Consider the following 109,072-nt stretch of genomic DNA (forward strand, 5'->3'; position numbering starts at 1 on the left):
GCAGGGGCGGCGAGCAGCAGGCGTCGGCTGAGGGGCATGGACGGTCTCCGGTCGGAATGCACCATCCCGACCGGCGGCGCGCCTTCAAGTCACGGCTGCGTGACGGCTCAGGCCGCCTTCACGGTCTCGATGAAGCGCTCGACCTCGCGCTGCAGCACCACGCTCTCCTGCGACAGCGCCCGCGCCGAGGACAGGACCTGCGCTGATGACGAGCCGGTTTCGGCCGCCCCCTCGTTGACGCTGGAGATGTTGTGCGCGACCTGGGAGGTGCCCTGCGCAGCTTCGGTGACGTTGCGCGAGATCTCCTGCGTCGCCGCGCCCTGCTCCTCCACCGCCGCGGCGATGGCGGCAGCGATGCCGGCCAGCCTGTCGATGGTCTCGCCGACATCCCTGATGGCCGCCACCGATTCCTGCGTGGCCGTCTGCATCATGGCGATCTGCGAGCTGATCTCGCCGGTGGCCTTGGCCGTCTGGTTGGCGAGCTGCTTGACCTCGGAGGCGACCACCGCGAAGCCCCTGCCGGCCTCGCCGGCGCGCGCCGCCTCGATGGTGGCGTTCAGCGCGAGGAGGTTGGTCTGCTCGGCGATCGCCGTGATCAGCCGCACGACGTCGCCGATGCGGCCGGCCGCTTCGGAGAGCTCGCCGATCCGGGTATTCGCGGTCTGGGCCTGGCTCACGGCCTCATGCGACATGCGGGTGGATTCCTCCACCTGCCGGCCGATCTCGGACACCGAGCTCGCCATCTCCTCCGCCGCGCCGGCCACCGACTGGACATTGGTCGAGGCCTCTTCGGAGGCTGCGGCCACCACCACCGCGAGGGACTGGGTGGTCTCCGCCGTGCGCGACAGGCTGGTCGCCGCCGTCTCGAGCTCGGAGGAGGCGCGCGAAACGGTCTCCACGACGCCGCCCACCGCACGCTGGAACGTGTCGGCAAAGGCGATCATCGCCTCACGCCGCTCGGCCGCCGACCGGGCTTCGGCGTCCTGGCGTTCGCTGCGCAGGCGTTCGGCCTCGATCATGTTGGTCTTGAAGGTCTCCATGGCGCCCGCCAGCCCGCCGATCTCGTCGCGGCGCGCCATGAACGGCGTCACCACGGTGGTGTCGCCCTCAGCGAGGCGCAGCATGGCATCCCTCATGGCGGTCAGCGGACCGACCACGCGCCGCATCATCAGCACGATGGCGGCCACCGCGAACACCAGCGCAAGGCCGAGCGCGCCGAGCTGCCAGGCAAGGCCACGGAAGCTGCGGTCCATCAGAGCGCCGGCATGGTCGCGCGCGGCCGAGAGGGCGGCCTCCGCAACGTCGAGGATGGTGGCGAGCTTCTGCACCGCCATCGGGCTCCATTCCATCGCCGTGAAGCGCGGCTGCTCCTTGTTGATCAGCTGCATCAGAGTCGCCATGCGCACCTTGCCGAACTCGGGATCGAGGAACCCGCCCCGGGCGTTCTGGAGCGCCGTGGCGAAGGCCGGCGGCAGCGGCAGGCCGGCGGCGAGCTGTTCGACCGCCGCCCAGGACGTTTCCATCCGCGACACGAGGGTCGCATAGCCGACCAGCGGATTGGCCGGCAGGGCCATGCCGGCCAGCGGATTGGAGATGAACACCGAGGTGTCGCCGGCCGCCTGGCGGGTCGTCCAGGCGTTCTGCTTGAGCTCCATGAGCTGATCCACAAGGGCGTCGTCGAGCTTGATCAGGCGGGTGGTGCGCGTGCTGACGCGGTCGAGCAGGCTGATCATGCCGTCCGTCGCCGCATAATAATCGTCCGCGATGCGCGGGCGGCGCTGGGCAAGGGGCTGGGCCATCGCCCGTGCCGATTCGTCCTGCAGGGCCGCCAGCGCATTGATCGAGCGGTCGAGTTCGGCCGCCAGTGCGGCAGAATCCTCGAAGCTGAGCGTGCGCAGCACCGCCAACGCGGACCGGAGTGCCGGCATCTCGGCCGCCCGGTGCGGCGCGATGGTCGCCGGCACGCTGGCGTGCACGGCCTCCAGGATCAGGGCCCGGCGCGAATTGGAACGGTCGACGCGCAGATTGTGCAGCGCGGTAAACATGTGCGTGTTGAGGTCGACCACGGCCGCGATGCGGACCGAGCGCTGGTAGGTCCGCCAGGACTGCCAGGCGGCGATCGACAGCAGCCCGACCAGGGCCAGGGCCAGAATGGCGACGATGCCCTGTGACAGGCTCCGGACGGTGAGGCGGTTCAGCACGGTGATCCCCGGTTATTTCGCAGTTGCGAGATGACCGTGAGGTCGATGCGGTAAACAAACCGCTAAGCCGCGTGCCGCCCTGTCCGGAAAAGACTGTAATGCCAGAGGTCTAGCTGCCGAATACCAATGACCCAGCGTCAGGCGGCCTCAATAGCCGTGCTGCGGATCGACGATGTTCTCAAGCGACCCTACGGCCGCGTGCGCCGCAATCTGCCGCGCGATATAGGCGGCAATGGCCGGCGGCGAGGAGATGGCCGAGTTGTGCGGCGTCACCGTCACGTTCGGATGGCTCCACAGCGGGCTGTCCTCCGGCAGCGGTTCGGTCTCGAACACGTCGAGGACAGCGGCGCCGAGCGTGCCCGCCTCGAGCGCGGCCAGGATGTCGGCCTCCACCTGCAGCCCGCCGCGGCCGACATTGACGAGAACCGGGCCGCCGATCGCCTCCGCCTTTGGCATCCTTGCGAACAGCCCGGCATTGAGGATGCCCGCCGTGTCGGGGGTCAGCGGCATCATGGCAACGAGGATGTCCGAGGCGCTGACGATGGCATCGAGCCCCTCGGCCCCGTGATGCACGGTCACGCCGTCCACCTGCTTCGGCCTCCGGCTCCATCCGGCGACCGGAAAGCCCATGGCCTTCAGCTTGCCGGCGGCATCCTGACCGAGCACGCCCATGCCGAGCAGGCCGACGCGGATGTCGCTCGCCTGCGGCTGGTCGCGCAGGTCGATCCATTTCCGCTCGCGCTGGAAGCCGTCGTAGACGCGCACCCTTCTCAGCGCCATCAGGCAGTGCATCACCACATATTCCGACATGCGGGTGGTCAGGTCCGGATCGACGACACGGACAACCGGCACGCCCTCGGGCAGCCGCTTGTCCTTGAACAGGTGGTCGACGCCGGCACCCAGCGAGAAGATCGCCTCGAGATGCGGCAGGCCGGAAAAGGTGCCCTCCGGCTGCTTCCAGGCGGCCGCATAGGTCACCGCGCGCCGGTCATAGGGCTCGGTATGCAGCACGATGTCCCAGCCGGGCAGGACGTTGCGGAAACGTTCGCGCCAGGGCTCCGGGTCCCAGGCGCCGATGCCGAGCAGCAGCGTGTTCACGGTATGGCACTTCCGTAGGCGGTGGATTCAAGGTCGAAGGCGGCGGCGAACAGGGCCTTCGTGTAGTCGTTGCGCGGCGTCTTGAAAACCTCCGCGGCTGCACCCGTCTCCACCACCTTGCCGTCCTTCATGACGATGATGTCGTCGGACAGGGCCGCGACCACCTTCAGGTCGTGCGAGATGAACAGGTAGGTCAGGTTGCGGCGGGCCTGCAGGTCGCGCAGCAGGTCGACGATCTGGGCCTGCACGATGCGGTCCAGCGCCGAGGTCGGCTCGTCCAGCAGCACGAAGGCCGGCTCCAGCACCATGGCGCGCGCGATCGCGACGCGCTGGCGCTGTCCGCCGGAAAACTCGTGCGGATAGCGGTGCCGCGTCTCCGGGTCGATGCCGACATCGCCGAGGGCCGCCACCACTTTGCGGTCGCGCTCCTCCGCGCTCAGCTTCGGATGGTGGACGAGCAGGCCCTCGGCGACGATCTCGGCCACCGACATGCGCGGCGACAGGGAGCCGTAGGGGTCCTGGAAGACCACCTGCATGTGCCGCCGGTTCGGCCGCATGGCCTTGAAGCCGAGGCCCTGGATGGCGCTGCCCATGAAGACGATCGGCCCGTCGGACGAGATCAGCCGGAGCAGGGCGAGGCCGAGCGTCGTCTTGCCCGAGCCCGACTCGCCGACAATGCCGAGCGTGCTGCCCCGCCTCACCTTCAGCGAGATGCCGTCCACCGCCTTCACATGGCCGACCGTGCGGCGCAGCAGGCCCCGCTTGATCGGGAACCAGACCTTCAGATTGTCCGTCTCCATCACCACCGACGCGCCGGAACTGTCCGGCCGCTCGGCCGGCGTCGGTTCGGCGGCCATCAGGTCGCGGGTATAGGGATGCTGGGGTCGCTCGAAAATGTCGCGGACCGGCCCCTGCTCGACGATCTTGCCATAGCGCATCACGCAGACCCGGTCGGCCAGCTTGCGCACGATGCCGAGGTCGTGGGTGATGAACAGGATCGCCATGCCGGTCTCGCGCTGCAGGTCCTTCAGCAGCGCCAGGATCTGCGCCTGCACGGTCACGTCGAGCGCGGTGGTCGGCTCGTCGGCGATCAGCAGGTCGGGCTCGTTGGCAAGCGACATGGCGATCATCACGCGCTGGCGCTGGCCGCCGGAGAGCTGGTGCGGATAGCTCTCCAGCCGGCTCGCCGGGTCGGGAATGCCCACCTTGGAGAGCAGCTCGATCGCCCGCTCGCGCGCTGCCGCCTCGCTCATGCCGCGGTGCAGCTTCAGCACCTCCGCCACCTGCTGGCCGACCGTGTGCAGCGGGTTGAGCGAGGTCATCGGCTCCTGGAACACGATGGTGATGTCGTTGCCGCGCACGGCCCGCATCGCCTTCTCGTCGGCGGCCATCAGGTCCTGCCCCTTGAACAGGATGCGGCCCGAGGGGTGGTATGCGGCCGGATAGGGCAGGAGCCTGAGCACCGACAGGGCCGAGACCGACTTGCCCGAGCCCGACTCGCCGACCAGCGCGACGGTCTCGCCGCGCCCGAGCTCGAACGAGATCCGGTCGACGGCCAGCGTTTCCCGTCCGGCCTGCCGGAAGGCGACGGACAGGTCCTGAACCGAGAGGAGGGGCGTGTCGGGTGCGGTCATGGTCTGGCCTGTCATCCCACCGGCGGCAGCCTGGCAAGGGCCGCCTCGAGCGGCGGGTCGAAGGGCGTTGCAGTCCTGAGGCCGCTGTCGCGCGTCATCCGGACATCGTTGGTGACGAACCAGTCGATGCGATTCAGCTGGGCCGTTGCCAGATGAATGGCGTCGGGCAGCTTGAGCCTTGGGTGGCGCGCGCGAAGCGCAGCCGCCTCGCCCAGCGTCGCGGCATCGACCGGCCGGACCAGGATCCCCGGATAGCTGCCACCCAGAAGATCGCGGTAGGAGGCAAGGGTCTCCCCCTCGTTGAACCGCAGCGGGACCACCATCACCTCACCCAGAGTAAGAAGGCTGGTGACCAGGGTGCAGCGCTCGTCCATGGCGGCGGTCATCAGCTCTGCGGACAGGCCGATATGTCCTGCCCGACCCTCGACGGCCATGATGAACACATTGGCGTCGCAGTAGAACCGCGTGGCCATCAGCGGCGCGACCACCGGGGCGGCGGGGCGCCTTCCGCATCGCGGACCCAGCGCACCACGTCGACGGCCTCCTCGGCCGTGTTGTAGGGCCTGAAGCCCGGCTGGGCTGCCACGCGGCCGCGCATCTCCTCGAGGGTCGGCCGCCGGCCGGGGGCCTCGGTCTCGATCCGCAGCGTGACATGGGTCGCCGGGCCGATGTCGCGCCGCAAATCCTCGGGAAGCCGGCTGACCGGATAGTGCGGCTTGACGATCTCGTTCATGACCGGAACCTACCATCCTTTCACGAGAAGGTCTTTCGCGGGTCGAAGGCATCGCGCACCCCCTCTCCAATGAAGATCAGCAGCGAGAGCATGATGGCGATGGTGCAGAAGGCGGTGAGCCCCAGCCACGGCGCCTGCAGGTTCGACTTGCCCTGCTGGAGCATTTCCCCGAGCGAGGGCGAGCCGACCGGCAGGCCGAATCCGAGGAAGTCGAGGGCGGTCAGCGTCATCACGCTGCCCGACAGGATGAAGGGCAGGAAGGTGATGGTGGCCACCATGGCATTGGGCAGCAGGTGGCGGATCATGATGGTGCGCGAACTGACGCCGAGCGCCCGTGCCGCGTTGACATACTCGAAGTTGCGCGCGCGCAGGAATTCCGCGCGCACCACGCCGACCAGCGACACCCAGGAGAACAGCAGCAGGATGCCGAGCAGCACGAAGAAGCTGGGGGCCAGCACCGACGAGATGATGAGCAGCAGATAGAGCGAGGGGATGGCCGTCCAGATCTCGATGAAGCGCTGGAACAGGAGATCGGTCCAGCCGCCGAAATAGCCCTGCACGGCGCCGGCCGTCACCCCGATCACCGAGGAGATCAGCGTCAGGGTCAGCCCGAACAGCACGGAGATGCGGAAGCCGTAGATGACGCGCGCCACGACATCGCGGCCCTGGTCGTCGGTGCCGAGCCAGTTCCAGTTGCCGAGCGAGCAATAGCTCGATCCCGGCGGCCGCTGGCTGCGCGGCTGGGCCTCGGCCGCCGCGCAATCGGGAAGCTGGGCGCGCAGCCGCCAGGTCGGCGGGCTCGGAAACGGCGTCAGCGGATCCTTCACCGTGGAGGAGAAGTTGTGCCGGATCAGCGGCCAGATCATGAACGCCTTCTTCGCCTCGAAATGGTCGAGCAGGAAGGCATCCTTGTAGTCGGCCGGCGTCTCGAACTCGCCGCCAAGCGCCTGTTCCGAATAGTCGAACAGGATCGGATAGAAGGTCTGGCCCTCGATCCGCAGCATGATCGGCCGGTCATTGGCGATGACCTCGGCGAACAGCGTCACCACGAACAGCACCATGAACAGCCGCAGGCTCCAGAAGCCACGGCGGTTGGCGCGGAAATTGGCCAGCCGACGCTGGTTGATCGGCGTCAGCCAGGGGCGTTTCGCCGGTGCAGGCGCCTGCAGGGCTGTGGTTCCGGGTTCGGTGCGCGCATCCATGGCTCAGACCTCCCGCGCCTCGAAGTCGATGCGCGGATCGACCCAGGTGTAGAGGAGGTCGGAGATCAGGTTCACCACCAGTCCCACCAGCGAGAAGATGAACAAGGTGGCGAAGACCACCGGATAGTCGCGGTTCAGCACGCTCTCGAAGCCGAGCAGCCCGAGCCCGTCGAGCGAGAAGATGGTCTCGATCAGCAGCGAGCCCGTGAAGAAGGCGCTGACGAAGGCGCCGGGAAAGCCCGCGATGATGATCAGCATGGCATTGCGGAAGACATGGCCATAGAGCACCTGGCCGTCGTCCAGGCCCTTGGCGCGCGCGGTCATCACATATTGCTTGCGGATCTCGTCGAGGAACGAGTTCTTGGTCAGCAGCGTCATGGTGGCGAATGCGCCCAGAGCCATGGCGGTGAGCGGCAGGGTCAGGTGCCAGACATAGTCGACCGCCTTCTGCCACAGGGACATCTGCGCCCAGTTGTCCGACCACAGGCCGCGCAGCGGGAACCAGTCGAGGAAGGAGCCGCCGGCGAACAGCACGATGAGCAGGATGGCGAACAGGAAGCCGGGAATGGCATAGCCGACGATGATCACCGCCGAGGTCCACACGTCGAAGCGCGAGCCGTCCGAGATCGCCTTGCGGATGCCGAGCGGGATCGAGATGAGATAGGTGATGACGGTCAGCCACAGACCGAGCGAGATCGACACCGGCAGCTTCTCGATGATCAGCTGGATGACCGAGACGTCGCGGAAATAGCTCTTGCCGAAGTCGAACCGCGCATAGTTCCACAGCATGAGCAGGAAGCGCTCGTGGGCCGGCTTGTCGAAGCCGAACTGCTTTTCGAGCTGGGCGATGAACTGCGGGTCGAGCCCCTGCGCCCCGCGATAGCGCGAGGAGGCCGCCTCCGCCGCCCCCGCCGCCGCGGCGCTCGCCGAATCCGCGCCGCCCCCGGAGATGCGCTGGGTGGCCGAGACGTCGTTGCCGGTGAGCTGGGCGATCACCCGCTCGACCGGTCCGCCGGGGGCGAACTGGATCACCAGGAAGGAGACCAGCATGATGCCGATGAGGGTCGGCACCATCAGGAGGACACGGCGAACGATGTAGGTCAGCATGGTGCCAGACTCGGGCCGCAGGACGAGGGCGTCAATAGGCGCATGCCGCGGCGGAATGACGGCGGGCCGGAATCCGCCGCCTGTCTCAGGTATGCTGCTGTTCGCAGAAGCGGATGCGGTTGCCGAAGGGGTCGTGAACGGTCACTTCCAGCCCCCAGTCCTGCCGTTCCAGCCCCGGCCGGTTGTTCTTGTAATTCTTCGCGATCAGTTCGGCATGGAAGGCCTCGATGCCGACGACCCGGCAGAAGCAGTTGGCGCCGGGACTGGCATCCCCATGGTGTTCGGACAGGTGGATCAGGAGGTCGCCGCGCGAGATCTGCATGTAAAGCGGCGCGCCGGGATGGAACCGGTGCTCCCAGTCGACGGCAAATCCGAGGAAATCGAGATAGAACTCGCGCGCCTTGGCCTCGTCGAAGGAGCGGATGATCGGGATCGCCGGCTTGAAGTGAAGACCGGCCGACCTGTCCACCTCCGCCTCCCCTGCGGCGATCCGTGCCGCATGGGTGTTCCAGTCGGCAAAGCCGAACATGTGGGCGACCAGTTCGAGGGCCTGGGAATGGCTGATGTCGAGGGACTGGGCGGCCAGCTCCTCGCGCAGGGTCCTGGCCATGGTCTTGGCATTGTGAAACGAACGCATGGGCGCCGATCCTTCATCGGTTCAGGCGACATTCCGATCAGGGCCCGCATTGCTGACGCTTCGCCTGTCCACGGAGGGGATCGGTGATGAGCGTTCCGCTATCGATACGTTCACCGGACCCCTTGTGGGGGCGCGGGCGGCAGGCCGTATCAGCCTTGATCCGATGTCTAGCAAGCGGCCGCTGCCGCGGGCAACAGCCTCTGCCTGCATCACCCGCATGCGTCCTTCGAGGCTCGCTTCGCTCGCACCTCAGGATGAGGAGGTGTGTGAATGGCATCACCCGAGCAGGGTGCGTAACCGAGCGGCTGCCATCAATGCAGGTCACCCTTCCTCCTCATCCTGAGGTGCAAACCTGAAAGGCGAGCCTCGAAGGACGCAGGGCCTGCCATGCAGGACCCCCGCTCACCCCACCTGGATCGTGCCGATCGCCATGGTCACCGCCGCCTGCGTCGGGTCGATCACCGGGATGCCGAGGGCCTCCTCCAGCGGCTTCCTGTGCCGCGCCATGCCGGCGCAGCCCATGACGATGGCGCCGGCGCCGTCCAGTTCCTTCAGCTCGCGCCCGATCGCGATCATGCGGTCCAGCGTCCTGTCGCCCGAGGCGGTCTCGGCCACCGACATTTCCAGCGCCCGCTCGCCGGCAAGCCGGTCCATCAGCCCCATCTGCCGGAGATAGCGGATATGGCGCGGGATCGAGCGCGACTTGATGGCGATGACCCCGAACCGGTCGGCACGGGCGAGCGCGGACAGCACCCCGGATTCGGCGATGCCGAAGACCGGGCGGCTGGTGCCCTCGCGCGCCACATGCAGGCCGGGGTCCGAATAGCAGGCGATCACGAAGGCGTCCGCGTCATTGGCCGCCTCCACCCGGCGGCGCAGCGGCAGGGTGACGCTTTCGACATGCTCCTGCGTCTCGATGCCGAAGGGGCCGTCGGACAGCGTCTCGCAGACGATCTCCGGACCTTCCGCGAAAGCGAGCGGTCGCACCGCCTGCCGCAGGCCTTCGGTCACGGCCTCGTTGGAATTGGGGTTGATGACGAGGATACGGGGTCTGCGCGCCATGGTGTTCCGCCGGGTGCCAAGGGAGTTCTATTGTCCGCGCCGACCCTGATCCCGTCCAGCCGGAGACCGACATGCCAGCCACGCCCTTCGACCTCGTCATCCGCGGTGGAACCGTCGGGACCGCCACGGCCGCCTATGCCGCCGATGTCGCGATCACGGGCGGCAAGGTCGCCGCCGTGGGGCAGGGGCTTGGCACCGGGACCCGCGAGATCGATGCGACGGGCAAGCTGGTCCTGCCCGGCGGCATCGACAGCCACACCCATATCGAGCAGGTCTCGGCCGGCGGCCTGCTGAATGCCGACACCTTCGAGAGCGCCACCACCTCGGCGGCCTTTGGCGGCAACACCACGGTGATCTCCTTTGCCGCCCAGCATCGCGGCAAGGATCTGCGCAAGGTGGTTGACGACTACAGCGCGCTGGCCGCGCGCGGCGCGCTCATCGACTATGCCTTCCACCTGATCGTCGCCAATCCGGACGAAAAGACCGTCAGGCAGGACCTGCCCGAACTGATCGGGGAGGGCCATGCCTCGGTCAAGATTTTCATGACCTACGACCTGATCAAGGTCGATGACGAGCCGCTGCTCGATGTCATGCTGGCCGCCCGCCAGAACCGGGCGCTGATCTGCGTCCATGCCGAGAACCACGGCATGATCTCCTGGATGGGCAAGCGCCTGGTCGAGAAGGGCTATGTCGCGCCGAAATACCACGCCATCAGCCATCCGCGCGGCTCGGAGGCAGAGGCCTTCCAGCGGCTGATCGCGCTCGCCGCGCTGATCGACCAGCCGATCATGATCTTCCACGTCTCCACCGCCGAGGGCGCGCAGGTCGTTCGCGATGCGCGCGCGCAGGGGCTGAAGGTCTTTGCCGAGACCTGCCCGCAATATCTGTTCATGACCAGGCACGACCTCGACCGGCCGGGCATCGAGGGTGCCAAATGGGTGTTCTCGCCGCCGCCGCGCGAGAAGGAGGATCAGGACGCGCTCTGGCGGGCGCTGGCGCTCGGCGACCTGCAGACCGTCACCTCCGATCACGCGCCCTACCGCTTCGACGAGACCGGCAAGCTGTCGGCCGGGCCGAACCCCACCTTCAAGCAGGTTGCCAGCGGCCTGCCCGGGCTGGAGGCGCGCCTGCCGCTGCTGTTCGACGCGATGGTCTCGCAGGGCCGGCCGGAATTTTCCGGTCGCGGGCTGGAAGCCTTCGTCGACCTCACCGCCACCCGCCCGGCCTCGCTGTACAACCTGCCCGGCAAGGGCCAGATCGCGCCGGGCTTCGATGCCGACATCGCCATCTGGGACCCGGCACGCAAGGTGACGATCACCGACGCGCTGATGCACGATCTCACCGGCTACACCCCCTATGCCGGCCGCACCGTCACCGGCTGGCCGGACACCGTGCTCGTGCGCGGCGAGGAGGTGGTGGCGGGCGGCGCGCTCAAGGGGAAGCCGGGCTCCGGCCGCTGGCTGAAGCGCACCGGCGGCTGGGCGGCCGAGCCGACCGGCCGCCTCACCGCCGACATGGACCCGGAGCGCAATTTCGGCGCCACGCTGCTGTGAGAATGGCCATCAGGGGCTTCGGCCGGCCCGGCTCGCTGTCAGCGTGCCCTGTTTGAACGCACGTCATCCCCGGCCGAGCGAAGCGAGGGGAAGGGGATCCAGGGCCTGCAGCGCGCCAGGCGAAAAGCTGGTCCCCCTTCCCTCGCCCTCCAAGCATCGAGCGAAGGCGAGACGCGTTCGCATCTCGCTTTGGGTCTCGCCGGGGGTGACGGGTCTTGCATGAGCCGGGCATGACAGGCCGTCTCCTCAGTCGTCCGCCGCGATCTTGCCCGTCGGGCGTTCCAGCGTCGCGAAATGGCCGCGCGCCTGCAGCCACCAGAGCAGGATCAGGCTGGGAATGGCTGTCAGGCAGGACAGGACGAAGAACCAGAACCAGCCGGTCTGGCCGGCCACCCAGCCGGCCGGCGCCGAGATATAGGTCCGCCCGACCGCCGACAGCGCCGAGAGCAGCGCATATTGCGTGGCCGTGTGCAGCGGCGACTGGCAGAGCGAGGACAGGTAGGCGACGAAGATCACCGTGCCGATGGCGCCGGTGAAGTTCTCGGCGACGATGACGAAGGCGAGCATGCCATAGCTCGGCGCGCTCACCGCCTGCAGCGCGAAGACCAGGTTCGAGCCCATCTGCAGGAAGGCCGCGAGCCACAGGCTGGTCCTGAGGTCGAGGCCGCGTGCGACGAAGCCGCCGGCAATGCCGCCGGTCAGGGTTGCGGCCAGCCCCAGTCCCTTGACGATGGCGGCATATTCCTCGCGCGAATAGCCCATGCCGCGGATGACGAAGGGCCCGGTCATGGCGCCGACAAAGGCGTCGCACAGCTTGAACAGGATGACGAAGGCGAGGATGGCCATGGCCATGTCGCGGGTCAGGAACTCGGAAAAGGCGCCGATGGCCGCCTTCCAGACGCGCGCCAGCGGGTTTTCCTGCGCATGGGCCGCCGCGACCTCGGCCGAGCGGGCGGGTTCGCGGGCAAACAGCGCCGTCACCATGCCGACGCCGACGAACCCGGCCATCACCACATAGCTGAGCGTCCAGGATGTCGCCTTGTCGAAGCCCTGCACCTTCTCGAAGAACGAGACGATGAACAGCGCGCCGGCGGTCGAGACGAGCATGCCGATACGGTAGGCGGCGACATAGGAGCCCATGCCGGCGGCCTGTTCGGAGGTGTCGAGCTTCTCCACGCGATAGGCGTCGATGACGATGTCCTGCGTCGCCGAGGCGGTCGCGACCAGCACGGCGCCGACCGCGATCATCACCGGCGAGACGTCGGGGTTCTGGATGCCGAGGAAGACGATCGCCGCCATCAGCAGCAGCTGCGAGAAGATCAGCCAGCCGCGCCGGCGCCCCAGCAGGCGGCACAGGATCGGGATATCGAGCGCATCGACCACCGGCGCCCACAGGAACTTGATCGTGTAGGGCGTGCCGACCAGCGCGAACAGGCCGATCGTGGTCAGGTTGACCGAGCTCTCGGCCATCCAGACCAGCAGCGTCGAGCCGGACAGCGCCAGCGGCAGGCCGGCGGAAAAGCCGAGGAACAGGACGATGAGCACGTCGCGGCGCAGATAGACGGCCGCCGCCTCGCGCCAGCCCGGCCGTGCGGCCGCTGCGGCAGGGGCCGACGGCACCGCCGTCGTGGTCTGGCCGGCCATGGGTGCCCTCCGGAAATCGCGCCGCCGATCAGGTGACTCCGATACGGTTAATGAAGGCTGAAGGCCTGTCCATGGCGACACCGCGGCCGGGCCGGAGACGAGCCTGATGCATAATGAGGCAGTCGCCCGTGCCTAAACAATAGGCATGTGCTGTGCGGTGCAGCGTGCCGAATGATGGAACCGCACCTTCCCTTTGGGCAGGGGGATTGCCGATTCCGGAAGAGAGTCAAGCAATTGCCCGGCGGCAACGGCACTGGCACGGCGGTTGCGAAGTCACCCGTGCTGTCTGAGGGCAGGCACCCCCGCTCACGGCGGCGGTCTCCAGAAACGGGAACACTCCATGTTGAACCTCAAGTCGAAAGTGCTCGGCCTGGCCGCCGGTGCCGCCCTCGCGGCGGCCGGCGTCTTTGCCCAGCCCGTACAGGCGCAGGAAACCATCAAGGTCGGCATCCTGCATTCGCTGTCGGGCACGATGGCGATCTCCGAATCCACCCTGAAGGACGTCATGCTCATGCTCATCGAGGAGCAGAACAAGCGTGGCGGCCTGCTGGGTCGCAAGCTTGAGGCGGTGGTGGTGGACCCCGCCTCCAACTGGCCGCTCTTCGCCGAGAAGGCGCGCGAACTGATCACCCAGCACCGCGTGGCGGTGACCTTCGGCTGCTGGACCTCGGTGTCCCGCAAGTCGGTCCTGCCGGTCTTCGAGGAGCTGAACTCGATCCTGTTCTATCCCGTGCAGTACGAGGGCGAGGAATCCTCGCCGAACATCTTCTACACCGGCGCCGCACCGAACCAGCAGGCGATCCCCGCCGTCGACTACCTGCTCGCCGAGGGCGTGAAGCGCTTCGTTCTGGAAGGCACCGACTACGTCTATCCGCGCACCACCAACCGCATCCTCGAGGCCTACCTGCTCTCCAAGGGCATCAAGCCGGAGGACATCTCGATCAACTACACGCCCTTCGGCCATGCCGACTGGCAGACCCGCGTCGCGGCCATCAAGCGCTTCGGCTCGGCCGGCGTGAAGACGGCGGTGATCTCCACGGTCAACGGCGACGCCAACGTCCCCTTCTACAAGGAACTGGGCAACCAGGGCGTCAAGGCGACCGACATCCCGGTCATCGCCTTCTCCGTGGGTGAGGAGGAGCTTGCCGGCTTCGACACCAAGCCGCTGGTCGGCCATCTCGCCGCCTGGAACTATTTCCAGTCGGTCGACAATCCGGCCAACCGCGATTTCATCGCCCGCTGGCGCGCCTTCAAGAAGAACGAGCGCGCGGTGACCAACGACCCGATGGAGGCCCATGTCATTGGCTTCGCCATGTGGGTAAAGGCGGTCGAGGCGGCCGGCACCACCGATCCGACCAAGGTGCGCGAGGCCATGATCGGCATCGCCGTGCCGAACCTCTCCGGCGGCATCTCCACCATGATGCCGAACCACCACATCACCAAGCCCGTGCTGATCGGCGAGATCCAGGAGGACGGCCAGTTCTCCACCGTCTGGCAGACGCCCGGCACGGTGGTGGCCCAGGAATGGTCGCCGCATCTGGAAGGCTCGCGCGACCTGATCGCCGACCATCGCCCGCCGATGCGCTGCGGCAACTTCAACGTCCGCACGGGACGCTGCGGCGGCGCGCAACGCTAGCCGCCGGCGCCTGACACGACCGGGGCGCGCCCGCGCGGCGCGCCCTTATCCTCCCCCGAGTGCCTGACGAGAGGGCAGAGCTTGAAACAAGGGTCTGAACTCCCTGGCGGCGTTACCTGTCATGCCCCACCCGCACCCTCCCCTCGCTTGCGCAGGGAGGGTGCGGGCCCGGCCATTGCCCTGTTTGCCCGACTGGCGCTCGCGCTGTTCCTGCTCGCCCTGCCGTTCGCACAGAGCCCCACCGCCGCCCAGGACAATCCCGCGCTGGTCCAGCGCTTCGCCACCGAGACCTTCAACGACATCGCCCAGGCGGTGGCCACGCTCGCCGCCTCCGGCTCGCCGCGCGCCCTGCCCGTGATCGAGGCGCTGCGCACCAGCCGCCTCGTCTATCGCCAGGCCGATCGCGCCGTGTTCATCCGCGAGGCCGAAGGGGCCTTCGTCGACGCCGCGACCGGGCAGCCCGTGGCGGAGGTCGGCGCCACCCGCCCCGTGCGCCTTAACAACAACGTCCGCCGTGCCATCGCCGCGGCCATCGGCGCGCTCAGCCTGATGAACCCCGATCCCGCCCGCCGGGCCAGCGCGGCGGATGCCGTGTTCAAGTCGCGCGATACCGAGGCGCTGGCAGCCCTCACCACCGCCATCGGCCAGGAAACCGACCAGCGCGTGCGCCGCCTGATGGAGGAGGCCCGCGCGGCCATCGTCATCATCGACGCGTCGCAGCCGGAAGCCGACCGGATCGCCGCCGTCGCCATCATCCAGCGCCGCGGCGACCAGGACGCGCTCGGCCTGCTCGGTGCCCTGCCCGCCAACACCGCGCCGGCCCTGAAGGAGGCGGCCGAGACCGCCCAGGTCGCCATCCGCCGCACGCTCGCCTTCTACGAGGCCGGCCAGAACGTCTGGTTCGGCATCTCGCTCGGCTCGGTCCTCTTGCTCGCCGCCATCGGCCTTGCCATCACCTTCGGCGTCATGGGCGTCATCAACATGGCCCATGGCGAGATGGTGATGATCGGCGCCTACACCACCTTCGTGGTCCAGCAGGTCATCCGCACCCATGCGCCCGGCCTGTTCGACGCCTCGCTGTTCATCGCGCTGCCGCTGGCCTTCCTCGTCGCCGGGGCCATCGGCGTGCTGATCGAGCGCGGCGTCATCCGCCATCTCTACGGGCGGCCGCTGGAGACGCTGCTGGCCACCTGGGGCATCAGCCTCATCCTGCAGCAGGCGGTGCGCTCCTGGTTCGGCGCCACCAACCGCGAGGTTGGCACCCCCTCCTGGATGTCGGGTTCGATCGAACTCGGTCCCTTCGTGGTGACCGCCAACCGGCTCGCCATCATCGTCTTCGCCGGGCTGGTCTTCGCCACGCTGCTGGTGGTGCTCAAGCGCACCTCCTTCGGCCTGCAGACCCGCGCGGTCACTCAGAACCGGCGCATGGCGGGCGCCATGGGCATCCGCACCAACTGGGTCGACGCCTTCACCTTCGGCCTCGGCTCGGGGATCGCGGGCCTTGCCGGCGTGGCGCTCAGCCAGATCGACAATGTCTCGCCCAATCTCGGCCAGGGCTACATCATCGACTCGTTCCTGGTCGTGGTCTTCGGCGGGGTCGGCAACCTGTGGGGCACGCTGGTCGGCGCGCTCATGCTGGGCATCGCCAACAAGTTCCTCGAGCCCTATGCGGGGGCGGTGCTCGGCAAGATCCTGCTGCTCGTCTTCATCATCTTGTTTATCCAGAAGCGTCCGCGGGGCCTGTTCGCCCTCAAGGGCCGGGCGGTGGAATGATGCTGACCCGCTTCCTGTTCGAACGCATCGACCGCTCCGGCTGGGTCTTTCTCGTCCTGCTCGGGCTCGCCGCCATCCTGGTGCCGGTGCTCAACCTCGCCCTGCCGCCCGACTCGCCCTTCCACGTTTCCAACACGACGGTCGGGCTCTGGGGCAAGTACATGACCTATGCCCTGCTCGCCATCGCGGTGGATCTGGTCTGGGGCTATTGCGGCATCCTCTCGCTCGGCCACGGCGCCTTCTTCGCCCTCGGCGGCTATGCCATGGGCATGTATCTGATGCGCCAGATCGGCCCGCGCGGCGTCTATGCCCATCCCGAACTGCCCGACTTCATGGTGTTCCTCAGCTGGAAGGACCTGCCGCTGACCTGGTGGGGCTTTTCCTCCTTCCCCTATGCCATGCTGATGGTCTGCCTGGTGCCGGGCATCCTGGCCTTCGTGTTCGGCTGGTTCGCCTTCCGCTCGCGCGTCACCGGCGTCTATCTGTCGATCATCACCCAGGCGCTGACCTATGCGCTGATGCTCGCCTTCTTCCGCAATGACATGGGCTTCGGCGGCAACAATGGCCTGACCGATTTCAAGGACATCCTCGGCTTCAACATCCAGAGCCAGACCACCCGCGCCGTGCTGTTCTCGCTGTCGGTGCTGGCGCTGATGACCGGCTATCTGGTCGCCCGCGCCATCGTCACCTCCAAGGCCGGCAAGATCCTCGTCGCCGTGCGCGATGCCGAGGCACGCACGCGGTTCCTCGGCTACCGGGTGGAGAACTACAAGCTGTTCGTCTGGACCGTCTCGGCGGTCATGGCCGGCATTGCCGGGGCGCTCTACGTGCCGCAGGTCGGCATCATCAATCCGAGCGAGTTCTCCCCCGCCAATTCCATCGAGACCATCATCTGGGTGGCGGTTGGCGGGCGCGGCACGCTGGTGGGCGCAGCTCTCGGCGCCGGCATCGTCAATCTTGCCAAGAGCTGGTTCACGGTAGCCTTCCCGCAGGGATGGCTGTTCGCGCTCGGCGCCCTGTTCGTGCTCGTCACCCTGTTCCTGCCGAAGGGCGTGCTCGGCACCTTCACCGAATGGTGGGCGTCCCGCCGCCGCGCGCCGAAGCCGCCGGCGGGTGCGGCCGCCCAGCCTGCCGAATGAGCGCCCCGAATGAGGCTTCCATGCTGATCGAACCCGTCGAGGCCCAGCTTGCCGCCAGCCAGGGTCCCGCCCAGCCGGTGCAGGCTCTGGAGCGCCCGCGCGCGATCACCCAGTCGCTGCTCTACCTGAACGGCGTCTCGGTGAGCTTCGACGGCTTCCGCGCCATCAACAACCTGTCGCTGGTCATCGAGCCGGGCGAGATGCGCGCCATCATCGGCCCGAACGGTGCCGGCAAGACCACCATGATGGACATCATCACCGGCAAGACGAAGCCCGACACGGGCGATGTCATCTTCGACGGGCAGGTGGACCTCACCCTGCTCGACGAGACCGCCATCGCCAATCTCGGCATCGGCCGCAAGTTCCAGAAGCCCACCGTGTTCGAGAGCCACACGGTGGAGGACAATGTGATGATGGCGGTGAAGGCCGACCGCACCGTGTTCGGCACGCTGTTCCAGCGCCAGTCGGCGCAGGTCGCCACGCGCGTCGACGAGGTTCTCGCCATCGTCCGGCTCGGCGACGAACGCGCGCGCCTCGCCGCCGAACTCTCCCACGGGCAGAAGCAGTGGCTGGAGATCGGCATGCTGCTGGCGCAGGACCCCAAGCTGCTGCTGGTCGACGAGCCGGCCGCCGGCATGACCGACGTGGAAACCGCCGCCACCGCCGACCTCTTGAAGGACATCGCGAAGACCCATTCGGTCATCGTGGTGGAGCACGACATGGGCTTCATCCGCGACCTCGGGGTGAAGGTGACCTGCCTGCACGAGGGCTCGGTTCTGGCCGAGGGGTCGCTGGATCAGGTGAGTTCCGACGAGCGGGTGATCGAGGTCTATCTTGGGCGCTAGGAGCGAGTGGCGAATGGCGAATGGGAACCCGGCTGGCGATCGCGAAGCCCTTCGATTCTCGCAACCACTCCCCGTTCGCCTCATGCCATTCGCCCCTCGCCATTCGCCCTCTCAGGGAGCCCTCCATGCTTGAGGTGAAATCCGTCGACCTGCACTACGGCGCGGCGCAGGCCCTGCGCGAGGTCTCGCTCAACGCGGTGCCCGGCGAGGTGACCTGCGTGCTCGGCCGCAACGGCGTCGGCAAGTCCTCGCTGATGCGCGCCATCATCGGCCACCAGCCCATTTCGGGCGGCGAGATCCTGTGGGAGGGCCGCGACATCACCGGCATGCCGCCCTTCGAGCGGGCGCGCCGCGGCATCGCCTATGTGCCGCAGGGCCGCGAGATCTTCCCGCTTCTGACCGTGAAGGAGAACCTGGAGACCGGATTTGCGCCGCTGAAGCGCGCCGACCGCTCCATTCCCGACGACATCTTCTCGCTGTTCCCGGTGCTGAAGGACATGCTCGGCCGGCGCGGCGGCGACCTCTCGGGGGGCCAGCAGCAGCAGCTCGCCATCGGCCGGGCGCTGGTCACCCGGCCGCGTCTCATCGTGCTCGATGAGCCGACCGAAGGCATCCAGCCCTCGATCATCAAGGATATCGGCCGGGCCATCACCTATCTGCGCAGCAAGGGCGACATCGCCATCGTGCTGGTCGAGCAATATCTCGACTTCGCCGAGGAACTGGGCGACAGCTTCTCCGTGCTTGAGCGCGGCCGCGTGGTGGTCTCCGGCCGCAAGGGCGAGGTGACCCGCGAGCAACTCCACAGCTCCATGGCGATCTGAGGGCCTGGCAGCGCCGCCTGCGTCAGACCGGCTCATCCGGATTGCGAGGTTCAGATCGCGATCCGTCTCCACTATGGTGGCGCCGTGAATGACAGGAAGGCCGACATCCATGACTGAGGGCGCCTTTTCGCGCGGGGTCGTGGCCGCTCCGCATCGGGCCGCCGCCGAGGCCGGCCGCCAGATGCTGGCCGAGGGCGGCAATGCCATTGAGGCCATGATCGCTGCCGCCGCCACCATCGCGGCGGTCTATCCGCACATGACTCATGTCGGCGGCGACGGCTTCTGGCTGATCCACGAGCCGGGCGGGCGCGTCCACGGCATCGAGGCCTGCGGCTTTGCCGGCGAACGGGCGACGCTGAAAGCCTATCTCGACAAGGGCCATTACGAGATCCCGACGCGCGGGGCGCTGGCCGCCCTCACCGTGCCCGGCGCCATCGGCGGCTGGCGGCTGGCCAATGCCATGGCCAAGGCTGCGGGCGGCAAGCTGCCGCGCACGGCCATGCTGGAGCCGGCGATCCGCGCGGCCCGCGAGGGCTATGTCGTCACCCGCTCGCAGGCGCGCCTGACCGTCGACAAGCTGTTCGAGCTGAAGGATTGCCCGGGCTTTGCCGAGACCTTCCTCGTCGACGGCAAGCCGCCCGCCGAGGGCGCCGTGCTGCGCCAGTCGAAGCTGGCCGAATCGCTGGAGCATCTCGCCCGCTCCGGCTTCCAGGACTGCTATCGCGGCGACATTGCCCGCGAGCTTGCCGCCGATCTCGAGGAGTTCGGCTCGCCCGTCACCCGCGCCGACCTGCAGGCCTATTACGCGGTGGAGCGCACGCCGCTGGTGCTCGACCATTCGCTCGGCCGCGTCTTCAACATGCCGCCGCCGACCCAGGGTCTCGCCTCGCTGATGATCCTCGGCATCGTCGACAGGCTGGAGGCACTGCACGGATCGGTGCGGCCGGATACGCCCGCCTTCGTCCACCGCATCGTCGAGGCGACCAAGCGCGCCTTCATGGTGCGCGACCGCGTCGTCACCGATTTCGACCGGCTGAAGGCCGACCCTGCCTCCTTCCTGACCGAACAGGCGCTGACCCGCGAGGCCATGGCCATCGACGGGGGGAGGGCGCTCGACTGGCCGCAGCCGGCCGCCCGCGGCGACACGATCTGGATGGGCGCCGCCGACAGCGAAGGCCGCGTGGTCTCCTATATCCAGTCGATCTACTGGGAATTCGGCTCCGGCATGGTCTCGCCGCGCACGGGCTTCCTGATGCAGAACCGCGGCGCCAGCTTCGTGCTCGATCCCAAGGCGGTGAACCCGCTGCAGCCCGGACGGCGGCCGTTCCACACGCTCAACCCGGCGCTTGCCGTCGCAGCCGACCGGCGCGTCATGGCCTATGGCACGATGGGCGGCGATGGCCAGCCGCAGACGCAGGCGCAATTCTTCGAGCGCCACCTGCGCTATCGTCAGGGGCTGGAACAGGCGCTGGACGCGCCGCGCTGGCTGCTCGGCCGCACCTGGGGTTCCGCCCTCACGGGCCTGCGCTTCGAGAACCGCTTCGACGAGCGGCTGATCGCCGATCTCCAGCGCATGGGCCACCAGGCCGAACGGATCGAGGACGGCTGGTCGGACACGATGGGCCATGCCGGCGCCGCCGTCTGGCATCCGGACGGCTCGCTGTCGGGGGCGCATGACCCGCGCGCCGATGGCGGCGCGGCGGGTCTCTAGTCAGCGCAAAACATCCCCGCGCGCCGATGGCGGCGCGGCGGGTCTCTAGTCCGCGCAGAACGTCCCGCGCGCCGATGGCGGCGCGGCGGGTGCTCCTGTGTCAGGCGTCAGGCGACCGACAGGCGGACGTCCAGATTGCCGCGCGTGGCATTGGAATAGGGGCAGACGATATGGGCCTGCTCGACCAGCTTCTGCGCAACCTCGCGGTCGACGCCCGGCGCGGTCACCTCCAGCGCCACGTCGAGGCCGAAGCCCTGGCCGTCATCGCGCGGGCCGATGCCGACCGTGGCGGTCACCTTCGTCTCGGGCGCCAGGGCGACCTTGGCCTTGCCGGCGACGAACTTGAGCGCGCCGAGGAAGCAGGCCGAATAGCCGGCGGCGAACATCTGCTCGGGGTTGGTGCCGGCACCGCCCGCTCCACCGAGTTCCTTCGGCGTGTCGAGGGTGACCGACAGGCGGCCGTCATCGCTGGCCGCAGCGCCCGTGCGTCCACCCGTTGCCGAGCCCTTGGCGGTGTAGAGGATCTTCATCGTGCTCTCCTGCTGTCGGGCCGGCGTCGTCGGCCGCTGTGATGACGCAATTGAATTGCACGCAATCAATAGGCGGCAGGGCGCGGACTGTCAATTCCATTTTGCACAATTTAATTTTGCGCCTATCTTCAGACCAACCTTTCCCGGGAGATTCCCATGAGCGACGCCCGTCCCGGCCGCGACACCCTGCGCCTGTCCGACCTCCTCTGCTTCTCCGTCTATTCGGCCGCCCATGCCTTCGGCCGCGCCTACAAGCCGCATCTTGACCGGCTCGGCCTCACCTATCCGCAATATCTGGCCATGCTCGTGCTGTGGGAGAGCGACGATCTCAGCGTGAAGGCCATCGGCGAGCGGCTCGGCCTCGATTCCGGCACGCTGACCCCGCTGCTCAAGCGGCTGGAGGCCGCCGGCCTCGTCACGCGCCGGCGCGATCCGGCTGACGAGCGCTCGGTGCGCATCGCGCTGACAGAGCGGGGCCGCGCCCTGCATGAGGAGGCGAAGGTCGTGCCGATCGCCATGGCCTGCGCCATCGGCCGGCCGGAACGGGAGATCGAACGCCTGCGCAAGGAGATGGTGGCGCTGACCGCCATGCTCGACGCCTATGCGGAAGGGGCCGGCAAGGCGGCCTGAGCCGGCAGTCGTTCTGCCACGGCACGTCAGGCCTCGAATGACCCCACCCTCACCCTCCCCGCGGGGCCGCGGGGGGGGCGTCCCCCGGCAAACCCCCCCGTCCCCGCCCGGGCCGGGCCCCACCCCCACCACTGGGGGGGGGCGCCCACGTCCAACCCTCCCGGTCACCGCCGGGCCTGGCACGACGCAAACGAGTGGGGTGGGAGGCCAAAGTCCCCCTCTCCGCGAAGCGGGGAGGGTAAGGGTGGGGCCCTTGCAACCAGCGCCTATGCCCGGCTGCCGAACCCCGCCCGCGCCAGCGCCTCGGGAAGCGGGCCGCCAGCCCCTTGACCGCCGGTCGAGCCAGGCATCGGGGTCGATGTCATGACGCGCGGTGCAAGTCCCCCTCTCCGCGAAGCGGGGAGGGTAAGGGTGGGGACCTTGCAACCCCGCGCCTACGCCCGGCTCGCGAACCCCGCCCGCTCCAGCGCCTCCGGAAGCGGGCCGCCATGCACCCAGTCGATCAGTTCCACCGTGTGGACGATGGGCACGGGCCTGTCCTTCCCGGCATAGCCCTCGGCGATCTGCGTGATGCAGCCAATATTGCCGGCGGCGATCAGGTCGGGCTTCGCGCGGTCGAGATTGCCGATCTTGCGGTCGCGCAGACGCGTGGCGATCTCCGGCTGCATGATGTTGTAGACGCCGGCCGAGCCGCAGCACAGATGCCCCTCGGCCGGCTCCTTCACCGTGAAGCCCGCGGCCTTCAGGAGCTTCACCGGAAGGTCCTTGATTCCCTGCCCGTGCTGCATGGAACAGGCCGAGTGGTAGGCCACCGTCAGCCCGCGCGCCTCGGGGGCCGGCGGCAGGTCGAGGGTCGCGAGATATTCCGTCACGTCCTTCGCGATCGCCGAGACCCGCGCGGCCTTGTCCGCATAGGCCGGGTCGTCGCGGAACATGAAGCCGTAATCCTTGATGGTGGTGCCACAGCCGGACGCCGTGATCACCACCGCGTCGAGACCCTCGCCGTCCATCTCGGCGATCCAGGCGTCGATGGCACGCTTCGCCTGGGCGTGGCTCTGGCTCTCCTTGCCCATGTGATGGACGAGCGCGCCGCAGCAGCCCTCGCCCTTGGCGAACACCACCTCCACCCCGAGGCGGGTCAGCAGCCGCACGGCGGCCTCGTTGATCGAGGGCGCGAGCACCGACTGGGCGCAGCCCTTGAGGATCGCCACCCGGCCGCGCCTTGACCCTTGCGCCGGATGCACGCCGCCACGGTCGAGATGCGAGCGGGACGGCAACCGGAGGGGCGCCAGTTCAATCATGGCATGCGCGCGCCGGAAGAGGCCGGTTCTGGCCGAGACGGGGGCCGTGCCATGGCGGGCAACCGCCACCGCCGCGCGGCCCTTCCAGCGCAGCAGCGAGGCGAGGCGCAGCGCTTTCCTCGCCAGAAACCCGCCGGCCAGCGCCAGCCGGAACCGGTTGGGATAGGGCAGGATGGCGGCGAGCACGCCGCGCATCAGCCGGTCGGGCAGCGGCCGGCGATAAGTCTGTTCGATATGCGCGCGGGCATGGTCGACCAGATGCATGTAGTGGACGCCTGAAGGGCAGGTGGTCATGCAGGACAGGCACGACAGGCAGCGGTCGACATGCTTGACCACTTCGGGCGTCGCCGGCTTGCCGGTCTCGAACATGTCCTTGATCAGGTAGATGCGCCCGCGTGGGCTATCCAGCTCGTCGCCGAGCAGCTGGTAGGTCGGGCAGGTGGCCGTGCAGAAGCCGCAATGCACGCAGGTGCGCAGGATCTTTTCCGATGCCGCCATGGCCGGATCGGCAAGCTGCGCGGGGGTGAAATTGGTCTGCATGGCGTCCTAGATGCCCCCATACATGCGGCCGGGGTTGAGAATTCCCCCCGGATCGAAGCTGGCCTTGAGCTTGCCCTGCATCGCCATGACCGGGGCCGGCAGCGGCGCGAAGACATCGACGGCAAGGCGCACCGCGTCCGGCGCGCGCACCAGCGTCGCATGGCCGCCGGCAGCCTTCGCCGCCTCGTGGACGAGCCCCGCGCCGGCATCGCCGGCCGCCGCGACGCCCGCCGAGATGAGCCCGCCGCCCCAGTCGAGCAGCAGGCGCGGCGCGAGCGGCGCCAGCGTCGCGGCAAGGTCCGGCGCGGCGGAGGGCGGCACCGAGATGCGCCAGACGGCTTCGTCGCTGCCGGCAAACATCGCTGCATCGCGGATGTCGGCCCACAGCACCCGAGAGGCCGCGCCGTCCATCGCCTCAGCCATCCCGAAGGGGGCGAGCAGGCCGGCGAGCCGCTCCGTCCGATAGGCGAGCGAGGCGGCAAAGCCCTCGATGCGGATCAGCGTGCGCGCCGGCTCGCCGTCACCCGCCGGCACATGCGCCGTACCGGTCGGCTCGAAGGGCGAGCCGAGCGCCGCCGACAGGGCCTCGACGGCGCGCGGGATCGACAGGCCGGCCACCACCAGCGTGCGCTCGCCCTCGGCCACCGGGAGCACCTTGAAGCAGACCTCGTGGAACACGGCGAGCGTGCCATGCGAGCCGGCTAATGTCTTGACGAGATCGAGGCCGGTGACGTTCTTCATCACCCGACCGCCGGAGGTCACGTCCTCGGCCAGCCCGTTGACGAATTTCAGCCCGATCATCGAATCGCGCGCGGCGCCGAGATTGATGCGCGCCGGCCCGGACACATTGGCGGCGGCGACACCGCCGACCGTCGGCTCGCCGGTGGTGCCATAGAGCCGGCGATGGTCCATCGGCTCGAAGGGCAGGCGCTGGCCCCTGGCCGCCAGCGTGTCCGTCACTTCGACAAGCGGCGTTCCGGCCTTTGCGGCGATCACCAGTTCGGCCGGCTCGTAGAGCGTGATGCCGGAAAGCCGCGCGGTCGAGACGGTGGCGGCGGCCTGAACCGGCCGGCCGAGGCCCGCGCGCGTGCCGCCGCCGGTGATTGCGAGCGGCGTGCCGGCGCGGCGGGCTTCGGCGATGACATTGGCCAGTTCGGCGGGAGTGGAGGGAGTGTGGAGGGTCATGCCGCCGCCGATCGATGGAAGATGGCCCCACCCGCACCCTCCCCTCGCTGGCGCGAGGAGAGGGGGACTTCTACGGGCCGCCCAACCGATGGACGTGGGGCCAGGCGCCACGGGCGCAAGAGGGACGCGACGTCGAAGTCTCCCTCTCCTTCGACCAGCGGGAGAAGGGGAGGGTGCGGGTGGGGCCTTCCTTGCGCCCCCGCGTCATCCGGACGGATCGCCATCACGCGGCCTCCCGCCCCGCATCGCGCGGCGCGTCCAGCGGGAACACCTTTGCCGGGTTGAGGATCCATTTCGGATCGAGCGCGGTCTTGATGCGCGTCTGCTGGATGAGGTCGACATCCGTGAACTGCTCGCGCATCAGGTCGCGCTTCTCGATGCCCACGCCGTGCTCGCCGGTCAGGCAGCCGCCGACAGCCACGCAGAGCCTGAGGATGTCCTCGCCGGCATGCTCGGCCTTCACCTGTTCGGCCGGGTCGTTGACGTTGAACATGACGAGCGGATGCAGATTGCCGTCGCCGGCATGGAACACGTTGGCGACCCGCAGCCCATAGCCCTTGACGATCCGGTCGATGCCCTCCAGCACCTCCGGCAGGCGGCCGGTGGGGATCGTGCCGTCCATGCAGATATAGTCGGCGACGCGCCCCGTCGCGCCGAAGGCGGATTTCCGGCCCTTCCAGATGGCCGCCGTCTCCATAGCCGATTTCGATTCCTTGACCACCGCCACGCCGTGCCGCCGGGCGATCTCGACGATGCGCGCCAGCGTCGCGGCCATCTCCTCCTCGGAGCCCTCCACCTCGATGATCAGCATGGCTTCCACGTCCAGCGGATAGCCGGCTTTGGCAAAGGCCTCGCAGATGTGGATGGCCTCCCGGTCCATATATTCGATGGCGACCGGGATGATGCCGGCGCCGATGATGTCGGCGACCGTGCGGCCGGCCGCGGCGATCTCCGAGAAGCCGAACAGCACGGGCCGCGCCCCCTCCGCCGCGCGAAGGATGCGCACGGTGACTTCCGTCACAACGCCGAGTTGGCCTTCCGATCCGACCATCAGCCCGATCAGGTCATAGCCGGCGGCATCCAGCGCCCCGCCGCCGATCTCGACGATGTCGCCCTCCACGGTCACCAGCTTCAGGCCGAGGATGTTGTTGGCGGTAACGCCGTATTTCAGGCAATGCGCGCCGCCGGAATTCATCGCCACATTGCCGGCAATGGTGCAGGCGAGTTGGCTGGACGGATCGGGCGCATAGAAGAAGCCCTCATGGGCCACCGCGCCGGAAATGGCGAGGTTGGTGATGCCGGCCTCGACCCGCATGGTCCGGTCGGCAAAGTTCACGTCCAGCACGCGGTTCATCCGGGAGACGCCGAGCACCACGGCATCTTCCTGCGGGATCGAGCCGCCGCACAGCGAGGTGCCGGCGCCACGTGCCACCACCGGCACGCCCTCGGAATTGCAGAATGCGAGAATGGCGGCGACCTGTTCCGTGGTCTGGGGCAGCACCACCACCATGGGCAGGCGGCGATAGGAGGTCAGCGCATCGGTCTCGAAGGCGCGCCGCTCGTTCTCCTCGGTGATCACGCCCTCGCCGGGCACGATGGCCTTCAGGGCGGCGACGACCGCCTCGCGCTTCGCCAGCACGTCCGGCCGCGGCGTCGGAAAGGCGATGGCCATGTCGGTCTCCCCTGATGAGGCCCAAACGGTCCAGCTGCTTCAAGGGCCCCACCCGTACCCTCCCCGCTGCGCGGAGAGGGGGGCTTCGACGGCCCGTCGGTTCTCCGGGCATTGTGCCAGGCCCGACGGGATCGGTCCTCGCGCGACGCGATAGTCCCCCTCTCCGCGCAGCGGGGAGGGTACGGGTGGGGCCCTTCGCAGCCGAAGGCGCCCACACGTCAGACTATAGCGCCGAACGGCTCTGGCGGAATGGCCCGCAAGGCGTCAGGATTGTTTCCACACGGGAAAAGATGGAACCCGATCCGTGACGCCCCTTGCCGATCTCGACATCTTCGCGCGCGTCGTCACCGCCGGCTCCATGTCGGCGGCCGGTCGCGAGATGGGCCTGTCGCCGGCGGTCATCTCCAAGCGCATCAAGCGGCTGGAGGAGCGGCTCGGCACGCGCCTCCTGCAGCGCACCACCCGCCAGCTGGCGCTCACCGAGGCGGGACAGGGCTATTACGAACGCGTGGTCGCCATCCTCGCCTCCATCGACGAGGCCGAGGCCTTCGTCACCCGCCGCTCCAACCTTGCGCGCGGCACGCTGCGCGTCTCGGCGCCCACCTCGTTCGGCCGGCTGCACATCGCCCCCCATCTCAACGCCTTCCTCGACCGCAATCCCGACCTCGTGGTCCACCTGGAACTGTCCGATTCCTTCGTCGACATCGTCGGCGAGGGCTACGACCTGGCGGTGCGCATCGGCGAGCTCGACGATTCCTCCTTCGTCGCCCGCCGCCTTGCGCCGAACCACCGGCTGCTGGTGGCAACCCCCGGCTATCTCGATGCCCGCGGCCGGCCCGACACGCTGGCCGATCTCGGCGCCCATGTCCTGCTCGCGCACAATGCCGACACCTGGCGGCTGGAGGGTCCCGGCGGGCTGCAGACGGTGCGGCTGCACGGGCCGCTGCGCACCAATTCCTCGGAGGTCGTGCGCGAGGCGGTGCTGGCCGGCATCGGCATCGCGCTGCGCTCCACATGGGATGTCGGGCCGGAGCTGAAGGATGGCCGGCTCGAGGTGGTGCTGCCGCACTGGCGGGCCTCGCGCCGCGTCGCCGTCCATGCCGTCTATCCCACCCGCCGGTTCCTGCCGCAGAAGGTGCGCCTGTTCGTCGACTGGCTGGCCCTCCTCTACGGTCCGGTGCCCTATTGGGACGAGGGGCTCGACCTCGGCGCGCGGGAAGGCTAGAGGCTTGGTGTCAGGCCCTGAGCGGCGTTCTGCATGCTTGTCGTGCGTCCTTCGAGGCTCGCTTCGCTCGCACCTCAGGATGAGGAGCCGGGCGCCTTGCATGGCGGGAGCCGGGCCGATGCAGCCCATCGGGCCCGGATGCAGGGTACAACCCACCTCATCCTGAGGTGCGAGCGAAGCGAGCCTCGAAGGACGCATATCCGGAGTGCAGGACGTCACTCTCAGCCGAATGTCATCCGAACCGGAATCCGTGCATGACCGCGCGCGCGCTCACCGCCACTGACCTTGCCCTCGCCGGACTGCTCGACGGGGCCGGCTTCGCGCGCACCGAGCCGCCGCTGCTGATCGCCGCCGACCTCGTTCGCGACCTTGTCGGCGAGGCGCTGGCGCGCCGGCTCTATCTCACCACCGATGCCGACGGCACCGAGCTGTGCCTGCGCCCCGACTACACGATCCCTGTGGTCAAGGCGCATCTGGAAGGCCCGCGCGCCGGCGAGGCGGCGGCCTGCTCCTATCTCGGCCCGGTGTTCCGCCACCGGCCGGGCCTTGCCGGCGAGTTCAACCAGGCCGGCATCGAACTGCTCGGCCGCGCCGACCGCGAGGCCGCGGAGACCGAGGTGGTCGCGCTCGCCCTGAAGGCCGCACGGCTCTACACCTCCGGCCCGCTGGTGCTGGCCATGGGCGATGTCGGCCTGTTCATGGCGCTGGTCGCGGCGCTCGACCTGCCGGCCGCGTGGCGCCGCCGCCTTGCCAAGGATTTCCGCCGCTCCGGCATGCTGGAGGACGATCTGAAGCGCCTTGCCGAACCGGCCCATGGCGGGCCGACCTATCGCGGCCTGCTCACCGCGCTGGAGGGTTCCGACCCGAAGGCCGCGCGCGCGCTCGTCGCCGATCTCCTGTCGATCGCCGGCATCACCACGGTCGGCGGGCGTTCGGCCGCCGACATTGCCGAGCGCTTCCTCGAACAGTCGGCGCTCGGCACCGGCGCGCTCGACCCGGACCAGGTGGCGGTGGTCGAGAAGGTGCTGGCCATCGACACCGATCCGGTATCGGCCGAAAGCGAGCTGCGGGCCATTGCCGGCGAGGCGGGGATCGACATGGGCGCGGCGCTCGACCGGCTCGCCCGGCGCAATGCGCTGATGGCCGGGTCCGGCATCGACCTCGGCGCATCGCGCTTCTCGACCCGCTTCGGCCGCGACGTCGACTATTACACGGGCCTCGTCTTCGAGATCCATGACGCCACAGGCAGCGTCGGCAAGCCGCTGGTCGGCGGCGGCCGTTACGACCGGCTGACCGAGATGATGACCGCCAAGCTCGGCCTCGACCTGAAGGTGCCGGCTGTCGGCTGCGCCTTCTGGGTCGAGCGGCTGGCCGAGGCGGGAGGCCGCGCATGACCCTCGTCTTCGCCATTCCCTCCAAGGGCCGCATCCTGGATTCCGCGCAGGGTTTCCTCGAGCGCTCCGGCCTGAAGCCCGTGCAGGGCCGCGGCGCGCGCGACTATCGCGGCACCATTCCCGGCCTCGACCATGTCGAAGTGGCCTTCCTGTCGGCCTCCGACATTGCCAGCGAGCTCGCCGCAGGCTCCGTCCATCTCGGCCTCACCGGCCTTGACCTGATGCACGAGGCGACGCCCGAGCCGGAGGACCGGCTCGCCTCCCTCACCCCGCTCGGCTTCTCGCGCGCCGACGTGGTGGTGGCCGTGCCGCAGGCCTGGATCGACGTCTCCACCATGGCCGATCTCGACGACGTGGCGAGCCAGTTCCGCGCCCGCCAGCGCACGCGCATGCGGGTGGCGACCAAATATCTGAACCTCACCCGCACCTTCTTCGACCGCCACGGCATTGCCGACTACCGCATCGTCGAATCGGCGGGCGCCACCGAGGGCGCCCCGGCCGCCGGCGCCGCCGAACTGATCGTCGACATCACCACGACGGGGGCGACGCTCGCCGCCAATGCGCTGAAAGTGCTCGACGACGGCGTCATCATGAAATCGGAGGCCCATCTCGTCGCCTCGCGCACGGCGAACTGGACGGAGCGCGCCCGCGCCAGTGCCCGCGACATGCTCGACCGGATCGCCGCGCAGGCGCGCGCCCGCGAGGTGCGCGAGGTGCGCACCCGCTTCGCCGCGGCCGATGCCGCGTTGCTGGACGAGGCGAGGGCCCGCTTCGCCGTGGAGGCGCCCTTCGGCGGGCCGACCTCCTCGGGCATGCTCACCCTGCACTGCCCGCCGAAACAGGTCTTCGCGCTCGCCCGCTTCCTGCGCGACAGGGGCGCGGAAAATGTCGCCGTCAGCGAGCTGGATTATGTCTTCGCCCGCACCAACCCGCTGTTCGAGCGGCTGGAGGCGGCGCTGGCCTGAGCCTCACACCGCGTCGGTGGAGGTCACCACGAAGGTCTGCATGACGCCGTCCTCGTCGCGGATCGAGACATAGTCGCCGATCCGGAAGGCGTGTTCGCCGAAGCGGAAGCCGGCCTCGTCGTCGTCCGTGGCCCCGGGGTCGTAGTCGAAGGTCCAGGTGGCGCCGCGCGCGCCGCCGGCCTTGCGCACCAGCAGGCCGTGCATGTCGGCCTCGCCGGCCCAGAAGCGGCGCACCTTGCAGACGCCGCGATGGGCCTTCCACGCCTCCTGGTCGATGAGGCCCTCGCTGTCCAGCGGCGCCACGAACTCGTAGCCATGGCGGCTGGAGCCCTCCGGATGCTCCTTCGAGCGGGCAAGGTTCAGGCGGATGCGGTGGAAGCCACGGGGGAGCGTCGTCATCTCTGGCAAGTCCTCTGCGAGGGGGAGCCTCCGGCAAGGGTCCATGATGCCTAGGGACTGGACGTGGGTTCTGCGTTGATCCGCGTCAAGGCAGGCCGAGCGCCCGCACCGCCACCACCGCGCCGAGGCCCATGGCGAGCGCGGCGATGTCGCGCTTCATCAGGACCATGGCGCCCGCCGCCACCGCGATTCCGATCCAGGCGCTCAGTCCCCCGCGCGCGGCCAGCGGCACGATGGTGGCGACCACGATGGTGCCCGGCAGGGCATCGAGGCAGGCGCGCACGAAAGGCGTCAGCGGCACGCGCCCCATGATCCAGTAGCCGGCCATGCGCACCAGCCAGGTTGCCGCCGCCATGGCCAGGATGGCGACCAGCGGCAGCATCGCTTCAGGTGCGCTCACGCAGCACCCCCGCCGTGAGCGATCCGGCCAGCGCGCCGGTGACGATGAACCAGTAGCCGTCGAAGGCCTGCGCCGTGGCCAGCGCCACCGCCGCCGCCACCGGCCAGGCCAGCCTGTCGCGCCGCAGCCGGAAGATGCCGACCGCCATGGCGGTGAACACGATGGGCATGACCATGTCGATGGCGAAGCGGCGCGGATCGGTCATCATGTGGCCGACGAGGTGGCCGGGCACGGTCGCCAGCGTCCAGATCACCCACATGAACAGGCCGGCGCCGACGAACACGCCGGCATCGTTGCCGCCGCCGGCATGATGGCGCGAGCCGACCAGGAAATTGGCGTCCGTGAGCATGGCCAGCCCCAGCCAGGACGGGCCCTGCGGGGCCCGCGACAGCCAGGGCTGGAGGGCCGCCCCCATCAGCACGAATCGCAGGTTCACCGCCATGGTCACCACCACCATCGCGGCGATGGCGGCCGGCGTGAAATGCTGCGGCCAGAGCTGCAGGGCGAGCAGTTGCGAGGCGCCCGCATAGACGGTCGCGCTCATCAGCACGGCCTGGCCCAGAGTCAGCCCCTTCTCCGCCGAGGCCGCGCCGACCGCCGCCGCGAAGACCAGCACGCCGGGCAGCATGGGCACGGTCATGCGCGCGCCCTCGACCATGCCGGCGAGGGTGACGGGGGTGCGGGGTGGAGCCGTGACAGGCGGCATCAGGCAGCCAGCGACTTGCGGTAGCAGAATTCCCAGCTGGCACTGGCATCGGCCAGATAGCGGGTCACCGGTTCGCGCACGAAGCCGAGCTTCTCGTAGAAGCGGTGGCCGCGCTCGAAGCGCGTATCGCTCCACAGCACGATGGCGCGCGCGCCCTGCCCGCGCACCAGCGCCTCGCCCTCGCCGTAGAGCCGCTGGGCAAGGCCGGAGCCGCGGGCGGCGCCGTCGACATAGACCTTGAACAATTCGGCAAGGCCGGGCACCGGCGTCATGGCCGCCGCCAGCGACCCGATCAGCGCGCCGTCCCGCTCGGCGACGAACAACTGCCCGCCGCGTCCGGCATAGTGGCTGGCCGGCGCCGCAAGCTCCGGAAACTCCTCGTCGATGAACAGACAGCCCGGATAGTCGGCAAAGGACCGGGCGATCAGCGCGGCAATGGCCGGCCCGTCTGTATCGCGGGCGGGGCGGATGGTGATGTCAGGCACGGCACGGATAGCGGTCATGCGGAGGTCTCTGAGGCCTTGCGGACGAGGTCCAGGGCGTCCTGCGGCAGCAGCGGCGCGGATGGCCAGCGCGCGGGCTCGCCGATCGCCCGGTCGAGCAGGCGGCGATAGTCGGTTCGCGACACCTCCACCGCGCCGAGCGAACGCAGGTGGTCGGTGACGAACTGGGTGTCGAGCAGGCGGTAGCCGCCCTGGAGCAGGCCGGCCACCAGATGCACCAGCGCCACCTTCGAGGCGTCCCGCGCGCGGTGGAACATGCTCTCGCCGAAGAAGGCCGCGCCGAGGCTGACGCCATAGAGCCCGCCGACCAGCGCACCGTCCTCCCAGGCCTCCACCGTGTGGCAATGGCCGATGCGGAACAGCGCGCCATAGAGCCGGCGGATGCGGGCATTGATCCAGGTCGTGCCGCGGCCCTCGCCGGGCGCCGCGCAGGCATCGACCACGGCGCCGAAATCGCTGTCGAAGCGGATCTCGTAGCGGCCGGACCTGACCGTGCGGGCAAGCCGCGAGGACACGACCAGCCGGTCGAGCGGGATGATGCCGCGGCGCTGCGGCTCCACCCAGTAGAGGCCGGGATCGTCGGCGCTCTCGGACATGGGAAAGATGCCGCAGGCATAGGCGCGCAGCAGCACCTCCGGCGTGATGGCATCGGCAGGGTCGTCGAGGTGACGGCTCATCGCGCAAGACTAGCGCCGGGGCAGGCGTCCGGCCAGCCGCAGGCCGCAGACCTTCACCCCGGATTTCGCGCAGGGCTCGCGCTGCTGACACTGTGACGTGCAGAGTCCGGTGGACACGTCTTCGATGCCACATCGGGGTCCATGGCGCTTTCACTCTGGCGCAGGCATCTTGCGCCGCTCGGACCAGACCGGCACCGAAGGCCCCTTTCGGCCCTTCGCCGATCTGTCCAGCTTCGCCTGATCCTGGCGGTGCCCGGAGACCACGCGATGCACCCGGATGTGACGGACCAGAGCAGGACACGCGCCTATGGGTACACCCATGGGCGTGCTGCAGCGGACCTCCCCCAGGCCCTGGCGTTGACGGCGCTTGCATTGGCCCTGACCGTGCCGATCGGCGACTGGCCGCCGGAAGGAATGGTCTTTCCCGCACTCATCTTCGGCGGCTGGGGCATCGGCCTCTTGGCCTTCAGCCTCTATCGCCTCGCAATGCCCGACAGGCCCACGCTGGTTCTGTCGCGCGAGGGCCTGCTCCATCGGCTGGCGACCGACCGGCTCATCCCCTGGAGCGAGATCCGGGCCTTTCGGAAGCAGGACGTTGTGGTGATGGCCAGACCGAGGGTGTGGGGCGCTCACACCGGCGCGGTCGCCTTGACCATCTCTGGGGAATTCTACGACCGGCTGATGCAGGGCCGGCGCCTGAGGCAGTATCTCTTCGGGATGGGGCATTTCGGCGCGAAGGGCGAACGTGTCGATCTGTATATCTTTCCGCAGCAGGCCCGCGCCGAGGGCGCGGAACTGCTGGTGGCGGTCGAGACGCGATGGCGGGCGTTCAACACCCCCGATACCACCCTTCGCCGTGGCGCGGTCCCGCCGGTCGGTGCGGCGACCGGGCTGGAGGCGGCGAGCGCGCCCTCAGGAGACCCGAGGCCACCGCTCTTCACGCCAGCGACCCTCTTCGGAACCATCGTTGCAGGTGCCGTCGTGGTGGTTCTCGCCACGCGCCATCTCGGCCTGTGGCACATCTGATAGCCGAGCGCTGCCAGGCCAGGCGCTGCCAGGCCAGGCGGATGAGGTCCGGCAATTGGACCCGAGATGCGACCGCGGCCATGCGCCGTCCCGGGCGGCACACCAATCGTTATTGACAATAACGATTATGGAAGGTCACCATTCGGGCCTTCGAGGGTTCACCCATGGCCATGCCCAGCCTCGTTCCCGTCTTCTCGGTCGCCGCCGAGGTTGCCCCGGCCATCGAGGTCGGCCCGACGCCGGCCGGCGAGCGGCGCCTGATCCCGATTCTCGGCGGCACCGTCACCGGCCCGCGGCTGACCGGCACCATCCTGCCCGGCGGCGTCGACTACCAGTCGATCCGCGACGAGGGCCTTGCCGACATCCACGCCCGCTATGTCATCGAGACCGATGCCGGCGCACGCGTCTATGTCGAGAACACCGGCATCCGGCGCGGGGCGCCGGAGCTCATCGCCCGCCTGAAGCGCGGCGAGCCGGTCGACCCGGCCCTGATCTATTTCCGCACCGTGCCGCGCTTCGAGACCGGCGCGCCGGAGCTGGCCTGGCTGATGCGCTCGATCTTCGTCTGCGCCGGAACGCGGCTGCCGGACCGGGTGCTTCTCGACATCTACGAACTGGGGTGAGCCGACGGGAGCGGGCAAAGCGGCAGCCCGGGTGACACCCATGCCGCCGGGAGGACTGACCACAATGACAATCTCGCGACGCCTACCCCTGGCGGCACTGGCCGCCAGCTTCGCCATGGGCCTGTGCGGCGCGCCCGCGCTGGCGCAGGGCCTGCCCAGCCGGCCGATCACCCTGATGGTCGGCTTTGCCGGCGGCACGGCGCCCGACACGCTGGCCCGCATCCTGGCCGATGCCATGCAGCGCACGGCCAATGTCTCGATCGTCGTGGAGAACGTGCCGGGCGCCGGCGGGCAGGTCGCCTCCGGCCGGGCCGCCCGGGCGCCCGCTGACGGGACCACGCTGCTGCTCGGCGAGGTCGGGTCGGTGGCGATCGCGCCCTTCGCCTTCGTCTCGCTGCCCTATGATCCCGCCCGCGACTTTACCTATGTCTCCGAGGTCGCGCGCACCAATTTCGCCTTCGTCGTCCCGGCCAGCGGCCCTGCCACCATGGCCGCCTTCATCGCACAGGCGAAGCAGGCCGAGCGCACCCTGCTGGGCACGTTCGGCGTCACCAGCCCCGGCCATATCGCCGCCGAGCTGTTCGGCCAGAATGCCGGCTTCCGCATGCAGCCCGTCCACTATCGCGCCGTTGCCGACGGCATCGGCGACATTGCCGGCGCGCGCACGGCGGGCGCCTTCCTGTCGATCCCGCTGGCCGCCGCGCAGGCGCGGGGCGGCGGCATCCGGGCGCTGGTTCAGACCGGTGCGCGCCGTGCCACGATGCTGCCCGACGTGCCGACGGCGACCGAGGCCGGCGTGCCGGATCTCGCCATGGCCTCGTGGTTCGTGCTGATGGTGCCCGCGGCGACGCCTGCTCCGCTGGTCGCCGAGCTCAACCGCGCAGCGGTCGCGGCCATGCGCGATCCGGACGCGCTGCAGCGCCTCCGCGGCGCCGGCTTCGAGGAGGTCGGGTCGAGCCTCGAAGAGGTTCGCGCCATGGTCGCCCGCGAGCGCGACCGCTGGAAGCCGGTCATCGAGCGCGCCGGCATCCGCATCAGCAACTGACGGGAGGGGTCCCGGCCGGGGCGGCGGGCTTGTCCCCCGCCCCGGTCAGTTGACCAGCCTGAGCCGGCTGATCGAGCCGGCAATATGGTTGAACGCCTGGTTCAGCGCCTCCAGCGAATCCGCCACGATGGCCATGTCGGCCCGCGAGGCGCACTGGGCCAGCAGGTCGCGCGTGGTCTGGTCCTGGACGAACCAGGCGACCGTGTAGATGGTCATGCCGGCGGCCTTGGCATTGGTGCAGGCGAGAAGCGTGCGCTCGTTCATCTTGGCGATCAGCTGGGCCTTGGTGGAGGAGGTCGTTCCAAGCCGGCCGGCCACTGAATAGCCATAGGCGGAATAGAACGAGTTGTTCATGTTGTTCAGGCCGATATGGTCGTTCGAGCCATCGGTCATCAGCACGATGACCTTGCGGTTCTCCAGGTCCTCGTAGGGCCGGCCCTCGGTGAAGGGCGCGCCAGGCGACAGCACCCGCCATCCCCACATCACGCCCTCGTGGATATTGGTGCCGCCATAGGCGGTCATGGCGGTGATGTTCGAGGTCAGCGTGCCCCTGTTAGACGTCAGCGGCACGATGGGGCGGGAATCGCACATCTGGTTCGGGCCGCGCCGCGTGCCGTTGGCCAGAGACTGGTCGGGATTGGCGCCGGTATATTTGCAGATGCGGCGCTGGCGCTCGCTCAGCGGTGCGTTCTTGCCGAGCGAAAGGCACAGGCCGCCCGTGTCGGACAGATAGTCGTTGTAGAAACTGTTGTTGTCGTCCGGTTCGTCGGGCGCGAAGCCGGGCACGAACAGCGTAGCGGGATTGGCGACCGTCGGCGTGCTGTCGGTCACGTCATGCGGCTGGGGGCGGGCCTCCACGCAGCCGCCCCAGGAGACGTTCCTCATCAGGGAATAGAGGGTGAACCGGTTGCCGGCCGGCGAGAAGTTTTCCGAATGGATGGGGGAGAGCCCGAGCGTGTCCATCCACGCCTGGTTGGCATTGCCGGCACCGATATTGACCATGCCCGAGAACGGCACCAGCGCAACGCGCGTGTCGCCCTGGATATAGGCCATGTCGAGGACCTTGGTGGTCAGGTTCTGCGCCGAGGTGCGCACCGCCTCGATCCGCTGGCCGGCCATGGAGCCGGAATTGTCGAGCACCAGCGCCACCTCGACATAGGGTCGGCCGAGCTGCGAGTGCGAGGTGGCGCCGACCGGGATCTGGGAGATGCCGATCACCGGCAGGATATAGGTCTTCTGCGGCTGCGAGGCGGTGGCCAGCACGCGTCGCTGGTTCTGGTCATAGGTGACGTTGAGCGTCAGGCCGGTGGTGGAATTCAGATGGGCCGCCAGCGTCTTGGCAATCGCCGCCTTGATCTGCTCGGGCGAGGAATTGGCGGTCAGGTCGCGGGTTGCGGCAAGCGTCGCCGAGTCCAGCGCGCCCTGCAGCTTCGCCTTCTGGCGGGAGGCCTGCGAATAGTCGACGGCCGCGCCCACCATGCCGAGCACCGGAATGATCGCCAGCGCGAACATCACCGCCGTTGCCCCGTCGCGGGAGCGCGCGAACCCGCCCGCAGCCCCGCGCAGACGCGCCAGGGGTCCGGGGACCTGCCGAAATCGGGTCAGGCCGGAATCTGGGCGATTTTGCTGCAGCCGCATTGTTGACGCTCCGTTGTTGAGCGAATTTCATGCAGGCCAGCCGTGAACGAACCGCTAAAATGGTACTGAAATAGGGGTCGGAGCCTTAAACGGGGCTGGTCCAGGCCGAACAAGCCGTCGTCATGGTTGCCGGATCGTTCAGGCAGGGACTGCGGTCATCGTCCGACAAAACCGTCGATCATGCCTGCGAGATCGGCCCACAGGTCGTCCGCATCCTCCAGCCCGATGCTGATGCGCAGGAGCGCGCCCTCATGGGTCCACGGAGCGGCCGTCCGGTCGCCGGCCACCGCCATGGGCGCGACGAGGCTGCGCGTCCCGCCCCAGGAGGCGCCGATGGCAAAAACCTTCAGGCGGTCCAGCGCCGTGCCGGTGTGCTCCGCCGTTCCGGGCTTCATGAGCACCGAGAACAGGCCGGAGACGCCGGCAAAGTCGCGCGTCCAGTGGCTATGGCCGGGACAGGAGGGCAGGGCCGGGTGCAGCACACGCTCGACCGCCGGATGGTCCTGCAGGCGGCGCGCGAAATCCGCCGCAACCCGTCCGGCATGGGCGAGCCGCACGGCCATGGTCTCCAGCCCGCGCAGCGCCAGCGCCGCCTCGTCCGGCGAGACGCCGATGCCGAGCGCCCCGAGCAGGGCCTTGATGCGGTCGCGCAGGGCGATGTCGGCCACCGTGACGGCGCCCATCAGCAGGTCGGAATGGCCGCCGGCATATTTGGTCAGCGCCTCGGCGACGATATCGACGCCATGGGCGAGCGGCTTGAAGTTGAGCGCCGTGGCCCAGGTGTTGTCGCAGCCGGTCAGCACGCCGCGCGCCTTCGCCGCCGCGACGATGGCCGGCACGTCCTGCACCTCCATGGTCCCAGAGCCTGGCGATTCCATCCAGATCAGCCGGACTGTGTCGTCGATCAGCCCGGCCATGGCGGCGCCCACCAGCGGATCATAGGCGCGCCAGCCGATGCCGAGCGGGCCGAGCACGTCGCGGCAGAAGGCGCGCACCGGCGGATAGACCGAATCGGGGATCAGCACGCTGTCGCCGGGCTTCAGCAGCGCCAGCATCGGCAGGCTCGCCGCCGCCTGTCCGGAGGGCACCAGAAGCGTGCGCGCACCGCCGTGCAGCGCGGTCAATTGGGCCTCCAGCCTGCGGGTCGTCGGCGTGCCGGACAGGCCGTAGCTGTAGCCGTCCGGCCCGCGCCCGTGGCGGGCGAGGAAGCTTGCCGCATCCGGATAGACGATGGTCGAGGCGCGGTGGGTCGGCACCGCCAGGCTGGCATAGCCCTCCTCGGAGATGGCGGGATGGTGGACGCAGCGGGTGGCATCGCGCATGGGTTTGCCTCAGGTGAAGATCGCTCTTGCGCATCTGGCTCATCGCGCGGGCGAAAGGCCACTGACGCCGCCGCATGGCTTCATGCGCTGGCCTTATGGCTTGCCGGAACGGGTGGCAGGCCCGGTATGCCCCACCCACACCCTCCCCGCTGCGCGGAGAGGGGGACTTTGACGACCCGTCCTCCCGGCAACCCCGGTGCCTGGCCCAACCGTTGCCGGTGAAACGCGACGCGGTAGTCCCCCTCTCCGCGCGCAGCGCGGGGAGGGTGCGGGTGGGGCCATTCCGGACCACCGCGCAGGACCGTGATTGCAGGACTGCAAACCGCGTCCCGTCCGCGCGGCGTTGCCAGCCCGCCACGGCCCGTCTAGGTCTCGGCGGCCAGCCACGCGCCGCCAGCGGAGCCCTCATGAGCCAGCCCATCGAACTCGGCCTCGACACATTCGGCGACGTGACGGCCGATGCCGCCGGCACGCCGCAGCCGCATGCCCAAGTCATCCGCGAGGTGGTCGAGCAGGGTGTACTGGCCGACGAACTGGGTCTCGACTTCATCGGCCTCGGCGAGCACCATCGCGCGGATTTCGCCATCTCCTCGCCGGACGTGGCGCTTGCCGCCATTGCCGCGCGGACGACGCGCATCCGCCTCGGCTCGGCGGTCACCGTGCTCTCCTCCGACGACCCGATCCGCGTGTTCCAGCGCTTTGCGACCCTCGACGCGGTCTCGAAAGGCCGCGCCGAGGTCATTCTCGGCCGTGGCTCCTTCACCGAGTCCTTCCCGCTGTTCGGCTTCGACCTGAAGCAGTACGAACTGCTGTTCGCCGAGAAGCTGGACCTGTTCGCCGCGCTCATCGCCGGCGGCCCGGTCACCTGGGAAGGCTCGATCCGGCCGCCACTCGCCAGCCAGTCCGTGTTCCCGCCGGTCGAATCCGGCCGGCTGAAGACCTGGATCGGCGTCGGCGGCACGCCGGAATCGGTGGTGCGCGCGGCCAGCTACGGCCTGCCGCTGATGCTCGCCATCATCGGCGGCGAGCCGGGCCGCTTCCGCGCCTTTTCCAGCCTCTACCGGCGGGCTTTGGCCGAGTTCGGGAAGCCGGAACAGCCGGTCGGCGTGCATTCGCCGGGCTATGTCGGCGAGACGGATGCTCAGGCGCGCGAGGACTTCTTCGCCGACTACAAGCGCATGCGCGACCGGATCGGCGCCGAGCGCGGCTGGCCGCCCATGCAGCGCGCCGAGTTCGACCGCGAGATCGACCAGGGCTCGCTCTATGTCGGCTCGCCGGAGACGGTGGCGCGCAAGATCGCCGCCACGGTGACGGCGCTGGGGGCGAGCCGCTTCCAGCTGAAATACAGCGCCGGCCCGCTGCCCCACGCGAAGCTGCTGAGTTGCATCCGGCTTTACGGGGAGAAGGTCGCTCCCATGGTCAGGGACATGGTGGCGCAGGGCGGCTGAGGCGGGAGTGGCGGAAGGACCATTGCTGCGAAAACGCCGGGGCTCCGAAAGGTCCCCACCCGCACCCTCCCCGCTGCGCGGAGAGGGGGACTTCCGCCGCGAGCGGCCCTGACAGCGGTTGAGCCAGGCACCACCCATCAGAACGACCTGTGACGCCGTAGTCCCCCTCTCCGCGCAGCGGGGAGGGTGAGGGTGGGGACTTTCCATCAGGCGCATCCCGCCCCTTGTCAGCAGCATGGCGGCAGGCTGGCCGCGCATCTTTCCACCGGCCCGCACGCGGCCCATATTGCGGCCATGCCGAAAGCCACCAAGCCGCCCGCCGGGAAACCCGCGTCAGCCAGGCCCGCCCGCGCGCCGAAATCGAAAGCCTCCCGGCCGGAGCTGCAGCCGCTCGGCCCGGCGCTGGCCGACCTGCTCAACCCCGCCATCAACCGCGGCACCGCCGGCGTCGGCTCGGGCACGGGCCCCACCGGCGGCTTCGCGGAAGCGCCGCAGGCCGCCTTCGCGGCTGAGGCGACCCTGGCCGACAAGGCCCTCGCCCACCGCCTCGGCATCGGCGTCGACCAGGCGAAGGCCCTCGACATCGAGAGCGAGATCGGCGCCTCCGGCGTCACCGCCACGGTCAAGGCGCTGGAGAAGCTGATCCAGGAGGGCCGGCCGGAGGTCGACGGCCGCACCTGGGTGCCGCACAAGCCGGCGCGCCCGGAGAAGTGGGAGGGCGGCAAGCGCTTCGAGATCGTCTCCGACTTCAAGCCCGCCGGCGACCAGCCCACCGCCATCGCCGAGCTCGTCTCCGGCATCCGCGCCGGCGAGCGCGACCAGGTGCTGCTCGGCGTCACCGGTTCGGGCAAGACCTTCACCGCCGCCCAGATCATCGCCGAGACCCAGCGCCCGGCCATCGTGCTGGCGCCGAACAAGACGCTGGCCGCCCAGCTCTACGGCGAGTTCAAGAGCTTCTTCCCCAACAACGCGGTCGAATATTTCGTCTCCTACTACGATTATTACCAGCCGGAGGCCTATGTCCCGCGCTCGGACACCTATATCGAGAAGGAAAGCTCCATCAACGAGCAGATCGACCGCATGCGCCACTCGGCGACGCGCGCCCTGCTCGAGCGCGACGACGTCATCATCGTCGCCTCCGTCTCCTGCATCTACGGCATCGGCTCGGTCGAGACCTACACGGCCATGACCTTCGGCGTGAAGGTCGGCGAGCGCCTCGACCAGCGCCAGCTCATCGCCGACCTCATCGCGCTCCAGTACAAGCGCACGCAGATGGACTTCTCCCGCGGCACCTTCCGTGTCAGAGGCGACACCATCGAGCTCTTCCCGGCCCACCTGGAGGACCGCGCCTGGCGCATCAACCTCTTCGGCGACGAGGTGGAGAGCATCGCCGAGTTCGACCCGCTCACCGGCAGCAAGAACGCCGACCTCGCCTTCGTCAAGGTCTACGCGAACTCGCACTACGTCACGCCGCGGCCGACCCTGGTCCAGGCCATTTCCGGCATCAGGGAGGAGCTGAACTGGCGCCTCGACGAGCTGAACCGCGCCGGCCGCCTGCTGGAGGCGCAGCGCCTCGAGCAGCGCACCCGCTTCGACCTCGAGATGATGGAGGCCACCGGCTCCTGCGCCGGCATCGAGAACTATTCGCGCTGGCTCACCGGCCGCCGCCCCGGCGAGCCGCCGCCGACCCTGTTCGAATATGTCCCCGACGACGCCCTGGTCTTCGTCGACGAGAGCCACGTCACCGTGCCGCAGATCGGCGCCATGTATCGCGGCGACTTCCGCCGGAAAGCCACCCTCGCGGAATACGGATTCCGCCTGCCCTCCTGCATGGACAACCGGCCGCTGCGTTTCGAGGAATGGGAGGCCATGCGCCCGCAGACCGTCCACGTCTCGGCCACCCCCGGCCCCTGGGAGCTGAACCAGACCGGCGGCACCTTCTCCGAACAGGTCATCCGCCCCACCGGCCTCATCGACCCGCCCTGCATCATCCGCCCGGCGCGCACCCAGGTCGACGACCTCATCGGCGAGGTCAAGGCCACCTCCGCCGCCGGCTACCGCTCCCTCGTCACCGTGCTCACCAAGCGCATGGCCGAGGACCTCACCGAATATCTGCACGAGCAGGGCGTGCGCGTCCGCTACATGCACTCCGACATCGACACCATCGAGCGCATCGAGATCCTGCGCGACCTGCGCCTCGGCGCCTTCGACTGCCTCGTCGGCATCAACCTCTTGCGCGAGGGCCTCGACATTCCCGAATGCGCCCTCGTCGCCATCCTCGACGCCGACAAGGAGGGCTTCCTGCGCTCGGAAACCTCGCTCATCCAGACCATCGGCCGCGCCGCCCGCAACGTCGACGGCCGCGTGCTGCTCTACGCCGACAACATGACCGGCTCCATGGAGCGCGCCATCGCCGAGACCAACCGCCGCCGCGAGAAGCAGCAGGCCTACAACGAGGCGAACGGCATCACGCCGCAGACCATCAAGCGGCAGATCGCCCAGATCCTCGACAGCGTTTACGAGAAGGACCACGTCACCGTCGACGCCGGCCTGACCCGGCAGGGCGCGGCGGTCGGCCACAATCTCCAGGCGGTCATCGGCGACCTCGAAAAGCGCATGCGCGAGGCCGCGGCGGACCTGCGCTTCGAGGAGGCTGCGCGCCTGCGCGACGAGCTCAAGCGCCTGCGCGAGACCGAACTCGCCATCTCCGACGATCCCCTGGCGCGGCAGGAGGCGGTGGACGACCGCACCGGCGGCTTCCGGGGGCCGCGGAAATATGGGCGCTCCGCCAACCTGCCGCCGTCCCGCGCGGCCAAGCCGGGATTGGATAGTATGGGACCGGGCACGGACCGGGAAGTGCCGGCGGGCGGGGAGGTTCGGAAGAAGGGCGGGGGGAAGCCGGGGAAGGGGTGGAGGGGGTAGAATCTATTTCTGCTCGCCAGTATTAGTATCATCGCTTCTCTTGGGGCGCTGTGCGCCAGAGTTCTTCCTTGTAGATGATATACTGTAAAATATTCCCATGTCCAGAACTTCCCTCAGCATATAATACATTTCTTTCTTTTCAACGTTCCAGAATTCATCAAGGTTGCCACTAAGTGTTATTTCCAAAGCTTTTCGAAAATTGCGTATTGAGTTCATGTATTCTTGTCGACCTCCAGACCTCGCGCTTCGATAGGCGTCGACCCCGAGTTCATATAACCATGGAATTTCATCTCGGAAGAGGCTGGATACCATCAGGATTGCAACGGGATCGCCTGATTCTCCTTGAATCGATCGGGCTGCATCCAGCACAAGCCGAGGAGTCAGCCGGTGCATTTTGCGACGTCGTGTATTGTACTCGGGTTCTGAGACGTCTCTCAGTCGAAGTTCAACACTGCGAATACCCGATACAAGTTCTTCAAGTATTTCACCTTGTGGCCTGACCATCTTGGCAGGCGAATTGACCTTGGGAATTGCGTTTATTGCAGCGTCAATTTCTGGCCGTGCAAGCCAAAAGAGCTTCTCTAGTTGCGCATCAGGCACTGGAGAGGGCGATGATTTATTGATACTATTTATTATTTCATTTATGCCATTAGAATCAGCCTTCTTTGCTTGGAATTGCGCAAGGGGCCCGGATATGTCCTTGAAGTCAATGTCGAGCAAAAGCGGAATTACGCGACCTTCTTGCATAGATTTCGCGAGTGCCCCCGCCTCAAAAAGGATCCATGGTGCATTCATATTTTCCTTTGTTATGCATATTATTCCAAAATTGCTTCCTTCGAGCTCCTTCGCGACTTCAACGCTCCAGCGTTCGCCGGCCTGGATGTCTGACTGAGAGACCCACGGTTCGACATAATAAAGTACAAGCTTGAGCCAATCTCGCAGGCTCTTTGCGAGACTTTCGCTACGCTCGCCACTCCAGCTAATGAACACCTTCATATGCTGCCCTTCGAGATGCAATTTCCGGTTGCTGAGCAGCAAAGTCAATAAGTCTTGTCAGCTGGAAATCGACATCAAGAGGGCGAGCCGCGATTCTCACCAATGCAAGGCATGTCTTTCTCCGCCTCATGGCCGGGCTTGTCCCGGCCATCCAGAACTTGAGCACAGCCGTCTCAAGGAAGTCGTGGATGCCCGGCACGAGTCCGGGCATGACGAACCTCGGCGGTCGCGCTCCTTCTCCCCCCGTGGGAGAAGGTGGCGCCGTCAGGCGCCGGATGAGGGGGCCTTCGCCGCCGCAGCCCCCTCACCCGCCCGCTGACGCGGGCACCCTCTCCCACGAGGGGAGAGGGGTCTTGTGCCAGCCGCCCCGCCGCCCGCCTCTCCCCGGCGGGGTGAGGCCGATCCGGGCGACAGCCACGGATCGGGTGAGGGGGAGCCTGCGGACAAGTGCCTTGCTCTCTGACCCGGCCTTGCCCCCTCACCCGGCCTTGGCCTTGCCTCTCCCCGCCGGGGAGAGGGGAAGGGGATGCCCGCCGCCAGCATCATCGCCAGCAGCACGCCGAGCCAGGCGATGAGGGTCGCCGCCAGCGCCGCCGCCTCGCTCCCGATCCTGCCTGCCACCGCGCCCACCATCATGACCCGCTCCCTCCATCGAAGGGCCGCAGACTGCCACGGATCGGCTCCGCAGTCAAGACAAAAATCCTATGAGCGGACCAAAGGCCGCGTCAGCCGCCACCCCCCGCCGGTCACACCCGGCGCAGGCTGACGCTCTCGATCCGGTGGTCGGACGCCTTCTTCAGGATCAGCTTGGCCCGCTGGCGGGTCGGCAGGATGTTGTCGCGCAGGTTGACCAGGTTGATGCCGTACCACAGCGCCAGCGCCGTCTTCATCGCCTCGAAATCCGACTTTTCGGCATAGCGGCGGAAATAGCTCTGCGGATCGCGGAACGCGGTCTCCCGCAGCCGCATGAAGCGGTCGAGATACCAGCGCTCGAGCACGTCTTCCTCCGCGTCGATGAAGATGGAGAAGTCGAAATAGTCCGAGACGAAGGGGATGGCCTTGCCGTCGCGCGGCGGCCGGCCGGTCTGCAGCACGTTCAGCCCCTCGACGATGAGGATGTCCGGGCCGTCCACCTCCACGCCCTCGCCGGGCACCACGTCATAGACCAGGTGCGAATAGACCGGCGCCCGCACCCGCCCCTTGCCGGCCTTCACGTCGGCCAGGAAGCGCAGCAGCGCCTTGGTGTCGTAGCTCTCCGGAAAGCCCTTCTTCTTCATCAGCCCCTCGCGCTCCAGATGGGCGTTGGGGTGCAGGAAGCCGTCGGTGGTGACGAGGTCCACCTTCGGCGTGCCGGACCAGCGCGACAGCAGCGCCTGCAGCACGCGCGAGGTGGTCGACTTGCCGACCGCAACCGAGCCCGCCACCCCGATGATGAAGGGGATCTTCACGTCCTCGGCGCCGAGGAACATCTGGCTGGCCCGCGACAGGCGCTGCTGCGCGGTGACGTAGAACGACAGCAGGCGCGAGATCGGCAGGTAGATCTGCTCGACCTCCTCGATCGACAGCTGGTCGTTGAACGAGCGCAGCTTCGTCACCTCCTCGGGGGTGAGCGTCATCGGCGTGTCGGCGCGCTTGGCCGCCCATTCGGCGCGCGAGAACTCCAGATAGGGCGAGGGGCCGTTGCGGTCCTCGGCGATGAGGGCGGAGGCGGCCGGATGAGGGGAGGCGATGGCTGTCGGCATGTCGACCTCGCTGGTCAGGGCTTCCTCGAGGATGGCGGCCGGGTTCGGCAGGGTCACGCGCCGGTTCATGAAGCGGGTCCGGCGCGGCCGGCCTTCTCGGCATGGCCGGACTGGCCGGTGCGGCGCTCGAGCTCGGCCATCACGGCGGCCAGCGTCACGCCGCGCGCCTTCCAGGCGACCATGAGGTGGAACAGCAGGTCGGCGCTCTCGGCGACGAGGGCATCCGGGTTGCCCTCCACGGCGGCGATGACGGTTTCCACCGCCTCCTCGCCGAACTTGCGGGCGCAGTGCGACGCCCCCCTGGCGATCAGGCTGGCCGTGTAGCTCTCCGCCGGATCGGCGGCCGCACGGGTGGCGACGACCGCCTCCAGGTCGGCGAGGGTGAAGGAACGCATGGCACAGCCCCCGTGACGGGGCGGCCGCGGGGGCGGCCCCGAAAGTCGCGGCATGATGCAGACTTTCGCGCGCCTGTCACGGTAGAGAAAGGGCCTATGCCGCAGCGCAGTATGGCTGACGCTGGGTCAGCCGGCCCTGCGGGTCATGAACCGGGCATCCGCGCCATAGGCGCCGAGGCGGGCGGCCAGCGCCGCGTCGGTGGCATCGGCAAAGCCGTGGAGGGCCCAGAACGGCGCCGAGCCGTTGACCGCCACCAGCGACAGGGCGGTGAGGCCGAGACCCGTGGCATGGGCCACAAGCCGGCGCGCCACGGCCCCCGCCGCGCCCGATCCGCGCGCATCGGGAAGGATCGCCACGTCGTGGATGTAGAAGGCGCTGGAATCGTCCGGGATCGCGCCGAGAAGCGTGTCGAGCGGGGGAAAATCGGCCGCCCGCCAGGGATGGCTCACGGCATAGCCGGCCGGGCCCGCCGCATCCTCCAGCACCAGGCAGCCGGCCGGGTGCAGCGCCAGGCGCTCACGGAAGACCGCGTCGTCCTCGGGGAACAGCGGGTGGACGATGGCGGCGATGCGGCTGACGGCGGCAAGGTCTCCGGCGGTCATCGGCCGCCAGGCGGGCGCGGCAGCGGTCATGCGCCGCGCCAGGCCTTCTCCACCGCCGAGGGCTTGTCGGCAAAGGCCCTCGCGCCCGCGCGCGCCACGGCCCGCTCCAGCCGCGTCTGCCTCGCGGCGATGCGGATCAGCTTGGTCTCGTTTCCGGCCTTGCGGCGCAGGCGATGAGCGAGCAGGTCCAGGTCGCGGATCGCGCCCATCTGCTCGCCCAGTTCGTCCAGCCGGCCGGGCTTGGGCGGCGCGCGCTTCGGCCGGCGGTCGGCAAGCGCCTCGACCAGGTGGAGGCAGTCCTTGATGCGCTTGCGGGCCTCGTGCAGCGGCTCGGTGCCCGGGTCCAGCTCATAGCGGGCATAGGCGCGCCGGGCGCGGCGGTAGGACCGCGCGACCGCCATGGCGAGGAAGTGCCGGGGGGCTTGCGCGGGCGCGAGGCGCGCGATGACCCGCGCCTGCCTCTGCAGGGCCTTGCCCAGCGCCGTAAGGTCGACGCCGCCGCTCTGCGTGGCGCCGCCATGGGCGGCCAGTCCCACCTGCCGGGCCGCCTCCTCCAGCGCATGCGCGTCGCGCAGGGGCGCCAGCTGGTGGGCGAAGGCGCGCAGGAAGCCGTTCTCGCGCGCCACCGCCTCGCGCGACAGGGGCGCGAGCGCGCGCAGAAGGCTCCGCGCGCGCTTGATGTGCCGGCGTGCGAGATGGACCGCGCGCACCATGTCGCGGCCCGAGCCGATCAGGCGCCCGGCCGCGCGCGCATGGGCGGCGGCGGCGAGCGCCAGATCCTTCGCCTCGCCGATCGGCCTCACGCGGGCGCGCCCGCGCCGACGGGGCACGACACGCCGGTCCCTCCCAGACCGCAATAACCTTGCGGATTCTTCGCCAGGTACTGCTGGTGATAGTCCTCCGCGTAGAAGAAGGCCGGCGCCTCCAGGATCTCGGTGGTGATCGCGCCATAGCCCCGTGCGGCCAGCGCCTTGCCATAGGCCGCCTTCGAGGCCTCGGCCGCCGCGCGCTGCGCCTCGCCCGTCACATAGATGCCGGAGCGATACTGGGTTCCGGCATCGTTGCCCTGGCGCATGCCCTGGGTCGGGTCATGGCTCTCCCAGAAGGTCTTAAGCACCGCCTCGATCGAGACCTGGGCCGGATCGTAGACCACCAGCACCACCTCGTTGTGACCGGTCATGCCCGAGCAGACCTCCTCATAGGTCGGGTTGGGGGTCAGGCCGGCCGCATAGCCGACTGCCGTTACCCACACGCCGGGCAGTTGCCAGAACTTGCGCTCGGCGCCCCAGAAGCAGCCGAGGCCGAGGATCAGCGTCTCGTGACCCTCCGGCCAGGGGCCCTTCAGCGGGCGGCCGTTGACGAAGTGCCGGCTCGCCGTGGGGATCGCGCTGGCGCGGCCTGGCAGGGCCTCGGCGGGCGAGGGCAGGGCAAGCTTCTTGCGGAACATGAACATGGGGAACCTCCGTGATGCCCGAGATACGCATCGCGTGACGGATACGTTACCCCGTCTCCGGCAGCGGACCAACACAGCTGCGTGAGGCTGGCCCAGCGGTCATGGACCTGCCATGCCGCCCGGACCACAATCCGGAAGCCCCCGGTTCGTTCAAACGCAAAGACTTGCCCAGGAGCACTGTATGTTCGCCTCTCGTGTCTCTCTTGCCGCCGCCTGTCTCGCCGCGACCTGTCTCGCTGGGGCTCCGGCCCCGGCCCTGTCGCACCACCACGACCAGGGCGTTGGACCGCGGGTGGCGCAGGCATCGCCAGGCCACGGCGCTCACGGCAACCATGGCCGGCATACCGGACAGGCTGCCCCTGTCGCCGGCCGGGAAAGTCCCGCTGTGGCCGCATTCCGGGCCGCCAATGCCCGCATGCATCGCGACATGGACATTGCCTTCACCGGCCATGCCGATGCCGATTTCGTTCGCGGCATGATCCCGCACCACCAGGGTGCCATCGACATGGCCAGGGTGGTCCTGGAGCACGGACGGGATGAACAGGTGCGCAAATGGGCCGCCGACATCATCCGCGAACAGGAGCGCGAGATTGCCGAGATGCGCGACTGGCTGCGCCGCAATGGCCATTGAAACGGAGCGCAGCCCCATGAACGACAGGCGCCTGGGAGGCAGCCTCCTCTTGCCCAGAAGGGCCCTTCTGGCCGCGCCGGCCCTGCTGATCGGTCTCAACCCGCTGATCGCCCAGCAAGCGGCCACGCCCCGTCAGACCCGCGGGCCCTATTACCCGGTGGCCCGCCCGGCCGACAGCGACATGGACCTCACCCAGGTCGCCGGGCGGCAGCGGCGTGCCGAGGGCGAAGTGATCGAGGTGACCGGCCGCGTGCTCGGCCTGCGCACGGGCCCGCTGGCCGGCGCGACGGTCGAGATCTGGCAGGCCGATGCCGCCGGCCGTTATCACCATCCCCGCGACCCGTCCGGCGGGGCCGACCCGAACTTCCAGGGCTTCGGCGCCGTGCGGTCGGACAATGCGGGCCGTTGGCTGTTCCGCACCATCCGGCCGCGCTTCTACGGCTCGGGCTCCTGGGCGCGCACGCCGCATATCCACTTCCGGGTTCTGGGTGCCGGCCGGGGCGAACTGGTGACCCAGATGTATTTCCCCGGCGAGGCCATGAATGCGCGCGACGGGCTCTACCGGTCGCTTGCCAGCGATACGGCGCGCGCGGCGCTCACCGCCCGGCCGGAACAGGGCCTGATGCCGCGCTTCGTTTTCGACCTCGTTCTGGGGTGAAGCCTGTCCGCTGCGGCGAGGCGGTTGCAAAGCCCGGCCGGCGGCGCTATGAGGCGCGCGATTGCCGCGGTAGCTCAGCTGGTAGAGCACATCATTCGTAATGATGGGGTCGGGGGTTCGAATCCCTTCCGCGGCACCAGCCATCCTTCCTGACCATCCCGGAACCCGCGGCCGCCCGCCGCGTTCTCCCTGCGCTCAGGCCGGCATCGGTGATCCAGACCGGAGCCGTGTTCCAGCGAGGAGGATGTCATGTCCCGACGCATCAGTCTGACCCATCGCGTTCGTCCCCTGCCGGACCGGGTGTCGGCCGCTCTCATGCTGGCCGCCAGCCTTCTCATGCCGCTGGCCATCGTCATTGCCTCGCTGGCCGGCTGACCCAGGGGCAACCGCCCTCGCGGGCCCCGCCTATCGCCTTTCACCTGACGCCACGATTGTCCGCGATCGGCTGCGCCAGTCCTGGAAAAGGGTTTGGTTTAGCCGCGCCCGCTCCTTGCGGCGTGGGGCCGTGCCATCACAGCGATCCAGTTGGCGATCTCCCGCTGCCGCCGGGATGCGTCCGTCAGCTCGGCATCGAAGCCAAGGCGCCAGGCGACCGGCCGGTTGCCCGGATCGGTGTCGAGGGCGACGAGATCGGCGTGCCAGCGGCTGACCTCTTCCAGCTCAGTGAAGAAACCCTCGCTGATCAGCCGGTCGGCGATGGAGATGCCGATATCGGCCACCTCGCCGAACGAGAATTCCGGGTGATACTGGACCGCCCAGGCGACCGAGCGGCCTGACCGGATTTCCACCGCCTGCACCTCGCTCATGCCGTTGGAAGCGAGCAGCGTGGTGCCGGGCGCCATGGTCTCCACCTCGTCCTGGTGGATCGCCGGCGCGTCGAAGGCGAAGGGGCGTCCGGCCATCATCGGATGGGCGCGGCCGGCATCCGACAGCACGATGCGGCGGGCAAAGCCCATCTCGCGACCCTTCGGATTGCGCCGCACCACCCCACCGGCCGCAGCGGTCAGCACCTGCAGGCCCCAGCAGGAGCCGAAGGCTGGCACTCCGGAGGCATAGACCTGCCGGGCGAGGTCGATCTGGGCGAGAATCTCCGGGCTCATGTCGTAGAGATTGAGCGACGAGCCGGTCAGCACCACGCCATCATAGCCCTCAAGCCCGCCCGAATCCGGGAGACTGGCGCCCGGGTCGGCCGGAAAGCAGAGATCGACGTCGGCATCGGCCGCGAGGTCGCGCAGCACCGCGGCATAGGCCTGCGAGGGGGTGGCGCCGCGGTTCACCGCATGGCGGGCGCGATCGGCAGCGGTGTTGCCTTCGACGACGAGCAGGCGGAGCGGCATGGCGGTGGTCCGGAGCGGGGCGGCCGGCTCTTCGCATGGCATGGGGGCCGGCGCAACGTCTGAAAGGCGTTGCGGCCCTGCATGTTTCACGGCACATGTGCGATGACCGCACGGAGGCTGCCGTGGATACGCCTTCCCCGCCATTCCGGCAGATCGACCGGGACCACATGCTCGGGCTCGAGAAGGGCCTCGCCGTCATCGCCTGCTTCGATGCCGGGCGCCAGCGCCTGTCGATCGCAGACGTCGCGCGGCTGACCGGCCTGACCCGCGCCACCGCGCGTCGTTGCCTGATCACGCTGCACCGGCTTGGCTATGCCGAGACCGACGGACGGCTGTTCGCGCTGACCCCGCGGGTGCTCAGGCTCGGCTACGCCTACCTCTCGTCGACCCCGCTCACCGCCATCCTTCAGAGCGCGCTGGAGCGATTGTCGGAAGCCATCGGCGAGAGCGCCTCCGCCTCGATCCTCGACGGCACGGACATCGTCTATGTGGCGCGTGCCGCCACCCGCCGGATCATGTCGGTCGGCCTGTCAGTCGGCGTGCGCCTGCCGGCCTCCTGCACCTCCATGGGGCGCGTCCTGCTCGCCGGGCTCGATGAGACGGAGGCGCGCCGGCGCATCGAGGCGTCGCCGCGCCGTGCGCTGACAGCCCGCACCATCACCGACCCGGACCGCCTGATGGCCTGCCTGGCGGCCGTGCGCAGGGATGGCCATGCGGTGATCGACCAGGAACTGGAGATTGGCCTCGTCTCCATCGCCGTGCCGGTCGTGGACCGGACCGGGCGCACGCTGGCCGCCATCAATGTCGGCACCCATGCCAGCCGCTTCCCGCCAACGGCGCTGGTTTCCGACATCCTGCCGCGGCTGCGCGAGGCGCAGGCCGATCTCTCGCGCATTCTGGGGTGATGCCTGTGGGCGGGGAGAGCCCGGCGGTTGAAATCGCGGCCCCGGCCTGCCAGCGTCCGGCCATGCTCGATCCGACCGCCAAGCCGCCCGAGACTGCCGCCGCCGAGGCGGATGGCCGCGTCACGCCGCTGATGGAGCAGTATATCGAGATCAAGGCGGCCAATCCGGACAGCCTGCTGTTCTACCGGATGGGGGATTTCTACGAACTGTTCTTCGATGACGCGGTCGCGGCCTCGCGGGCGCTGGGCATCGCGCTGACCAAGCGCGGCAAGCATCTGGGCCAGGACATCCCGATGGCCGGCGTGCCGGTCCATGCCGCCAACGACTATCTCCAGCGCCTCATCCAGGTCGGCTTCAAGGTGGCGGTCTGCGAGCAAACGGAGGACCCGGCGGAGGCGCGCAAGCGTGGCTCGAAGGCGGTGGTGCGCCGCGACGTGGTGCGGCTTGTCACCCCCGGCACGCTGACCGAGGACACACTTCTGGAGGCGCGGCGCGCCAATTATCTCGTCGCGGTCGCGCGCGCGCGCGCGTCCTCGGCAGGCGGTGACGGCTTCGCGCTCGCCTGGGCCGACATCTCCACCGGCGAATTCCGCCTCGCCACCACCGATGCCTCCCGCCTTGCCGCTGACATCGCCCGCATCGACCCGCGCGAGATCGTCGTCGCCGACGCGCTCTATGGCGACCAGGCGCTCGCCGACCTCTGGCGCGGCCTCGGGACGGTCTCGCCGGTGCCGCGCGACGTCTTCGACGGGGCGAGCGCCGAGCGCAGGCTGGCCGGCTATTTCGGCGTCGCGACGCTGGACGCCTTCGGCAGCTTCTCCCGGCTCGAACTGACCGCCGCAGCGGCGGTGACCACCTATGTCGAGCGGACGCAGATTGCCGCGCGCGCACCCCTCTCCCCGCCCGTGCGCGAGGAGGCCGGCGCGGTCATGCTGATCGACGCGGCGACCCGCACCAATCTCGAACTGGTCCGCACGCTGGCCGGCGAGCGGCAGGGCTCCCTGCTTGCGGCCATCGACCGGACCGTCACCGCCGCCGGCGCCCGCCTGATGGCCAGCCGTCTCGCCAACCCGCTGACCGACCCGGCCGCCATCCATGACCGGCTGGATGCGGTGGCGGCGCTGGTCGCCGATGGCCCGCTGCGCGAGGATCTGCGCCGCCGCCTCGCCGCCGCCCCCGACATGGTGCGTGCGCTCTCCCGCATCGCCATGGACCGGGCCGGCCCGCGCGACCTTGCCGCCATCGGCCAGGGGCTGGAGGCGGCTGCCGGGCTTGCCGCGCTGATCGCCGGCCGCGACGAGGGGGAACTTGCCGTCGCCGCCAGCGGCCTTGCCTCTGCCGATGCCGCGCTCGCCGCCCGCCTCGCAGGCGCTCTCGACGAGGACCTGCCGCTGATGAAGCGCGATGGCGGTTTCGTCCGCTCCGGCTTCCTTGCTGTCCTCGACGAGACGCGGGCGCTGCGCGACGAGAGCCGCCGCGTCATCGCCGGACTGCAGGCGCGCTATGCTGGCGAGACCGGCGTGCGCACCCTCAAGGTCAAGCACAACAACGTGCTCGGCTACTTCGTCGAGGTCGGCCAGCAGCACGGAGAGGCGTTCCTCAAGGCGCCGCTCAACGCCACCTACATCCACCGCCAGACCATGGCCGGCACCATGCGCTTCTCCACCACTGAGCTTGGCGGGCTGGAGGCGAAGATCGCCGGGGCCGCCGAGCGGGCGGCGGGGCTGGAACTGGAGGTCTTCGCCGATCTCGCCCGTGCCGTCCTGTCGGCCGAGGCCGCCATCCGCAGCGCGGCCGGGGCGCTTGCAACGCTGGACGTCGCAGCCGCACTGGCGACGCTGGCGGTCGAGGACGGCTATGCCCGGCCGCAGGTCGAGGCGTCCCTCGCCTTCGACATCCGCGGCGGCCGCCATCCGGTGGTCGAGCAGGCGATCGGCCGCGCGACGCCCTTCGTCGCCAATGACTGCGACCTGTCCGGCCAGGACGGCAAGGGGCGCATCTGGCTGGTCACCGGTCCCAACATGGCCGGCAAGTCGACCTTTCTCCGGCAGAATGCACTGATCGCCGTGCTCGCCCAGATGGGCAGCTTCGTGCCGGCCACAACGGCGCGTCTCGGCGTGGTCGACCGGCTGTTCTCCCGTGTCGGCGCCGCCGATGATCTGGCCCGCGGCCGCTCCACCTTCATGGTCGAGATGGTCGAGACCGCCGCCATCCTCAACCAGGCCGGCCCGCGTGCGCTGGTCATCCTCGACGAGATCGGCCGCGGAACGGCGACCTTCGACGGCCTGTCGATCGCCTGGGCGGCGGTGGAGCACCTGCATGAGACGAACCGGTGCCGCGCGCTGTTCGCCACCCATTTCCACGAACTGACCGTGCTGTCGAGGCGCCTGAAGCGCCTGCACAACGCGACCATGCGGGTGAAGGAATGGCAGGGTGACGTGATCTTCCTGCACGAGGTGACCGAAGGCGCCGCCGATCGTTCCTACGGAATCCAGGTGGCCAAGCTCGCCGGCCTGCCGGCCCCGGTCATCGCCCGCGCCCGGCAGGTCCTGTCGGAACTGGAGGCCACCGACCGCGCGGCCCCCGTGCGCCGCATGGTGGACGACCTGCCGCTGTTTGCCGCAGCGCCCCGACCGGCGCCGGAGCCGGCGACACCCGACCCGGCGCTCGCGCTGCTCGATAGCCTCGACCCTGACGACCTGACCCCGCGTGCGGCCCATGAGGCGCTCTATGCGCTGAAGGCGAAGAGGGAGAGAAGTTGACGCAACGCCCTGCGGAACTGGCCTCCGTTGCCGCCTTCCCTTACGGAAAATGCGTCGATAGGCTGCGCCGATGACCGGGCCGATGGTGTCTCGGTCGCGGAGACCGAGTTCATGCGCGTGCGACAGCTGCTGGTGACCCTGTCTGTGCTGACGGTTGCCTTGCCCGCCACCGCCCAGCACCTGCCCAAGGCCCAGGAACTGCCCGGGGCGCGCTGCACAGCCACGCGAGGCCTCGTCTGCGAGAAGGGGGAGTGCCAGCCGCGGACGGAACCCCTCGACATCGCCATCACCATCGGCAGCCGGGAGGTGCGCCTGTGCATGCGGCGTGGAACGCAGGACATCTGCGCCAATCTCGATGCCCTCGACATTGTCACCTATCCCGCGGCGGGCGCAGCGAGCGCCCGGCTGGTCTATCGCGACGGGGCCCAACTGCTCGGCAATTCCACCTACATGATCGATATCAGCCCGACGGCGGGCGTGGTCGTCACAGCTCTGCGCGGCGGTTCGGTGGTGATCACCACGGGGACCTGCACGCCGCCCGGCTAGCGTCTGGCCAAGGGTCTGTCGCCGACAGCCGGACGCCCGCGTTCAGGCCGGGCCGGCCTTGGTCGATCCGTCGGAGAGCGGCGGCGGCTCCGGCCGTGCCTTGCCGGCGTCGGACTTTCCCGCGTCGCCCTTCGGCTCCTGCGCGGGATGGCGCGGCGGCACAGGCTGCTCGGCATAGCCGGGCGGCCTGAGTTCGGCCGGCAGGGGTTTGGCATGCGGCCGCGTCTCGCCCTCGGCACCGGGCTGGCCGGGCCGGCGGGCCGGATCGGCGGGCGCCTCACCGGGATCGGCCTCGCGTCGTTCCTTCAGGGGATCGGTCATGACAGCCTCCATTGCTCCGGTGAAAGAACCAACGGGAGGCGCGGTGGTTCCGGCGACGCCTTGCCGCGCCGCGGGCAGGCAAAGTCGACGGTGGGGGCCGAAAAACTGGTGCTGCGAGAGAGGATTGAACTCTCGACCTCTCCCTTACCAAAACAGCGCGCAGCTTGAATCCTCAGCGTTTTTCGCCTCGGATCGGCACAGATATTCCCGGAATGTTCCGGGGGTTCCTGTGCATTTCTGTGCCATGTGAAGTCAGACCGCCGCAGCGCGGCTCTGGAAGTCGGGATGGTGGTGGCCGTAGACCCGCTCGAAGGTGGCGATCGACATGCCGACGGAGCCGGCGGCCTCGGCGATCGGGACGCCCTCCTGCATCAACCAGGTGCAGCGCGTGTGCCGGAGCACGTGCGGCGTCACATGGTCCGGTAGGCTGGCGAAACGGCGGGCGCGGTCCCAGCCTGTCCGCAGCTTGGCGATGCGGTCACCGCGCCAGCTGATGACGTGGTGGATGCCGGCTGCCTCGTCGAGCCGCCGCCAGCGCCGAAGGTGAGGCAGCAGCTTGCGGCTGATGCGCGTCGGCGGCCGGCGCTTGGCGGTCTCCGTCTCGTCGGTGCCGCGACGGTGCATCACACTGCGATCGACATCGACCCAGCCGCCGGAGATCTGCGGCAGCCAGGACAAGGCGAGCACGGCCTCGTGGCGGCTGCCGGTGCGCAGGGCGACAAGGACGAACCGCGCCACGTGGCGGTAGAGCGAAGCCTCCGGCGAGCGCCGCCACAGGGTCGGCCGGCGGGTGGCGATGACGCAGGCATGAGCCTGCCAGCCGAGCGCACCGAGCAGCAGCTCAGCCGCTTCGGTGCGGGTCAGCCAGGTCTCGCGGGGGGCGGGCCGATCAGGCATGGACACGGCCGGAATCGCGTCCAGCGGGCCGTGCTCGCGGTGCCAGTGGCCGATGGCCGCGCGCAGCGTCGTCAACTCGCGGCGGATCGTGCCGTCCGAGACACCCGCCGCGCGCCGGTACTCGGCATAGGCACGGCAGGAATTGCCGGAGATCTCCGACAGAAGCCGGCCGGCCCAGAAGGGCGACAGCGCCTTGATGCACCAGCCGATCGTCGCGCTCGCCCGCACATGGGGCGCGCGCTCGCGGCCATAGGCGATCAGGACCTCGCCCGCCGTGATGCCAGCGAGACGACTTTCCCGCTCCGGGAGCGAGAGCTTTTCTCCGAGCCAGGCGGCAAGGGCGCGGTCAGCACCTTCGCGATCGTCGAGAGCGCAGCCTGTTCGGCGGAAGTGCGATCCGTCGCGGATGATCCACTGGCGGCGCCGCGGGTCGGCGTAGAGGCGGGGACCTTTGCTGGGGCGCGGCACCGCTCCCTCCATGCTCTGATGGCTGCAGGCGTGACGACATGCACACGGCCGAGCCGCTCCACGGCCAGTTCGCCTCGCCCGGCCGCGGCCCTCAGCGTGGCCACCTTGACGACGCCGCGCAAGAGGGTGCGGGCGGCCTCCGCCAGCGTCAGCGGCGCATCGTCGGGGAGGGCGCTCATCGCCGCGCCTCCTCGATCCCGCGCCAGATGTCGCGGCGCACGTCGTCGATGATCCTGTCGACGATGGACGACAGGCTGTCGCAGCTCGGCGGCGTGCGGTGGCCCGAATCCTCCCAGCAGCGACAGCGCCCGCCGGCATGGGTGGCCTCGCAGACCCGCTTCTTGACGCGCTGGTGCAGGGTGAACGCGTCCAGTTCGAGCACGCGCGTGCGCGGCAGGGGGCGGGCGCGCCTCATGAGCCGTTCCTCCCGGCCGCCCAGAACACCATGGCGAAGCTGACGGCCGCCCCGGCGATGAGCATGGCGAACACGATTCGCTCGGCCCGGGTCATTGCTGGCTCGGCGGCGCCGGATGCGCGCGCCCCTCCAGCTGTGCGGCCATTTCCCTAAGCGCCGCGACCATGTCGGCGCGGTGGGCGTTGCTCACCCAGTTCATGCGGCCGGCCTCGATCTTGTTGAAGTCGAAGACCAGCAGCGCCAGCCCGTGGCCGGGAAAAATGGCCTCGAGGCGCTTCATGACGCCCTGCAGATAGGGCGCTGGATCGACCTTGCGGGTGACGTCAGCCATGGCTCACGCCCTCCGGAAAGGCGTCGTGGATCACGCCCTCAAGCGTGCGACCGGCGCGGCGCTTGCCGAGCCTCGTCATGGACTGCTCCGGCTCCCAATACGACGAGGCGATCGGCCACTGCTCGTGGTCGTCCCAGGTGCCGTTGGTGCGCTGCCACGCTTTGCGCTCGTCGTCCCAAACACAGGTTTGGAAGCGGCTCTGTTCTGGGTCGTCTCCGTCGAAATCGGCACCACCCTGATAGCTGGCCTCGAAATCAGGCGCCCATTCTCCCCACTGCTTGAAATGGAACGCCACGCCGGCGGCGGCGCACTGGTCGCGGATCAAGCGGACCCAGTCCGGATGCGTCGGCCGCGCGCCGGGGCCGGATTCGCCACCGACGATGACCCAGTCGAGCAGTGGGGAGATGTCATCGGCATCAATGCCCCAGGTGTCGATCGGGCAATGACGGCCTGACCGTCTCGGTTCGCCGTCTCGGAGTTGCGGGCAGGATGCAGCAAAGCATTCGCCATCGCGGCTTGCGTGGCAGCGTTCCATGAAGCGCTGGAGGTCCAGCACCCCCAGCAACGGCTCGGCCGACACGAACCTCACGGCCGCCGGCGTCGCCAGCAGAGAGGGTATGCGCTCGTCGGCGCGGGTCCGGTCCTCGGCCGTGACGCCGAGCCAGACGTTGGGGAGGGGCCAATGTACCGAGGGCCGTCCCGGCCTGTCGGCTGCTGCGATCAATTCGACGTTCGTGTTGATCGCCTTGGATAGGGTCAGCACGTAGTTTCGCGCCTTGGCGGTCATGTACGCCCGCATCCGCTCCGGACGCTTCGTCAGGATTTGGAACGTGTGCTGCTGCGCCAGCGCCATGACCGCGAACACCCGATCAATCCACTCGTCGGGCATGTCCTCGTGGAACAGGTCGGACATGGAGTTCACGAAGACCTTGCGCGGCCGGCGCCAGCGCAGCGGCGCGGTGACGATGTGATCGGGCGCCAGGACCAGCTTGCCGGTCCAGACATGGTTGCCGTTCACCTCGCGGGTGGTGCCGGCATAGTGGGTCGGCGGCGGGGGCTTGCGGCCGGCGTCGATCGCCTTTTCGATGGCGACCGGGTTCATCCGCTGGATCCGCGCGGCCTGCGCCATGGCGTAGCAGTTGGTGCAGGCCGGCGAGACGATGGAGCAGCCCACCACGGGGTTCCAGGTCGCGTCGGTCCAGGAGATGCCGTGCTTGCCCTGGTCAGCCATTGACGGGGCCCTCGGTCTCGGCCTCGACGGCAAGCCTCAGGGACACCGGCAGCCAGCCGGTCGCGAGGGCGCGCGCGGCGGTGAGCGCGACAAGGTCGCCCTTCTTGGCCTTGGCCGCCTGCTTCGCCGCATCCTCGCCGTCCATGTCGCGGATGGCGTCCACCAGGGCGGCTTTCGGCCAGTCTGCGAACAGGGCTTCGGCCTCGCCGGAGCCGGCGAGCAGCAGCCGGGCGTTGGTCGCGAAGGTTGCCGGCGGCAGGGCGGTCATGAGGGCGGTGTGGCCGTTGGCGTTGACGTTCTTCTGGCCCGCATGGCTGTTGCGGTTTTCCAGCGTGTCGTTGGAGAGATCCAGCGCGCCGGCGGCAAGCGCCGCGACCAGCGACAGGCGCTCGGCGCGCGGCATGGCGCCGATGGCGCGGACGAGGCCGGCAAAGTGCGGCGCGCGTTCGGTGCCCCAGCGCCCCTTGGCGCCGCCCTCGCCCGCGACCAGGGTGGCAATGCGGTCGGCCAGCGGTCCCTGGTTGAGGCCGTTCGACGAGACGATGAGCGGCACGCCGTTGCCGGGCTCGTGGACCCGGCTGCCGGCCCGCGCGATCCAGGCCGCGGCGAGCAGGGTGAGCGCAAGGTCGGGATCGGCCGCGACCGTGGCGGCGGCGGCGCGGTTGGCGACGAGCGAGAGCGACTGGAGCGCGGCGCGCGGAAGGGCGGGGGAGTCGTCGTTGGTGCTCACCTCGCCCGCGGTGCCTGAGGGCGCCCCTTCGTCGCTGGCCGGCCCTGACGCCCCATTCTGTTCGCTGTGCCGATCGTCCTCATCCTCGTCCGGATCGGCGTCGTCGGGGTTGTCGTGGGCCTGCGCCCCCGCAAAGGCTGGCGGGACATAGCCGTAATGGATCGCGACGGCACAGGCGCCGCCCACCAGAACCTGAGGCGCGACGATCGCGGCGAGGCCAGCGCGCGCGTCGGCCGGAATGGCGGCGGCGAAGGCGTCGCGGTCGAGTTGTCCGAGCCGCGCCCGGATCCACGCCGCGCGGGCGGCCAGCGGTGCGGTCTCTTCCTCCGCCTCGTCCTCGTCCTGCTCATCCGACCCGTCGGCGGCGTCCAGCTCGAACTCCTCGCCCAGCGGATCGGCGGGCGGCTCGACCGCGTCCGGCTCGTCGGCCGGATCGCTGTCGTCGTCCGTGTTGTCCGTGTCATCGTCCGCCGGGGCCGTCGTGGCGTGGCTCGAGGCGGCGATGGCCGCCAGCTCGTTCGTGAGCCTGTCGTGCTCGGCTTCCGCCTCCGGGGTCCAGACGGGTTCCAGCCGGCCGGCATTGTGGATGCGCGTCCAGCCCCTCCAGCCCAGCGCCCGGTCGTCGGTGCTCCAGAACGCGAACCCCCAGCCGGCCTTGAAAATCTCCGTCTCGATCTCGGCGCGCCGGCGCTCCAGAAGCCGGTCGAACAGCGGCCGGTCGGCGATGAAGCGCTGGCCGGAGAACAGGTCGCCGGTCAGCGTGCCGCCGGCGGCGCGGTAGGTGTCCAGCCCGACCAGCGCCACCTCCAGATCGGTGGCCTCAATGCGCCCGGCGATGAGCAGGCGCCGGATCATGTGCGGCGTCCGGTCCCAGTGGCTGCGCCCCTGGATGGCGTCGAGGACGCGCTCCTGCTCGCGGTGATCCGGCTCGACCGCGAAGGCCTGCATCTGCCGGGCATCGATCTCGCCGGTGCGCCAGGCGGCGCGGACCGCCGGGGCGAGCGAGCCGAGCGCGAGGATCTGGCGCACGCGCTTCGGCGCCATGGCGAAGCGGGCGGCGATGAGCGCCACGCGCTCGGCCTCCGGCCGGTCGGGCCAGAGCTGGGCGAAGGCTTCCAGCTGGTCGATGGGGTGGTGCGGCTGCGACAGGACCGCGGCGGTGGTCGAAGCCTCCAGGCCCTCGGCGCGCGGCTGGACGAGCACCGGCAGGGTCAGCGTCTCCGCCAGCGTGCCGCCGGCAGCGGCAAGGCGCTGCAGCGCCAGCAGCCGCCGCCCGCCATTGGCCACATAGTAGAGCCGCTCGCGGCCGCGGGGCTTCGGCCCCTCCACCACGGTGAGCGGCTCGACCAGGGCCGGCTTTCCGGCGGCGAGCCGGTCGGCCATGTTGCGGGCGAGCGCGGCGACGGAGGCATCGTCGGCCGCCACCCGCACATTGACCGGCGGGTTGGCCTCGTGGCCGGGCCGGAGCAGGCCGAGCGGCAGGTGCAGGATGGCAGCGGCGGTCATGGGCCGTGTCCTCGGGTCAGGGGGTGTCAGGTGGCGCGGGCGAGGCGCATCAGGTCCTCGGTGCGCAGGGTGGCGACTGCCTCGGCCAGGCGGCCGATGACGGAGGACAGATCGCCCGAGGCCTCGCGCGTCATGGCGTGGAGCAGGTCGGGCATGGGGGCGCCGTATTGCAGCGCAAAGGACAGAAGGATGGCGCCGTCGCGCAGGATGGCCTCGATCTCCGAGCCGGCCTCGCCCGGCGCGGCGATGAACACCTCGCCGGTGCGGCCGTCGGGATAGAAGCCGGCGGTGACGGCGTAGGACCGGCCGCCGACCTTCAGGCTGATGGTGACGGCGCCGCGGCGGTCGGGCAGGGGCTGACGGGTGGTCACGCCGCCCTCTCGCAGCCGAAGGCGATGTCGTCGTCGGTCAGCGCCGGCTCGCGGATCGACGGGGCCTCGACGACGTCGACGTCATCGTGAGCGACCGGCGCGTGATCCTGCCGGATGGCTTCGGCGGTGGCCTTGGTCCGGGCGAGGTCCTGCTCCAGCGCATCGCAGGCGGCGGCAAGGTCGGCCTGGGCGCCCTTGACCTGCTCCAGCCGCCAGCCGAGGCGGGTGAGACAGGCCTCCGTGCAGGCGCCGGTCTCGGTGGCGATGCGCCGGCCGTCCTCGACGATGCGCGCGGCGATGGCCACGCGGCAGGTCATGCGGGATCGCGGGTTCGGCCAGCCGTCAGGCTGGCGCGCATCGGTGGGGGTCAGAAAATCGGTCACGTCCATGACGGCCTCCGGTGGGTGAGACAGGGGATCGGGGGGATCAGGCGGTGCGCCAGACGCGCACGCCGCCCTCGACCTGACGGGTGGAGAAGCGGCGTTTCAGCTTGAGCCCGACGTTGCGGGCGCGCTCGGCAAGGGCCTGCTGCCGGCGCTTGCGGCGCCGAGCGAAGGTCTCCGAGGGTGTCTGCGGAACGGCAACGAAAAAGCTGTCGCCCACCGCCATCCCGGGGAAGGGATAGACGCGCTTGCCGTCGTTCAAATCGGGCAGCGGAATGTTGGTGTCGATGGGGAGCACGGCGGCCTCCTCAATGGGCGAGCGTCAGGTGGGGGGGCGGGCGCCTGCGCTCGCAGGCGCGGCTCGTTCGTGGCAGCGTGCCGGGAGGCGCAGACGCAGCGAGAGGGGAGCGGCATGGCGACCATCCTGATGACCATGGAGGACACCGAGAGTTTCATTCCGGCGGGCTTTGCCGTGGCGTTCCCGCAGGCGCCCTTCGCTATCGAGGGGCGCTGGTCGGTCTGGGCCGTCGTCAGCTGGGAGCGGGTCCCGGACGATCCGGCCTTCCTCGAAAGAGCGCGGATCGAGGTCTGCATCCCGTTCGATCGGGAGCAGTCGTGGTCGGCCCATGCGAGGGCCGCGATGGAGCGGGCAAAGCTCATAGCTTCAGCCCTCTCAGCGTCGCTTCATGGATAATGCCCACCACACGCGCCCTGACGGCCGGGTGCTCGAGGGCGATCAGGATCGCCGCCACTGTGGCGTCATGCGTGGCTTCGGTGTCACCGCCGAACAGCCGGGCAGCGCGCGCCTCCGCTAACCGGATGGAGCACGGAGGGAGAGCGGGGGCAGGGGTGTCCGGCTCGGGTGCCACGGCGTCCTCCTCGGTAGCGATGACCGGGAGGCTAGATCAATCATATTTTGATTGTCAATCAGAATGTGATTGCATTGGTGATTGATTCCTGTGGGCTAGTTGATTTGGTGGAGCGGCTGCGGAACGAGGTCGTTCGGGTCAGCCGTGGCGACGACCGAAATACCCGGGGTGTCTCGGAGTGACGTCAGCGGCCATCGGAGGCGCACCAGATGGTTCCTCCGGCGGTGTATCGGCGCTGGCCCACGTCGCAACAATCGTGTCGCGGTTTTTCTGATAAACAGCCAGACCAGCGAAGGCGGCCGAGAGGACCGCAAAAGTCAAAGCACGCGTATACAAAACCAGCGCATAGCCAGAAGTGCCGATGCCGACCTCCTGCGGTGCTGACGCCCAGTAGACTTCGGTGAGCGCGATGCAGGCGCCCGAGATGACCGCGAAGGTAATGGACAGAGCCTGCGCAGCCCGACCACCGGTAAGGGCATTCCCGATGGGTGTCAGACGAAGGGAAATGCTTCGCGTTTCCGTCATGGTTACATCTTGAGGATCGACAGACGAACTCTACCAATAATTGTGGCGTCGGCGCTAGAGCGCATGGCGAGCGGACGATGGGAGGGGTTGGTGGAAACGGGAGTCCAGCCCTCGTCCGGCCGCCAGCGCTTATAGCTGGCCCCGCCGTCCTCGTCGGCGATGACGTAACAGGCATTCGGGACAAGCCGCCGATCCCTGCGGTTGACGAAAATCACCGATTCCGGGGGCGATATGCGGTCCATTGAATCGCCCTCAACCCGCAGTGCGATCCAGTCGCCGCCTGCGTCGAGGTCCGGCCCCGACACGCGCGGGGCATCGGCATATTCATCGACAGCTTCAGAGATGTGCAGCGGCCCCGCGCTGACCCACGAAACCAAGGGGACATCAAGTGCAATCCCTGCATTGTCCTCCTTGGCCTCGACCATCTCGCCCTGGCCGAAGCGGAGCCAAGCGGGGGCGACCCTGAGCACCCGCGCCAGCGCCTCAACATGCTGGTCGAACGAGATAGCCTCGTTGGGGTTCTCATAGTGGCGGTAGGTGGGGACGGGGATGCCAGCACGTCGGGCCAGCTCGGCCATTGACCAGCCGCGAGCGTTGCGAGCGGCGCGAAGCCGGTCCCTAGGCGTGGAGTGATTGCTCATGATTGAAATCTATTGACAAGACCGATCAGTGTCTGATTGAACTTGGACAATCATTTTTTGATTGATCAGGGATGGCAGGCTCGTGGAACCGCCAAAGCCAAAGTCGCGGATGCAGCGGGTTCGCGAGGCCATGGGCCTTTCGCAGGCTGCTATGGCGCGGGAGCTGCGGGTTTCGCAGCCGCTCGTGTGCGCCATCGAAGGTGGCGGCTCCGAATCCGGCCCGATCTCGAAACTTCTCGACATCCTCGAAGCTCAGCTCGCGGCCAATGGCGCGCATGCTGGCGCTTCGTCGGCCTCCACTCCCGAACAAGGAACCGCCGCATGAGCACCGTGTCGCGCACGGGCAAGCGCCCCAACAAAAAGGCGCCCAGGGTGGCGCCGGCATCGAAGCGCCGCACCTTCGTGAATGTTTTTCGGCTGGGCGACGGGCCGGGCCGGGACCTGGTCGTGGCCGGCGGGCAGGCGGCGGCCCTCGCCCTGCAGGCGACGGCGAGCTTTGCCGGGGCGCTGGCGGGTGCAGGATTGGCAGGGCGTCGCGATGGCCTCATGGCGGCTGTCTCCGGGTGCGATGCAGCCGAGACTGGCGTGGCCGGGGTGGCGGGGTCCGCGCCGCCGGCGGCGGACAGCGCGGCGCCCGGCTCCCGATTCGCGGGGGCGGGCGCGCCGAGCAAACCCAAGCCCGGCGCCGTGCGCGATTTCCTGCGCGCGCGTTTCCGTGAGCCCAAGGCGCATCTGACCGTCTCGGCGCTGACCGGCGTCCCGGAGGGGACGATCCGCAATGCCATGGCCTGGAACGGGCCTTCGGAGCTTTCGGGCGCGCACATGCTGCGGCTCGTTGCGGTGTTCGGCCCGGCCTTCCTCGCGGCCGTGCTGGACCCGGTGCCGGACTGGATGGGGGAGCCGGTCGCTCACGGCAGCGGGGGGCGGGCATGATTCGGCTCGCACCGCCTGTGGCGCCGATGGGCTTTCCGGTGCGGCGGCTGGATGCGGAAACGGCCGCGCTGGTGGCCGATTTCGTCGCGCGGCGCGGCGTGACGCGGGTGGCCGCGACCCCCGTTGGCCCGCTCGAGGTGACCTATCGGCCGGGCAGGCCCGGGCTGGACGGGACGCAGGCGCCCGTTGCCGAGGCGCGGCGCGGCACCGTCACCGTGACGATCAGCCAGGCCGATGCGCGGATCCTCGCGCTGCTGCTGGCGGAGGCCGCCGCCGGCCGCCCGGCCCCCGACTATGCCGCCGCCATGGCCCATGGCCATGCCAGCCTTGCCCTGCCCTCGCGCGCCAACCAGGCGCTGGCGAAGCTGAGGTCCAAGCTGGCGCCGCTGGGCGCGGAACTGATGGTGACCGGCATTCCGGGCGGCCGGAACCGGCGCCTGCAGCTGACCCTGAAGGGGAGGGTGTGATGCGACCCATTCTGCCCGTGACCGATGTCGCGGTGACGCAAGCCGCGCCGCCCGAGGCGGCCGGCCCGGCGCCGCAGCTCGCCTGGCTCAAGATCGCCGATCTGGTGGTGGACGACAGCTACCAGCGGACCATGTCGCTCGCCGGCCGGCGCAACGTGCGCGCGATTGCCGAGACTTTTCGCTGGTCGGCCTTCTCGCCGGTGATCGTCTCGCCGGTCGTTGGGGGGCTCTACGCCATCGTGGACGGCCAGCACCGCACCACGGCCGCAGCGCTCTGCGGTTATGACAGCGTGCCCTGCCAGGTGATCGTGGCAGGCCGGGACGAGCAGGCCGAGGCGTTCCGCAAGATCAACGGCAGCACCACGCGCATCCACCCAATGCACCTGTTCCACGCGGCCGTGGCAGCCGGCGATCCGGCTGCGGTGGCAGCCATGGAAGCCGCGCGGCGGGCCGGCGTCACGATCCTGCGAAACCCGACCCAGATTGCGCTGCAGAAGCGCGGCCAGACCTGCGCCTTTGCCACCATCCAGTCCATGGTGCGGGACCACGGCGCCGACCTGACCGTGGAGGCTCTGAAGGCCGTCATGCGTCCGGCGCAGGACGAGCGCGGCATGCTGGTGCCGCCCATCATGAAGGCGGTGGTGCAGGTGCTGGCGGAGCGGCTGCCGCTCCGGCCGCGCGACGCCGTTCTGGCCGCTCTGGACCGGGTGCGTCTCGTCCGCGAGCTGGACGCCGCCACCACGCTGGCGCGCCAGACGGGTGCCCAGACGACGCCGACGCTCGTTCGCCTGGTCATGAACCGGGTGGATCACAACCTGCAGGCGGCAGCGTGACATGACGGTGGTGCCGTTCCGCCCACGCCTGACACTGCTGCCCGGCGGGCGCACGCACCCGGCCACCGGACTGGGGTGCGGCGCCTTCGACCTGGTGGTGGCCGACCCGCCCTGGCCCTTTGCCGTGCGCGGGGCGAACGGCCATGGGAAGAGCCCCGAGGCCCATTACGCGACGATGGAGATGGACGCGATCGCCCGGCTCTCGCTCGGCGGCCTCGTGGCGCCTGGCGGGGTGATGATCCTCTGGGGCACGTTTCCGCTGCTGCAGCCGCAGATGGCCCTGCTCGGGATCTGGGGCCTCACCTATGTGACCGGCGGCGTCTGGGCCAAGCGCACGGTCACCGGCAAGCTGCGCTGGGGGCCCGGCTACTGGACGCGCACTTTGTGCGAGCCCTGGCTGATCGCCACCCGGCCGGGGGTGCGACCCTGGCGCTGGAACGGGCGGCGCTTTCCGAACTGGACCGCGGATCTCTGCGAGCAGCTGAGCGAGGCGAGCCTCGACGGGCTCGCCCGCGAGCATTCGCGCAAACCGGACGCATTCTACCGGCTGGTTGAGGCCGCAAGCCCCGGCGCGCGGCGGGCCGACCTGTTTGCCCGCGAACACCGGCCGGGCTGGACCGGCTGGGGACGGGAGCTCGGGCGCTTTTCCGACAGCGTGGTGCCGATGGGCCGCATGGAGGGCTGGGAGTGATGCTGGTGCGGGTGGGGCCGCTGGGCGCGCGGCTGCAGGCGCTCGACCGGTTGGGGCTTCTGCCCGTCGACCGCGGGCTTGGGGAGAGGGTTCGCAAGCCGCGCCCGCCGCTGGCCCGGCTGGTGGCCTGGCCGAAGGGTTTCTCGCCCCTGATGGTGGCGCTGCCGGAGCGCCTGCGGCCCGTGCCCATGCCGCGCCGGCGGCCGGGCTTCCGCGCTGCCGTCCAGCTGGTGGCGGTGCCGGACCCCGACCGCGACGGGCCGCCGCCCGACCCCACGCTGGAGCCGACGCTGACCCGGCAGATCCGCGCGACCTGCCACCGCATGCGGCTGACCCGCGAGGAACTGGCCGGACCCTGCCGGCGGCGCGAGCTCATGCTGGCGCGGGCGGAGCTCATGTGGCTGGGCGCGGTGCATTACGGCCTGTCGCTGCCGACGATCGGCCGGATGATGGGCGGGCGCGACCACACGACGGCGCTGCATGCCCGGCGCAAGGTGGATGCGGCGCTGCGCGCGGCCGGGCTGCCCGGCACGCCGGCCATGCTGGCGCTGGAACCGGAGGTGCGACGGCTGCTGATCGCCGATTTCTGGGGCCGGGGGATGGGCGGATGAGCTGGGCCGCCTCCGCCTGGGCGATGAAGGCCGCGCGGCAGGCCGGCCGGGCCATGAGCCCGGCGCTGCGCTTCCTGCTCGTCTGCGTCGCCGACAGGACCAACGACGACACCGGCTATACGTTCGCAAGCCCGCGATGTCTTTCCGATGACGTTGGCAATACTGTCGAGAGCATCAAGACCGGCCTGCGCCGGCTGGAGGCGATGGGCTATCTGGCGCGCGTGAGGCGGCTCAAGCCGGACGGCAGCCACGACACCTCGCTGATCATCCTGCTGCGGGACGCGGAGTGCCTGGCGAAGGCCGAGGCCCTCGGCTGGACCCGGCCGGACGAGGCGGCGCTTGACGAGGACGCGGCCGGGGCTCCCGAGCCCGACGGCGAGACACAAGATGTAGGGGGGTGGGGGAAAATGGACCCCTACCCCCCGAAACAGGGGGTGGGGGAAAACGGACCCGGGGGGTGGGGGAAAACGGACCCCCACCCTATAGATGAACCTGAAAAACTAACCTCTTCCCCCCAGCCCCCCTCGCGTACGTCACGCGAGGCGCCGCCATCGGCGCATCAACCGCTAGGGCTGGTGCCTGCCGGTTTGCCAGCGAGGGCGCTGCCTGACGGTTTCGACCCCGACCGGGCCGGGGCGGACGCGTTTCTCGCCGGCTGGGAGCCGAAGACCGCAGCCGACCTGCCGGTGGTGGTGCACAGGCTCTGGGCCGCCCTGTCGGCGGAGGAACGGCGGCAGGCGAGCGGACGGCTTGCCGACTGGCGGGCCCAGATGCGCCGCGAGGGTCGGCGGCTCGGATCGGCCAGCGGCTATCTGCGCGACCGCAAATGGCAGGTGCTGGACCTGCTCCGGGCCGGCCGGCGCGACGGCACGGCGGCGGCAGTGTTCTGGGTGCGGGTGGGCAGCGAGGAATGGCTGGCCTGGGAGCGGCACGAGGCGCGGCACGGGCGCCGGCTGGTCGGGTTTCCATCGAAGCACGAAAGTGGCACCGGCCGGCACATGCCGAGCCTGTGGCCGCCGCGCGAGGCGGCCGGACATCAGCGGCCAGAGGCGGGCGGCTTTGCCGAGGCAGTCGAGGCGGCGGAACGGTGGGGCGGGCGATGAGTGCGATGCCGGAGGCGGGAGAGCGCTGGTATGTGGTGGCGACCAAGCCATCGGCAGAGGATTTGGCGGTGCGCGGCATCGGCCGGCTGGGCTTTGCGGCGTTCTGCCCGCTGGTCGAGCGGGAGGTGGTGCGGCGGGGCGAAGCCTATCTGGTCACCCGGCCCCTGTTTCCGAACTATGTGTTCGCGCGGTTCTGTTTCGCGCGGGGCGGCTGGCTGAAGATCACCGAGACCTTCGGCGTCTCGCGGATCCTCGGCGAGGGGCTGGTGAGCGTGCGGCGCGGCGGGGCCGATTCGCGCGGCGTGATGCGCCCGCTGCCGTTACCCACAGGCTTCGTGGAGGCGCTGCAGGCTGTCGGGCCGAAGCTGATCGGGGCGCGAAAAGACGAGCATTTCCGCCAGGGTGGCGCGGTGCGGGTGGCCGTCGGGCCGTTCGCCGACCTGATCGGCAAGGTGACGGGGCTTGACAAGAACGGCCGTGTGCGCGTTCTCTTCCGCCTGCTTGGGCAATCGCAGGAGGCGGTGTTCGAGCCGGACCGATTGAGGATCGATGGATGATCCGAGGGTCCGCAAGCACCGGGTGACGCGAGTCACGTCCGGTGCGGAGGCTAGATAGACCCCCCGACTCAAAGCCCGGCCATCGCGCCGGGCTTCGTCGTTTCAGGGACAGGGATAAGGGCCGGCATGGGGCAGGCCGGGGGTGGGGTGGCATGGCCCGGCTGCCGCGGCTTGGCGCATCGATCGGCACGTTGAGCCCCATGGTCGGGCATCTGCCTCAGGGCGAGGCGCAGCGGTCGCGGTTGCGCGACGAGATGGCGCCCTGGCGCAGATGGTACAAGACGGCCCGCTGGCAGAAGCTGCGTTGGTCCGTGCTGGTCCGGGACAACTTCACCTGCCAGTGCGGCTGCGGGACGGTGGTGGCGGATACCTCGCAGCTCGTGTGCGACCACGTCCGTCCCCATAGAGGCGACCCTGAGAAGTTCTGGAACGGGCCGTTCCAGACACTGTGGAAGCCGCATCACGACAGCTGGAAGCAGGCGCTTGAGCACTCCCAGGGGGGGTGGGTCAAAAGTCTGGATGGTTCGTCGCTCTAGACCCGCATTCCCACCATTCGGAGATTTTTTTCGGTGCGCGACGGTTTTTCCGGCGACGACAGCGCAAAGGATGACAGCGACGTCGAACGCGACCTTTTCGGCGCGCCGGTCGGGCAGATTCGCGAGCGTTGGGGCCGCCCATCGTTCAAGAAAACACAGCAGAATCAAGAGCTTGTCGCGCTCCTTCGTGCCGATGGCTGGACTCATGACCGCATCGCCGCCTATCTGGGCTGCGATGCCAAGACGCTCGCGAAACATTTTTCCCGCGAGCTCCAGTACGGCTCCGACCTCATCCGCGGCATGGCGCTCCAGGTGACCCTCCAGCGGATGCGCCAGGGCAACTCGGTCGCCACCGGCCGCCTTCTCGATCTCACCCTCGAGGCCGGCAACCCCGCGGTCCCAATCGTGCCGAAGCCCGACAAGGCCGCCCCGCTGGGCAAGAAGGAGGCCGCCCTGGCCGAGGCGCAGACCGCCCATGAGGGCACCGTCTGGGGCGACATCCTGCAGTGACCGACGCCTGGTCGTTTGCCTGCCCGGACTGGGTCGAGCGCCTGAAGGCCGGCCGCTCCCTCGTGCCAGACCTGCCGCTCGATGTCGCCGAGGCCAACCGGGCCGTGGCCATCTTCGACAAGCTGCGCCTGCCCGACGTGCCGGGCACGCCGGCCCTGAAGGAAGCCGCCGGAGAATGGGCCCGCGACATCGTCCGCGCTGCCTTCGGCTCGCTCGATCCTGAGACCCGCTCGCGGCGCGTGCCCGAGATCTTCGCCCTGGTGCCGAAGAAGAACTCGAAGACCACCTATTGCGGCGGCGCCGTCGCCATCGTCGCCCTGCTCGCCAACAAGCGGCCCCGCGCCGAGATGCTGTTCATCGGCCCGACGCAGGAGATCGCGGACCTCGCCTTCCAGCAGGCCTCGGGCATGATCGCCTGCGACCCGGAAGGCTACCTGCAGAAGCGCTTCCACGTCATCGAGCACCAGAAGACCATCCTGGACCGGCTCACCCGCGCGAAGATGAAGATCAAGACCTTCGACCTGAAGGTGATCACCGGGTCCAAGCCGGTCGTCGTCATCCTCGACGAGCTGCACGTCATGTCCCAGCTCTCCTACGCCTCGCGCGTCCTCGGCCAGATCCGGGGCGGGCTGATCCCCAATCCCGAGAGCCTGCTCATCATGATCACCACCCAGTCGGACGACGTGCCCGCCGGGGTCTTCAGGACCGAGCTCGACTATGCCCGCGGCGTCCGCGACGGCCGCATCACCGAGGACGTGCGCATGCTGCCGATCCTCTACGAGTTCCCCGAAGAGATGCAGGCCTCTGGCGCATGGCGGAACCCGGATGTCTGGCCCATGGTCCTGCCAAACCTTGGCCGCTCGATCACGATCGAGCGCCTGCTGCCGGAATACCGTGGCGCCCGCGACAAGGGCCTGGAGGAGGAGCGGCGCTGGGCCTCTCAGCACCTCAATGTCGAGATCGGCATGGGGCTTCACTCAGCCCGCTGGCGCGGTGCCGACCTCTGGGAGGAAGCGACCGATCCATCGCTCGCCGAGCTCGGCGCCTTCCTCGATCGCTGCGAGGTGGTCACCGCCGGCGTCGATGGCGGCGGCATGGACGATCCGCTCGCGCTCGCGCTCATCGGCCGCTGCCACACCACGCGTGACTGGCTGCACTGGGGCCGGGCCTGGGTCCAGCGCGCGGTGCTGGATCTCCGCAAGGATATCGCAGAACGGCTGCTCGACTTCGAACGCGACGGCGACCTGGTGCTCTGCGAGGACGCGACGGAGGACATCATGGCCCTGGTCGACATCGTCGAGCGCGTCCACCACGCCGGGCTGCTGCCAAAGGAAAACGCTGTCGGGCTCGACCCCTACATGGTCGGCGCCCTGGTCGACGAGTTCGCCACGCGCGGCCTCACGGTGCCGGCCCTGGTCGCAGTCGGTCAGGGCACGCGGCTGTCCCCGGCCATCTGGGGCCTCGAGCGCAAGCTGAAGGACGGCACGTTCAGGCACGGCGGCCGGCGCGCCATGGCCTGGAATGTTGCGAATGCCAAGGCCGAACAGCGAGGCAATGCAGTGCTGATCACCAAGCAGACGGCGGGCAAGGCGAAGATCGACATGCTGGTGGCGGCCTTCAACGCTGCGATGCTGATGGCCAAGAATCCGGAGGCCGACGGTCCGTCGGTCTACGAGACCCGCGGCGTCCTGATGGTCTGACGCACCATGGGCCTCCTCGACTTTCTGCGCCGGTCCTTCCGGTCGGACGCGTCCCCGCGCCCGCGTGGCGAGAGCATCACCTTTCTGGACTGGGACGATCCCATCCTCCAGGAGCTGCTGCGCGGCGGCTTCGAATCGGCCTCCGGCATGCGCGTCACCGTCAGGACCGCGATGCGCAACACGGCGCTTTTTCGCGCCACGACGCTGATCGCCAATGCCATCGGCATGCTGCCGCTGCACCTGATCGACGACGAGACCAAGCAGAAGGCGTCCGATCATCCGCTGTTCCGGGTGCTCCACCGGGAGCCGAACAGCTTCCAGAGCGCCTTCGACTTCCGTGCCCTGATGCAGCTGCGCGCGCTGGTCCACGGCAATGCCTATGCCCTCATCATCCGCTCGCGCGACCTTCGGCGCGGGCAGGAGGTCGTCACCGCCCTAGTGCCGATCGATCCGGAGCGGGTGACGATCCACCAGGGCGAAGACTGGTCGGTGACCTATGCCTATGCGGCGCCCGATGGAACGGTGCGTGAGCTGCCGGCCTCGCAGATCTTCCACCTGCGCGGCGCGACGCTGGACGGCCTCTGCGGCATGTCGGTCGTTCGCCAGGCGGCCGAGGCGATCGGGCTGGCGCTCTCGGCCGAGCTTGCCGCCGCGCGCTTGTTCCGCCATGGCACCTTCGTTGGTGGCGCACTCACCCATCCGGGCAAGCTGTCCGAACAGGCTTTCGCGCGGCTGAAGGCCAGCCTTGCCGAGAAGGAGGGCGCCGACAACGCCGGCAAGAACCTCATTCTCGAGGAGGGGATGAAGTTCGAGACCTTTGCCTCGAATGCGCGCGACGCCCAGCTCACCGAACTGCGCAAGCTCCAGGTCGAGGAGATCGCCCGCATCACCGGCGTGCCGCGCCCCCTGCTCATGGTGGATGAGACGTCCTGGGGTTCGGGCATCGAGGCGCTCGGCCACTTCTTCGTCCAGTACGCCCTCGGGCCGTGGTTCGAGGCCTGGCAACAGGCGGTCGAGCGCTCGCTGCTGACCGCGGCCGACAAGGATCGTTACGCCGTGAAGTTCAATGCCGGCGCGCTGCTGCGCGGCTCGCTCAAGGACCAGGCGCTGTTCTTCTCGCGGGCGCTGGGGGCCGGCGGCCACCCCGCCTGGATGAGCCAGAACGAGGTCCGCGACATCGTCGACATGCCGTCCCGCGAGGGTGGCGACGCGCTAAATCCCGGCACCGGCCGCGGATCACCCGGTCCCGGAGAAGACGGAGAGACCCATGCACCGCCCTAGGATTGTCGCCTCTGTGCGTCCGCGCCCGCCGGTCATGCCGGTCCCGGCCGGCCTCGATGTGGCGGCGCTGAGCCGGCCGGAGGTGGTCGAACGCTGGACCGCCGAAGCCGCGGGCATCCGCGCGGTCGAACAGGGCGACAACGTCATCACCATGTTCGACGTGATCGGCGAGGACTTCTGGTCCGGCGGCGGGATCACGGCCAAGAGGGTCACAGCCCAGCTGCGCGCCATCGGATCGCGGCCTGTCGAGGTGCAGATTAATTCGCCCGGCGGCGACATGTTCGAGGGCATCGCGATCTACAACATCCTGCGCGAGCACCCTCAGCCCATCACCGTCAAGGTCATGGGCATGGCCGCGTCGGCCGCCTCCATCATCGCCATGGCCGGCGATACGATCGAGATCGGCGCCGCCTCCTTCGTCATGATCCACAATTGCTGGGTGCTGGCGCTGGGCAACCGGCACGACCTGCGCGAGACGTCCGACTTCCTGGAGCCGTTCGATGCGGCCATGGCGGATGTCTATGCCGCCCGCTCCGCCCAGGACCGGGTCGACATCGTCCGGTGGATGGACGCCGAGACCTACATGTCCGGCTCGCAGGCCATCGAGCGCGGCTTTGCCGACGCGCTGCTGCCGGCCGATCGCATCACCGTCGATCCGGACGCGAAGGCGGCTGCCCGCGCGGTCAACGACCTGCGTTGCATGGAACTGCAGCTGGTCGCCTCGGGCCTCAACCGGGCCGACGCGCAGGCTCGCATCAATGCCATCCGCGGCACGCCCAGCGCCGGCGCGGCTGGCTGGCTCGGCGACCTCGCCGCGCTGGTCGAGACAGTCACCCAGTCCACCACCCGTCGCTGAAGGAACCCCGTTATGCGTGAACTGCCCCGTAAAATGCCCCGCGGCCTTCTGGTCTCGCCGCGGGCCGATCTCGATCCCGCCGCCGCGATCGCGGCGCTCCACAAGGCCTTCGACGCGTTCAAGGCGGCCAACGACGAGCGGCTGAACGCAAAGGCCGACATCGTGCTTGCCGAGAAGGTCGACCGCATCAATGCCGCGGTCGACGAGTGCCAGGCCGCGCTCAACGCCGTGAACGCCCGCATCGCCGCTGCCAGCCTCGGCGCCGGCGTTGCCGACGACGAGGCGAAGGCCGCGGGCCGTTTCGGCCTGGAGGCTGGCACGAAGATCTCCGTGGAGGACTACCGGTCCTACCGCACCGGCCTCAATGCCTATCTCAGGCTCGGCAACGCCGCCGGCAAGACGGTTCAGGCGGCGATGTCGGTCGGGTCCGACCCGGACGGCGGCTATTCGGTGGTGCCGGACATGTCGGGCCGCATCGTCAAGAAGGTGTTCGAGACGACGCCGATGCGCCAGCTCGCCTCGGTCACGACGATCGGCACCGACCGCCTCGAGGGCCTCAACGACCTCGGCGAGAACACCGCCGGCTGGGTCGGCGAAACCCAGCCGCGACCGGCCACTGACACGGCGCGCCTCGGCAAATGGGAGATCCCGGTCCACGAGATCTATGCCTACCCGCAGGCGACCCAGAAGCTGCTCGACGATTCCATCTTCGACATCGAGGCCTGGCTCGCCGACAAGGCGGCCGAGCAGTTCGCCCGCAAGGAGAACACCGCCTTCATCGCCGGCGATGGCGTGCTGAAGCCGAAGGGCATCCTGGCCTATCCGACCGCTGCGACCGCCGACGCGTCCCGCCCCTGGGGCACGTTCGAGCACGTCGGCACGGGCACCTCCGCCGGTTTCGGCGCCGGCGCCAATGGCTCCGACAAGCTGATCGACCTCGTCTATGCGGTGAAGTCGGCCTACCGCAACGGGGCCAGCTTCCTGATGTCGCGCGCCACCGTTGGCGCGGTGCGCAAGCTCAAGGACGGTCAGGGCAACTACCTCTGGCAGCCGAGCCTCAATGTCCTCGCCGGCGGCACGCTGCTCGGCTTCCCCATTGCCGAGGGTGAGGACATGCCGGCGATCGGGGCCAGCTCGCTGTCGATCGCCTTCGGCAACTTCCGCGAGGCCTATCAGATCGTCGACCGGATCGGCATCCGCGTCCTGCGTGATGCCCTCACCAACAAGCCCTATGTCGGCTTCTACACGACCAAGCGGGTGGGCGGCGGCGCGATCTCCTTCGAGGCGCTGAAGTTCCTCCGCTTCGCCTGACCGGTCTTTCCGGCAGCCTCCGCAACCGCGGTGCCGGGCGCCCTCCGCCCGGCCTCCACCCTCACCACCTCCTCAAAGAAAGGATCCGCGACATGCGCGATCTTGCGAGCAATCTCGGCCTGGCCGCTTCCATCGTCCCGGCTGTCCAGTCCGACACCGTTACCGGCGACCCCGTCGACCTGGCCGGCTTCGACGGCGCCATGGTCGTAATCCCGACCGGGGCGATTGCCGGTTCCGGCAATTTCACCGCGAAGGTGCAGGAATCCGACACGACCACCAGCGGCGACTTCACCGACGTGGTCGCCAAGGATCGTGTCGGCGACCTGCCGGCGAGCCTTGCGGCTTCGGCCGTCGTCAAGCAGGGCTATATCGGCGCAAAGCGCTACGTGCGCGTGGTGCTAACCAAGAACAGCGGCACCAGCATCGCGGCCGGTGCTGTCGTCGTTCGCGGCCAGCCCGCCCAGAAGCCCGTCGCCTGACGGGTGCCGCCATGCCCGACGTCGCCGTCTCCAGCCTCGTGCCCTTCTGCACGCTCGCAGACCTCAAGCTGCAGCTGCGCGTGGAAAGCAACGAGGAGGACAATCTCATCCTGCTCCATCTGGAGGCGGCGACGCAGCAGATCATCGACATCGTGGGAGACACACCGGTTCCGGAGGAGAAGGCCCCACTGTTTCGTGCGGCGGCTGTGATCATCGTCACGGACCGGTTCGAGAACCGCGGTGGCACGCAGATGGCCACCGGCCTGCCGCGCGCGGCCGAAGGGCTGCTTGCCCCCTACCGCAATCTCAGGGTCTGACCATGCCCGACATTGCCGGCGCCCTCCGCCACCGCGTCGAGATCTGGGCTCAGCAGGCCACCGACGGGGCCATGGGCCGCCGCATTGGCACGCCCACGCATGTCGACACGGTCTGGGCCTCGGTCCGGCCGGACCGGGGCACCACGGCGCAGGAAGGGCAGGTGGCGGTGGACCGCTGCGACCTCATCGTTACCATGCGCAACCATGGCGCCGTGAGGGACCTGACCGGCGACCACGTCCTGCGGTTCCAGGGTCAGCCCTACCGCATCCGCTCGGTCGAGCCCGCCAATCCGCTCAACGGCCGGCGCACCGCCTATTGCGTGCGCGAGGCGCCGGGGCGCCTGCCATGAGCATCTACGGCCTTGCTGCCCGTGCGGTGATGTTCGCGGCCTCCGGACCTCCCTCGGAGCTGTCGATCGCCGGCGCGGCCCTCGGCTACGTCGCGCCCGGCCGGCAGTTCACGCAGGGCGCGGTCGGCGTGCTGCGCGTGCTCGATACGCTGGTCGAGCTGAACAAGGTCGCGAAGGCCGTCTCCTCCCTGGCGCGGCGCGGCGCCGACACCGCCGCCGAGGACATGGTCCGCCTGATGCGCGAGCGCGGGCCGGACGACACCTTCCGCCTGGAGCGCGGCACTCGCTGGCGCCGGGAGGGCGACATCGTGGTTGTCGAGGCACGCGCCCTGCGCGCGGCCATGGCGGGCGAGGAAGACTACGCACCGTTCGTCGAATGGGGCACCGAACATGCCGGGCGCCAGCCCTTTTTCTGGGATTCGGCGCGCGAGGTCATGGAGGCCACGCGGCGCCGCTTCGCGGAGGACCTCGACCGCCTGGCCGATGAGTTCAACGGGTGATTCTCGTGGCCGTCCCGCCCGCGCAAGCCGAGGGCGTGCCGGGCTCGCAGCGCACCCTGACACCCCTGCAGGAAGGACCGCCATGCGCTACCGCGTCACCCAGGCCCGCGTGCTCACGGGCTATGACAAGTGCTCCTACCAGTACGATGCCGGCGCGGAGCTCGACGACGCCACCGCGCCGGAGGATCACGTCTCCCGCCTGATGGCCGCCGGCGTGCTCGAGCCGATCGCCGAGGCTCCGCCGGAAGACATGCGTCCCGCCTCCGCATCGGGGCGAGCGCGCCCTCGGCTTGCGCGGGCGGGCGAGCCCAAAGACGAAGCCTAACCCATGTCGCCCGAGATCGCCGTCGGCGCCGCGGTGAAGGCGCTGGTCGCCCCGGCCGTCGCGCCGGTGCTCTACTACGACTACGTGCCGCACGGCGACGTGCTGGCAACACCGCTCGTCGCGCTCGGCATGGTCGCGACCGACAGCAAGGCCGACCGCTGCGGCTCCAGCTGGGACATCGCCTTCCGCCTCCATGTCTTCGGCAAGTTCGCCGACCGATCCCAGCTCTGGACCCTCGTCCACCTGTTGCGCACGACGCTGCATGGCACCGAACTCGCGCTCGCCGCGCCCTACGCCGTCACCGCGCGGCTGAGGGAGCGGCGCTCCGCCGACCAGAACGACCGCCTGCAGGCCTTTGATCAGGCCTTCATCGACTTTTCCCTCACCGTCTCCACCGCACCCTAAGGAGCGCTCAATGACCACGGCCCCCAAGCAGGAAATCGAGCTCAAGCAGCTCTTCGTCTCGGATGCCGGCACCGTCTCGGCGCTCGTCATCGGCGCCGGCGGCGCCGATTTCACCACGGCGCCCGCCGTCACCTTCATCGGCGCCTGCACGCGCCCGGCCCAGGCCGTGGCCGAGATCGCCGCCGGTGCAGTCTCGGCGCTGCACATCATCGATCCGGGCGAAGGCTATGCGGCGGCCCCCACGGTCGGCTTCACCGGCGGCGGCGGCACCGGGGCCACCGCCACCGCCACGGTCAATGCGGCTGACGCCTCCGGGCGGTTCAAGTTCCTCTGCTTCGTCACCTCGTGCGAGGCGCAGGAGCAGCGCAGCTTCCAGGAGCGCCGGGTGCGCGACTGCGACGTGCCTTCGGCCAAGCCGGTGACGCAGGTCACCTCCGGCTCCTACTCGGCCAATTACAGCCTCACCGGCTTCGCCAGTCCCGCCCGCCTGACCTGGAAGCTCCTGCGCAATGCCATCCGCTCCGGCCGGCGCCTCGAGTTCCAGGACAAGGACGACATGCTCGCCAAGGCCGGCGGCGGCGCCGATGTCTTCCTGGCCTATATGGAGAACCTCGGCACCTCCATGCCCGACGAGGGCACGGTCGGCTTCACCGCCACCCTGAAGGTGGACGGCGCCAAGGCCTGGGCGCCGGCCGCCTGATGGGCCGCATCTGCATCCTGCGCCCCTTCGGCGGGCGCACGCGGCCGTTCCAGCTGACGCTGGGCGCCGTGGAGGAACTGGAGCGGCTGTGCGATGCCGGCGCGGGCCTCATCCTGCGCCGGCTGGAGACGCTCACCTGGCGTCATGCCGACATCCGCGAGACGATCCGTCTTGGCCTGGTCGGCGGCGGCCTCGGCGAGCCGGAGGCCACGCGCCTGATCGAGGCCTATGTCGATGGCCAGCCGGTCGCGCCCTTCCTGTCACTGGCCGCCGCCATCCTCGCCGCCTATGCCACCGGCCTGGACGAGGTCCTAAAAAACGAGGGCGGTCCGGCGGAGGGGGACGCGGCACCAGCCGTCCCGCCGGACCCGGCGACATCACCCCCTTCGTCACCCTCGGCCTCCTGATCGGGCTTCAGCCCTCCGAGGTGCGCCGCATGACCCTGCCCGACCTGATGGAGGTCGCCGATGGCGTGCTCGCCGTGCGCGCCCCGAAGGGCGGCAAGGGCCCGGCCGCGCCGCCGCCCGTGCCGGACGAGGCCATCAAGGCCGCGCTGAAGCGCCTCGACCGGCTGTTGCCGGACTGACCCTCCCCAAGCCAGCTGACCTCCAGCCGAAAGCTGCCCGTGCGCCCTCTCGTTATTCCCTTCCGCGCCGATACCGAACCGGCCAGCCGCGCCATCGCCACGCTGGCCCGGGCGGTGGCCACCGGCATGGGGTCGGTCTCGGCCTCGGCGCTCGCGGCCCACCAGGCCACCGGCTCCTCGCTCGGCGGAATCGCGCTCACGGCCGCGCGCGCTGCGGCCTCGCTGACCGCCTTCCACTATGTCGCGCTCGGTGCCTTTGCGGCCTTCACCGCGGCGGCTGCAGCTGGCGCGGCCGAGCTCGGCCGCTTCGAGCAGATCGCCAAGCGCGCGGCCGACGCCAATGTCGGCACCACCTTCTTCCAGGCCTTCTCCGTCGGCGCCCATCAGTTCCGGCTCGAGGTCAAGGCGCTTGAGGAGGATCTGTCGCGGCTGGAGCGCTCGACGCGCGACCGGTTCGATGGCGAGCGCGCCGGCGGCGTCTCCAACCGCGCCCGCGACCTGCTGCAGGAGCGCTTCCGGGGCACCAACGATTTCGGCATCAGCGCTGCGCCAGCCCTGCTCGACGCGGCCACCAGTGCCGAGGAGCGCATTCAGGCCGTGCTCGTCGGCCTGCGCGACATGGAGGCCGCCGGCCAGCGGCTTGCGGCCATCGACCTTGCCCGCCAGCTCGGCCTCACCGCCCTCGCCGAGCAGGTCGATCGCGGAACGGCTTCCTTCGCCGGCTTCCTTGCCGAGGTGGAGAAGACAGCCGCCTCCGGCGTCCGCGACGGCAGCCTGGTCTCGCCCGAACTGATCGCCCGCGCCGAAGAGCTCAAGCGCCGCTGGGAGGCCAACACCCGCGAGCTGCAGCAGAACCTCCGGCCCATCCTCGACGAATGCGCGCGCCTGGCGCTGGCCATCGGCAATGGAGCCGCCTGGACAGCCGAGCAGTTCACCCGCGTGGTCGGTGTGGTCGGCCGGGCGGTCGGCCTGATGCGCGAGCTTGCCAGCCTCGTGCCCGCCACCATGGCCGGCGCAGTGGCGGCCACCGAAGAACGAACCATCACGGGGCTGCAGACCCGGCTGCGCGATGCCGGCCTTACGCCGCTCCAGCGGCGCGGGCTGGAGGAGCAGTTGCGCACGGCCGAAGCGAGCCGCGCGCGGCGCGAGGCCTCGCAAGTGCCGGAGGTGCCGATCCTTGAGCCGCCATCAGTCCGGGCGGCCAGTGCGGGCGTGTCCTTTGACGCGCCGGTCCCCCTTCGTGACCCCCGCAGCGAAGCGGAGCGCAACGGCCGTCAAACCGGCACAGCTGGTGGCGCCTCGGCCGACGAGACCGACAAGCGCACCGAGGCCGTCGAGAAGTTCATCCGCACCCAGGAGCGAGCCATCGCCCTGTCGCAGGTCGAGCTGGCGACGGTCGGCCGCTCGGCGGTGGAGCGCGCCCGGCTCACCGAGGTGGTCAAGGCCGAGGCCCAGGCGCGCGAGCAGGGCGGCCGGCTCACCGAGGCCGAGCGCGACAAGGTCGCGGCACTGGCGGCCCAGCAGCAGATTCTGAAAAACGCCATCGAGGACGCGACGGCCGCCCAGCGCGCCCTTTCGGATGCCCTGAAATATGGCGGCGACCGTCTGATCGACCTGGTGTTCCGCGGCGGGAAGGCCTCCGACATGCTGCGCGGCCTGGCCGCGGAGCTGGCGCGCGCCGCGCTGACGGGGCAGGGCATCTTTGCGCAACTCATGGGGCTCGCCCCGGCCGCCGGCTCGCCCGCCGGCTCGCTTGGTGGGCTGCTCGGCCTGTTCAGCGGGCTGTTCGGCGGTGGTGGCGGTGGCGGTGCGGGTGCTCCTCTCAATCTTCTGGCCTTCATGCAGCATGCTGGCGGCGAGGCGGGAAGCGGGGTCCCCATGATCGCCCCGGCCGCGCTGTTCGCCGGCGCGCCGCGCGCCCATTCCGGCCGGCGGCTCGGCGCCGACGAGGTGCCGATCATCGCCCAGCTGGGCGAGGAGGTGTTGACCCGCAGCCAGCGCCGCGCCACCGCCCGCGCGCTGGACATGGCCGACCGTGCCGGCGAGGCCACGACGGGCCGCGCCGCCGGCAATGCCGTGTCGATCGGTGACATCCGCGTCGATGCCCCTGGCGCCAGCCGCGCCGATGCCGAGGAAATCGCCCGTCGGGTCGATCAGCGGATCCGCGAGGTCACCGTGCCGTTCCTGCAGGGTGAGAACGCTCGCGGCGTCGAGATCGACCCCTATACGCGGGGCCTGTCGTGAGCGCCGTCGTCCTGCTCGCCGATGTCGGCGGGCTGCCGGTCCTGCCGACGGGCACGGCCTATGCCACCGGCCGGTTCGACCAGCCGAACGTCTTCGACGTCTCGCAGGGCGAGGACGGCACGGTGATCGAGGCGGAAGTCTTCGATCCCCGCTGGATCCTCGAGATCGAGACCGCGCCGCTCGACTATCCCGACTATCACCGGATGGAGGGCTGGGTGAACCGCGTCCGCCTCCTGCATCATGGGCGATTCCTCGGCTTCGATCCGCGCCGGCGCCGCCCTTTTGCTGCCGGCAACGGCGTGACACCGCCCTCGGGCGTCACGCTCTCGGCCAGCGTGCCGGCGGCCACGCCCCGGCAGGTGGCGCTTGCCGGCCTCGGCGCCGGCTATGCCCTGTCGGCCGGCGATCATCTCGGCTTCGTCTCGACCTCCGGCGTGCGCGTCGTCCACCGCATCGTGGCCGATGTGGTGGCCGATGGCGCGGGCGCCGCCACCGTCGACGTGCTGCCGCGCGTGCTGCTGGCGGCGGCCTCCGGAACGGCGGTGACGCTGGACCGGCCGCTCGCTCTGTTCCACCTCGACCCGACCTCGCTCGCCATGGACATCGACCGCTCGGTCATCGGCTTCCGCGCCATCCAGGTGAACAAGGTGCTGAGCGAGCTTTGATCTGGCGGCGCCTGCCCGCGCAAGCCGAGGGCATGCGCCGACGCAACCTCACCCTGACGCCACTTTCCGCATCGTACACCGCGCCCGCGCAAGCCGAGGGCGCGGTTCGTCGCAACCGCCCTCTGACGCTCTATCCGGAATCCTGTGCCCCGCAATCTCTCGACCAACACGCTGAATGCCTTCCGCCGGCCCCGCGGCGGCTGGCGCTGGATGCTGCGCTTCGACTTCGACGCGCCGGTCGGGTCCGTCGGCTTCTGGTCCGGCTCCTGGGACATCGTCCATGAGGGGGTCACCTATCGGCCCGGCGGGGCGCTGGAGGTGGCGACGCTGGCCTGGGCGGATGGCGGCTATGCCCAGCAGGTCGAGGTGTCGCTGCGCACCACCCGCGACCGCACCATCCCCGACGCCGAGGACGTCTTCGCCTCGATCGAGACCATCCCCTATGTCGGCCGGCCCGTGCGGATCTACGACTACATCCTCGACGCCGAAGGCCGGCTGGTCGAGGTGCTGCTCGAATGGTCCGGCACCTGCGGCCCTGTCCAGCACGAACACGACACCGAGAAGGGCACGGTTCGCGGCACCATGGTGCTGGAATCGGACAGCTACGACATGGGCCGCCGCGAGACTTCCACCTTCTCGCCGGCCCTGCTGCGGTCGATCTTCCCGGGCGACGCCGGCCTCGACGGCGTGGCCGTGGCCGCCACCATCAAGATCGACCTGAAATGATGGTCCTGACCACTCCTCCTCCTCGCCGGCCGGGCTGGGAGCTGCGCATGGTCGCAACGCTCGACCGGCTGGGCGCTCTGGAGCCCGGGTGGGGCCGCCTCGATTGCATCGTGCTGGCCAGCGACCATGTCTGCGCCCTGACCGGTGCCGATCGGTCGTTCTGGCCCTCGGGTTGGACAAGCGAACAGGCGGCCGGGCGCCTGCTGCGCCGCCTCGGCCATGCCGATGTCGGCAGCCTTCTGGCCGCCGTGCTGACCGAGATCCCGCCGGTCATGGCCCATGTCGGCGATCTCGGCGTCATCGATGGCGGCCGGCGCGGCCCGTCGGCCGTCGTCGTCCTCGGCGACCGCCTCGCCGCCGTCACTGATGCCGGCCTCGTGCGCGACCTGCCGCGCGAGCAGCTCCTGCGCGCCTTCAGGGTCTGACATGCCGCCCGTCGCCGCCGCCATCGCCTTCTTCTCGGTCACGCTCCCGACTGCGATCGCCGGGGCGCTCGCCATCCCGCTGGTTGCCGCCCAGGCCATTGTCGGCCTCGGCATCTCGGTCGGTTTCAGCCTGCTGGCGCGGGCGCTCACCCCGCGGCAGAAGCCGCCCGGCCAGCAGTTCGAGGTCAAGGTCGGCGCCAATGTGCCGTTCTTCACGGTCTATGGCCGCACGAAGCTGGGTGGCCTGCTGCTGCCGCCGGTGCAGACGGCGACGAAGGTCTATCACGTCAGGGCCTTCGGGATCGGCGAGATGGATGCCCTGGAAGCCATCATCGTAGATGGCCGGCGGTGTCGCTTTGAGGGGATCGCCGGCCAGTGGACCGATGCCGGCGCGGTGCGTCAGTCGGCGTTTGGCGCGGTGGACTGGGCCGGCAGCCCGGTCAATCCGGGTGACACCGCGTCGGGCGTCGCCACCGGCGATCCGCCCGCGACGCCCGGCCTGCAGGGCGGCGCCTCGGGCTCGGCCTGGACCAATGTGCTGGAGTTCAAGCGTGGCTCGGCCGCGCGGATGCGCGTCAAGTTCTATCCGGGCCGGCAGGACCAGGTGGCCGACACCACCCTGCCCGATGTAGCCCAGGCCGACGCCCAGGGGCGGAAGCTCTGGACCTCCGATCACCGGCTGCGCGGCATCGCCTATGTGATTGTCGAGATCCAGCCCGACAGCGAGGTGCAGCTCTCGGCCGCGCCGTCGCTCGAATTCGTGGTGCGCGGGCGGAAAGTTCTCGACCCGCGCAAATGCACCGCCCTCGGCGGCACCGGCAGCCACGACCTCGCCGACCCCGCGACCTGGGAATGGTCGGACAATGCGGCGCTCTGCCATTTCGACTATCGGCGCGGCGTGCGCCTCGGCACCACCAAGGTGCTGGGCGTCGGCACGCCGCTCGCCCGCATCCACATGCCATCTGTCTTTGCCGCGCTCGCCGCCTGCGATGCCCCGCGCGCGCTGCCCGACGATGCCAGCGAGCCCATGTGGCGCCTCGCCGCCGTCATCGGCAACGACCGTCCGCATCGCGACAACCTGCAGATTGTCTACGACACCATGGCGGGTGCCGAGACGGAGGTGGGCGGCACGTTCCGTATCCGCGCCGGCGCCCTCGAGACACCGGTTGCGACCATCACCGATTCCGATCTGGTCAAGGGGCCGCGGCGGTTCCGGGCGCAGGTGCCGCGCATGGACCGGCGCAATGCCGTCACCGGCAAATATGCCAATCCGCTGAAGAACTATGAGATTGAGGACCTGCCGGTCCGCTTCTCGTCGGAGGACGAGGCGATCGATGGCGGCGAGCGGATGACCAGCGAACTGACGCTCGGCCATGTGCCGAGCGCCACCCAGGGCCAGCACCTGATGGAGATCCGCCGGCGGGCCCAGCGGCTGACGCGGTCGGCGACGATCACCGTGCCGCCGCGCCTGCGCAATCCGCTGGTCGGCGAGGTGATCTCCTGGCAGTCGGCGCGCTGGCATGCCGGGGAAACCTACGCCTACCGGATCGTGTCGTGGCGTCGTAACCGCAACATGACGCTGACGCTCGGCCTCGCCGAGACCTCTGCGGGCATCTGGCCCTGGGATCCGGACGAGGACCAGCTTTCGGTGCTGGAGGCGGCGGACCTGCCCTCGGCCGCCGAACGGCTGGAAACCGCGCCGGGCTTTGCGGTCGTGGCCTCGTCGGAGGCCGGCGACGACGGTCAGGTGCGCCCGATCTTCCTCGTCTCCTGGACGCCGATCACCGACCCCACGGTCAAGGCCCTGCTGGTGCGCTATCGCGTGGTGGGCAGCGAGGCCTGGCAGGAACAGCGCTTCTCCGGCGCGGCGGTGCTCGCGGCCGGCGAGGGCAAGATCGTCTCCGGTGTCCAGGCCTCCACGGCCTATGAATTCGCCTATGACCTCGAGACCCTGCCGACGCGGGTGACGGAGCCGGCGGTCCTCGGCGCGCCGGTCGTGGCCAGCGCCGAGCATGTCGTGCGCACGGCGCAGACAGCGGTCACCGTCGTGCCCGGTGCGATCGACTGGGATTCGTTCGATGAGGCGTTTCAGGAGCGCGTCGAGGATGTAGAGCAGGCGGCGCAGGATGCCTTCGACGAGGCCGGCGCGGTCCGCACCGAGGCGCTGGCTGCGGCGGCCGAGGCCCTTGCCGCGGCGCGGGCAGCCGCGGACGAGGTGCAGGACATTGTCGCCTCGCTCTCCGGCGACCTGACGCGCGCGAACGAGGCCGGCTCGCGGATCGGCGTCACGATCAGCCAGCGCATTTCCAACCTGTCGCAGGCGCTCGCGTCGGCCCTCGCTGTGTCGGAGGACATGCGCGGCGCGCTGGGCGATCTCGGCTGGGAGCGCCGCGGGCCGGGCGGGGCTTCGCGCTTCCGGGCGGTCGACACGATCAACAACGGCCTCACCAGCCTGTCGACGACGGTCGACCTGCTCGCCGGCCGGGTCGATACGATCGTTGCGGCGAGCGGCGACGGCCTGGGCGAACTCGAGGCCGAGTTGTCGGTGATCCGGCAGACGCTGGACGCGGTGCAGGGCCTCTACGAGGCGCTGGTTGTGACGGTCAATGGCACGACCGGTTCGGTGGCGTCGCTTGAGTTCCGCATGGGTGCGGTCGAGGGCGCGATCACGTTGCTCGCGTCGCAGGCGAGCCTCAATGCCGTTGTGGAGAGGCTTGACGCGGCCGAGGTCCAGATCGCCTCCGGCACGGTGACGATCGAGACCATTGCGGCGCTCCGTCAGTCGCAATCCGTGGCGTCGCAGACCCTCGCCGAACTGCTGGCGCGGTTCCAGGCTCTTTCCGATGTGCAGTGGGAGCAGGCGGCCGCGACGCGGTTCCGGCTGGACTCGCGGATCGACGCCAACGGCCAGTCCATCGCGACCTTGCAGATCGACCTCGCCGCGCTGACCCAATCCACGGCGGCGACATTCTCGTCGCTGACGCAGTCCATCGCGAACGCGACGACGGCGATCACGACGCAGATCAATCTGTTGCTGGCACAGGTCAACAGCCCGACGACGGGTCTGGCCGCCACTCGCGCTCAAATCTCCACCGCAGCCGTCGCGCAGGCGACCACCAACGCCGCGCTGGCTGCCCTCATCACCGCACTCGAGGCGGTGGTCTATACCGGCTCGAACAGCAACACCGCGCTGAGCGCCGCGATCACGGCCGCGAATACGGCGCGCGCCAACGGTGACGACGCGCTGGCCTCGTCGATCACATCGCTTGATAGCCGTCTGACCTCGGCAGAAGGGGTCAACACCTCCCAGGGCACCGCGATCTCCGCCCTCGATACGCGCGTGACGGCGGCGGAAGGGACAATCACCTCTCAGTCCTCGTCGATCACCAGCCTCAACTCAGGGCTGACGACGGCGAATAGCAATATCGCCAGCAATACGACCGCCATCGCGACCAAGGCTGATGCCTTGGCCCTGTCGGCCCTCGATACGCGGGTGACCGCCACCGAAGGCGCTATCACATCGCAGGCCACGGACATCACGGCGCTGGAGACCGCCGTCAACGACCCGACCACGGGGCTGTCCACCAAGGCCTCGGCGGCGTCCGTTACGGCCGTTCAGTCGCAGGCGGATAGTCAGGGCACGACCCTGTCGTCGCACGCATCGACCCTGTCGACGCACACGACAGAGATTGGCAACAATGCTTCTGCCATCTCCTCACTGGCATCGAGCAAGGTCGATGCGGCTGGGGCGGCCTCGATTGCTCAGTCCGAGATGGAGAGCCGCTTCGGGGTTGAAGGCGCCTCGGGCAGCATCGAAAATGCGATTGCTGATGCTGTCACGCTCGCCGGGACCAAGGTCGATGCGGCCGGCGCGACCGCACTGGCCCAGACGGAGGTCAACGCCGCGATTGGTGACGTGACGGCCAATGGCCTGTTCAGGGTCGCCGCAGCCACCACGCCCTCCGGCGCCACCTCGGCCGCCAAGCTGCTGGTCAAGGCGGCCGACAGCGGCAACTATGCCGACGCCGGCATCGAAATGGTCGCCATTGCCGGGGGCGGCGGCTCGCCGCAGGGCTATCTCGTGCTGGTGGGCAACCGCATCTATCGCCGTCCGTCAGGCGGCGGCGATCCGATCCTCATGGTCGATTCCGACGGCCGGTTCGTCGGCCCGTCGCTCACGCCGGGCGCCACCATCCAGGTCTTGCCCTACGAGCGCGACGTCTCGACCGGCTATGTCAATGTTGGCACCGGCTCGACCACAGGCGGCGGCTCGAACTCGTGGCGGGAGGAGAAGATCGGCGAGATGAGCCTGATCGCCAACACGGCGGCAGTCATCGGCGGGACCGGCTCTATCGTGCCGATTCAGACCACGATGGAATTGGCCGTCGATATGACGATCAACTATATGGCGGCGCTTTTGACCGCGCCTGTTCTTGGCATCCGAATGCTCGCCCGCCCTGTCGGTGGTGGCTCAGACGTGATCCTCATGGATCGCGTGGTGCCGGTCTCGTCGGAGAGTTACGGCAGCGGCACGAACAATTGGTATTGGCGTTGGGGCTCAAACGAAGCCGACCCGAAGGTGTCCAATTCCGTGCGAGCGCTGCCGGCCGGAGACTATGACATCTACCTCGCCTGGCGCTGGTCCTATGCGCCCGTGTCGTGGGCCGACTCTGCCTACACCGTCCGCCTGAGCGGCAATTTCGCGGTCTTCGCCTTCATCCGCTGACCCCTTCGCCTCGCCCCATCCCTGACCACCCTTTCCGAGGGAACGCCCCGCCATGGACCTCTACACCGGCACGTCTTCGGTTTCCTGCACGACCGGCCAAAATGCGTGGACGATCACGGGGACGATCAACCTCGACGGCGTCTATCCAGGCCACAAGGTCTTCGTCGGGTCGCGCACGGCTGATGTACCGTCGAATGCCCTGCGCATGTTCCGCATCGCCACGATCGATCGGACGGCCAAGACCTTCACGACGACCGACAACGCCGACCAGACCTACACGACGCAGCCGTTCTTCATCGATATGGACGGCACCGACCCGGTGGGTTTTGCCACGTTCCTGTTCACCACGGTGACGAACCAGCTGGCGACGATGTTCGGCATCGGCTCGACGCAGTTCGCCGGTGGTGGTTCGCAGTTCTCGCTCCCCCGTGACGCCGGCGCCTCGGCCATCGCCGAGCTCGCATTCCAGCTGCGCTCCGGAGCATCGACCTATACCCGCTCGTTCTTCTGGCGCCAGCGTCAGGTGTCCGGCGCCGAGGTGTTGGAACTGATCGCCACGCCTGACGGCACGACTGAGATCAGCGTGCTTTCGGTTAACCGCACCACGGGCGCACTCACGATCTCGGGCGACCAGTCGGCCGCTGTCACCCTGCGCGGTGACGCCAACTACACGATCCTGGCCGGCGACCGTGACATCATCCTCAACGTGGCTTGGACGGCCGCGCGCACCTTCACGCTGCCGGCCAACTCCTCGCGCGCTCTCAACGGCCGCATCCGCATCATCGACGGCATCGCCGCGATCAATCCCGGCACGCCGATCACGATCGTTCGGGCGGGCTCCGACACGATCAACGGTGGCACGTCCATCACGATCACGAAGCCCCGCTCGGTCATCGAGATCATCAAGACCGGAACCGGCCAGTGGACAGTCGATCCCGCTGCGCTCGGCGACGCGACAGAGCGCGCCTTGAACGCTGTGCTCGTGACGGCCGCCGACGTGGTCGACACCATGGTCTATGACACTTGCCTCGACAGCGACGGCGGCGCCTGGCGGCACAAGTGCGCCCACACCTCCTGGTATCAGGAGGCGGCCTCGGCGACGCGGGGCGCGCGTCGGGAGTTCCCGCTGATTGCGGGGCTCGTCCTGCGAGGCACCGGCGCGACGGCGTTCCTCGATATCTTCGACCTCACCGATGTTGATGGGGCCGGCACTCCGCGTCTCTGGATGCGGTTCAACGGCGGGAACGCTCACCCTCTCTATGCCGCAGCGTCGCTGACGCAGACCTCTGTCTTCGCGCTCAACGGTCGTATTTGGGTCACTTGCACAAGTGGTGGCTCTGCTCTCGGCGCACTGGGTGTTATCAATTTTATCGCTGATGACGCAGCGATCATGATCACCAACACTCAGAAATATTTTCCACGAGATATTGCCCGCCGTAATACAGGTGTAGCAACGTCGGTAACCGGGGGTTGGCCAGAGGGTCTGGTCAACCGAGATGTCAACCACGTCCACGCCCGCGTGCTGCCGGGAGCTCCGCTCGATCAGATCGGCCTGCCCATCCCGACCGTGGCTGTCGCAACGGCTGGCGGCGCGTCGGTCATCCATCCGTGGGGCCGCGTCTATGACTTGGTCTATTCATCCGGTGGCTTCGCGACGATCGGGCGAGTTTTCCTGTCCGCCGATGGAAAGGTGAACATGCACCCTGCCGGCACCTTCGCGCCGGCCGTTGGGTCCGTGCCCATTCCCTACGCCGACGTTTCGACAACCGTGCCGCCTGAAGTCTACAACGCTGCTACGTTTCCGGCAGTTCAGAGTTCCGCCAGCGGCATCTTCAACCGAGGCGTCATCGCGCGACCCGACGGCACGCTGGTTACGGGTAACGGCATCAGCGGCGTGACGCTTGTCGCCCCCGATCGTGGGTCTCTCACCCTCGGCATGGTCTCCTACGCCGCCATCAACTACGCCACCGGTTGGCAGGCAGGCGATATTCGCCTCGCTGCGCTGTGCGACACCACGACGGGCAACGTCACCGGCACGGCGGAGCTGATCACCAACGGTGCGTTCACGACGGATCTGTCGGGATGGTCTGACATCTCAACCGGTACAGGATCGGTTGCGTGGAACAGCAGCAGTGGCGGCCGTGCAGCCTTGACGGGCGTGGATGCCAACAATCGCGGCATCTTGAATTGGCCGGTGACATGCGTGGTCGGTCAGAGCTACCTCGTAAGCGTGTCGGTCGCCTCGGATAGCACGGGCTCGATCAATCTGAACGTGGGCACGTCGGCTGGCGGTGGAACGACAGCAGGAACCGCGGCTGCTCCGGGCGGAGTGGCCATGGTGCAGTTCGTCGCCACCCAGACGACGCACCATGTCTCAATCAATACCCAGCCCTCTGCCGGGACCCGTTACGTCGACAACGCCTCCGTCAAGTTGGCCCTGCCCGACCGATCCTACAAGAGCCGCGGCTTGCAGGTTGTCGGCACACTCGCTCGCGCGGCCGTTGCGACTGGCAACGATCTCGCGGCCATCTCCGGCTTCTCAGGCTCGAACTATCTTGAGCAGCCCTACAACCCGGATATGGACTTTGCCGACGCCGATTTCGTCGTTGGCCCGATCTGGTTCAAGCGTGCGGCCACGGCCGCCCTTGAGACGCTCGTCATGCGCGACAGTGCGACGACCGGTGCGCGATTCGGGCTCCAGATCGCCGCGACCACGTCGGTGCTCAACTTCGTCGCCTCGGACGGCACGGATACCGTCACAGTCGCCAGCTCGGGCGCCGTCGACGATGACGCCTGGCACCAGGCAGCCGGCATCATGCGCGGCACGACAATGGAGCTCTGGATTGACGGCGTTCGGGTCGCCACGGGCTCGGCGGCGGCGGTGGACAGCATCAACAATGCGTCGGCTGTCCTGCGGTTCGGCCTCGACTGCCAGGGCTCCAACGCTTTCGGCGGCTCGCTGGCCCTCGCCAGGATTGGGGCGACCGCACCAACGCCAGCGCAGATCGCCCGCATGTATGCGGATGAGGCGCCGATGTTCAACGCTGGCGCCAGGTGCGTGCTCGGCGGCACCTCGAATGCGGTGGCCGACCTCGACTTCGATGAGGCCCGCAACACCCTGATCGTGGCGACGGCTGACGGCGTGTCCGAGTTCTCCGGGCTGGTCCGCTCCGGCTATTTCGACACCACGAACACGGCGCTGACCAACGACAACATGAAGGCGTCTGCGAGCGCGGCCGGCTACCGGCTCTTTGCGGGTGGCGCCCAGGCTGTGGTCCAGCGGGACGTGACAAATCCGTTCGACGCCATCGAACGGTATGGGCCGAGGCTTCCCGCCGCCTGGAAGGCGTCCGGTCGAACGACGGATGCGACGCCGACCAACCTTGCGCCGCACGTCTATGTCGGCGAGCGCGAAACGATGACCTTCTCGGCCCGCGTCAACGCCCGACAGGTTGGGGCCACGGCCACCGAATATGCCTCCTACCTCGTCACAGGCTCGGCGAAGCGGGATGCCGGCGGCAACGTCACGGTGACCAACGTCACGACCACGACGCAGGAGGTGACGGCCGGCATGGACGCCGCCGCTGTCGCCGTCACAGCTTCGCAGACAATCGCCATCCAGGTGACCGGCAAGGCCGCCACGACGCTCGTCTGGACGGCCGAGGCTGTCGGCCCGATCACCCGTGTCTCCGAGGAGCTCAGCTATGCAGCTTGATGATTTCACCCGACGCGGCTGGCTCCAGCGGTGGATGCTGATCGACGGCCACCCCCGCTGCCCCTACGACGCCATCGAGCCGCACCGGCTCACGCCAGCCGAGGCGGCGGCCGTGCTGGCGGCCAATGCCGAGGTGCGCGCGGCCGTGGCGGCTGGGGAGGCGCTTGAGGCGGCCCGGCGTGTCAGGACGGGCGAGCAGCCCCCACTCGATGACCCCGCCCACGAGGGCTGGCAGGCGGCCGGCGAGACCATTGCCGGCGCCTCTGGTGAGACGCTGGCGCTGGAGGCGATCCGCAACGGAGAGGACGAGGACCGCGAACCGGACGTGATCGATCCCGATCCGTTCGAGGATCGCTTCCCGACCGGCCCGGTGCCGGATGTGATCTCCGACCGCCAGTTCATCGCTGCGCTCAAGGCGGCCGGGCTTGTGACCCACGCCGAGGCCATGGCCTTCGTCCAGACCGGCACGATCCCCGCGGCCCTGACTGAAGCCATCGGCGATCTGCCGGACGAGGATGAGCAGGAGGCGGCCGAGCTTCTGGTGGCCGGCGCCTATGAGTTCCGCCGGTCCTCGCCGCTGGTGGCTGCCTTTGGCTCCGGTCTCGGCTGGACCCCGCGTCAGGTGGATGACCTGTGGCGCACCGCCTCCGCGCTCTGACGCGATTGGTCGTGGCGATCCTCGCCGCGCCCATCCTCATCGCCGTGCTCGCTTGGATGGCCTGGCAGCACCGGCATGACCCCTACCGATAGGAGAGACGCATGAGCGACAATTCAATCGAGGCTCGCATTGCGCAGGTTGAAGCCTCTCTCGAAGTCGAGAGGGTTGAGACCGGCGTCGTTGAAACGGGCGTCACCAGCCTGCCAAGCCAGCACGACCTCGCCGAACACATCGCCGCCCTGCAATCCCAGCTCGGCGCGCTCGCCGCCAGCCTGTCCATCGCGTGTGTGCAGTCCAACTGTCTCGAAGACAGAGTAAGCGAACTTGAAGCACGCTTCGACCTGACCGCCACAAAGGCGGAATGCGATAGTCGAATTGCCTAAAGATTGTCGGCTGCATCACGAAGCACGGCCTTTGCGGCAACCTTGACAGCCTCATTTACGGCACTCTCTGTCGCGTCACCTTCAATATGAACCTTAAATTCAAGATTGAGAGCATTGCCCGGCGTATTCAGCATGATCAGGGACGCATGCTCACGGCCTGAATCATAGGATAGTTTGGTGATCTTCCAGGCCACGGCGTCCTCCTCCTGAAGCCACTATCCTGACCACTCGCCTCACCGCGCGTCACCCCCGTTGAATCCCTGACCACCTGCAACCTGCATCACGCGGGAGCGCCACCTCCATGCCCATCGACATCCCCGCCGCGCTGGTCATCGACCCGGCGCTGAGGACGCTCGTCGTCGTGACGGGCCTCGCCGTGGCCGCCGCGCTGGCGGTCTTCGTCGTCGATTTCCTGATCCAGATCCGAAAGGACCAGCCATGACCGCGCTTCCCACGAAATATGCCTTCCTCGCCCGCGAGGGCGCCCCGCGAATGCTGGTCGAGGCGCTGAAACTGCATGGCGTCCACGAGCGCGGGAACAACCCCGCCATCCTCGCCTGGGCGAAGGAGGTGGGGCTGGAAAAGGTCTACAGGCACACGTCCATCGCCTGGTGCGGGCTGTTCGCCGCGATCGTCGCGAAGCGCGCCGGATGGGACGTGGTGAAGGACCCGCTGTGGGCCCGAAACTGGGCCAAGTTCGGCAAGGTCGCGAAGCCCGCCATGCTCGGCGACATCCTGGTGTTCACGCGCGGAACCGGCGGCCATGTGGGGGTCTATGTCGGCGAGGATGCCGGCTACTTCCACGTGCTCGGCGGCAATCAGAGTGACCAGGTGAACGTCACCCGTATCGCCAAAAGCCGTCTGCTGGCGGCGCGCCAGCCGGCCTGGCGCATCGCGGCGCCGGCGAACCGCCGCGTCATCAGGATGGCCGCCAGCGGCCCGGTCTCGACCAACGAAGCCTGACCCCGCGCCGGCGGCTCCCGGCAACCCCGAAGGACAATCCAATGAACATGGAACAGGTGTGGACCCTGCTGCGGCAGGCGTTGCTCTTTGCCGGCGGCATCCTCGTCGGCAAGGGCTATCTCGATGCCGAGACGCTGACGGCGATCGTCGGAGGCCTCCTGACGATCCTCACGGCGCTCTATGGCCTGTGGAAGCGTTCGCCGGTGCAAATCGTCGAAGCCGCCGCGCATCAGCCCGGCGTGCAGAAGATCGTGGCGCCGTCGCTCGCCGCCGAGACCAGGGCGCCGAACGTCACGACCTCCTGATGACGACCGCGATCATCGTAGGGCTCTCGTTGGCCGCCATCAGCGCGCTGGCGGGGCTCGTCTACGCCATGGCGCGGATGGCGGCCTCAAAGGCCGCCGCCGCCGCCGTCGCAGAACAGAAGGTCAGGGATGAGCGAGATGCGCTGGAAGCGGAACGGAAGGCCGGTGCGGTGCTGGGCGAGCATCGCACCGTTGACGATGCTGCTGGCCGGCTGCGGGGCGGCGACTTCTAGCGCCACCCGCTGCCCGCCGCTGGCCACCTATCCGCCCGCCTTCCAGTCCCGCGCGGCCGGCGAACTGCAGGCGCTGCCGGCGGGATCGGCGGTCGGCCAGCTGGTCGTCGACTACGGCCGGCTGCGCGACGCCTGCCGGGCGATCGTGAGGTGATGCGATGGCTGAGCAGGAAACCAACCAGCGGCTGGCGGAGCGGATCAGCCAGCTCGCGGCGCAGCTCGCCTCCGTGCAGACGGAGCAGCGGCTGACGGCCGATCGGGCGTCCGAGGACCGCGCCGAGGTGAAGGGGGCGATTGCCGGCGTGCGCGCCGAGGTCAAAGGCGCGATCGCGGAGGTGCGAAGCGACGTCGCCGACGTCAGCAAGAACGTCGCCGAGAACACGAAGACGATCCAGCGTGCCGTCGATCAGATCGAGGGCGGGCGCAAGGCGCTGAGGTTCCTTGTTGCGACAGGCACTGTGGTCACCGCGATCATCGCCTGGGCCACCGGCCTGCTCAAGGCAATCGGCGGCTTTCTGGCGCGATGAGCGACCTGCCGGGGGCCGTGTCACCGCTCGCGCGCATCGTCACGGCCCGGCCCCATGCCGGCCGCGTGGTGGTGACGGCCGTGGGGCGCGATGCGGTGGCCGAACTGTCGCTCAGTCCGCGCGTGACGGCCCAGCTCATCGCCCATCTTGCCGATGCGTTGGCCGGCCTGGCCGCGCCGGAGAGCCCGCTCCGCGACGACTGGTGAGAAATTCGGCCGCGTAGACCCGGTCGGATGCCGTGCAGTGCATGCCCTCCTTGGGCGTTTCCTCCCTAGACTGGCCCGCTGGCACGAGTTGGCGCGCGTTAGATCTCCGTGATCGCAAAAGCCGTCCGAGAGGAGACCGCGGAATTTTTTGTACGAGTTGCGTCGGGGTCAAGCGCGGCTTGGCTGAGAATTGGGCGCGGGCGGCGCTAAAGCCTTCGCGGCAGGTTGGAGCTAGCGCGAACTGGCGCGGGATACCCTCGGACTTAATGGCATGTGAGGAAATGGACCGCTATAGTAGGGGGCCGGCAACAGCGAACAGCTTGCGAATCCATGCCTGACGAGGCGCTCCTCGATCTATCATCCTACCCGCGACGGCACGTGCAAGCCTCAGCGTCGCCGTTCAGGTATCCTGGAGGGAAGGGGTTTCTGTCGGGCTACCTTGCCTCCGTTACCGATTCCATCGCTTCTGACGAACGGCTGTATGCAGAGCCCTTCTGCGGGGGAGCGGGGGCGGCGTTCAACCTGCTTGAGGAAGGCAAGGTGGCGGCAGTTCATCTGAATGATGCGGACGTGCGTGTTTATTCAGCTTGGCGCGGTATAGTTCATGAAACGGAGCGCTTTCTAGAGCGCATTGCAAAAGCCAAGGTCGATATGACCGAATGGCATGAGGCGCGTGAACTGCTCGAAACAACTCCACCAATAGGCCCTTATTCTTTTGATGTGGGCTTTGCCGCTTATTTCATAAATCGAACAAGCCGTTCAGGAATTATACTAGGTTCAGGACCAATTGGTGGTTATCGCCAAACCGGCCAATGGAAAATTGATGCGCGCTTTTATAGAGAAAGCATGAGCAAGCGCGTCGCCTGGATCGGCCTTAACCGTGCAAAAATTCATTTGACCAATGAAGATGCCCTGGTTTTTCTCGCCCGTGCGCCAGATCGAATGAATCTTGCGAGAACACTTCTATTCGTAGATCCGCCGTATGTAGAGGCTGGGTCACGACTCTATCTAGATGCAATGAGCGAAAGTAAGCACAGCGCTTTGGCTGACATGCTGCAAAGTGGCCGGTATCCAAATTGGATCCTCACTTACGACAACCACCCCCTCATTCATCGCCTATATCGCGATCTACAAAGGCGAGTGATTCGAGTAAATTATAGTTTGAGGACTGCAAGGAAAGAAAATGAGATTTTAGTGGAGAGCATCAAGTAAAAGAGACTGATCGACGGTATTGCCTAAGCCACCGATAAATTTGGTGAGCATTGCAAGCTTCATCCATAAGAACGCCCCTGTCGTGTAATTGAAGTGCAGCGAGGGCATGTCGAGGAGCGCGATGTCGGTCAAAAATAGCTTTATGGGTTTTACTTTGTCTTGTGAACGTCAATTCATCAAAAATACGATGCGGTATTATAGTTACGAAATTGTGCTGAGCCGTTCCATGCTCCTCAAAGAAATCATCCATGAAATTGCTGTATTCTAACATCGCCGGCTTCAACGTCCAATTTTTACCGGAAGCGAGCTGGGCGAAATATATGTGAGGAGGAGGCGGGCGATCTGATTGTGGCCAGCCAATTACGTCAATTCCAGCGTCATTTGCGCGCGGGTTGGCATGTTTTCCTGGCTTGTTTCGAGCGATAAGGCCGCTTCCCCATTGCTGAGCTCTCGCAAGGACAGTAAGGATGCCCTCCTTCGTCTGGCGTGGATAGCCCACACTCACGGCAGGACCCTGTGCAAATCCTGCTACAGCGAGAGTCCCCAGCACCTGAAAGACTCGATTTCTCAGCTTGTAAACCAGCTTGTCGCAAGGAGGTTGACTGAGGATAACAGACTTGGAGATGTGGGTCGCGATTAGGCAGAGAAGGTAGAAGCTCGCGCGTGGATCATCGATTTGCCGCTCAAGCCTAAATTCTTCCCCCGTGTCATCAAGTGCAAAAGGATAAGCATCGCCGAGCGCCTTCTGGCGAGCCAGAACCTCGTTCTCAATTCCCTCACGCAAGTTATCGTTGTCTCGATCAGCATCACCAAAGTTGTCAGGGGGAGTTTCTTCTTGTGTTTTAAAGCTACCGGCGATCTCATCAACACGTGCTCGCCCAAAGTGATCAAAGAAGGAAGTTAGCTCCAGCCAATCGACAATGACAGAGACATCCGCCTCCACAGGAGGCGGCACAACAATGCGCTTTGTCATTTGTCATTGTCCCTTGATCTTTGCATTCTGGCGTTCCATTGTGCCAAATATCACGTCGGAACGTTTGACACAGAGTTCTGAAAATTCTAAAAGGTCAGGTTGGCTTTCCGCATCGTACCCGGTTAAGTTTTCGACTGCTAGACGCAGCGACGCAGCGGCATCCACAAGGTTTTTCGCAAATAGGTCTGAAGCAGGAGAGGCTGTCATGACGGCATCGTCAAGGTTGCCTCGCGCCGTAAGTTCCCGTGTCGCAGCAGCGGAAGACAAAACCTTTTTAAGGCGCTTGAGATCACTTGCTTGGTTCTGCACAACTGGCTCAATATCATCCTGCTTGGAACCATAAAGCCAAACCAATAGTTGACGGAGTTCAGCGGTTTTGCCTACCGGGACCGGTTCTCGGTGAGGGTCATCGTTTCTGGATAGCCGCTCCATTCCCAAGTATTCACTGAATTCAGGATACGAAAGTCCCGTATACAAATGAGAAAAACTAAAGTGCCGTTTAGTGCGGTCGTCCAGCGCATAGCTACCGTTGTCTTCGGCTTGTCGGAGGACGTAGGCTGCGGTGACCATGCGATGCAAGGTATCGTGCTTGTCTCCCATCCGGCGGGCAATTTGCGACAGCGTAAGGCCGCTCTTTTTCTCCCGTTCGTCGTCGAGCCACCGCATCGCGTAAAGCGCCTTCGCGTATGCATCCCAAGCTTGCGGTCCATTTATATGCTTGAAGCCGATAAGATCCTTTGCGCCATCTTTGTCTTCCACGCGATATACCAAGATGCGGTCAAGCGAAGCCCTTATCTCGTCGCTGAGCGGCGGCGTTGAGATTTTACAAGCTTCAGCCAGGGCCGGGTCCCTCAGGACTTTTACGGCGGCGAGCCTACGGTTGCCTTCAAGGACTACTAGCCTATCGCCTCTTGCGAACACAATCATCGGCTCGATGGAAATATATCCATTGTAAGACAATGATTGGATCAACTCGCCGAGATCCGAAGTCTTATCTAAGAGTGCAATTATCGCTTGGTCGCTACCATCCTCGGGACGTTTATCGGGCGTGAAGCGAGGATTTGCCTGGTCGAAGTCGAGAAAATCGACGTCAACCTCTTTTGAGGTCCTCAGAGGTAGTTCATCGTCCCAGTTCATTCGGTCAGCTTTCGTCACTGTGCGCCGAGCCACGGGCGGAGCCGTTTTCCCATCAACTTCTCAATATCGGCCAATTGGTCAACGGCCAAGCGTAGGGACGAGGCAACGGTGGTTTTGGGGATCGTCTCACGCCTGCAGGCGGCAGGCGCGTCTCGTTCCGGACTGAGGGTGCTGTTCTGCATGGAGGCGATCACCCGACCGAATGGTTGGAGCCTTCATCTGGCCGCCGCTCCTTAGCGTCGCGTGGCAACATATTGTTCCCCGCTGCCTCTCGCACTTCGTCGAGGCATCTTGATGAAGCGATTGATGCTTGACTAGCTAGGCCAGTCCGGCATGCGCGTCACCTGATCGCTGCCGCAGCGTCCACACCGAAGCCTGCCGCCCGCACTCGGAAACGGTTCGTCCTCCCGCGCCCGCATCTGCTCCCAGGTGAGGATGCCCTGCCGCTTGCAACCGACGCACCAGAGCCGTGCGCCCATCACGCCCTGGCCGCGTAGCAGCCCCACGGTGGGTGGTGCGGGTCTTGAAGCCGCGTCCTCGCCGGCGCTGCGGATCACGCGGGCGCCATGGCGCAGGGTGAGGCGCCTGCCAGGTCGCTGGCCGACCGCCGCCTCGAACGCCGCCTGCGCCACGATGATGTTGCCGGCCGCGGCCATCACCTCGGCCACGCGACCCCCCTCCCAGACCTCAACCAGAAAATCGTGAGAGACCTTGCTGCCCATGGCCGCCTCGCTGCCAGAGGCGTGTTCTATGTTCGTTCTCGTTTGGCCACAAGGGCTCGCCGCGCTAGCCTGTCGCGATGTGCAATCTCTACTCGCTCACGAAGGGCGCCCAGGCGATCGCCGAGCTCGCCCGCGCCACCCGCATCCATCCGGCGATCGGCAACCTGCCGCCGCAGCCCGGCATCTATCCCGACTACCAGGCGCCGATCGTGCGCAACACTGCGGACGGCCGCGAACTGGCCATGGCCCGCTGGGGAATGCCGAGCCCGGTCTTCGCCCTGAAGGGCAAGAAGACCGATCCGGGCGTAACCAATGTCCGCAACCTGGCCTCGCCCCACTGGCGCCGCTGGACCGGCGTCGAGCACCGGTGCCTCGTCCCCTGGACCTCATTTTCCGAATGGGACGCATCGATCAAGGGTCCGGCATGGTTCGCGCTGCATCAGGGCCGGCCGCTCGCGCTGTTCGCCGGTATCTGGACGGCCGACTGGACGAGCGTGCGCAAGGTCAAGGAAGGCGAGGTGACGGCCGACCTCTACGCGTTTCTGACCTGCGAACCGAATGCCGAGGTGAAGACCATCCATCCGAAGGCGATGCCGGTGGTCCTGACGTCGGCCGAGGACATCGAGACGTGGATGACGGCGCCCTGGTCCGAGGCGGCAAAGCTGCAGCGACCCCTGCCGGACGGCGCACTCGAAGTGGTGGCCCGAGGCAAGCGTCAGGACAGCGCTGATGCGGAGTGACCCGGCCACCGATGCTGAGTTCATCGCCGTCTCGCTCGAGCAGCTCGCGGGGCTGGCGAGCGAACAGCGCTGGGGTCCGCTGCAGTTCCTGATCGAGAGCGCCCTCGTCGAGGCGCGGAGGATCCGGGATGGGACCGCCGGCGGCACGATTCAGGGCGCACCTGTTCCGCTTCTGCCGCCGGACAGGCGGAGGCGATGAGGGGTTTCTGTGCACATTTCTGTGCCGCCGCCCACACCCACACCAGCTAAGCCGTTGAAAAAACTGGTGCTGCGAGAGAGGATTGAACTCTCGACCTCTCCCTTACCAAGGGAGTGCTCTACCACTGAGCTACCGCAGCGAACCGGTGCGCCGCCCGAACCTGCGAGGGCTGGCGGACGGGCCGCTTCCCTGCCACAGGGGGGGCCACGATGCAAGCGCCGCGATGCGGGCCCTTGCGCGAATCGCCCGCGCCGGGCGGCAATCGCACCCTGGCACCGCCTGGCTCTCGAGGAGGCCCTGCACCATGTCCGCGGACAAGGACGGCCGGAAACAGTCTCCGGCACCCGGCCAGGCCGGAGAGGGGGCTCCCGGTCGCGAATCGACAACCGCCGCGTCGGGCAGCGCGCCCTCCGGCCGGGCCACCGAGCGGGAAGCCCGTGCTGAACGGCTGGCCGCCCAGCTGCGCGCCAATCTTGCGCGCCGCAAGGCGCAGGCCCGTGGCAGGACGGCGGATGGGGTGCCCGGCAAGCCGTCCGGCGGCGGGTCCGATGTCGACTGACCCTGTCGCGGGGCCGGCCGGGGCCCATGGCCGGCATGGCCGGAGCGGCCCGCCGCGCCGCCGGCCTTGCCGCCGCCGCGCCGCATTCCTTGTTTCGCCCCGTTTGGTCGGCTAGACGGTTGCACGCCGCTGCGGCGTGTTCGTTCAGGTCGCGCCAATCCGGCGCCCCCGCATGTCCCCGGAGACCGACAGATGGATCGCATCCTGATCAGGGGCGGCCGCCCGCTTCACGGCACCCTGCCGATCTCCGGCGCCAAGAATGCCGCCCTGCCGCTGATGATCGCCTCGCTGCTCACCGAGGACGAACTGACGCTGGCCAATGTCCCGCGCCTCTCGGACGTGACCAATCTCGGCCGCATCCTCGGCAATCACGGCGTCGACGTGACGATTGCCGGCAAGCGCACGGGCGACGACGACCTGGTCGGCCAGACGGTGCGGCTCAATGCCCGCTCCATCGTCGACACCACCGCGCCCTACGAACTCGTCTCCACCATGCGCGCGAGCTTCTGGGTGATCGCGCCGCTGGTCGCCCGCATGGGCCGCGCCCGCGTGTCGCTGCCCGGCGGCTGCGCCATCGGCACCCGCCCGGTGGACCTGCTGCTGATGGCGCTGGAGCGGCTCGGCGCGCGCATCGAGATCGATGCCGGCTATGCCGTGATCGACGCGCCCAAAGGCCTGAAGGGCGCCGAGATCGACTTCCCGAAGGTGACGGTCGGCGGCACCCATGTGGCGCTGATGGCGGCCGCCCTCGCAGACGGCACGACGGTGATCCGCAACGCCGCCTGCGAGCCCGAGGTCACCGATCTCGCCGATTGCCTGGTCAAGATGGGCGCCCGCATCCGCGGCCAGGGCACCGCCACCATCGAGGTGGACGGGGGGGCGCGGCTGAAGGGCGCGCACCACACCGTCGTGGCCGACCGGATCGAGGCCGGCACCTATGCCATGTGCGTGGCCATGACCGGCGGCGACGTCATGCTGGCCGGCGCCCGGCCGGAGCTGCTGCAGTCTGCCCTCGACGTGCTGGGCCAGGCGGGCGCTGCCATCACCGTCACCAACGAGGGCATCCGCGTGGCGCGTAACGGCCACGGCATCCAGCCTGTGACGGTCACCACCGACCCGTTCCCCGGCTTCCCCACCGATCTTCAGGCCCAGCTCATGGGACTGATGACGCGGGCCAGCGGCACCTCGCGCATCACCGAGACGATCTTCGAGAACCGCTTCATGCATGTGCAGGAACTCGCCCGGCTCGGCGCCCATATCCACCTGGACGGCCAGACGGCCACCATCGAGGGCGTGCCGGTGCTGAAGGGCGCCCCGGTCATGGCCACCGACCTGCGCGCCTCCGTGTCGCTGGTGATCGCAGCCCTCGCCGCCCAGGGCGAGACCGCCGTCAACCGCGTCTATCACCTCGACCGCGGCTTCGAGCGGCTGGAGACCAAGCTTGCCGCCTGCGGCGCCGATATCGAGCGCATCAAGGGCAGCTGACCACCCGTCCGCTCACGCGTCCGCGCGGGCCAGCCCTGCGGAAGACGCGGTGCGCGCGCAAGGCATCGTCAAGGAAACCATGCGATGGTGACCGAGGTGACCTTGCGTCATCTCTCTCCGGGCGATGGCTCACGATGCGATCCCGACGCAGTCTCGACCAGCGCGACCAGCGCGGCACCGCCCGGCGCGACCTGAGCTATCCCCTCGCGATAGAACTGCCGGCCGATGGCCGGCTGCTGCCCTGCATGATGAACGACATTTCCAAGGGGGGCGCGCGCGTCACCCTGCGCGAGGACGGCGAGGTGCCGGACCGGTTTGTCCTGAGGCTGGACAATGCCGGCCGGGCCACGCGCCAGTGCCGTCTGGTCTGGCGGCGCGGCAACGAACTCGGCGTCGCCTTTATCGAGCCGGAAGAGCCCTGACACGCCGGGCCGCGCACGGCCCGCTCGCGGGCTGCGGGCGCGGGCTCCAGCCATCCGCCGGCCCGGTCGCGAACCTTTCCGTGAACCTTTCCCTGCGGTCCCGACACCCATGGTCACCAGACCGGACTGCCATGCAGCCGGCCCCGACCCCTCAGGACCCAAGGAAAGACCCATGTTCAGCACCCGCACCCTCGCCCTTGCCGGCACCTTCGCCCTCGCGCTTGCGACCCTGTCCACCGGAGCCATGGCGCAAAGCGCCGGTGGTGGCGGCGGTGGTGGCGGCGGTGGCGGCGGCGGCGATATTCAGATGACGCTCGTGCCGCCGGTCAGCCACGCCGTCCCCGGCGGCCCGACCTACGGCCGCGGCGGCGCCGGGCCGACCGCCCGCACCATCCAGGGGCCGTGCCTGTTCGACCCCAATGGCCGGCCGGTGCGCTGCGAGTTCCGCGGCTATCGCCGCTGAGCACCGCGCCAGACGCTTCGACATGAGGCCGGGCGGCAGGGCAACCTGCCGCCCGCTGCCGTTCGAAACGGGGCAGCGGATCCCGGCCAGCCCCCGCGCGTGACAAAAGAAAAAACCCGCTCCGGTGACCGGAGCGGGTTTTGTCGACAAAGGTGCCGAACCCGGCGCCTGTGTTTGAAATTGGTGCCCAGAAGAGGACTCGAACCTCCACGACTCTCGTCACTGGTACCTGAAACCAGCGCGTCTACCAATTCCGCCATCTGGGCGAAGGCCGCTCTCATAGCGACTGATGCAGGGTGCGTCAACGCGGCCGGGCGAGGTTTGTGACGAAGCCGTGCAGGGCGGCTCAGCTGCCGAAGACGAACACGCGCTTCGGCACCAGCTCGCCCATCTCCACCTCGCACAGCGCGATCGGATCGCCCCCCGCCGATGCCCAGACCGGGCCGCCGACCGGCGCGTCGCGGCCCCGCAGGATGGCGCTCTGGCCGCGCACCAGCCGGGCGGCGATGTCGCGCGTCACCTTCACCTCGGGCACCTCGGCGAGGGCGGCCTCCACCGGCAGCAGCGCATCGTCCAGCGTCTGCCCGGCAATGGCGCCGCCGGCAAGCTCGCGCAGCTCCTCCAGCGTCACCGTGTCATCCTCGCCGAACGGGCCGACGCGCGTGCGCCGGAGCGCGGAGACATGGCCGAGACAGCCGAGGTCGCGGCCGAGATCCCGGGCGATGGCGCGCACATAGGTGCCCTTGCCGCATTCGGCCTCCAGCTCGGCGCTGTCCGCGTCGAGCGACACCAGCCTGAGGCTGTCGATGATGATCGGCCGGGCGGCAAGCGAGACCTCCTCGCCGTCGCGGGCCAGGTCATAGGCCCGCTCGCCATCCACCTTGATGGCAGAGAATTTCGGCGGCACCTGCATGATCGTGCCGGTATAGCGCGGCAGCAGGGCCTCGATGGTCTCGCGCGTCGGCCGGAGGTCGGAGCGCGCCGTCACCTCGCCCTCGGTGTCGTCGGTGGCGGTCTCGGCGCCCCAGGTCACGGTGAAGCGGTAGGTCTTGCGGCCATCCATGACGAAGGGGACCGTCTTGGTGGCCTCCCCCAGCGCGATCGGCAGAAGGCCGGTGGCGCGCGGGTCGAGCGTGCCGGCATGGCCGCCCTTCTTCGCGTTGAACAGGCGGCGCACATGCGACACCGCCTGCGTCGAGGTCTGGTCCAGATCCTTGTCGAGAACGATCCAGCCGTGAATGTCGACCTTCCTGGTCCGCGGCGCGTTCATTGGTCGTCCCCGGCGCGGCGCGGTGCGGCCCCGGTATCGCGGCGCACGTCGTCGCTGTCGAGGAGATCGTCGATGCGCGAGCCCTCCTCGAAGGAGCCGTCGATGCGGAAGCGCAGGTCGGGCGCATATTTCAGGTTGGTGCGATGGGCCAGTTCGCCGCGCAGGTAGCGCTTGTTGCGGGCGAGCGCCGCAATCACCGCCTCCTGGTCCTTGCCCCCCAGCGGCATGACGAAACAGGTCGCGATCTTCAGATCCGGCGACATCCGCACTTCCGGCACGGTGACGACATGGGTCGCCAGCACGGGGTCATGCACCTCGCCGCGCTGGAGCACCTCGGCAAGGGCGTGGCGCAGCAGTTCGCCGACGCGCAACTGCCGCTGGGACGGGCCGCTGCCCGTATCGAATCGTTTGGCCATCATGTCTCCTTCGCCCGGGATCGGACCGGGTGGGCGCCAAAGGGAGGCGGCCACATACACCGGCAGGCGGGCGAAGGGAAGGCGCGGGAGGGCGGGCGCTGCCTACCGCCCCACCGCATAGCCCTGCATGCCGCGCGGATTGGCGGCCGCCTTCAGCCGCACCCCCTCACGGCGCGCGCCGGTGAGGCGGCCCTCCGACCAGGCGCCGCCCACCTCGACCGTATGGCCGCGGCGGCGCAGGTCCGCGATCGCGCATTCCGGGAATCGGCTTTCCACGACGATCACGCCCGGTCGCGACGTGCGCGGCCAGAACGAGCCGGGAAAATGCTCGGTGTGCCAGGCCGGTGCGTCGATCGCCTCCTGCAGGTTCATGCCGCCATGGACATGGCGCAGGAACATCTGCGGAATCCACTGGTCCTGCTGGTCGCCGCCCGGCGAGCCCCAGGCCATGTAGGGCTCGCCGTCGCGGAACGCGAGGGTCGGGGTCAGCGTCGAGCGCGGGCGCTTGCCGGGCACCAGCGCGGCGGGGTGGCTCTCGTCCAGCCAGAACATCTGGGCGCGCGAACCGAGGCAGAAGCCGAGGTCCGGGATGACGGGCGAGGATTGCAGCCAGCCGCCGGAGGGGGTCGAGGAGACCATGTTGCCCCAGCGGTCGATGATGTCGAAATGGACCGTGTCGCCGCGCGTGCCGCCGCTCTCATGGGTCTCGATCTCGCCCACGGTCGGCTCGCCGGCGCCGGTGGCACCCACCGCCACGCGCTTGCCGGTGGAGACCCGGGCATCCACCTTGCCGCCAGCTCCTGCGATGGTGCCGGGCCGCAGCTCGACGGAGGCGGTCTCGCCGATGAGCTTGCGCCGCTCGGAATTGTAGGCGTCCGAGAGCAGGGTCTCGATCGGCACGTCGACGAAGTCGGGATCGCCATAGAAGGATTCGCGGTCGGCAAAGGCGAGCTTGGCGGCCTCCGTGACGAGATGGACGAAATCGGGGCCGGCCATGTCGAGCGCGTCGAGGTCGAAGCTCCTGAGCAGGGCGAGTTGCTGGAGACAGACGAGACCCTGGCTCCAGGTGGTCGGCTTGAACACACGGTAACGGCCGTAATCATAGTGGATCGGCGCTTCGACGCTGGCTTTCCAGCCGGCCATGTCCTGCCCGGTGAGCACGCCGCGATTGTGTTCGCCGGTGACGTCGAACACCGCCTCGGTGCGGCAGAAGCGGTCGATGGCGTCGGCGACGAAGCCCTGGCTCCAGACGAAGCGCGCACGCGCGATCTCGTCCTCGCGCGTGCCGCCCTCGCATTCGCGCAGCACGCGCTCGTAGGTTTCGGCCAGCTTCACATTGGTGAACAGGTCGCCGGGCTCCGGCACCTGGCCGCCCGGAAGATAGACGGCCGCCGAGGTCGGCCAATGGTCGCGGAACAGCGCCTCCACCGTGCGGATGGTGGCCGGAATGCGCTCGACCAGCGGATAGCCGTTGCGGGCATAGCCGATGGCCGCTTCCAGGACGTCGCGCGGGCGCATGGTGCCGTAGTCGCGCAGCATCAGCATCCAGGTGTCGAAGGCGCCCGGTATGCAGGTGGCGAGCAGCCCGGTTCCGGGCACCAGGTCGAGGCCGAGCGAGCGGTAATGCGCGATGGTGGCGCCCGCCGGCGCCGGACCCTGGCCGCAGATCACCTCCACCGCTTCCTTGCCCGCGTCGTAGAGGATCACCGGCACGTCGCCGCCCGGGCCGTTGAGGTGCGGCTCCACCACCTGCAGCGTGAAGGCGGCGGCGCAGCCGGCATCGAAGGCATTGCCGCCGCGCTCGAGAATGCCCATGGCCACCGCCGAGGCGATCCAGTGGGTGGTGGTGACCACGCCGAAGGTGCCGTCGATCTCGGGGCGGGTGGTGAAACGGGGGATGCTCAAGGGCCTGGTCCTCGGGTGAACGGTCTGCCGGCGGATGCCGCATCGTGGTCAGCCGGCATCGCCATGGCAAGGTGGGGTGCCTGTCCACGCGCCGCAGGCAAACGCCTCTTCGCCGGAAGGGTGGGCGGGCGATATGATCCTTTCGATATCAACGCCGAAATTGGAACAGGTTTCCATGAACAGGAATTGACTTGATCCTGTCGCGGACAGGCGTTTCATTCTTCGATCAGGCTCGAAAAAGGAATGCCCGGCTATGGCTCCGTCCCATCAGGCGACTGGCACCGTCATCCCCCTGACGAAGGACACCGGCGACCTCGCCTGGCAGCGGCTGCGCGCTGAGGCCGAGGCCATGGCGTCCGCCAATCCCGAACTGGCGTCGCTGGCCATGCGCACCATCGGCCGCTCCGCCTCGTTCGAGGATGCGGTGGCCCGCCGCATCGCCGCGCGGCTGGCCAATGACGATGTGCCGCTCGACGTGCTGCACGACAGTTTCCGCGAGGCTTTCGCGCGCGCGCCCGCCATCGTCCAGGCAATCCGCGCCGATGCCGCCGCCGTGCTCGACCGCGATCCCGCTGCCGACCGGCTGATCGAGCCGGTGCTGTTCTTCAAGGGCTTTCACGCCATCCAGAGCCATCGCCTGGCCCACTGGCTGCTGCACCGGGGCCGCCGCGACTTCGCGCTCTATCTGCAGAGCCGTTCCTCGGAAGTGTTCCAGACCGACATCAACCCGGCCGTGCCCATCGGCAAGGGCATCTTCCTCGACCACGCCACCGGTCTGGTGGTGGGCGAGACGGCGGTGATCGAGGACGATGTCTCGATCCTCCAGAACGTCACGCTGGGCGGCACCGGCAAGGAAGCCGGCGATCGCCATCCGAAGGTGCGTCGCGGCGTGCTGATCGGCGCGGGCGCCAAGATCCTCGGCAATATCGAGATCGGCCGCTGCGCACGCGTGGCCGCCGGGTCCGTGGTGCTGCACGCCGTGCCGCCGAACACGACCGTGGCGGGCGTCCCTGCAAGGGCGGTCGGCACGGCCGGTTGCGCCGAACCCTCGCGCGAGATGGACCAGATCCTTGCCGAGCGGCCGGCGCAGAGCTTCACCTACGAGATCTGAGGCAGGCCCGGGCTGCGGGAAGGCTCAAGGTCACAGGCCGGCCACCACTGCCCCGGACTGGCTCACGGCCCCGAACACGCCGCCCTGCATCTTGACCATCTTGATGGCGGCTAAGTGGTTGCCGTAGTCGGTCGCGCCGCAGCAATCCTCCACCAGCAGGCATTCGAAGCCGCGATCATTGGCCTCCCTCATGGTCGTGTGAACGCACACGTCAGTCGTGATGCCGGTGAGGATCAGGTTGCGGATGCCGCGCTGGCGCAGGATCAGTTCCAGATCAGTCGCGCAGAACGAACCCTTGCCCGGCTTGTCGATGATGGTTTCGCCCGGTAGCGGTGCGAGTTCCGGGATGATCTCCCAGCCGGGCTCGCCGCGGATGAGGATCTTTCCGCAGGGGCCGGGATCGCCGATGCCGGCGCCGATCTGCTGCGAGCGCCAGCGCTTGTTGGCCGGCAGGTCCGCCAGGTCCGGCCGGTGGCCCTCGCGCGTGTGGATGATCCAGTAGCCCTTGGCGCGCATGGCCGCGAGCACCCGGCCGATCGGCTCGATCGGCGCGCGGGTCAGCGACAGGTCGTAGCCCATGGCATCGACATAGCCGCCCTTGCCGCAGAAGTCGGTCTGCATGTCGATCACCACCAGCGCTGTATTGGCAGGCGTGAGGTCGCCGTCGAAGGGCCAGGCGTAGGGGTCTGAGGCAATCGTCGTCATGGGCTGTGCGTCTCCCGGCTGGCGCCGCCCTGACGGCGGCATTCGGGAGGGAACGAGCAAGCCGCGTGCCTTTCCGCCGGGATGGCATCCCTCTTGCGAAATCATCGGACAAAGCCGGGATATCCCGGAAACCACATGCTGAATGCACAAAGAGTAGGCATTCACAGGTCAGTCCGAGGGCTATTGTATGCAATCCGAGGCATTGGGCAGGCGCTGGATGTGGATGGCGATCGGCCCGGTCGCGCTGTTCTGCGTCTGGTATCTGGTCAACGTCACCGGGCTCGTGACGCCGCGGCTGCTGCCCTCTCCGGTGCGCACGCTCCAGTCGATCTGGACCAATGCCCTCGGCGGCGGCCTCGGCGCCGACTTCATGCGCACGCTCGGGCGCACGCTGCATGCCTTCGCGATCGCGGCCATCGTCGGCGTGCCGCTCGGCATCGTCATCGGAGCCAGCGAGAAGCTCTATCGCTCCATCGAGTTCCTGATCGACTTCTTCCGGTCGACGCCTGCCACGGCGATGTTCCCGCTGTTCATGATCATCTTCGGTCTCGGCGACTTCTCGAAGATCTCGGTCGCCGCCTTCGCGGCCTGGCTGGTGATCCTGTTCAACGTTGCCTACGGCGTCATGAACTCGCGCCGCACCCGCATCCTGGCGGCCCAGGTGATGGGTGCCTCGCGGCTGCGCGTCTTCAGGGACGTGCTGTTCTTCGAATGCCTGCCGCAGACCTTCATCGGGCTGCGCACGGCCGTTTCCATGGCCCTGGTGGTGATCGTCGTCGCCGAGATGTTCATCGGCTCGGACGATGGCCTCGGCAAGCGGATCATCGACAGCCAGATCACCTTCGACCTGCCGCAACTCTACGGGACGATCATCGTCTCCGGCGTGCTCGGCTACGGCCTCAACCTCGTTTTCCTCGGCCTTGAGAAGCGCCTCGTGCACTGGGCCGGGCGCTCGTGATCCCGAACCCACAGGAGTAGCCCCATGACCATCCGCAAGCCGCCGATCTCCGGCACCGACCGCCGCACCTTCCTGACCGCCGCCGGCTCGCTGGCGCTGGCCACCGGCCTGCCGGCTCCCGCCATCGCGCAGGCGCGCGACAAGGTGGTCGTCTCCTGGCTGCCGATCATGCAGACGACCGCGCTCTATGTCGCGATCGAGGAGAAGATGTTCGAGAAGGCCAATTTGGAGGTGGAGGCGGTGCGTTTCCAGGCGCCGAACCAGATCATCGACAGTCTGGTCGCCAACCGTGCCGATTGCGGCGC

General features: G+C 68.6%; 120 protein-coding genes and 3 tRNA genes (2 of these 123 only partly in view). 72 read left to right on the plus strand and 51 right to left on the minus strand.

The genetic code is table 11. The features are described 5' to 3' along the window. The 10 genes from ACTIFS_RS02970 to ACTIFS_RS03015 all read right to left on the minus strand — a co-directional run. Window positions 1-38 carry the start of a thioredoxin domain-containing protein gene (locus ACTIFS_RS02970; RefSeq protein ID WP_439572556.1) on the minus strand. 640 nt of this gene lie to the left of the window's left edge, so the window shows 38 of its 678 coding nt (coding positions 1-38); the start codon lies at window positions 36-38; its stop codon lies off the left edge, out of view. 69 nt (window positions 39-107) lie between these two features. Then, window positions 108-2,201, minus strand: a complete 2,094-nt coding sequence (locus tag ACTIFS_RS02975; protein ID WP_439572557.1) for a methyl-accepting chemotaxis protein — start codon at window positions 2,199-2,201, stop codon at window positions 108-110. A gap of 147 nt (window positions 2,202-2,348) precedes the next feature. Beyond that, entirely contained in the window at window positions 2,349-3,299 is a 951-nt protein-coding gene (locus ACTIFS_RS02980) for a 2-hydroxyacid dehydrogenase (RefSeq protein ID WP_439572558.1), read from the minus strand. After that, complete coding sequence (locus tag ACTIFS_RS02985) at window positions 3,296-4,933, minus strand: ABC transporter ATP-binding protein (protein ID WP_439572559.1); 1,638 nt, start codon at window positions 4,931-4,933, stop codon at window positions 3,296-3,298. Before ACTIFS_RS02985 ends, ACTIFS_RS02980 begins: the two co-directional genes overlap by 4 nt. An 11-nt stretch (window positions 4,934-4,944) precedes the next feature. Next, complete coding sequence (locus ACTIFS_RS02990; protein WP_439572560.1) at window positions 4,945-5,406, minus strand: type II toxin-antitoxin system VapC family toxin; 462 nt, start codon at window positions 5,404-5,406, stop codon at window positions 4,945-4,947. Next, complete coding sequence (locus ACTIFS_RS02995; RefSeq protein ID WP_439572561.1) at window positions 5,406-5,666, minus strand: hypothetical protein; 261 nt, start codon at window positions 5,664-5,666, stop codon at window positions 5,406-5,408. The genes ACTIFS_RS02990 and ACTIFS_RS02995 overlap by 1 nt, the downstream gene beginning before the upstream one ends. Window positions 5,667-5,686: 20 nt before the next feature. After that, window positions 5,687-6,868 (minus strand): ABC transporter permease, encoded by a 1,182-nt coding sequence (locus ACTIFS_RS03000; protein ID WP_439572562.1) that lies wholly within the window; start codon window positions 6,866-6,868, stop codon window positions 5,687-5,689. A gap of 3 nt (window positions 6,869-6,871) precedes the next feature. Further along, a complete protein-coding gene (locus tag ACTIFS_RS03005) occupies window positions 6,872-7,975 on the minus strand; it encodes a microcin C ABC transporter permease YejB (protein WP_439572563.1) in 1,104 nt (367 codons plus the stop codon). 85 nt (window positions 7,976-8,060) lie between these two features. Further along, window positions 8,061-8,612, minus strand: coding sequence for a glyoxalase superfamily protein (locus tag ACTIFS_RS03010; protein WP_439572564.1), 552 nt, complete (start codon window positions 8,610-8,612; stop codon window positions 8,061-8,063). A 402-nt stretch (window positions 8,613-9,014) separates the two neighbouring features. Then, window positions 9,015-9,674, minus strand: coding sequence for an aspartate/glutamate racemase family protein (locus tag ACTIFS_RS03015; protein WP_439572565.1), 660 nt, complete (start codon window positions 9,672-9,674; stop codon window positions 9,015-9,017). Window positions 9,675-9,745: 71 nt separating this feature from the next. Between ACTIFS_RS03015 and hydA the strand changes: the two genes are divergently transcribed. Next, a complete protein-coding gene (hydA, locus tag ACTIFS_RS03020; RefSeq protein ID WP_439572566.1) occupies window positions 9,746-11,227 on the plus strand; it encodes a dihydropyrimidinase in 1,482 nt (493 codons plus the stop codon). 246 nt (window positions 11,228-11,473) lie between these two features. Here hydA and ACTIFS_RS03025 read toward each other — a convergent pair whose 3' ends face one another. After that, window positions 11,474-12,871, minus strand: a complete 1,398-nt coding sequence (locus tag ACTIFS_RS03025) for an AmpG family muropeptide MFS transporter (RefSeq protein ID WP_439572567.1) — start codon at window positions 12,869-12,871, stop codon at window positions 11,474-11,476. 343 nt (window positions 12,872-13,214) lie between these two features. On the opposite strand from ACTIFS_RS03025, the gene urtA reads away from it, so the two are divergent. The 6 genes from urtA (at window position 13,215) to ACTIFS_RS03055 (ending at window position 20,796) form a co-directional block, all read left to right on the plus strand. Next, the gene (gene urtA / locus ACTIFS_RS03030; RefSeq protein WP_439573029.1) at window positions 13,215-14,507 is read left to right on the plus strand and encodes an urea ABC transporter substrate-binding protein; all 1,293 of its coding nucleotides are present in this window, start codon (window positions 13,215-13,217) and stop codon (window positions 14,505-14,507) included. A 147-nt stretch (window positions 14,508-14,654) separates the two neighbouring features. Continuing rightward, complete coding sequence (gene urtB, locus ACTIFS_RS03035; RefSeq protein ID WP_439572568.1) at window positions 14,655-16,280, plus strand: urea ABC transporter permease subunit UrtB; 1,626 nt, start codon at window positions 14,655-14,657, stop codon at window positions 16,278-16,280. After that, the gene (gene urtC, locus ACTIFS_RS03040) at window positions 16,280-17,419 is read left to right on the plus strand and encodes an urea ABC transporter permease subunit UrtC (RefSeq protein WP_439573030.1); all 1,140 of its coding nucleotides are present in this window, start codon (window positions 16,280-16,282) and stop codon (window positions 17,417-17,419) included. The genes urtB and urtC overlap by 1 nt, the downstream gene beginning before the upstream one ends. 20 nt (window positions 17,420-17,439) lie before the next feature. Further along, window positions 17,440-18,264 (plus strand): urea ABC transporter ATP-binding protein UrtD, encoded by an 825-nt coding sequence (gene urtD / locus ACTIFS_RS03045; RefSeq protein ID WP_439572569.1) that lies wholly within the window; start codon window positions 17,440-17,442, stop codon window positions 18,262-18,264. A 125-nt stretch (window positions 18,265-18,389) separates the two neighbouring features. After that, window positions 18,390-19,085, plus strand: a complete 696-nt coding sequence (urtE, locus tag ACTIFS_RS03050; RefSeq protein WP_439572570.1) for an urea ABC transporter ATP-binding subunit UrtE — start codon at window positions 18,390-18,392, stop codon at window positions 19,083-19,085. A gap of 109 nt (window positions 19,086-19,194) precedes the next feature. Further along, entirely contained in the window at window positions 19,195-20,796 is a 1,602-nt protein-coding gene (locus ACTIFS_RS03055; protein ID WP_439572571.1) for a gamma-glutamyltransferase family protein, read from the plus strand. Window positions 20,797-20,903: 107 nt separating this feature from the next. Here the strand turns inward: ACTIFS_RS03055 and ACTIFS_RS03060 are convergent, their stop codons facing one another. Continuing rightward, complete coding sequence (locus ACTIFS_RS03060) at window positions 20,904-21,326, minus strand: organic hydroperoxide resistance protein (protein WP_439572572.1); 423 nt, start codon at window positions 21,324-21,326, stop codon at window positions 20,904-20,906. A 156-nt stretch (window positions 21,327-21,482) separates the two neighbouring features. On the opposite strand from ACTIFS_RS03060, the gene ACTIFS_RS03065 reads away from it, so the two are divergent. Further along, window positions 21,483-21,956, plus strand: a complete 474-nt coding sequence (locus ACTIFS_RS03065) for a MarR family winged helix-turn-helix transcriptional regulator (RefSeq protein ID WP_439572573.1) — start codon at window positions 21,483-21,485, stop codon at window positions 21,954-21,956. A gap of 434 nt (window positions 21,957-22,390) precedes the next feature. On the opposite strand, the gene ACTIFS_RS03070 is transcribed toward ACTIFS_RS03065, so the two are convergent. The 3 genes from ACTIFS_RS03070 to ACTIFS_RS03080 form a co-directional block, all read right to left on the minus strand. Next, complete coding sequence (locus ACTIFS_RS03070; RefSeq protein ID WP_439572574.1) at window positions 22,391-23,797, minus strand: heterodisulfide reductase-related iron-sulfur binding cluster; 1,407 nt, start codon at window positions 23,795-23,797, stop codon at window positions 22,391-22,393. A 6-nt stretch (window positions 23,798-23,803) separates the two neighbouring features. After that, the gene (locus tag ACTIFS_RS03075; RefSeq protein ID WP_439572575.1) at window positions 23,804-24,982 is read right to left on the minus strand and encodes an FAD-binding protein; all 1,179 of its coding nucleotides are present in this window, start codon (window positions 24,980-24,982) and stop codon (window positions 23,804-23,806) included. Between the two features lie 223 nt (window positions 24,983-25,205). After that, window positions 25,206-26,654, minus strand: coding sequence for an FAD-linked oxidase C-terminal domain-containing protein (locus ACTIFS_RS03080; RefSeq protein ID WP_439572576.1), 1,449 nt, complete (start codon window positions 26,652-26,654; stop codon window positions 25,206-25,208). 304 nt (window positions 26,655-26,958) lie between these two features. On the opposite strand from ACTIFS_RS03080, the gene ACTIFS_RS03085 reads away from it, so the two are divergent. The 3 genes from ACTIFS_RS03085 to hisG all read left to right on the plus strand — a co-directional run bounded on the left by ACTIFS_RS03085 (window position 26,959) and on the right by hisG (window position 30,238). After that, window positions 26,959-27,879 carry a LysR family transcriptional regulator gene (locus ACTIFS_RS03085; protein ID WP_439572577.1) on the plus strand — a complete coding sequence of 307 codons (921 nt, stop codon included), beginning with the start codon at window positions 26,959-26,961 and terminating at the stop codon, window positions 27,877-27,879. A 254-nt stretch (window positions 27,880-28,133) separates the two neighbouring features. Beyond that, the gene (locus ACTIFS_RS03090; protein ID WP_439572578.1) at window positions 28,134-29,273 is read left to right on the plus strand and encodes an ATP phosphoribosyltransferase regulatory subunit; all 1,140 of its coding nucleotides are present in this window, start codon (window positions 28,134-28,136) and stop codon (window positions 29,271-29,273) included. Further along, complete coding sequence (gene hisG, locus ACTIFS_RS03095) at window positions 29,270-30,238, plus strand: ATP phosphoribosyltransferase (RefSeq protein ID WP_439572579.1); 969 nt, start codon at window positions 29,270-29,272, stop codon at window positions 30,236-30,238. The genes ACTIFS_RS03090 and hisG overlap by 4 nt, the downstream gene beginning before the upstream one ends. A 3-nt stretch (window positions 30,239-30,241) precedes the next feature. On the opposite strand, the gene ACTIFS_RS03100 is transcribed toward hisG, so the two are convergent. From ACTIFS_RS03100 to aat, 5 genes are all read right to left on the minus strand, one after another. Further along, entirely contained in the window at window positions 30,242-30,637 is a 396-nt protein-coding gene (locus ACTIFS_RS03100) for a hypothetical protein (RefSeq protein WP_439572580.1), read from the minus strand. Window positions 30,638-30,722: 85 nt separating this feature from the next. Next, window positions 30,723-31,037 (minus strand): AzlD family protein, encoded by a 315-nt coding sequence (locus tag ACTIFS_RS03105; protein WP_439572581.1) that lies wholly within the window; start codon window positions 31,035-31,037, stop codon window positions 30,723-30,725. Further along, window positions 31,024-31,743: an AzlC family ABC transporter permease gene (locus ACTIFS_RS03110; protein WP_439572582.1), complete on the minus strand. Its 720-nt coding sequence runs from the start codon at window positions 31,741-31,743 to the stop codon at window positions 31,024-31,026. Before ACTIFS_RS03110 ends, ACTIFS_RS03105 begins: the two co-directional genes overlap by 14 nt. After that, window positions 31,743-32,246, minus strand: a complete 504-nt coding sequence (locus ACTIFS_RS03115; protein ID WP_439572583.1) for a GNAT family N-acetyltransferase — start codon at window positions 32,244-32,246, stop codon at window positions 31,743-31,745. Before ACTIFS_RS03115 ends, ACTIFS_RS03110 begins: the two co-directional genes overlap by 1 nt. Beyond that, window positions 32,243-32,923 carry a leucyl/phenylalanyl-tRNA--protein transferase gene (gene aat, locus ACTIFS_RS03120; protein ID WP_439572584.1) on the minus strand — a complete coding sequence of 227 codons (681 nt, stop codon included), beginning with the start codon at window positions 32,921-32,923 and terminating at the stop codon, window positions 32,243-32,245. Before aat ends, ACTIFS_RS03115 begins: the two co-directional genes overlap by 4 nt. 267 nt (window positions 32,924-33,190) lie before the next feature. Here aat and ACTIFS_RS03125 point away from each other — a divergent pair, with 267 nt between their 5' ends. The 3 genes from ACTIFS_RS03125 (at window position 33,191) to ACTIFS_RS03135 (ending at window position 35,617) form a co-directional block, all read left to right on the plus strand. Continuing rightward, the gene (locus tag ACTIFS_RS03125; RefSeq protein WP_439572585.1) at window positions 33,191-33,949 is read left to right on the plus strand and encodes a hypothetical protein; all 759 of its coding nucleotides are present in this window, start codon (window positions 33,191-33,193) and stop codon (window positions 33,947-33,949) included. 164 nt (window positions 33,950-34,113) lie between these two features. After that, the gene (locus tag ACTIFS_RS03130; RefSeq protein ID WP_439572586.1) at window positions 34,114-34,572 is read left to right on the plus strand and encodes a DUF3237 domain-containing protein; all 459 of its coding nucleotides are present in this window, start codon (window positions 34,114-34,116) and stop codon (window positions 34,570-34,572) included. Between the two features lie 64 nt (window positions 34,573-34,636). Beyond that, window positions 34,637-35,617 (plus strand): Bug family tripartite tricarboxylate transporter substrate binding protein, encoded by a 981-nt coding sequence (locus ACTIFS_RS03135; protein ID WP_439572587.1) that lies wholly within the window; start codon window positions 34,637-34,639, stop codon window positions 35,615-35,617. A 45-nt stretch (window positions 35,618-35,662) separates the two neighbouring features. On the opposite strand, the gene ACTIFS_RS03140 is transcribed toward ACTIFS_RS03135, so the two are convergent. Together ACTIFS_RS03140 and metC are read right to left on the minus strand one after the other, a co-directional pair. Next, a complete protein-coding gene (locus ACTIFS_RS03140) occupies window positions 35,663-37,132 on the minus strand; it encodes a pilus assembly protein TadG-related protein (protein WP_439572588.1) in 1,470 nt (489 codons plus the stop codon). 278 nt (window positions 37,133-37,410) lie between these two features. Continuing rightward, a complete protein-coding gene (gene metC / locus ACTIFS_RS03145) occupies window positions 37,411-38,577 on the minus strand; it encodes a cystathionine beta-lyase (protein WP_439572589.1) in 1,167 nt (388 codons plus the stop codon). Between the two features lie 407 nt (window positions 38,578-38,984). On the opposite strand from metC, the gene ACTIFS_RS03150 reads away from it, so the two are divergent. Next, entirely contained in the window at window positions 38,985-40,025 is a 1,041-nt protein-coding gene (locus ACTIFS_RS03150) for an LLM class flavin-dependent oxidoreductase (RefSeq protein ID WP_439572590.1), read from the plus strand. Window positions 40,026-40,319: 294 nt separating this feature from the next. Next, complete coding sequence (gene uvrB, locus ACTIFS_RS03155) at window positions 40,320-42,947, plus strand: excinuclease ABC subunit UvrB (protein WP_439572591.1); 2,628 nt, start codon at window positions 40,320-40,322, stop codon at window positions 42,945-42,947. A 3-nt stretch (window positions 42,948-42,950) separates the two neighbouring features. On the opposite strand, the gene ACTIFS_RS03160 is transcribed toward uvrB, so the two are convergent. From ACTIFS_RS03160 to msrA, 6 genes are all read right to left on the minus strand, one after another. Continuing rightward, window positions 42,951-43,943, minus strand: a complete 993-nt coding sequence (locus ACTIFS_RS03160; RefSeq protein WP_439572592.1) for a toll/interleukin-1 receptor domain-containing protein — start codon at window positions 43,941-43,943, stop codon at window positions 42,951-42,953. Between the two features lie 746 nt (window positions 43,944-44,689). Then, entirely contained in the window at window positions 44,690-45,685 is a 996-nt protein-coding gene (coaA, locus tag ACTIFS_RS03165; protein WP_439573031.1) for a type I pantothenate kinase, read from the minus strand. A 65-nt stretch (window positions 45,686-45,750) separates the two neighbouring features. Further along, window positions 45,751-46,080 carry a phosphoribosyl-ATP diphosphatase gene (locus ACTIFS_RS03170; RefSeq protein WP_439572593.1) on the minus strand — a complete coding sequence of 110 codons (330 nt, stop codon included), beginning with the start codon at window positions 46,078-46,080 and terminating at the stop codon, window positions 45,751-45,753. A gap of 126 nt (window positions 46,081-46,206) precedes the next feature. Beyond that, complete coding sequence (locus tag ACTIFS_RS03175; RefSeq protein ID WP_439572594.1) at window positions 46,207-46,713, minus strand: GNAT family N-acetyltransferase; 507 nt, start codon at window positions 46,711-46,713, stop codon at window positions 46,207-46,209. After that, on the minus strand, window positions 46,710-47,513 hold the full coding sequence (locus tag ACTIFS_RS03180) for a CHAD domain-containing protein (RefSeq protein WP_439572595.1): 804 nt from the start codon (window positions 47,511-47,513) through the stop codon (window positions 46,710-46,712). Before ACTIFS_RS03180 ends, ACTIFS_RS03175 begins: the two co-directional genes overlap by 4 nt. Then, on the minus strand, window positions 47,483-48,136 hold the full coding sequence (gene msrA / locus ACTIFS_RS03185; RefSeq protein ID WP_439572596.1) for a peptide-methionine (S)-S-oxide reductase MsrA: 654 nt from the start codon (window positions 48,134-48,136) through the stop codon (window positions 47,483-47,485). The genes ACTIFS_RS03180 and msrA overlap by 31 nt, the downstream gene beginning before the upstream one ends. A 181-nt stretch (window positions 48,137-48,317) precedes the next feature. Between msrA and copM the strand changes: the two genes are divergently transcribed. The 4 genes from copM (at window position 48,318) to ACTIFS_RS03205 (ending at window position 49,800) form a co-directional block, all read left to right on the plus strand. Then, a complete protein-coding gene (gene copM, locus ACTIFS_RS03190; protein ID WP_439572597.1) occupies window positions 48,318-48,767 on the plus strand; it encodes a CopM family metallochaperone in 450 nt (149 codons plus the stop codon). Window positions 48,768-48,783: 16 nt separating this feature from the next. Continuing rightward, window positions 48,784-49,425, plus strand: coding sequence for a protocatechuate 3,4-dioxygenase (locus ACTIFS_RS03195; protein WP_439572598.1), 642 nt, complete (start codon window positions 48,784-48,786; stop codon window positions 49,423-49,425). A 63-nt stretch (window positions 49,426-49,488) separates the two neighbouring features. Continuing rightward, window positions 49,489-49,564, plus strand: a tRNA-Thr gene (locus ACTIFS_RS03200). Window positions 49,565-49,674: 110 nt separating this feature from the next. Further along, window positions 49,675-49,800, plus strand: coding sequence for a hypothetical protein (locus ACTIFS_RS03205; protein ID WP_439572599.1), 126 nt, complete (start codon window positions 49,675-49,677; stop codon window positions 49,798-49,800). 98 nt (window positions 49,801-49,898) lie between these two features. On the opposite strand, the gene ACTIFS_RS03210 is transcribed toward ACTIFS_RS03205, so the two are convergent. Further along, window positions 49,899-50,762 (minus strand): type 1 glutamine amidotransferase, encoded by an 864-nt coding sequence (locus ACTIFS_RS03210; protein ID WP_439572600.1) that lies wholly within the window; start codon window positions 50,760-50,762, stop codon window positions 49,899-49,901. Window positions 50,763-50,929: 167 nt separating this feature from the next. Between ACTIFS_RS03210 and ACTIFS_RS03215 the strand changes: the two genes are divergently transcribed. The 3 genes from ACTIFS_RS03215 (at window position 50,930) to ACTIFS_RS03225 (ending at window position 54,975) form a co-directional block, all read left to right on the plus strand. Continuing rightward, window positions 50,930-51,667 carry an IclR family transcriptional regulator domain-containing protein gene (locus ACTIFS_RS03215; RefSeq protein ID WP_439573032.1) on the plus strand — a complete coding sequence of 246 codons (738 nt, stop codon included), beginning with the start codon at window positions 50,930-50,932 and terminating at the stop codon, window positions 51,665-51,667. A gap of 62 nt (window positions 51,668-51,729) precedes the next feature. Then, window positions 51,730-54,429, plus strand: a complete 2,700-nt coding sequence (mutS, locus tag ACTIFS_RS03220) for a DNA mismatch repair protein MutS (RefSeq protein ID WP_439572601.1) — start codon at window positions 51,730-51,732, stop codon at window positions 54,427-54,429. A 111-nt stretch (window positions 54,430-54,540) separates the two neighbouring features. Beyond that, window positions 54,541-54,975, plus strand: coding sequence for a hypothetical protein (locus ACTIFS_RS03225; RefSeq protein ID WP_439572602.1), 435 nt, complete (start codon window positions 54,541-54,543; stop codon window positions 54,973-54,975). 42 nt (window positions 54,976-55,017) lie between these two features. Here ACTIFS_RS03225 and ACTIFS_RS03230 read toward each other — a convergent pair whose 3' ends face one another. From ACTIFS_RS03230 to ACTIFS_RS03270, 9 genes are all read right to left on the minus strand, one after another. Continuing rightward, window positions 55,018-55,296 carry a hypothetical protein gene (locus tag ACTIFS_RS03230; protein ID WP_439572603.1) on the minus strand — a complete coding sequence of 93 codons (279 nt, stop codon included), beginning with the start codon at window positions 55,294-55,296 and terminating at the stop codon, window positions 55,018-55,020. A 252-nt stretch (window positions 55,297-55,548) separates the two neighbouring features. Further along, on the minus strand, window positions 55,549-56,661 hold the full coding sequence (locus tag ACTIFS_RS03235; protein ID WP_439572604.1) for a tyrosine-type recombinase/integrase: 1,113 nt from the start codon (window positions 56,659-56,661) through the stop codon (window positions 55,549-55,551). 175 nt (window positions 56,662-56,836) lie between these two features. After that, a complete protein-coding gene (locus tag ACTIFS_RS03240; protein WP_439572605.1) occupies window positions 56,837-57,076 on the minus strand; it encodes a hypothetical protein in 240 nt (79 codons plus the stop codon). A 91-nt stretch (window positions 57,077-57,167) separates the two neighbouring features. Further along, window positions 57,168-57,407: a hypothetical protein gene (locus tag ACTIFS_RS03245; protein WP_439572606.1), complete on the minus strand. Its 240-nt coding sequence runs from the start codon at window positions 57,405-57,407 to the stop codon at window positions 57,168-57,170. After that, window positions 57,400-58,638 carry a DUF5131 family protein gene (locus tag ACTIFS_RS03250; RefSeq protein WP_439572607.1) on the minus strand — a complete coding sequence of 413 codons (1,239 nt, stop codon included), beginning with the start codon at window positions 58,636-58,638 and terminating at the stop codon, window positions 57,400-57,402. The genes ACTIFS_RS03245 and ACTIFS_RS03250 overlap by 8 nt, the downstream gene beginning before the upstream one ends. Continuing rightward, window positions 58,631-60,874 (minus strand): hypothetical protein, encoded by a 2,244-nt coding sequence (locus tag ACTIFS_RS03255; RefSeq protein WP_439572608.1) that lies wholly within the window; start codon window positions 60,872-60,874, stop codon window positions 58,631-58,633. The genes ACTIFS_RS03250 and ACTIFS_RS03255 overlap by 8 nt, the downstream gene beginning before the upstream one ends. A 26-nt stretch (window positions 60,875-60,900) precedes the next feature. After that, on the minus strand, window positions 60,901-61,245 hold the full coding sequence (locus tag ACTIFS_RS03260; protein WP_439572609.1) for a hypothetical protein: 345 nt from the start codon (window positions 61,243-61,245) through the stop codon (window positions 60,901-60,903). After that, entirely contained in the window at window positions 61,242-61,634 is a 393-nt protein-coding gene (locus ACTIFS_RS03265; RefSeq protein ID WP_439572610.1) for a hypothetical protein, read from the minus strand. Before ACTIFS_RS03265 ends, ACTIFS_RS03260 begins: the two co-directional genes overlap by 4 nt. A gap of 37 nt (window positions 61,635-61,671) precedes the next feature. Then, a complete protein-coding gene (locus ACTIFS_RS03270; RefSeq protein ID WP_439572611.1) occupies window positions 61,672-61,926 on the minus strand; it encodes a hypothetical protein in 255 nt (84 codons plus the stop codon). A gap of 114 nt (window positions 61,927-62,040) precedes the next feature. Here ACTIFS_RS03270 and ACTIFS_RS03275 point away from each other — a divergent pair, with 114 nt between their 5' ends. Then, window positions 62,041-62,322, plus strand: coding sequence for a hypothetical protein (locus ACTIFS_RS03275; protein WP_439572612.1), 282 nt, complete (start codon window positions 62,041-62,043; stop codon window positions 62,320-62,322). 313 nt (window positions 62,323-62,635) lie between these two features. On the opposite strand, the gene ACTIFS_RS03280 is transcribed toward ACTIFS_RS03275, so the two are convergent. Together ACTIFS_RS03280 and ACTIFS_RS03285 are read right to left on the minus strand one after the other, a co-directional pair. Then, window positions 62,636-63,022 carry a hypothetical protein gene (locus ACTIFS_RS03280; RefSeq protein WP_439572613.1) on the minus strand — a complete coding sequence of 129 codons (387 nt, stop codon included), beginning with the start codon at window positions 63,020-63,022 and terminating at the stop codon, window positions 62,636-62,638. Between the two features lie 2 nt (window positions 63,023-63,024). After that, window positions 63,025-63,663, minus strand: coding sequence for an XRE family transcriptional regulator (locus ACTIFS_RS03285; protein WP_439572614.1), 639 nt, complete (start codon window positions 63,661-63,663; stop codon window positions 63,025-63,027). 82 nt (window positions 63,664-63,745) lie between these two features. On the opposite strand from ACTIFS_RS03285, the gene ACTIFS_RS03290 reads away from it, so the two are divergent. From ACTIFS_RS03290 to ACTIFS_RS03440, 31 genes are all read left to right on the plus strand, one after another. After that, a complete protein-coding gene (locus tag ACTIFS_RS03290; RefSeq protein ID WP_439572615.1) occupies window positions 63,746-63,988 on the plus strand; it encodes a hypothetical protein in 243 nt (80 codons plus the stop codon). After that, window positions 63,985-64,596: a hypothetical protein gene (locus ACTIFS_RS03295; protein ID WP_439572616.1), complete on the plus strand. Its 612-nt coding sequence runs from the start codon at window positions 63,985-63,987 to the stop codon at window positions 64,594-64,596. The genes ACTIFS_RS03290 and ACTIFS_RS03295 overlap by 4 nt, the downstream gene beginning before the upstream one ends. After that, complete coding sequence (locus ACTIFS_RS03300; protein WP_439572617.1) at window positions 64,593-65,063, plus strand: hypothetical protein; 471 nt, start codon at window positions 64,593-64,595, stop codon at window positions 65,061-65,063. Before ACTIFS_RS03295 ends, ACTIFS_RS03300 begins: the two co-directional genes overlap by 4 nt. After that, entirely contained in the window at window positions 65,063-65,896 is an 834-nt protein-coding gene (locus ACTIFS_RS03305) for a DUF6551 family protein (RefSeq protein ID WP_439572618.1), read from the plus strand. Before ACTIFS_RS03300 ends, ACTIFS_RS03305 begins: the two co-directional genes overlap by 1 nt. Window position 65,897: 1 nt before the next feature. Beyond that, the gene (locus ACTIFS_RS03310; protein ID WP_439572619.1) at window positions 65,898-66,587 is read left to right on the plus strand and encodes an MT-A70 family methyltransferase; all 690 of its coding nucleotides are present in this window, start codon (window positions 65,898-65,900) and stop codon (window positions 66,585-66,587) included. Next, window positions 66,587-67,198 (plus strand): helix-turn-helix domain-containing protein, encoded by a 612-nt coding sequence (locus ACTIFS_RS03315; RefSeq protein ID WP_439573033.1) that lies wholly within the window; start codon window positions 66,587-66,589, stop codon window positions 67,196-67,198. Before ACTIFS_RS03310 ends, ACTIFS_RS03315 begins: the two co-directional genes overlap by 1 nt. Continuing rightward, window positions 67,195-68,301, plus strand: a complete 1,107-nt coding sequence (locus ACTIFS_RS03320) for a hypothetical protein (RefSeq protein ID WP_439572620.1) — start codon at window positions 67,195-67,197, stop codon at window positions 68,299-68,301. The genes ACTIFS_RS03315 and ACTIFS_RS03320 overlap by 4 nt, the downstream gene beginning before the upstream one ends. Next, window positions 68,298-68,858, plus strand: coding sequence for a transcription termination/antitermination protein NusG (gene nusG, locus ACTIFS_RS03325; protein ID WP_439572621.1), 561 nt, complete (start codon window positions 68,298-68,300; stop codon window positions 68,856-68,858). Before ACTIFS_RS03320 ends, nusG begins: the two co-directional genes overlap by 4 nt. Before the next feature lie 152 nt (window positions 68,859-69,010). Beyond that, complete coding sequence (locus ACTIFS_RS03330) at window positions 69,011-69,394, plus strand: HNH endonuclease (RefSeq protein ID WP_439572622.1); 384 nt, start codon at window positions 69,011-69,013, stop codon at window positions 69,392-69,394. A 33-nt stretch (window positions 69,395-69,427) separates the two neighbouring features. After that, window positions 69,428-69,904 (plus strand): hypothetical protein, encoded by a 477-nt coding sequence (locus ACTIFS_RS03335; RefSeq protein ID WP_439572623.1) that lies wholly within the window; start codon window positions 69,428-69,430, stop codon window positions 69,902-69,904. Continuing rightward, on the plus strand, window positions 69,901-71,604 hold the full coding sequence (locus ACTIFS_RS03340; protein WP_439572624.1) for a terminase large subunit: 1,704 nt from the start codon (window positions 69,901-69,903) through the stop codon (window positions 71,602-71,604). Before ACTIFS_RS03335 ends, ACTIFS_RS03340 begins: the two co-directional genes overlap by 4 nt. A gap of 6 nt (window positions 71,605-71,610) precedes the next feature. After that, window positions 71,611-72,885: a phage portal protein gene (locus ACTIFS_RS03345; protein ID WP_439572625.1), complete on the plus strand. Its 1,275-nt coding sequence runs from the start codon at window positions 71,611-71,613 to the stop codon at window positions 72,883-72,885. Beyond that, on the plus strand, window positions 72,872-73,741 hold the full coding sequence (locus tag ACTIFS_RS03350; RefSeq protein WP_439572626.1) for a head maturation protease, ClpP-related: 870 nt from the start codon (window positions 72,872-72,874) through the stop codon (window positions 73,739-73,741). Before ACTIFS_RS03345 ends, ACTIFS_RS03350 begins: the two co-directional genes overlap by 14 nt. 12 nt (window positions 73,742-73,753) lie before the next feature. Then, on the plus strand, window positions 73,754-75,052 hold the full coding sequence (locus tag ACTIFS_RS03355) for a phage major capsid protein (protein WP_439572627.1): 1,299 nt from the start codon (window positions 73,754-73,756) through the stop codon (window positions 75,050-75,052). A 92-nt stretch (window positions 75,053-75,144) separates the two neighbouring features. Then, entirely contained in the window at window positions 75,145-75,531 is a 387-nt protein-coding gene (locus tag ACTIFS_RS03360; protein WP_439572628.1) for a hypothetical protein, read from the plus strand. 11 nt (window positions 75,532-75,542) lie between these two features. Then, window positions 75,543-75,848 (plus strand): head-tail connector protein, encoded by a 306-nt coding sequence (locus ACTIFS_RS03365; RefSeq protein WP_439572629.1) that lies wholly within the window; start codon window positions 75,543-75,545, stop codon window positions 75,846-75,848. Between the two features lie 2 nt (window positions 75,849-75,850). Then, entirely contained in the window at window positions 75,851-76,198 is a 348-nt protein-coding gene (locus ACTIFS_RS03370; protein ID WP_439572630.1) for a head-tail adaptor protein, read from the plus strand. Beyond that, on the plus strand, window positions 76,195-76,698 hold the full coding sequence (locus ACTIFS_RS03375) for a hypothetical protein (RefSeq protein WP_439572631.1): 504 nt from the start codon (window positions 76,195-76,197) through the stop codon (window positions 76,696-76,698). The genes ACTIFS_RS03370 and ACTIFS_RS03375 overlap by 4 nt, the downstream gene beginning before the upstream one ends. Window positions 76,699-76,780: 82 nt before the next feature. Next, window positions 76,781-77,023 carry a hypothetical protein gene (locus tag ACTIFS_RS03380; protein WP_439572632.1) on the plus strand — a complete coding sequence of 81 codons (243 nt, stop codon included), beginning with the start codon at window positions 76,781-76,783 and terminating at the stop codon, window positions 77,021-77,023. A 3-nt stretch (window positions 77,024-77,026) separates the two neighbouring features. Then, a complete protein-coding gene (gene gp17 / locus ACTIFS_RS03385; RefSeq protein WP_439572633.1) occupies window positions 77,027-77,428 on the plus strand; it encodes a tail completion protein gp17 in 402 nt (133 codons plus the stop codon). Window positions 77,429-77,438: 10 nt separating this feature from the next. Further along, complete coding sequence (locus ACTIFS_RS03390; protein WP_439572634.1) at window positions 77,439-78,128, plus strand: hypothetical protein; 690 nt, start codon at window positions 77,439-77,441, stop codon at window positions 78,126-78,128. Further along, window positions 78,128-78,535 (plus strand): gene transfer agent family protein, encoded by a 408-nt coding sequence (locus ACTIFS_RS03395; RefSeq protein WP_439572635.1) that lies wholly within the window; start codon window positions 78,128-78,130, stop codon window positions 78,533-78,535. Before ACTIFS_RS03390 ends, ACTIFS_RS03395 begins: the two co-directional genes overlap by 1 nt. A gap of 29 nt (window positions 78,536-78,564) precedes the next feature. Continuing rightward, complete coding sequence (locus tag ACTIFS_RS03400) at window positions 78,565-78,714, plus strand: hypothetical protein (RefSeq protein ID WP_439572636.1); 150 nt, start codon at window positions 78,565-78,567, stop codon at window positions 78,712-78,714. Window positions 78,715-78,753: 39 nt separating this feature from the next. Continuing rightward, window positions 78,754-80,958 (plus strand): hypothetical protein, encoded by a 2,205-nt coding sequence (locus ACTIFS_RS03405; RefSeq protein ID WP_439572637.1) that lies wholly within the window; start codon window positions 78,754-78,756, stop codon window positions 80,956-80,958. Continuing rightward, window positions 80,955-81,623, plus strand: a complete 669-nt coding sequence (locus tag ACTIFS_RS03410; protein ID WP_439572638.1) for a hypothetical protein — start codon at window positions 80,955-80,957, stop codon at window positions 81,621-81,623. The genes ACTIFS_RS03405 and ACTIFS_RS03410 overlap by 4 nt, the downstream gene beginning before the upstream one ends. A gap of 144 nt (window positions 81,624-81,767) precedes the next feature. Beyond that, window positions 81,768-82,349 carry a hypothetical protein gene (locus ACTIFS_RS03415; protein WP_439572639.1) on the plus strand — a complete coding sequence of 194 codons (582 nt, stop codon included), beginning with the start codon at window positions 81,768-81,770 and terminating at the stop codon, window positions 82,347-82,349. Then, complete coding sequence (locus ACTIFS_RS03420) at window positions 82,349-82,774, plus strand: DUF6950 family protein (RefSeq protein WP_439573034.1); 426 nt, start codon at window positions 82,349-82,351, stop codon at window positions 82,772-82,774. Before ACTIFS_RS03415 ends, ACTIFS_RS03420 begins: the two co-directional genes overlap by 1 nt. 1 nt (window position 82,775) lies before the next feature. Continuing rightward, window positions 82,776-87,500 (plus strand): hypothetical protein, encoded by a 4,725-nt coding sequence (locus ACTIFS_RS03425; RefSeq protein ID WP_439572640.1) that lies wholly within the window; start codon window positions 82,776-82,778, stop codon window positions 87,498-87,500. A 52-nt stretch (window positions 87,501-87,552) separates the two neighbouring features. After that, a complete protein-coding gene (locus tag ACTIFS_RS03430) occupies window positions 87,553-91,215 on the plus strand; it encodes a LamG domain-containing protein (RefSeq protein ID WP_439572641.1) in 3,663 nt (1,220 codons plus the stop codon). Continuing rightward, a complete protein-coding gene (locus tag ACTIFS_RS03435) occupies window positions 91,205-91,873 on the plus strand; it encodes a hypothetical protein (RefSeq protein ID WP_439572642.1) in 669 nt (222 codons plus the stop codon). Before ACTIFS_RS03430 ends, ACTIFS_RS03435 begins: the two co-directional genes overlap by 11 nt. Before the next feature lie 101 nt (window positions 91,874-91,974). After that, entirely contained in the window at window positions 91,975-92,256 is a 282-nt protein-coding gene (locus ACTIFS_RS03440; RefSeq protein ID WP_439572643.1) for a hypothetical protein, read from the plus strand. On the opposite strand, the gene ACTIFS_RS03445 is transcribed toward ACTIFS_RS03440, so the two are convergent. After that, window positions 92,253-92,450: a hypothetical protein gene (locus ACTIFS_RS03445; RefSeq protein ID WP_439572644.1), complete on the minus strand. Its 198-nt coding sequence runs from the start codon at window positions 92,448-92,450 to the stop codon at window positions 92,253-92,255. The two genes, ACTIFS_RS03440 and ACTIFS_RS03445, sit on opposite strands and share 4 nt — an antisense overlap. A 107-nt stretch (window positions 92,451-92,557) precedes the next feature. On the opposite strand from ACTIFS_RS03445, the gene ACTIFS_RS03450 reads away from it, so the two are divergent. The 8 genes from ACTIFS_RS03450 to ACTIFS_RS03485 all read left to right on the plus strand — a co-directional run bounded on the left by ACTIFS_RS03450 (window position 92,558) and on the right by ACTIFS_RS03485 (window position 95,702). After that, entirely contained in the window at window positions 92,558-92,698 is a 141-nt protein-coding gene (locus tag ACTIFS_RS03450; RefSeq protein WP_439572645.1) for a hypothetical protein, read from the plus strand. Then, the gene (locus tag ACTIFS_RS03455) at window positions 92,695-93,219 is read left to right on the plus strand and encodes a TIGR02594 family protein (protein ID WP_439572646.1); all 525 of its coding nucleotides are present in this window, start codon (window positions 92,695-92,697) and stop codon (window positions 93,217-93,219) included. Before ACTIFS_RS03450 ends, ACTIFS_RS03455 begins: the two co-directional genes overlap by 4 nt. Before the next feature lie 41 nt (window positions 93,220-93,260). Next, window positions 93,261-93,524: a Pam3-gp28 family putative phage holin gene (locus tag ACTIFS_RS03460; RefSeq protein WP_439572647.1), complete on the plus strand. Its 264-nt coding sequence runs from the start codon at window positions 93,261-93,263 to the stop codon at window positions 93,522-93,524. Further along, the gene (locus ACTIFS_RS03465) at window positions 93,524-93,757 is read left to right on the plus strand and encodes a hypothetical protein (protein WP_439572648.1); all 234 of its coding nucleotides are present in this window, start codon (window positions 93,524-93,526) and stop codon (window positions 93,755-93,757) included. The genes ACTIFS_RS03460 and ACTIFS_RS03465 overlap by 1 nt, the downstream gene beginning before the upstream one ends. Then, the gene (locus ACTIFS_RS03470) at window positions 93,717-93,911 is read left to right on the plus strand and encodes a hypothetical protein (protein WP_439572649.1); all 195 of its coding nucleotides are present in this window, start codon (window positions 93,717-93,719) and stop codon (window positions 93,909-93,911) included. The genes ACTIFS_RS03465 and ACTIFS_RS03470 overlap by 41 nt, the downstream gene beginning before the upstream one ends. A 4-nt stretch (window positions 93,912-93,915) precedes the next feature. After that, the gene (locus tag ACTIFS_RS03475; RefSeq protein ID WP_439572650.1) at window positions 93,916-94,284 is read left to right on the plus strand and encodes a hypothetical protein; all 369 of its coding nucleotides are present in this window, start codon (window positions 93,916-93,918) and stop codon (window positions 94,282-94,284) included. Next, a complete protein-coding gene (locus ACTIFS_RS03480) occupies window positions 94,281-94,490 on the plus strand; it encodes a hypothetical protein (protein ID WP_439572651.1) in 210 nt (69 codons plus the stop codon). Before ACTIFS_RS03475 ends, ACTIFS_RS03480 begins: the two co-directional genes overlap by 4 nt. Window positions 94,491-94,868: 378 nt before the next feature. Beyond that, window positions 94,869-95,702, plus strand: a complete 834-nt coding sequence (locus ACTIFS_RS03485) for a DNA adenine methylase (protein WP_439572652.1) — start codon at window positions 94,869-94,871, stop codon at window positions 95,700-95,702. On the opposite strand, the gene ACTIFS_RS03490 is transcribed toward ACTIFS_RS03485, so the two are convergent. The 3 genes from ACTIFS_RS03490 to ACTIFS_RS03500 all read right to left on the minus strand — a co-directional run bounded on the left by ACTIFS_RS03490 (window position 95,695) and on the right by ACTIFS_RS03500 (window position 98,534). After that, window positions 95,695-96,675 carry a hypothetical protein gene (locus ACTIFS_RS03490; RefSeq protein WP_439572653.1) on the minus strand — a complete coding sequence of 327 codons (981 nt, stop codon included), beginning with the start codon at window positions 96,673-96,675 and terminating at the stop codon, window positions 95,695-95,697. The genes ACTIFS_RS03485 and ACTIFS_RS03490 overlap by 8 nt on opposite strands. A gap of 3 nt (window positions 96,676-96,678) precedes the next feature. After that, entirely contained in the window at window positions 96,679-97,812 is a 1,134-nt protein-coding gene (locus ACTIFS_RS03495; protein ID WP_439572654.1) for a hypothetical protein, read from the minus strand. 314 nt (window positions 97,813-98,126) lie between these two features. Then, a complete protein-coding gene (locus ACTIFS_RS03500) occupies window positions 98,127-98,534 on the minus strand; it encodes a hypothetical protein (RefSeq protein WP_439572655.1) in 408 nt (135 codons plus the stop codon). Between the two features lie 77 nt (window positions 98,535-98,611). Between ACTIFS_RS03500 and ACTIFS_RS03505 the strand changes: the two genes are divergently transcribed. After that, window positions 98,612-99,274, plus strand: coding sequence for an SOS response-associated peptidase (locus tag ACTIFS_RS03505; protein ID WP_439572656.1), 663 nt, complete (start codon window positions 98,612-98,614; stop codon window positions 99,272-99,274). Further along, window positions 99,264-99,473, plus strand: a complete 210-nt coding sequence (locus ACTIFS_RS03510; protein ID WP_439572657.1) for a hypothetical protein — start codon at window positions 99,264-99,266, stop codon at window positions 99,471-99,473. Before ACTIFS_RS03505 ends, ACTIFS_RS03510 begins: the two co-directional genes overlap by 11 nt. Before the next feature lie 64 nt (window positions 99,474-99,537). Here the strand turns inward: ACTIFS_RS03510 and ACTIFS_RS03515 are convergent. Beyond that, window positions 99,538-99,612 (minus strand) — tRNA-Thr (locus ACTIFS_RS03515). 165 nt (window positions 99,613-99,777) lie between these two features. Here ACTIFS_RS03515 and ACTIFS_RS03520 point away from each other — a divergent pair. The 4 genes from ACTIFS_RS03520 (at window position 99,778) to ACTIFS_RS03535 (ending at window position 102,402) form a co-directional block, all read left to right on the plus strand. Continuing rightward, on the plus strand, window positions 99,778-100,032 hold the full coding sequence (locus ACTIFS_RS03520; protein WP_439572658.1) for a hypothetical protein: 255 nt from the start codon (window positions 99,778-99,780) through the stop codon (window positions 100,030-100,032). A 192-nt stretch (window positions 100,033-100,224) separates the two neighbouring features. Further along, on the plus strand, window positions 100,225-101,517 hold the full coding sequence (gene murA, locus ACTIFS_RS03525; RefSeq protein ID WP_439572659.1) for a UDP-N-acetylglucosamine 1-carboxyvinyltransferase: 1,293 nt from the start codon (window positions 100,225-100,227) through the stop codon (window positions 101,515-101,517). A 134-nt stretch (window positions 101,518-101,651) separates the two neighbouring features. Then, window positions 101,652-101,939: a PilZ domain-containing protein gene (locus ACTIFS_RS03530; RefSeq protein ID WP_439572660.1), complete on the plus strand. Its 288-nt coding sequence runs from the start codon at window positions 101,652-101,654 to the stop codon at window positions 101,937-101,939. A 172-nt stretch (window positions 101,940-102,111) separates the two neighbouring features. Next, window positions 102,112-102,402 (plus strand): hypothetical protein, encoded by a 291-nt coding sequence (locus ACTIFS_RS03535; RefSeq protein WP_439572661.1) that lies wholly within the window; start codon window positions 102,112-102,114, stop codon window positions 102,400-102,402. A 181-nt stretch (window positions 102,403-102,583) separates the two neighbouring features. On the opposite strand, the gene ACTIFS_RS03540 is transcribed toward ACTIFS_RS03535, so the two are convergent. The 5 genes from ACTIFS_RS03540 to ACTIFS_RS03560 form a co-directional block, all read right to left on the minus strand. Further along, window positions 102,584-102,668 (minus strand) — tRNA-Leu (locus ACTIFS_RS03540). Between the two features lie 80 nt (window positions 102,669-102,748). Beyond that, on the minus strand, window positions 102,749-103,672 hold the full coding sequence (truB, locus tag ACTIFS_RS03545) for a tRNA pseudouridine(55) synthase TruB (RefSeq protein WP_439572662.1): 924 nt from the start codon (window positions 103,670-103,672) through the stop codon (window positions 102,749-102,751). Continuing rightward, a complete protein-coding gene (gene rbfA, locus ACTIFS_RS03550; RefSeq protein ID WP_439572663.1) occupies window positions 103,669-104,088 on the minus strand; it encodes a 30S ribosome-binding factor RbfA in 420 nt (139 codons plus the stop codon). The genes truB and rbfA overlap by 4 nt, the downstream gene beginning before the upstream one ends. 102 nt (window positions 104,089-104,190) lie before the next feature. Beyond that, the gene (locus ACTIFS_RS03555) at window positions 104,191-105,993 is read right to left on the minus strand and encodes a gamma-glutamyltransferase family protein (RefSeq protein ID WP_439572664.1); all 1,803 of its coding nucleotides are present in this window, start codon (window positions 105,991-105,993) and stop codon (window positions 104,191-104,193) included. A gap of 48 nt (window positions 105,994-106,041) precedes the next feature. After that, entirely contained in the window at window positions 106,042-106,212 is a 171-nt protein-coding gene (locus ACTIFS_RS03560; RefSeq protein WP_439572665.1) for a hypothetical protein, read from the minus strand. A gap of 34 nt (window positions 106,213-106,246) precedes the next feature. Between ACTIFS_RS03560 and cysE the strand changes: the two genes are divergently transcribed. After that, window positions 106,247-107,104 (plus strand): serine O-acetyltransferase, encoded by an 858-nt coding sequence (gene cysE, locus ACTIFS_RS03565; RefSeq protein WP_439572666.1) that lies wholly within the window; start codon window positions 106,247-106,249, stop codon window positions 107,102-107,104. Window positions 107,105-107,134: 30 nt separating this feature from the next. Here cysE and biuH read toward each other — a convergent pair whose 3' ends face one another. After that, window positions 107,135-107,809, minus strand: a complete 675-nt coding sequence (gene biuH / locus ACTIFS_RS03570) for a biuret amidohydrolase (protein ID WP_439572667.1) — start codon at window positions 107,807-107,809, stop codon at window positions 107,135-107,137. 223 nt (window positions 107,810-108,032) lie between these two features. Here biuH and ACTIFS_RS03575 point away from each other — a divergent pair, with 223 nt between their 5' ends. Beyond that, window positions 108,033-108,767: an ABC transporter permease gene (locus ACTIFS_RS03575; protein ID WP_439572668.1), complete on the plus strand. Its 735-nt coding sequence runs from the start codon at window positions 108,033-108,035 to the stop codon at window positions 108,765-108,767. Between the two features lie 24 nt (window positions 108,768-108,791). After that, window positions 108,792-109,072, plus strand: the beginning of a protein-coding gene (locus ACTIFS_RS03580; RefSeq protein ID WP_439572669.1) for an ABC transporter substrate-binding protein. It continues 742 nt past the right edge of the window; 281 of the gene's 1,023 nt are visible here — the first part of the coding sequence; the start codon lies at window positions 108,792-108,794; the stop codon falls past the right edge of the window.

The organism is Phreatobacter sp., from assembly GCF_051860605.1.
GTDB lineage: Bacteria > Pseudomonadota > Alphaproteobacteria > Rhizobiales > Phreatobacteraceae > Phreatobacter.

Bases quoted from the DNA above. Each gene is read 5' to 3' on its own strand.
- ACTIFS_RS02985 (WP_439572559.1), bottom strand. From the start codon at position 4,933: ATGACCGCACCCGACACGCCCCTCCTCTCGGTTCAGGACCTGTCCGTC.
- ACTIFS_RS03300 (WP_439572617.1), top strand. From the start codon at position 64,593: ATGATTCGGCTCGCACCGCCTGTGGCGCCGATGGGCTTTCCGGTGCGG.
- ACTIFS_RS03065 (WP_439572573.1), top strand. From the start codon at position 21,483: ATGAGCGACGCCCGTCCCGGCCGCGACACCCTGCGCCTGTCCGACCTC.
- hisG (WP_439572579.1), top strand. From the start codon at position 29,270: ATGACCCTCGTCTTCGCCATTCCCTCCAAGGGCCGCATCCTGGATTCC.
- ACTIFS_RS03010 (WP_439572564.1), bottom strand. From the start codon at position 8,612: ATGCGTTCGTTTCACAATGCCAAGACCATGGCCAGGACCCTGCGCGAG.
- ACTIFS_RS03000 (WP_439572562.1), bottom strand. From the start codon at position 6,868: ATGGATGCGCGCACCGAACCCGGAACCACAGCCCTGCAGGCGCCTGCA.
- ACTIFS_RS03440 (WP_439572643.1), top strand. From the start codon at position 91,975: ATGAGCGACAATTCAATCGAGGCTCGCATTGCGCAGGTTGAAGCCTCT.
- ACTIFS_RS03400 (WP_439572636.1), top strand. From the start codon at position 78,565: ATGACCCTGCCCGACCTGATGGAGGTCGCCGATGGCGTGCTCGCCGTG.
- ACTIFS_RS03535 (WP_439572661.1), top strand. From the start codon at position 102,112: ATGTTCAGCACCCGCACCCTCGCCCTTGCCGGCACCTTCGCCCTCGCG.
- ACTIFS_RS03005 (WP_439572563.1), bottom strand. From the start codon at position 7,975: ATGCTGACCTACATCGTTCGCCGTGTCCTCCTGATGGTGCCGACCCTC.
- ACTIFS_RS03160 (WP_439572592.1), bottom strand. From the start codon at position 43,943: ATGAAGGTGTTCATTAGCTGGAGTGGCGAGCGTAGCGAAAGTCTCGCA.
- ACTIFS_RS03380 (WP_439572632.1), top strand. From the start codon at position 76,781: ATGCGCTACCGCGTCACCCAGGCCCGCGTGCTCACGGGCTATGACAAG.
- ACTIFS_RS03080 (WP_439572576.1), bottom strand. From the start codon at position 26,654: ATGGCCATCGCCTTTCCGACGCCGCGGCCGGACGTGCTGGCGAAGCGC.
- ACTIFS_RS03285 (WP_439572614.1), bottom strand. From the start codon at position 63,663: ATGAGCAATCACTCCACGCCTAGGGACCGGCTTCGCGCCGCTCGCAAC.
- ACTIFS_RS03175 (WP_439572594.1), bottom strand. From the start codon at position 46,713: ATGACCGCTGCCGCGCCCGCCTGGCGGCCGATGACCGCCGGAGACCTT.
- ACTIFS_RS03130 (WP_439572586.1), top strand. From the start codon at position 34,114: ATGGCCATGCCCAGCCTCGTTCCCGTCTTCTCGGTCGCCGCCGAGGTT.
- ACTIFS_RS03455 (WP_439572646.1), top strand. From the start codon at position 92,695: ATGACCGCGCTTCCCACGAAATATGCCTTCCTCGCCCGCGAGGGCGCC.
- ACTIFS_RS03475 (WP_439572650.1), top strand. From the start codon at position 93,916: ATGGCTGAGCAGGAAACCAACCAGCGGCTGGCGGAGCGGATCAGCCAG.
- ACTIFS_RS03460 (WP_439572647.1), top strand. From the start codon at position 93,261: ATGAACATGGAACAGGTGTGGACCCTGCTGCGGCAGGCGTTGCTCTTT.
- ACTIFS_RS03495 (WP_439572654.1), bottom strand. From the start codon at position 97,812: ATGAACTGGGACGATGAACTACCTCTGAGGACCTCAAAAGAGGTTGAC.
- ACTIFS_RS03490 (WP_439572653.1), bottom strand. From the start codon at position 96,675: ATGACAAAGCGCATTGTTGTGCCGCCTCCTGTGGAGGCGGATGTCTCT.
- ACTIFS_RS03215 (WP_439573032.1), top strand. From the start codon at position 50,930: ATGCTCGGGCTCGAGAAGGGCCTCGCCGTCATCGCCTGCTTCGATGCC.
- ACTIFS_RS03245 (WP_439572606.1), bottom strand. From the start codon at position 57,407: ATGGCTGACGTCACCCGCAAGGTCGATCCAGCGCCCTATCTGCAGGGC.
- murA (WP_439572659.1), top strand. From the start codon at position 100,225: ATGGATCGCATCCTGATCAGGGGCGGCCGCCCGCTTCACGGCACCCTG.
- ACTIFS_RS03195 (WP_439572598.1), top strand. From the start codon at position 48,784: ATGAACGACAGGCGCCTGGGAGGCAGCCTCCTCTTGCCCAGAAGGGCC.
- ACTIFS_RS03530 (WP_439572660.1), top strand. From the start codon at position 101,652: ATGCGATCCCGACGCAGTCTCGACCAGCGCGACCAGCGCGGCACCGCC.
- ACTIFS_RS03505 (WP_439572656.1), top strand. From the start codon at position 98,612: ATGTGCAATCTCTACTCGCTCACGAAGGGCGCCCAGGCGATCGCCGAG.
- coaA (WP_439573031.1), bottom strand. From the start codon at position 45,685: ATGCCGACAGCCATCGCCTCCCCTCATCCGGCCGCCTCCGCCCTCATC.
- ACTIFS_RS03370 (WP_439572630.1), top strand. From the start codon at position 75,851: ATGCCCGACATTGCCGGCGCCCTCCGCCACCGCGTCGAGATCTGGGCT.
- ACTIFS_RS03360 (WP_439572628.1), top strand. From the start codon at position 75,145: ATGCGCGATCTTGCGAGCAATCTCGGCCTGGCCGCTTCCATCGTCCCG.
- ACTIFS_RS03305 (WP_439572618.1), top strand. From the start codon at position 65,063: ATGCGACCCATTCTGCCCGTGACCGATGTCGCGGTGACGCAAGCCGCG.
- ACTIFS_RS03510 (WP_439572657.1), top strand. From the start codon at position 99,264: ATGCGGAGTGACCCGGCCACCGATGCTGAGTTCATCGCCGTCTCGCTC.
- ACTIFS_RS03225 (WP_439572602.1), top strand. From the start codon at position 54,541: ATGCGCGTGCGACAGCTGCTGGTGACCCTGTCTGTGCTGACGGTTGCC.
- ACTIFS_RS03435 (WP_439572642.1), top strand. From the start codon at position 91,205: ATGCAGCTTGATGATTTCACCCGACGCGGCTGGCTCCAGCGGTGGATG.
- urtE (WP_439572570.1), top strand. From the start codon at position 18,390: ATGCTTGAGGTGAAATCCGTCGACCTGCACTACGGCGCGGCGCAGGCC.
- ACTIFS_RS03075 (WP_439572575.1), bottom strand. From the start codon at position 24,982: ATGACCCTCCACACTCCCTCCACTCCCGCCGAACTGGCCAATGTCATC.
- rbfA (WP_439572663.1), bottom strand. From the start codon at position 104,088: ATGGCCAAACGATTCGATACGGGCAGCGGCCCGTCCCAGCGGCAGTTG.
- ACTIFS_RS03430 (WP_439572641.1), top strand. From the start codon at position 87,553: ATGGACCTCTACACCGGCACGTCTTCGGTTTCCTGCACGACCGGCCAA.
- ACTIFS_RS02995 (WP_439572561.1), bottom strand. From the start codon at position 5,666: ATGAACGAGATCGTCAAGCCGCACTATCCGGTCAGCCGGCTTCCCGAG.
- ACTIFS_RS03345 (WP_439572625.1), top strand. From the start codon at position 71,611: ATGGGCCTCCTCGACTTTCTGCGCCGGTCCTTCCGGTCGGACGCGTCC.
- uvrB (WP_439572591.1), top strand. From the start codon at position 40,320: ATGCCGAAAGCCACCAAGCCGCCCGCCGGGAAACCCGCGTCAGCCAGG.
- ACTIFS_RS03390 (WP_439572634.1), top strand. From the start codon at position 77,439: ATGACCACGGCCCCCAAGCAGGAAATCGAGCTCAAGCAGCTCTTCGTC.
- ACTIFS_RS03210 (WP_439572600.1), bottom strand. From the start codon at position 50,762: ATGCCGCTCCGCCTGCTCGTCGTCGAAGGCAACACCGCTGCCGATCGC.
- ACTIFS_RS03355 (WP_439572627.1), top strand. From the start codon at position 73,754: ATGCGTGAACTGCCCCGTAAAATGCCCCGCGGCCTTCTGGTCTCGCCG.
- ACTIFS_RS03125 (WP_439572585.1), top strand. From the start codon at position 33,191: ATGCACCCGGATGTGACGGACCAGAGCAGGACACGCGCCTATGGGTAC.
- ACTIFS_RS03090 (WP_439572578.1), top strand. From the start codon at position 28,134: ATGACCGCGCGCGCGCTCACCGCCACTGACCTTGCCCTCGCCGGACTG.
- ACTIFS_RS03350 (WP_439572626.1), top strand. From the start codon at position 72,872: ATGCACCGCCCTAGGATTGTCGCCTCTGTGCGTCCGCGCCCGCCGGTC.
- ACTIFS_RS03060 (WP_439572572.1), bottom strand. From the start codon at position 21,326: ATGAAGATCCTCTACACCGCCAAGGGCTCGGCAACGGGTGGACGCACG.
- ACTIFS_RS03295 (WP_439572616.1), top strand. From the start codon at position 63,985: ATGAGCACCGTGTCGCGCACGGGCAAGCGCCCCAACAAAAAGGCGCCC.
- ACTIFS_RS03425 (WP_439572640.1), top strand. From the start codon at position 82,776: ATGCCGCCCGTCGCCGCCGCCATCGCCTTCTTCTCGGTCACGCTCCCG.
- ACTIFS_RS03230 (WP_439572603.1), bottom strand. From the start codon at position 55,296: ATGACCGATCCCCTGAAGGAACGACGCGAGGCCGATCCCGGTGAGGCG.
- ACTIFS_RS03110 (WP_439572582.1), bottom strand. From the start codon at position 31,743: ATGCCGCCTGTCACGGCTCCACCCCGCACCCCCGTCACCCTCGCCGGC.
- urtC (WP_439573030.1), top strand. From the start codon at position 16,280: ATGCTGACCCGCTTCCTGTTCGAACGCATCGACCGCTCCGGCTGGGTC.
- ACTIFS_RS03315 (WP_439573033.1), top strand. From the start codon at position 66,587: ATGCTGGTGCGGGTGGGGCCGCTGGGCGCGCGGCTGCAGGCGCTCGAC.
- msrA (WP_439572596.1), bottom strand. From the start codon at position 48,136: ATGTTCATGTTCCGCAAGAAGCTTGCCCTGCCCTCGCCCGCCGAGGCC.
- ACTIFS_RS03015 (WP_439572565.1), bottom strand. From the start codon at position 9,674: ATGGCGCGCAGACCCCGTATCCTCGTCATCAACCCCAATTCCAACGAG.
- ACTIFS_RS03055 (WP_439572571.1), top strand. From the start codon at position 19,195: ATGACTGAGGGCGCCTTTTCGCGCGGGGTCGTGGCCGCTCCGCATCGG.
- ACTIFS_RS03100 (WP_439572580.1), bottom strand. From the start codon at position 30,637: ATGACGACGCTCCCCCGTGGCTTCCACCGCATCCGCCTGAACCTTGCC.
- ACTIFS_RS03575 (WP_439572668.1), top strand. From the start codon at position 108,033: ATGGCGATCGGCCCGGTCGCGCTGTTCTGCGTCTGGTATCTGGTCAAC.
- ACTIFS_RS03265 (WP_439572610.1), bottom strand. From the start codon at position 61,634: ATGGACGTGACCGATTTTCTGACCCCCACCGATGCGCGCCAGCCTGAC.
- mutS (WP_439572601.1), top strand. From the start codon at position 51,730: ATGCTCGATCCGACCGCCAAGCCGCCCGAGACTGCCGCCGCCGAGGCG.
- ACTIFS_RS03420 (WP_439573034.1), top strand. From the start codon at position 82,349: ATGGTCCTGACCACTCCTCCTCCTCGCCGGCCGGGCTGGGAGCTGCGC.
- ACTIFS_RS03070 (WP_439572574.1), bottom strand. From the start codon at position 23,797: ATGCAGACCAATTTCACCCCCGCGCAGCTTGCCGATCCGGCCATGGCG.
- ACTIFS_RS02990 (WP_439572560.1), bottom strand. From the start codon at position 5,406: ATGGCCACGCGGTTCTACTGCGACGCCAATGTGTTCATCATGGCCGTC.
- ACTIFS_RS03480 (WP_439572651.1), top strand. From the start codon at position 94,281: ATGAGCGACCTGCCGGGGGCCGTGTCACCGCTCGCGCGCATCGTCACG.
- aat (WP_439572584.1), bottom strand. From the start codon at position 32,923: ATGAGCCGTCACCTCGACGACCCTGCCGATGCCATCACGCCGGAGGTG.
- truB (WP_439572662.1), bottom strand. From the start codon at position 103,672: ATGAACGCGCCGCGGACCAGGAAGGTCGACATTCACGGCTGGATCGTT.
- ACTIFS_RS03520 (WP_439572658.1), top strand. From the start codon at position 99,778: ATGTCCGCGGACAAGGACGGCCGGAAACAGTCTCCGGCACCCGGCCAG.
- nusG (WP_439572621.1), top strand. From the start codon at position 68,298: ATGAGTGCGATGCCGGAGGCGGGAGAGCGCTGGTATGTGGTGGCGACC.
- ACTIFS_RS03330 (WP_439572622.1), top strand. From the start codon at position 69,011: ATGGCCCGGCTGCCGCGGCTTGGCGCATCGATCGGCACGTTGAGCCCC.
- ACTIFS_RS03280 (WP_439572613.1), bottom strand. From the start codon at position 63,022: ATGACGGAAACGCGAAGCATTTCCCTTCGTCTGACACCCATCGGGAAT.
- urtD (WP_439572569.1), top strand. From the start codon at position 17,440: ATGCTGATCGAACCCGTCGAGGCCCAGCTTGCCGCCAGCCAGGGTCCC.
- ACTIFS_RS03250 (WP_439572607.1), bottom strand. From the start codon at position 58,638: ATGGCTGACCAGGGCAAGCACGGCATCTCCTGGACCGACGCGACCTGG.
- ACTIFS_RS03025 (WP_439572567.1), bottom strand. From the start codon at position 12,871: ATGGCCGGCCAGACCACGACGGCGGTGCCGTCGGCCCCTGCCGCAGCG.
- ACTIFS_RS03115 (WP_439572583.1), bottom strand. From the start codon at position 32,246: ATGACCGCTATCCGTGCCGTGCCTGACATCACCATCCGCCCCGCCCGC.
- ACTIFS_RS03170 (WP_439572593.1), bottom strand. From the start codon at position 46,080: ATGCGTTCCTTCACCCTCGCCGACCTGGAGGCGGTCGTCGCCACCCGT.
- ACTIFS_RS03375 (WP_439572631.1), top strand. From the start codon at position 76,195: ATGAGCATCTACGGCCTTGCTGCCCGTGCGGTGATGTTCGCGGCCTCC.
- ACTIFS_RS03365 (WP_439572629.1), top strand. From the start codon at position 75,543: ATGCCCGACGTCGCCGTCTCCAGCCTCGTGCCCTTCTGCACGCTCGCA.
- ACTIFS_RS03135 (WP_439572587.1), top strand. From the start codon at position 34,637: ATGACAATCTCGCGACGCCTACCCCTGGCGGCACTGGCCGCCAGCTTC.
- gp17 (WP_439572633.1), top strand. From the start codon at position 77,027: ATGTCGCCCGAGATCGCCGTCGGCGCCGCGGTGAAGGCGCTGGTCGCC.
- ACTIFS_RS03465 (WP_439572648.1), top strand. From the start codon at position 93,524: ATGACGACCGCGATCATCGTAGGGCTCTCGTTGGCCGCCATCAGCGCG.
- ACTIFS_RS03310 (WP_439572619.1), top strand. From the start codon at position 65,898: ATGACGGTGGTGCCGTTCCGCCCACGCCTGACACTGCTGCCCGGCGGG.
- ACTIFS_RS03500 (WP_439572655.1), bottom strand. From the start codon at position 98,534: ATGGGCAGCAAGGTCTCTCACGATTTTCTGGTTGAGGTCTGGGAGGGG.
- ACTIFS_RS03320 (WP_439572620.1), top strand. From the start codon at position 67,195: ATGAGCTGGGCCGCCTCCGCCTGGGCGATGAAGGCCGCGCGGCAGGCC.
- ACTIFS_RS03395 (WP_439572635.1), top strand. From the start codon at position 78,128: ATGGGCCGCATCTGCATCCTGCGCCCCTTCGGCGGGCGCACGCGGCCG.
- ACTIFS_RS03240 (WP_439572605.1), bottom strand. From the start codon at position 57,076: ATGAGGCGCGCCCGCCCCCTGCCGCGCACGCGCGTGCTCGAACTGGAC.
- ACTIFS_RS03255 (WP_439572608.1), bottom strand. From the start codon at position 60,874: ATGACCGCCGCTGCCATCCTGCACCTGCCGCTCGGCCTGCTCCGGCCC.
- cysE (WP_439572666.1), top strand. From the start codon at position 106,247: ATGGCTCCGTCCCATCAGGCGACTGGCACCGTCATCCCCCTGACGAAG.
- ACTIFS_RS03560 (WP_439572665.1), bottom strand. From the start codon at position 106,212: ATGAAACGCCTGTCCGCGACAGGATCAAGTCAATTCCTGTTCATGGAA.
- ACTIFS_RS03450 (WP_439572645.1), top strand. From the start codon at position 92,558: ATGCCCATCGACATCCCCGCCGCGCTGGTCATCGACCCGGCGCTGAGG.
- ACTIFS_RS03150 (WP_439572590.1), top strand. From the start codon at position 38,985: ATGAGCCAGCCCATCGAACTCGGCCTCGACACATTCGGCGACGTGACG.
- copM (WP_439572597.1), top strand. From the start codon at position 48,318: ATGTTCGCCTCTCGTGTCTCTCTTGCCGCCGCCTGTCTCGCCGCGACC.
- metC (WP_439572589.1), bottom strand. From the start codon at position 38,577: ATGCGCGATGCCACCCGCTGCGTCCACCATCCCGCCATCTCCGAGGAG.
- hydA (WP_439572566.1), top strand. From the start codon at position 9,746: ATGCCAGCCACGCCCTTCGACCTCGTCATCCGCGGTGGAACCGTCGGG.
- ACTIFS_RS03205 (WP_439572599.1), top strand. From the start codon at position 49,675: ATGTCCCGACGCATCAGTCTGACCCATCGCGTTCGTCCCCTGCCGGAC.
- ACTIFS_RS03275 (WP_439572612.1), top strand. From the start codon at position 62,041: ATGGCGACCATCCTGATGACCATGGAGGACACCGAGAGTTTCATTCCG.
- biuH (WP_439572667.1), bottom strand. From the start codon at position 107,809: ATGACGACGATTGCCTCAGACCCCTACGCCTGGCCCTTCGACGGCGAC.